This window comes from Hahella sp. NS-SX17 (assembly GCF_057367735.1).
In genome coordinates this window covers 859440-974782 of sequence record NZ_CM170632.1, presented here as the reverse complement: position 1 = coordinate 974782, position 115343 = coordinate 859440, and the positions used below count along the sequence as shown (strand labels likewise).

Genomic DNA, 115343 nt, shown 5'->3' with positions numbered 1-115343 from the left:
CCCATAAGGGAGAAACCTCCGTCAGAACAGCCTTAGTCGCGGGGAAGGAGGACCCAAACAAGAAGGTTGAGATAAGGATGAGCGTCAGATAACGCTTGCGATCGCTGAATGCAACGGCGGACATGGCTAACTCTCAGAGTGACTATCGGGGGACCTGAGCTGCGCAGATCGACGGAAGACATCCTACGCCGGCGCCAAGAGCCGAACTTCCTGAGAGAAGCCAATGATTACGCCAAACCAGACAAACTTAACAAAAACTCACCTTTCTGACTGACGTTGAAAGTAGAGACTGGGAGCGACTCCCATGATGCGCCGGAACATAGCGGAAAAGGCGCCCGGCGTATCATAGCCGAGTTCCGAAGCAATCAGTGTGACAGGATCTCCGGCTGCGAGCCGGGGGATGGCGGAAAGAGCCGCCACCTGCTGACGCCAATATTGATAGGAAACGCCCAGCTCATTACGGAACAGGCGGGAAAGCGTACGTTCAGAAGCGCCCACCACGCTCGACCAGTCTTTTAAATCCTGGGGGTCGGCCGGATTGGCCAGGATGGTCCGACATACTTTCTGTAAACGGGAGTCTCGAGCGGCTGGCAATCGTAAAGGGCGCTCATCGGACCATTCAATCTCCTCCAAGATTAAAGTCATGATGCGACCGTCCCGCCCCTCTTCGTCATAATCGCTGGGCACGCGCATAGCGCGGATAATCAACTCCCTCAGTAAGGGCGATATTTGCAGCGTGCGCGGTTTGTGCGGAAAACTGACCGGGCACGCATGCGGCTGGATATACATGGTCCTGAGAGAGACATCGCCCCGCGCGCGCATCCCATGCTCAACGTTCGGCGGCATCCATACCGCCCTTTGTGGAGGGATCAGCCATACTCCCTCACAGGTGGTCAGCTCCATCACCCCCGTGATTGCAAAAATCAGCTGGCAGCATTCATGTTTGTGCGGCGTAACCCGATAACCGTTGGGGAACTCCCTGGACCTGGCGACAACTGGTCGCTCGCCCCGGATCGGCATGTACTCCCCAGAATCTAAATCGGCTGCCTTCGAATCGACATATGGTCTGACTGTCTGCTCTGTCATAACGCCCTGTTTTAACTCCTTTGGCAGCAATATTCAGCGTAACGTAGCCCAATTATCCATGGCGTAAAGACAAGCTCAAGAAAGGAAAATCCCCCATACAGTCAATCGGTTGGAAAGTCAGTGCGGAAAAATGCGAAAGGAGGGAGAAAACAGGAAGGGATGAAACAGCGCAGCCGTTGATCCGCAGCTGCGCGTATTAAGGCGTTGTTATTTCATTTCAGCGTAATAGGCCGCCAGATTGGCGATATCGTCATCAGACAAAGCCGCCGCCTGACCTTGCATAATAACCGCCTGACCACCGCTGCGATTCTTGCTGCGATATGCTTTCATGGCTTCCACCAGATACTGCTCATTCTGGCCGGCTAGGCTTGGATAGGTGGGGATAACGGCTTTGCCGTCCGCGCCATGGCATGCCGCACAAACGGCCGACTTGGCTTTGCCCGCCGCCGCATCCGCCGCCTGTACGGAGACGGAAAGCAATACGGAAGCTACGCCGACCAGGATTACAGGAACTTTCTTGGCTACTCTCATCAGTTATTCTCCTTCTTGGAGTGTTGGAATTTTTGTCAGGCCTTTATAGCATAGGTCGCTCGCCGCCCACCAGCCGCCGCGGCCTTGCGCGCAGGCTGTTGAATGGGCGGAAGAAATGATCCGTCCACGCAGGGGAAGCGTAGACACATTTCGACCTGTGAAGACGCTATAATTCAACGTCATACGCTCGGGATCGCAATTGTAGGAAGTCAGACTGCGTGCTTGCCTTGATCCACTGCAGTTTTTCATGCGCTGTCCTGATATAAAATTAATGTCCCCTAGCTGGAATGCCTATCTGAATGATCATTAGCCCTGATAACACCCGGAGCGCCGTATTGCTTGTCAACCTGGGCACGCCGGATGCGCCCGACGCCACCTCCATACGCCGTTACCTGAAGCAGTTTCTCAGCGACCCCAGAGTCATCGAGGCGCCGCGCCTGATCTGGTGGGCGGCTCTGAATCTGGTCATTCTTCGTCTGCGCCCCAGGAAGCTCATTCCAAACTATCGCAAGATCTGGACGCCAAAGGGCTCTCCGATCAAAAGCATCACGCAGCAACAAGCCTGCGGATTACAGAACGCATTGGGACAAGAACTCGGCGCTCGCGTGCTCGTGGACTTCGCCATGACCTATGGCGCGCCCTCCCTGCCGGATAAGCTCAGAACGCTGCAAAATCAGGGCATCGAGAGAATTCTGGTGCTGCCGCTGTATCCACAGTATTCGGCCACCACCACTGCCGCCAGTTTCGATGCGCTGGCTCAGGCTCTTGGCGGAATGCGGGACATTCCCGAACTTCGTTTCGTGAAGCGTTACCACAATCACCCAGCCTATATCGCCGCCCTGGTCGACAGCATACGCGCCCATTGGCGAGTGAGAGGACGGCAGGGCAAGTTGTTATTTTCCTTTCATGGCCTTCCCAAAGCCTACGTGGACAAAGGCGATCCATATCGCCGCGATGCGGAGGAAACCGCTCATGCCGTGACGCGGGCGTTGAATCTGGATGCATCGCAATGGGTGATGAGCTTTCAGTCCCGGGTCGGCGCCGCCGAGTGGTTGAAGCCTTATACCGACGCCACTGTTACCGAGCTTGGAGCCAGCGGTTGCGAAGCCTTGGACGTTATTTGCCCCGGCTTCTCCGCAGACTGCCTGGAAACGCTGGAGGAAATCGAGGAAGAAAACCGAGGGCTGTATGAGCAGGCAGGCGGCAAAGACTTTCACTACATTCCAGCATTGAATGCAGAGCCTGAACATATCGAATTGCTACAGGAACTCTGTGAGCAACACTTGCGGGGCTGGATCTGACGGCGGGCCGCTAACCGGCGCTCTGCGCCTCGACGCCGCCATCCATCCCCTCGAACTTACTCCGCAGGTGCTGAAAGCGCGGGTATTGCTTATGCGTAGACTTGATATGCACGATCCGGCTAAAACAGGCGGCGCAGGCTCTTCGCGCCGCGCCGTCTCCTGGTGATGAGCTCAAATGTTTCAGCAATACCTGAGCCAGATTGAGATTTAATGCAGGATGTCGGGCGGAATACTCCAGCGCCTCGTTAAAGGCCGCAACAGCGCCTTTAAAGTCCTCCTGCTCGGCCAGCTTGATGCCCTGCTTGTTCAGCTCCGATGCTTTCTGGCGCGCCGCCAGACTGACCGGCTCGTCGCGCATTTCCTCTATCCGCTTTTGCAATTCCGGCTCATCGCCATGCATCAGCGATAACTGCGATAAAATGAACTCCGCTTCCAGATCTTTGCCGCTGGCCAGCAGTACTTGCGCATACTCCATGACTCTCGGACTCGGCAGACTCAGTCCGACCGACTGATACAAGGTCTCCGCCCGCGCCAATCGTTCGTCCCGTTCTTCTACATGCTTCAACATGCAGCACGCCTTGGCCGCCACCACTTCATATTGAAAGCGGGCGGTATCATTCATGACAAAGCGCTCGTCCATAGTACGCAGCACCTCTACAGTCTCCTGTAACGCTGACTCACGCATCGCTTTTGGCAACGCGCCAGCTCGCTCACACAGGCTGCGGGAAAATCCAAGGTGATTATCGAGTCGATCGAAAATACTTTTCCGCCCCAACTCAACGGCATTGCGAAACGCCTCCACCGCGCAATCCACATCTTGATTATCCCAGGCGATATCCCCCAGCCGCGCATGCCGCAAAATGGCCGTCGGCGATAGGCTGACCGCATCCGACAACCACTCCTGGGCTTCCTTGCCTCGATGCGTATCCGTCAACACCCGCGCCAACAAATCATAGGCGATCAGACAATTCGGCGCCGCCTCAACGACTTTCCGCAGCAGCTCCTCCGCCAAATCATAATCCGCCTGAGCGATGTACACTCTGGCCACGCCAACCTGCGCCCATATCAGCGCCCGCTCGGACAGCACCTGCTGATAGACTCGCAACGCCTCATTGAGGGCGCCGGTCTGAAAATACAGCTCCGCCACGGTTTTTTCGCACCAGCGCAAGTATTTGCTGCCGCGAGCGATTTTCTCTTCGCAACGGGAAATAGCTTCGCTCCAGCGCTCCATGTCGATAGCGTGTTTCAGCTCATATAACACCTCGTTATCCACCAGCAGGTTATCCAGGCGCTGCTTCAAGACATCGGAAGTAATGGGTTTGTTGATATAAGCGTCGGGTTGATGATCAATGGCCGCCAGCACCATCTCCCGGGTGGTTTCCGCTGACATCATGACAAACAAAGAGGTATAACGCAGGATTTTGCGCTCCCGCAGCTCCTCAAGCACATGCTGGCCGTTTCTGCCTGAGAGCTGGTAGTCGCAAATGACGGCGTCGAAGAGGCCATGCTCGCACTTATTGATAGCCTCATCGCCATCCGCCGCCATATCTATGTACCAGGCGCCGAATGATTTCAGCATCTTCTCCAGCGCCAGACGCAACTGGGTATTGCCGTCCACTATCAGGAAGCGTGCATTGCGGTATTCCCTGTTAAACATCAGTCTTCAGCTCAGTTTGAAATACTAGTAGGAAGCGCGCGTCAACATCTTTGAAGCGAGAATGTTTTAAGCATAGCATCGACGCCACGGAGCGTCGGGCGACACGCCCGTTTTTTGATCTATTTCAATTTATGCTTGCGACCAGATTGGCCCATAACGCGCCTAAATATTCGTGCCAGGCCTTCTGTGTCGCGCCCAGTCCGCCGAGAGCCGGCCGAAAGCGTCGCCAGTCCAGTTCCCGATGCTGTTTGATGGTATGTCCTGTGGGCGCCGGAATAGGATGCAGTCCCACACCTTCAAATAGCTGCATCGCCCGGGGCATATGATAAGCCGAGGTCACCAGCGCGAAAGGCTGATCCCCCATTCGCGCCTGCGCCGCCAGAGCCTCTTCATGGGTATCCCGAGGATCTTCCTGCAGATCGATCCGTTCACGGGGAAAACCCAGCGACTCCGCCAGTCTCGCGTAGGCTTCAGCATTAGAGAGAGGGTCCGTACGCGCATAGCCGGACACCAGCAGCCTCGCCTCGGGATTAAGCAGAGCCACCCGTATTCCCTCAATAATGCGATATATCGCATCGCCCTCTATATAACTGGTGATAGGAAGACTCGAATCCGACTCATGATAACCGCCCAGCACCACCACATAGCGCACCTCTTGACCGGCGTAGGGTGGATACTGACTCTCCAGCGGCTCCATCACTTTGTCAGAGAACCAGGGGGTGCTGATAGTGAGCAATCCCAGCCAAACCACGCCGAGCATTCCCAGCGCCAATTTTCGTCTGCGCCCCCTGATCAACATCATTAGCGCAATAAATGAGATCAGCAAAGCAAGAGGTAACGGCATTGCCCAGTAACTAATGAATTTCTTTATAAAAAACATAAACCTGCCAATTTTATCCTTGTATACAAAAGCATCAAAAAGGCCAATCTTTGCACAATTTAACAAAGCTCCGCCTTGAACCGCCCGCTCTAATTGGTTATTCTGCGGCCGCTTTTTCGAATAGCCGTTTACTCCTTGAGAACGTTAAATTTTCACTAACACACAGGAGGAAAGCTTTGGTTAGCTCGATGCAGTCAGTGCGCTAACCAAAGTTTTCATCTTAAATCTCGGGAGAAACCATGTTATTGGAAGCGCCTATCGAATCAACTCTAGCTGCGGCCCTGACGTTGTTCGGCATAACCTATACTGTTCGCACCGTACTTAACCACATGATCAAGCGCGCGCAGGAAAAGCGCGACGCAGCCACCGTCGAAGCGGGAGACACAGGAGCCTCCTCCACCGCTGACGCCTGATCGGACACTCGTCCAGATTACTCAAGCAACTGACTCAATGTCAGTTGCTGCCCTTACTTCCCCAAACGCCCCTTCACTCTCAAAATACAACCGCTTGGGAGCTCTAAAAACTTAACAGCGTTTACTCGCATACTCCGGGCCCTTCGCGCCACAGCCGCTTCCTTAAAACGTTTCCCGGCTATTCCGTTTAGCGCCCACAGCCACAAGATTTTCTCTTTTTAAATAACGCATTTACGTTACCTCTTGGCGGTTATGGCTAATTCCCGTGGTGGATTCTGCAATGCCGTTGCGCCGCCATAAGGTCTAGAATGGCCCTATGCGAGCCAAGGCTCAGAGCATAGAGGAAGACCGTGCGACATCTTCCAGAGCAGGCTCATTCTATCCATAAAAATAAGATTACAAGGAGTCCCAAAATGCAAACCAGGGTCCCGTTATATATAGACGGCTCATTTACGGAAAGCGCAGCCACCCGCCACATCCCGAACCTGAATCCGGCCACCCAGCTAAATCTGGCCGACACTCCCTGCGCCACCCCGGACGAAGTCAACCGGGCGGTGGCCAGCGCCAAACAGGCCTTCGAAACCTGGAAGGACGTCCCCGTCATTGACAGGGCGCGCCTGATGATGAAGTTCGTGCAACTTCTCAAGCAGAATCAGGACGAAATCGCAGAAATTCTCAGTCAGGAAACCGGCAAGATCTTCGCTGACGCCAAAGGCGATGTCTGGCGCGGCATTGAAGTCGTAGAGCATGCCTGCAATATCCCTTCCATGATGATGGGGGAAACCGTTGAGAACGTAGCGCGGGATATTGATACCAGCTCCTACATGCATCCGCTTGGCGTTTGCGCCGGCATCACGCCGTTCAATTTCCCGGCGATGATCCCCCTGTGGATGTTCCCCATGGCGCTGGCCTGCGGCAACACCTTCGTGCTGAAACCCTCAGAGCAGGACCCGCTCACTCCCATGCGCATCGCGCAACTGTTTGACGAAGCGGGCTTTCCCAAAGGCGTACTGCAAGTTCTGCACGGCGATCGCGAGCAAGTAGACATGCTGCTGACGCATCCAGATATCAAAGCCATTTCCTTCGTCGGCTCTGCGCCTGTCGGACAGCATATCTATCGCACCGGCACACAGCACCTGAAACGGGTGCAATGTATGACCGGCGCTAAAAACCACATGGTCATCATGCCGGATGCGGACAAGAAGCAGGTTATCTCGCATCTGACCGGCGCCTCCGTCGGCGCCGCAGGGCAACGCTGCATGGCCATCTCCGTCGCGGTATTCGTCGGTGAATCCGCACAGTGGCTGGACGAACTCAAAGCTTCTATGGCGGAAGTGAAGCCCGGCGCCTGGAACGACGAAGCCGCCGGCTATGGCCCGCTGATCAGCCGCGGTTCCAGAGATCGCGTGTTGGGTCTGCTCGCCAAGGGCAAAGAAGAAGGCGCACAGTGTCTTCTGGACGGCTCCAGCTTCACCCACCCGGATTTCCCGGAAGGCAACTGGGTTGGTCCAACGCTGTTCAGCAAGGTCACCCCGGACATGACGATCTATCGTGAGGAAATCTTCGGTCCTGTGCTGCTCGCCATGCAAGTGGACACCATTGACGACGCCCTCAAGCTGATCAATGACAACCCCTTCGGCAACGGCGTCTCGCTGTTCACCAATTCCGGCGGAGCGGCGCGCCACTTCCAGCGCAATGTGCAAGTGGGACAAGTCGGCATCAACATCCCTATTCCCGTGCCTCTCCCCTTCTTCTCCTTCACCGGCTGGCGTAACTCTTTCTATGGAGATCAGCATGCCTACGGCAAACAGGCGGTGCGTTTCTACACCGAGACCAAAACCGTGATCAGCCGTTGGTTCCATCATGGCGAAGAAGTGCAAGGTCCGAACCTGACCATTCAAATGCGGTAAGGATGCGGTGATAGGCAACTGTTAAGAGTGTATGTATCGTGAACTTTGAACTATCCGAACAGCAAATTGCTTTCCGCGACAGCGCCCGCGCCTTCGCCGAGAAAGAACTGGCGCCCTTCGCCGCCGAGTGGGACGCCACCGCCCACTTCCCTGTGGAGACAATCCGCAAAGCGGGCGAAATGGGCTTTCTGTCCCTGTATACTCCGGAGGAATGGGGCGGCCTGGGCCTGCCCCGTCTGGACAGCTCGATCATCTTCGAAGAGCTGTCACGCGGCTGCACCTCCACCACGGCTTACCTGACCATTCACAACATGGCCACCTGGATGATCGCCAGCTTTGGCCATGATGAGTTGCGTCAGGCCTGGTTGCCCAAGCTGGTCTCCGGCGAGCTGCTGGCGTCCTATTGCCTCACTGAGCCCAACGCAGGTTCTGACGCCGCCTCTTTGCGCACCTCTGCGAAGAAGGACGGCTCCGATTACGTCATCAACGGCACCAAGATGTTTATTTCCGGCGCCGGCAGCACGGATGTCCTGGTGGTGATGGCGCGCACCGGAGAACCCGGCGCCAAAGGCGTGTCCGCGCTGGTCGTGCCCGCTGACGCCCCCGGCGTCACCTACGGCCGTAAGGAAGACAAAATGGGCTGGAATAGTCAGCCCACGCGCGCGATTACCTTCGATAATGTGCGCATTCCCCAAACCAACCGCCTTGGAGCGGAAGGTGAAGGCTTCAAGTTTGCGATGATGGGGCTCGATGGCGGCCGCATTAATATCGCAACCTGCTCCATCGGCACCGCCCAGGCCGCGTTGGAAACCGCGCAGCGTTATATGCAGGAGCGGGAGCAGTTCGGGCGCAAGTTGTCCGACTTTCAGGCGCTGCAGTTCAAACTGGCGGATATGGCCACGGATTTAGTGGCGGCCCGCCAGATGGTGCGGCTCGCTGCGTTCAAGCTGGATTCCAAACACCCGGAAGCCTCCACCTATAGCGCCATGGCCAAACGCTTCGCAACAGACGCCGGCTTCAAGGTCTGCAATGACGCATTGCAAATCCACGGCGGCTATGGCTACATCAAGGAATATCCGCTGGAGCGCTTCGTTCGCGACAGCCGGGTGCACCAGATTCTGGAAGGAACCAACGAAATCATGCGCGTCATCATCGCACGCCGCCTACTCCTCGAACACGCCATGGAGACTATTCGCTAATGACAGGCACCGAGAAACTCCAACTTGAAATCATTGAGCGCACCGCCGTGCTCACTATCGCCAATCCGCCCGCCAACACCTGGGATGAAACCAGTCTGCCGGCGCTCAAGGCGTTAATTCAACAACTCAATGACAACAAAGACGTTTATGCGCTGGTGATCACCGGGCAAGGCGAAAAATTCTTCTCCGCCGGCGCAGACCTGAACCTGTTCTCCGATGGAGACAAAGCCAGAGCGCGCCACATGGCGCGTATCTTTGGCGAAGCATTCGAAACCCTATCCAACTACCGCGGCGTATCCATCGCCGCCATCAACGGCTACGCCATGGGCGGCGGCTTGGAATGCGCGCTCGCCTGCGACCTGCGTATCGCCGAAACTCATGCGCAAATGGCGCTGCCCGAAGCCAGCGTCGGCCTGCTGCCCTGCGCGGGAGGCACACAGAATCTACCCTGGCTGGTCGGCGAAGGCTGGGCGAAACGCATGATATTGATGGGTGAGCGAGTCAACGCTGAAACCGCGCTTAATATCGGACTGGTGGAAGCAGTCGTGGAAAAAGGCGCCGCCCGCGAGACCGCACTGACCTGGGCGGAAAAAGTCGCCCGTCAGAGCCCGCCCGCCGTGCGCGCCTGTAAAGAACTGATTCAGTCCGCCCGCAGCGCGCCGCAACGTATGGGCCTGCCGGTAGAAAGAGAACTGTTTGTGGATCTGTTTGATACCGAAGACCAGAAAGAAGGCGTCAACGCTTTCCTCGGAAAACGCTCGCCGCAATGGAAAAACCGCTAAAAGGCGACGCCTGACAATATTGAATAGATGGAAGAGAGTGGAATGAGCGAAAAACCTGTTTTATTTGAAGAGCGCGAATGCAGCGATGGTCACCGCATCGGCGTGATCACCCTGAACGTGGAGAAATCGCTCAACGCGTTGAAGCTGAGCATGATCGAGTCGATGTACAGCGTCATGCAGGAATGGCGGCTGGACGACAAGATCGTCGCGGTATTTATGCAGGGGGCGGGCGATAAAGCCTTCTGCGCTGGCGGCGATATCGTGCAGATGTATGAATCCATGTGCGACGCAGGCGAGGGTCCGCCGGCTTACGCAGAAGAGTTCTTCACGCGGGAGTATCGTCTCGACTACCTCATTCACGTCTATCCTAAACCTGTCGTCTGCTGGGGCAACGGCATCGTCATGGGCGGCGGTTTGGGTCTAATGGCAGGAGCCAGTCACCGCATTGTCACGGAGTCTTCCCGTATCGCCATGCCTGAAGTGACCATCGGGCTCTTTCCCGATGTCGGCGGCACCTGGTTCCTCAACCGCATGCCCGACGGAGCAGGCCTTTATCTGGGACTGACCGGCGCCGCCTGTAACGCCGCTGATGCGCTTGAGCTGGGTTGGGCCGACGGCTTTTTACCCCATGCGCAAAAGGAAGCCTTTCTACAAGCGCTGACCCGAACCTCCTGGAGCAGCCCTGAGAGCAACCATACCCGCGTCACGCAATTGCTGCGTTCCTGGAACGAACAACATCAGTCCCAGCGTCCTGGCGGGCAGGTCGCGCAGCATCGCGCCATGATAAAGCAAGTCACTCAAGGTGAATCCCTGGTGCAGGTGGTAGACGCCATTTTGAACTACCCCACGGTAGACGACTGGGTCGGTAAAGCGCAAAAGTCCCTGCGTAATGGCTGTCCCACCACCGCGCATCTTGTATGGCGGCAAATTCACGAGGGCGACGGCTTGAGTCTGCCTGACGTCTTCAAACGTGAACTGATCATGGCGCTACAGTGTACGATGCACCCCGAATTCCGCGAAGGCGTGCGAGCCCTGCTCATTGATAAAGACTTCAAACCGCAATGGCGTTATCCGTCCTTCGCGGACGTTCCGAAAGAGTGGGTCGACGAGTTTTTCGTCTCCCCCTGGGAAACCAGCCCCCTACATGACTTGGCCGTGCTCTAGAAGCAGGGGGCATCCCGGACTTCCAATTAATCACCCAGACAAAAATAACAATCTGGAGGGAAACCATGAAAACTATCGGATTTATCGGCCTTGGGCACATGGGTGGCCCCATGGCTCACAACCTGCTGAAAGCCGGATTTGAGCTACGTGTTTTTGACTTGGTCAAAGACGCTGTCTCCGCTGCCGAGAGTGCAGGCGCCACCGCTTGCGGCAGCGCCCTTGAGGCAGCCCGGGGCGTCGACGCCGTCGTTACTATGCTGCCAGCCAGCGAGCACTCTGAAGCAGTCTATCTCGGCGATAATGGACTGCTGAGTCAGCTCAGTGAGCGGCCCTTGTTGATAGACTGCTCCACCATCGCGCCGGAAACGTCTCGCCGCATCGCGACGGAAGCCAACAAAAAAGGCTTCGCAATGTTGGACGCGCCAGTTTCCGGCGGCACCGCCGGGGCGACCGCAGGAACACTGACCTTTATTATTGGAGGCTCGCCTCAGGACCTGGAAAAAGCCCAGCCGATTCTGTCCGCCATGGGAAAAAACCTGTTCCACGCCGGTGATCACGGCGCCGGACAAGCCGCCAAGATCTGCAACAACATGCTGCTCGCCGTCCATATGATCGGAACCGCTGAAGCATTGCAGTTAGGAGTCAACCTGGGACTCGATCCCAAAGTGCTTTCCGACATCATGCTGAAAAGCTCAGGCAGAAACTGGTCTCTGGAACTGTACAACCCTTACCCTGGCGTCATGGAGAACGCACCAGCCGGGCGCGAGTACGAGGGCGGCTTCGCCGTTAATCTGATGAACAAGGATCTGGGTCTGGCCCTGGAGGCCGCTATTCAAAGCCGCTCAAGCACGCCAATGGGCGGTTTGGCCAAATCGTTGTATCAAGCGCACAGCAAGCAAGGATCAGGCATGCTGGACTTCTCAAGCATTCAAAAATTATTCGCCGAAAAAACGTGACAACTTTGTAAAATCTCGTCAAAAAAGGCGGCCTGAATGTCGCCTTTATTTTTTGTTCAACCCGCATTCCATGGGCTTCCAGCCATCACCCGAACAGCCTAGACCATACTCACTAAATAAATATGAGAGAATATCAGGCAAGATAAAAACTGATCAAAGTTGAATCGACTTTGAGCAGGTTCCGGCCAGACTAGTGGCCCGGCAGTTGGAATTCAAAACCATCCATCAGCACCCGCGGTTTCTTCCGGCGTCAACACGCCCACCCCGCCTTTGTTCGGATGGGAGACAGAATAATTTGTCCAGATCTGAATAGGGACGTTGATGACGGCTATTGCAAAGTTCACAACAGACACTCCAGCGCCCACGTCCTTTGAGGACGCTACGGGCTATAACGCCGCCGACTCAATGATCGGCCGTGTGCTTAAAGGCATGTATCGCCTGGAATATCTCTTGGCCGATGGCGGCATGAGCCGGGTTTATGTCGCCCGACAGCTGTCGCTGGATCGGCTGGTCGTCGTTAAAGTGCTGCGCTCAGGCGCCCCTAATGTGGGCTATATCCAGCTCTTCTACCGTGAAGCCCGCATCGCCAGTCAGTTAAACCACCCTAATGTCATGCAGGTATTCGACTTCGGCGCCACCGAAGACAATATGTTGTATCTGGTAGCGGAATTTCTGCAGGGGGAAGCTCTTTCAGACTTGATGGAGAAGCGGCCAAATGGCCTGCCTCTGGAAAACGTGGTTTGGCTCATTGAGCAAATGGCTGCAGGTTTGCAGGCGGCGCACCAGCTCAATATCGTGCATCGAGATCTGAAGCCCGGCAATATCATGGTGGCCAAGGTATCAGGCAATCATTCTGTCGCCAAGCTGCTCGATTTCGGCATCAGCAAACCTCTGGAAGAGCAGGACCTGCAGTACACGCAAATGGGCCTGGTGGTAGGCACGCCGGGATACCTCGCCCCTGAACAGATTGATAGCTCAAAAGATATCGACGGCCGTGCCGATATCTACGCGTTAGGCGCAGTTCTTTACTACTGCATCACCGGTGAAAGACCCTTTAACGGAGAAACACACCATCAGATCATGGCGCAGCAGCGCAAATATCTGCCGCAGCCGTTGACCGACAAAGAGCTGGCGGATGCCCGTAATAGAACCCTGGAGCCAGTAATCACCAAAGCCATGGCGATTGATCCAGCGGAACGCTATGACAGCTGCCTTGATATGGTCCGCGACCTGCAGCTACGTGCGCGCAATGCCGTACGCTCCAGCAATGACCATGGCCTGAAACTGGTCAACCTGACGACTTACGCGTTTGTATTTGCAGGTGAACTGGCGGGGGGCGCAGAACGCGCCATCGTCCTGAAGAAACTAAAAGCCAAGTTTTCCATCAGTGACGCTGGTCTGAAAAAAATGTTCAGCGGTAAACGCATTGTCGTTCGCAAAAACCTGAACCTCAACCAAGCGAAAAAATTTCAATCCGCCTTTAGAGCGGCAGGTGCAGTTGGCCATGTAGAAGACATGAATCCAGCAACTTTGGTTGACCCCGCTCATTCAAGAGAAGAGCGCGCCTTCAGTCAGCCAATCGAAGTGGATTCCGCCACACTGACAAAATCGCTACACCTCACGCGTAATGGAACCTCCGGCGCAGCCAGCCTGTCCCACCCGGGCATCCAGACACAAATACCTCCCTCCAAAGACCAACGTAGACGTTCGTCATTACGCATCCCTACTGGCGTGAAATACTTCTTCGCCGGCGCCGCCATTGTCCTCGGACTACTGTCTTCCAGTCTGTTGTCGCCCCAAGTGCGATATCAGCTGTCTGACTTCAATGCTGGAATTAACGGATGGTCTTCGCCACGAGGAGTCAGTGAAAAAGAAATTCGCATTGGTATGAGCGCCGCGATCAGTGATGACGGACAGGCGCAGGGTAGCTCGGTAAGACGTGGAGTGCAGGCTCACTTTGATGAAATCAACGCCAACGGCGGCGTGCATGGGCGCATGTTGACGTTACAGGCTTTCGATGACGCCAATAAGCCCCTGCAATCACGTATCAATATGCAAACCCTGTTATCACAACAAGGCTCATTCGCCTTGATAGGAAATATCGGCGCGCCAGATACTCAACTTCCAGCAATAATGGAACAACAGACTCTGGTTATAGGCGTACAATCCGGGGCGTCAGCACTACGCCGTACCCCTCCAGACCGCTATGTGTTTAATTTTCGGGTTGGATACGCAGATGAAACTTTCGCCATTGTGCGTCACTTCGTAGATAGTCAGGAAATCGAACCCAGCCGTATCGCGGTACTTTATGAGGACACCGTCTCTGGCCGTGACGGGCTGGCCGGTATGGAGCGAGTTCTCGCTTTTTATAATGTGCACGCAAGGAATATTCCTCAGTTCACTTACCAGCCCTACATAGAACAGGTCGAAGGCCCTGCCCGTCTCTTTCTTAAAGAGCAAAGCGAGATCCAGGCCCTGGTGGTGATCGGAAATCACTCCGCCACGGCCAGAACCATCAATCGCATACGTAAAGCCGGTTGGGAGGGACGCATTGCTGTTGTGTCCTCCGTCAGCACCGACGCGCTGGCAAAAGAACTGAAACGTTTGGAGGCGCCGCATACGACTGGACTAATCGCGACCCAGGCAACGCCTCCGGTCCATTCATACGCGACAGGCGTCCTTCGCCACCGCCAAGCCATGAGCCTCTATTTCCCTGAGCATAAGCCGGATGCGCAATCACTGGAAGGTTACCTCGCTGCATCACTTTTTGTAGAGGCGCTACAGCGGGCTGGCCGCAACTTCAGCACAGAAACCATGGTCTCCACTCTGGAAAATCTGAAAGACATTGACCTTGGCATCGGAGAGCTGATCTCCTTCAGCTCCATAGACCATCAAGCCAGCGAAAGTGTATGGGCCCTGCAACTCAATAAATTCGGCGCATTTGAACCACTCACACTGTCATCGAGAAGCTGGTGACCGCCAGCATTCTCTGAACGACGTCCCCATAACTATTAATAAGACAGACAAATAGCTTCCTTCTGTTTGTCTGCAACGACAGGACCAACGCATCCATGCGCCTGATAATTAACCTTTACCCACTTTGCGCCTTTCCTTTTTATTTTTGCACTTCTCGAATCGGACAAATAGCAACCAATTCGTTGTCGACCAAGTGTAAATACAACTTCAATTAAGTATTATTAAATCCAAAATATAATAATAGTATTATGCCTTTAGTACGGATCAATTGGTGCTTCCGTATTACAGAAAAAGAATTTAGAAATGATCCCAATTAATAATACCCAGAGTGAAACGATCATTATTTAATCCTTCCTGATTAAATGGTGTCAGAGTGATTTATAAAATGGGGACAGAGTCAACCTGGAGAGATACAAGTACTTAAAGGCGGCCAATATACTTTCACATAAATAATTGGGGTCAGAGTGAGCTGCAACGGCTCAAAATAAACCCATCAGAGTGATGTAAAGCTTTTCCCCGTTCGTTTAACAATTAGTGTCAGAGTCGATTTAACTTATTAAAAAATAAGGATTTTACGTATTGATAACCCTACCTTCTCTCTCTATTATGCTGACTCAACGGGATGCCGCTTATCTCTGAAAAAAATTTACTTTTTCTTAAAAAATTTTGACGGCATTTTCGATTGATAGACGCTTTATATAATGTCGATCACAAAACATTCGTAAACTACAGAATAGGGAATACACCATGGCTATTTACATGAACTACGACGGTCTGAAAGTTAAAGGCAACGTAACTGCTGAAGGCTACAAAGACTGGATTCGTCTGGACAGCTTCCAATTCGGCGTTGGTCGCCACATCACGATGGAAGCAGGCCATATGTCCAACCGCGAAGCTACTCGTCCTAGCATCAGCGAAATCTCCGTTTCCAAGCTGATGGACAGCGCTTCTTCCGGTCTGTTCAAAGAGTCTCTGACTGGTACTGCCGGCGTTAAAGTTGTGGTCGACATCGTTCGCACCCAAGCTGACAAAATCGAAAAATACGTTTCCTACGAAATGGAAGACGTAATGATCAGCAGCTACAGCGTTTCCGCTGGCGCAGAGTCCGCTCCTAGCGAGTCTGTATCTCTGAGCTTCTCTAAAGTGACTATGTCTTACACTGCTTCTGACAAGAAACACGCTGGCAAGACTCCAGAGCGTGTTGGTTACGACCTGGAAGCTGGCAAAAAACTGTAATAGTTTTTTCGCTAAACAGCAGAAAGTGCGGACGGGCTTCGGCCCCTCCGCATTTTTATTTTCTCTTCCCCATACCTTCTCTACCTTAACGCTCCCAAATCGTCACGCCTTTTCCATAAGCCAAAGTCATAGGCAGTTCAGACAGAGCGCACTCGTCCATGTTCCTGATGTAAATTCAGGAAATCTCCCTACAATTTCAAGCTTTATTAACCGTTTAGATTCCGGCGGTTAGGACTCAGACTTTAAGTTGGAGGGGAAATATGGATTGGGAGATAGACTCAGTCATGCAGGAGGCTGAGCACAGCTCAGGCTTAAAGGTCGCATTCAAACTTACCGGCGGCGAACTCAGCCAGATAACGCCATTCAACGTACCAGCCAGTATGGACCCAACCACGCTGTGCGCGCTGATACGATCCGCTCGTGAAACCATTCTAGCCCATCAGCATTCCAGGCCCTATAATTCTCGATACCCAGTTCAGAATTCGTCGCAACCTTCTAGGACCGAAGTTAAGGTCATACGCCGTCGAAAACTGCTGGTTAAGGAAAGTTAATCTAAGAATTGGCTTTGTTGCAGAAGTGGTGTGAACTTTTTACTTCGCAGCAAGTCAAAATTGCCAGCACCAAACATTTAGTGCATTGCAATCAACCAAATCAAAATCTGTTAAAGGATAAAGTAAATGAAAGCTAAGAATACCGCCGCAGCCACCGCTATCGCAGCCGTACTTGCCCTGGGCGTCGCAGGCTCCGCCAACGCAGCTAAGCCAGGCTTCGAAAAATGTGCTGGCGTCGTCAAAGCTGGCATGAACGATTGCGCCGCAGGCAACCATGGTTGCGCGGGCCAGTCCACAGAAGATAATGTAGCTGATGAGTGGATCTACGTTCCCGCTGGTACTTGCGACAAACTGACAGGCGGTAAAGTTAAGTCATGATTCCAATGCCGCTTTGGCGGCAGACGGTTGGGCCGATTTCCGGAGCGGGAATCGGCCTTCGTTCCTGCCACTTCGGCCATATACTCGATAAACGCCCCTCTCTCCCTTGGTTCGAAGCTCTCACCGACAACTACCTGACTGCTGGCGGCGTCGCCAGAAAACGCTTGCTTGATATCGCAACCATTTACCCTGTCGCGTTACATGGAGTCGGTCTGTCTCTTGGCGGCACAGAGCCTTTAGACAAAGAGTATTTAGGCAAGCTTCAAACCTTGTCTCGTGAGCTACGTCCAGCCTGGATCTCAGAACATCTCTGCTGGACCTCCGTCCACGGCGTCGATTTGCATGAGCTAATGCCGCTCCCCTACACAGAGGAAACCATAGGTCACGTCGCTGAACGCATAAAAATCGTCCAGGATATTTTTGAGACCCGTATTCTGTTGGAAAACGTATCCAGTTATCTCACTTATGACAGCTCCAATATGAGCGAATGGGATTTTCTGAGGCAGATTGCGGAAGAAGCGGACTGTCTGCTGTTACTCGATATCAACAACATTTTCGTCAGCGCAATCAATCATCAATTTGACCCGCGTACTTATATCGACGCCATTCCTGCGCAACGGGTAGCGGAATACCATCTGGCTGGCTTCGAAGACAAACAGACCCACCTTCTTGACACACACGGCGCGCCAGTGGATCAACGCGTCTGGGACTTATATGGATACGCCCTGAGCACTATCGGCGCAAGACCTACTCTCATCGAGCGTGATAATAATATTCCCGGCTTTGATGAGGTCGCCGCCGAAGCCGCAATCGCTCAGCGCTTGTTGGAGGAAACGGATGTTGCTGCGTGACTTACAACTCAGCATGCTTGCAGAGATACGCCAGCAAGGCGAGTGTCTCCAAGTAACGGACAAAGCCAACTTGAGCGCGCGCATCTGTGTGGACATATACCGTGACAGTTTGCGGGAAACTCATGTCCGCGCCTTGCAAACCATGTTTCCAGTTTGCGAGGACCTGCTAGGGGAAGAGTGTTTCCGTGCAACGAGTCGACGCTATTTTAAGGATACTCCCTCCCGGGAAAACTCATTCACTGAGTTTGGCGCTGGATTTGTGTCCTTTCTTTCGAACTTTAAACCGCTGCAGCATATTGAGTTTCTTGCAGACATTGCAGGGCTCGAGCTCTTGATACATGTTGCGGAAGAAGCAGAGGACCATACCTCTGATGACTGGTCGCAATTCAATGACTACTGCAGTCAAGGACTTCCACTGCAGTTTCGCTTACCGGCCAACGCCCATTTGCTTCAGTGCAGCCACCCAGCTCACGAGATATGGGCGGCTCACCAGCCTGGTGGAGATCTTGCATCAGTGGAATTATCCAAGAGAGCCTTTTATCTGTTTATCTGGCGTCCAGAGTGGAGCGCCAGAGTAGATGAACTGGACGCTCCAGTATTCCGCTTCCTGCACCTCATTGCAGAGAACCCTGACTTTGAAGTGGTGTGTGAGCGATTTGCCGGGGAATTCCCTGAAACCGACTTGGGCGCTTTGCTACAGCAATGTATTCAAGCTGGATTTATCGCCGGGTATATTCCTTATCAATCAGGCAGATAAATAGCTTCCTTATATTTGTCTGCAACGACAGGGCCTGCACATGTCAGAGCCCAGTCACCCGCGACTGGCCGCCGCGCAGGCGCATCCATACGCCGGATTATTAACACGCCAATATCATCGCCCTGTTAATAACAATAAAGAAGGGAGCTAATACTGCTCCCTTTGTTGCGTCCGATTCTAATAATCAGGCGGATGGCAGATAGCGCTTACGCAGCCAATGGTCGGCAGACAGTAAACCAGGGCCATAGGCGACAATCACAGATAGCAACCCACCCCAGAACAACAACTCTTTCACTCCAACTGCTCCAATCAACTCAGCCGCTGAGTAAATGCCGACAACACTCAACACCAACAAGCCTGCAGCGCCAACACGCGCTCCCAGTCCCACCACCAGAAGTACAGAGCAGATCAACTCAACCGCAGTAGAGGAGTAGGCAGCGAAAGCGGGAGAGACGAGCGGGACAGAGTATTCATACTCGAACAACGCCAATGTGGTGCTCCAGCTCTTTATCTTGGTCATCCCGGACATGAAATAAATTTTCGCCAGATAGATTCGGATGGCCAGCAAATACACTGGCTGCAACATCTCCACTGCCTTGATTCCCCATTGGAAAGGCATGATTAACGCGTTCGGCATTATTATTTCCTCTAGATATATTGAATTGCACAGTTAGACTTTGCGTTGGAGCGATGGTTCCCTATGTATCGCAAATGATCACGAATATTGTTTTTCCTGATACATTCTGGTGTCGGCGACATTGAGCAGCGTGTCAAGACAAACACCGTCTCCAGGATACGCTGCGTAACCGATGCTGACGTCCACATTACAACTGATGCTTTTGATATGGATAGGTCCACGCAGACTGTGCTTGGTCTTGTGAATAATGCCGTGTAGTTGCTCTTTCGAGCAGTGGCCATTCAACAGAATGACAAACTCATCGCCTCCAATTCGCGCCACTGTGTCGGATTCGCGAAAGCTTTCCCGCAAGCGCTGCGCCACCGCCACCAATACCGCATCGCCCACATCATGCCCATATTGATCATTGATCGGTTTGAACTTGTCCAGATCGCAATAGAGAACCACAATCTCATTCGCGCATCGTCGGGCCATATGTTCAGCCTTAGTGAACAGTTCATCCAGTAGACGCCTATTCGCAAGGCCTGTCAGATCATCATGGTTCGCCATCTCTTTGAAACGGGACTCCGCCTCTTTTAATTGAGTAACGTCTATGACTGACCCCAAAATGGATGTGCGCCCATCCCGATGAGCGATAGGGCGACTGGTGTAGTTGAAATAGCAGAGCGAGCCGTCTTTGCGGATCGTACGCAGACAGCCGTGGAAGGGTTTATTTACCTTAAGCGCGCGCTCCGTTGCGTTACGCAGTTCTTCCCGATCCGATGGATGTATAAAACTCATGAAGGTTTCAACACTGAGGCTCCGCGCTTCAAAGGGCAGACCTACCATGGAGCAGAATTCCGCGTTGCAACATACGCTCCACTGCTCTGGCAAATACTCAAAAGAGCCTAGCTGCGCGATCGCCTGCACCAGACTTAGCTGAGTGTTTTTTTCCTCCAATTGTTCCGTGCGCTCTTTTACTTTTGATTCCAGGTCCGCATTTATTTTCATGACTTCCCTTTGCGCCCGCACCCGCATACGTAAACTGACGATTAAAAGCATCACCAATAGTGCGAGAAACCCAACAACCAGCACGACGCCCCAAAACAAAGCTTTGTGCTGCTGGTACAACGTCACTGGCTGATACAGTAATAGACTATCGGGCGGCAGTTCATGTTCTCCGACGTCAAATCGACGCATTTCCCGGAAGTCGAACACATACCGGTTTGGACTGTCGGTCACGACAGGTATGTCTCCGACGGCCTCTCCTCTTAACGCTCGCAGCCCTATATTCGCTGCGACGCGCGCCTGCTCGAAGTGAGAGACCACCTTGCCGCCTAAAATGCCTTGTCCGATACCGTGCATCCATAGGTGAAACAGTGGCGCTTGCAGGTGATCGTGAATAAGGGAAAGGCTCTTCTGAAACTCCAGGGTTGCGCCATTTTTGTCTCGAAACAAAGAGATCAGCAACACCGGATCATTCGCAGGTATCGCGCGTAACTCCGCATAAAGCTCGGCAAAGCTCAGTTGCTCCAGAGACAACACCCGAAAGTTGCGATCCTGATTTCTGTCCATGTAATTAATGAAACTACGGAGATCGTTACGCCCAGTGGTGGTGGCGTCGGCAATGGCGGTAATAGATACTTTTTCGCCATACAATCGCCGCATCAACTGCACTGTGTCGTCCATCGAAATAGCTTCCACAACGCCTGTTACGCCGCTTCTACCACTCAGGCCCGCTGCGAGTCGCGCATCGTTAACGCCGAAAAACACAATCGACGTTGCTGCGAAAAGCTCCGCCTGACGCTCCAAGGCAAAGTGAAGCGCATTATCATCGCCCACAATCACCAGTTCGTAGGGAGGTAAGGAATCGAGTTTCCCCTTCAATAGCTCGTAGAAGCGTTGATAGTGTTCTGGGCTATTGAGGCGCTTGCTATCCATAAACTCGATATCAAGCTCAATATTCTGCCCGTCAAAGGCGCTGTTAAGCCCCCTGACCTGCTCAGAAAATGTGGGAAACTGGGGGTGATACGAGCTGATGAACAACACGCGACGGGTAGCATCATGAATACCAGGGGTTATCGCAAACACTCCGTTACACGCCAACGTTCCCCAAAGGACGCCGACAGCGAAGAACACCCCCAGACATCGCCCAGGAGATACGCACATAAACCTGATTCCGACCAACACCGCAGCGCGTTGAAATGGGCGAACGCCACGCCGATTGTTGTTTTCTACGCCCTTTATCAGTCTAGGACGCAGTTCAAATTTTATCCAATTTCAACTAGGATCGAGCGCCTGACTGCAGCAATAGCATCTGCAGATCCTGCAGTCCTTGCTGCTGCGCCGTGCTAAGCGCCGTTTCTCCCATAACGTTGCGATAATTAACGTCAACGCCTGCGTCAACCAATAGCTGAGCCATCAACAAAGAGTTCTGTTCCACCACGTACATCAACAACGATCTGCCCGCATATACAACGTTGACGTCCGCTCCGGCTTTAATCAACGCTTTGGCGGTGGACAGATGTCCATTCTGCACCGCCAGCGCCAACGCAGTCGCGCCGTTCGCCGTCGGATAGTCGAGCTTGGCGCCGGCCGCCGCCAGCACTTTCACCCCCGTAGCGTCGCCCCGTTCAGCCAAATAATGCAGTGGCGACGGCGCTCCCGCGCGGCGTCCCACATTAGGATCAGCGCCTGCCCGCAACAGCGCGATCACGGCTTCAGTGTGTCCATTTTGCGCGGCGACATCCAAGGCGGAACCTGCTGGAGTTACAACATTCACTGGACTGCCCGAGGCCAGCAAGCTACGTAAACGTCCCTTATCGCCTTGTTGCGCCGCCACAATCAGTTCTGTCGGCTGTTCCGCTGTGAGAACCGCGGTTTGTTGCTGGGACGGTTGCGAACTGCAGGCGCTCAGCAATGCGCCCGCCATCAGCGTAAATAGCATTTTTTCAAATACTGCCAAGAAGCGCCTGACGCCCTTTCGACTTGAGCATAGACAATAATATAGGGAGAGTTGACGGTATCCGGTGCGAAGCATGTTGGTTTCCTATGCCGCTACTTGTGTCTTAATTATTATTCGCGTTGGAAATGCAGGCGTGCAACGATGCTTACCGCACTCTCATCATCGTCTCGCCTGCAATTTATAATAGGAAAAAAATTACGAGGAATATGCGGACCACACCATGAAACCCAAAATCTCCATACGCTACTGTCCACTGTGCGGCTGGCTGCTGCGTTCCGCCTGGATGGCGCAAGAGCTGCTTATGACATTCACTGACGAATTACTGGAAGTCGCTCTGGTTCCCGCCGGAAAAGGCGAGTTCAAGCTACTGTGTGACGATGAAATCATCTGGGATCGCAGCGTGAACGGCGGATTCCCTGATGTCGCCACACTTAAGCAGATTGTCAGAGACGCAGCCTGCCCGGATAAGTCACTGGGTCACATAGACAAATCCCGCAACACCGGTTAACGCCACCTGCCCCTCGCCAGAAATTGGGCTGGAGGACAGCCTCTCCTGTGGTTAAACTTAGGCCCCTCGACCCGGGGCCAATAACGCCCATTCACCCAAACCACCACTAATCAGGCGAGCATGCAGTTAACCGAAGAGCAGCAGCGGATCATACAGTCCGGCTTTGAGCACAGCGTTATCACCGCAGTCGCCGGCAGCGGCAAAACGACGACCCTCGCCCACCGAATCCATCATCTGATGGATCAAGGGCATGATCCGCGCCGTATTTTGATACTGATGTTCAACCGCGCCGCCAAAGAGGATTTCGAACGTAAGCTGCGCGAAGTCGCGGGCGCGCACTACCATGAGCTACCGGAAGTCCGCACTTACCACGCAATGGGTTTACGCCTGTATCAACGCTTCATCCGCGAAGACGTGTTGCCGGCGTTTGTTGGACAAGTGCTGTCGGACCAGGAGATTCATTTCCAGCTCTGGCAATTGCTCCGTCGACATGCGCCCGAATCGCAACAGGACAGCGTCAAACGCAATAAGAAAGAATATATCGAACTGGCTTCTCGCCTGTTGGATATGAGCAAAACATCGCTGTTGCCATTACAGACCGTCTTCGAACAATTGGAGTACCGCAAAGAACTCGCGTTTCTGCTTGAGGTCGTCAACAGTTTTGAAGCCTGGCGCAAATCCCATGCGCGCATCAGTTTCGCCGACATGCTTTACGAGCCGGTCAAATGTCTGCAGGAATCCCCTGATCTGGTGAAGCTAGTCGCGGACAAAATGGATGTGATCCTGGTGGATGAATATCAGGACACCAACGAGATTCAGCATTTGCTGCTACGCTATATCGCCGGTAAACGCGCCCGGGTCACCGTTGTGGGAGACCCCGATCAAACCATTTATGAGTTTCGCGGCGCACAGCCGGAGTTTATTCTCAATCGTTTCGCGGAGGAGTTTGAGAGCCCCCGTGAGTTCACTCTTTCGTATACGTTTCGCTACGGTCATAAAGTCGCCTTGTTGGCCAATCACCTGATTACTCACAATCACGGACGCAAGGATGTTCTGTGTCGCGCCCATATGGGGACACCCGCTACGGAGGTCAACGTCCTGCAAGGCGGCGACGAAACACGCCAGTTAGTTCTACAATTGGGACGATTGCTTAACGGCGGCTGCAAGCCGGAAGATGTCGCGATCCTGTTCAGAGTCTGGTCCCAGGCGGTGCCTGTTGAGCTGGCGCTTCTGGCCCATCGCATCCCCTACCGTATTGACGGCGACAAAGGCGCACTGGCGAACCGGGAAGTCATGCACATTCAGTATGTGCTGGAAATGGCGTCCGGCCGACTTGGTCTATTGGAAGAAAACAAACGGGCGGAGGTGCTCGCCGGCCTGTTGCGCTTCCCCCATGTGGGATTGAAGGACGACACTCTACGCGAGCTGGCGCATACGCTGGCGCAACACGACGCGCACTGGGGCGACCAATTACTGGAGTGGATTCCCGACTCGCTCCATGCCTTGCAAAAGCGCAAGCTGAAACGCACCGCCCAAGCCTGGGGCCTCCTGCCAAAAATGAAAGGCTCCGCAGCGGATATCGTGCGTTTTTATATCGACGATACAGAATTGTTCAAGACTCTGGAAGAACTTGCCCTGACTCACGAAACCGCCGATGAACGTATCAATAACGTACTGGGAATCGAGCATTACCTCGCCACCTTGAACTTGCCTGCGCCAGAAACCTTGCAGCACTTCGATGAGCTGCGACGTCTGGCGAGCGCGCAGAAGCAGCAAGGCGGCGTCACCTTGTCCACGATGCACCGCACCAAAGGCCTGGAGTGGCCGGTGGTGATGATAATTGGGCTGAATGAACAATACCTTCCCTACAGCATGCGTGGCGGTGAAGACATCGTTGATCACCTGCAAGCGGAACGGCGTCTGCTGTATGTCGCCATGACTCGAGCCAAAGAGGCTCTGTATCTGTTTACTCCGACACTGAACAGCAAAGCTCCGCTTAGTAAAGATGACAAGCCCAGCCGCTTTATTAAAGAAGCCAGCCTTGACGTTTCCATGGCGGTGGGCGCGTTTCTGGATCAGCACAAGCAACCTGGCGCTATCGACGCAACCCACTACGAATCGGCGCAGCGATTGACGCCCATCGCCACTCGCTATCTGGAGCAGCATGACGTTGACTTTGAACAACCCGCGCAAGACACAGTCAGCGAGCCGGAGCAAATATGGTCCGGAGACCGGGTCCGCCATAGCATTCTGGGCGAAGGAGAAGTTATCGCCGATCTCGATGACGCCTTTCAGGTGGAGTTTGAGGACGGACGCAAGATGAATTTCAGCAAGAAAAGCGCCCATCTGTATTTCAGCTCACTCGGCGGATGACAGGGTTACATCACCCAGAACGCAGTCACCAGCCCGGTAATAAAGCCAAACAGAAAAATGCCGATCCAGCCGGTGAACTGGCTTACGGGAGTGTGCGGCTCCTGTACTTGAGAGTTCTCCCAGTCCCGCAAGATAGTGCGCGCCTGCTCATAGTCCACATCATTGACGGATATCCTCACCAACCCCGCCGCTGGCAGTTCCCCCATTCCTCCCTGCAGAAACTCACCGTCGATAAACCCAGTGACGCCAGACTGCTCCAGCACGCCTTTAATCATATGGGCTTCCAGAACATTGGCGGCTTCATAGATCTGACGCACATGCTTCTCCTTTGATCGCAAATATCGCCGTGAGCCAACTCAATGCTGACGCTCGCCATATAGCTGCGCATACAGTCCCCGTTGCTGCAGCAACTCTTCATGTTTGCCTTCTTCAGCAATGCGGCCGTCTTCAAATACATAAACGCGATCCGCTTGCTTAACAGCGCTTAGGCGGTGAGCGATGATGAGTGTAGTGCGCTGATCCAGAAAGGTCGCCAGCGCCCGGTGCAGATTGAATTCTGTTTCCGCATCCAAAGCCGACGTCGCCTCATCCAGAATCACCACTTGCGGATCAGCCAGAATCATCCGGGCGATCGCCACCCGCTGCCGCTGCCCGCCGGAAAGGCGAACGCCTTGCCGGCCGACCAGCGTATCCAACCCTTCCGGCAGGCTCTCCACAACCGACTTCAGCTGCGCCACCTCCAGCGCCTGCCAGAGCTGGGCGTCGGTATGAGGTCGTCCCATAGTAAGATTCTGGCGCAAACTATCATTAAACAACGTAGGGTGCTGCAATACCGTGACAACGTGCTCACGCACCCGCTGGTGCCCAATCCGTTGAATGGGAACGCCATCGAACCTGACGCTACCCTGCGAAGGGGAGTACATCCCCAGCAATACCTGTACTAACGTGGACTTGCCGCCCCCGCTGGCGCCAACAAGCGCCGCTTTTTCTCCGGGATTAATGTGCAGGGACACGCCCTGCAGCACCTCGGGCCCATCGCCATAGGAAAAGTGTACGTTATCCACATCCAGCGCGACCGTTCTTTTTCCGGTAAATGGATTGGTTTGCGGCGGATAAACCGGCTCCCGCCGCAATTGCAGTAGTTGATTGATCCGCGCCAGAGCAGCGTTGGCGGCATAGAAACTGTATTGCATGCTCAGAATATCCTGCACTGGCGCCATCATGAACCAGAGGTAGCCAAATATCGCAAACATATGGCCGATACTCAGGTCAGAGTAAAACACTGTCAGCATCGCGGCGGCGCGGAACAAGTCCACACCAAACAGGAACAGCATAAAGCTTACTCTGTTAGCCGCATCGCTCTTCCATTCATACTGCACCGCATGATTGCGAACGCCCCAGGCATGATCCAAAAGACGCCGGATATAGTGCTGCTCACGGTTGGCGGCGCGAATCTGGTGAATACCGTCCAACGTTTCCGTCAGCGCCTCCTGGAATAATTCCAACGCCTGGTTTTCCCGGCGCTTGAGCTCTTTGACTTTTTTTCCGAGGCGCGTGGTCAGATAAATCACAAAGGGATTAAAAAACAGTATCAGCAGCGCCAGTGGCCAATGCACCCACAACAACACCACCGCCGTGCCGACAATCGTCAACAACGCCACCAGTAAACGGCTGACAGAACTGCCGATAAACTGATCAATGGTATTGAGGTCAGTGACATAACGAGACGCCACCGCCCCACTCCCCATAACCTCATACTCCGCCATGGAGATACTGCTGAGGCGGTTTAATAGATCCTGCCGGATACGGCAAATAATATCTTTGGAGATACTGGCGAACTGCCTGCCCTGCCAGACATTCATGAGCAGCGAAAATGTCCGCAAGGCCAGCGCGGCGAACACCATGACGCCGATGTAAAACGCTGCGCCGCGCAGAGATTCGGGAGCATATTGATCAATCAGCGCAATTACCGGACCAGGCTGTTCCAGCAACACCTCATCCACCAGCAGCGGCAACAACAACGGTACGGGCACCGCCGCCAAAGTGGCCAGCACAGCGATCAGGTTCGCCCTCGCCAACTGCGGTTTGTACGCCAGCACCATGTTCCTTATTCGCCGCCAGTCATATTTTTCGTTGGCGGTTTCAACACGGTCAGTATGGCGTTGTTGATCTGGCAAAATATCCTCCGCGACTTACTTCGATCAAACGCATTGGCAAGCGTCTGCGCGACAGCGCAAACGCCTGTTGCGATGACTCCATTCTAGTGCGACGGCTTGGCGGGCGCTAGCCGCATCTTACCTGCACTATCAGCCTTCAGCGTCTGTATGCGCTCAGCGCCGCTTAGGCGTCCAGGCCCAGATCATTTCCGCCATAACTGGCTCTTTGTCTTCACTGTCGGTAATTGCGACCGCTACCGTCACTTCGCCTTTTTCCAGCGTTTGAATGGCGTGTATCTGCTCCTCCGTCAGGTGAGCTTCCGCGCGCATGTCGCCCTTCGCCCGCTTCACGTAGTCCAGCTTCATGGTTTTGATGACCGGCACCGCATGATCCGGTACGTTCATTCCAACCAGAAAACCGGTTGCCGACTCTGCAATCAACGCATTGGCGACAGCGTGCACAGAACCAATATGATTTCGCACTGCGCGACGATTCTTCAGCGTAATGACGCAACGACGCTGAGTAAGCTCTTCCACCACGATTCCTGTGGTTCCTGCATATTTGACCATTTTCCCGAAAAACAAAGTCAGTGCTCTACTTCGGGCGATCTCCGGCAACAAATTAATTTTGCTGACAATGGACATTAATTTATTCATGTTCTTTACCTGCGTTTATTATTGGGCCCCAGGCGACGAAACCAATCACAGCGAGCCTAAATGACCTTCAGTCAGTTTTGTCGCCGGGCTATAATGCCCTTTCACACCCAAACAGTTAAGGACTATGCAATGAGTGAATTACAAAAAGCGTTCGAAGAAGCGCTCAATTACGTCAAAACCGCTGAGGGCGACTTCTCTCCCTCCAACGAAATGAAGCTGGAAATGTATGCGCTGTTCAAGCAAGCCAGCGAGGGTGATGTCAGCGGTTCCCGCCCCGGCATGATGGATTTTGTGGGGCGTGCGAAATATGACGCCTGGGCGAAGCTGAAAGGGGTGTCCAAGGATGAAGCGATGCAACGATATGTGGACGTAATTGCTGATTTGAAGAAGCGCTACAGCTAAGCGCTTGCCGGGAAACGGGCGCTCGTTCGTTTCCCTTTGTCTCTCCAAGCAGGCTCATCTCAGAGCCCGAAAAACCTAACAAAATAATCGACCGGCAAAAGTTTGCAAAAGCTTCATCAAACCAACTTTGCAGGCAACATTTCGTTGTAATAGAATTTAAGGATAATTATAAAAAGAAGAGCCAGCGAGGTTATCGTAATGGAAACTGCTGAATTAATGTTGCCGAACGAACCTGAATTTATTTGCCAATTGAAGCAGGCGATTGAGTCGCAGGGCTTCAGTCCCCGCACCGAACACTCTTACCTGCATTGGATTTATCGTTTTATTTCCTTTAATCAAAATCGCAGTCCAAAAGAGCTTGGCGAAAAAGACGTTCGCCGCTTTCTGCGATATGTCGCCACTACGTTGAGCGCTTCGCCTGCACGTTGCAAACAGGCGCTGAAAGCATTGCGCTTCATGTATCAGGATGTGCTGAAAAAGCCGCTGCCGGGTCTGGATGATATGCAGCCCGCCTAACGACAAACATCGCGTCGGAACTTAACGTTCCGTCGTAATCAGGTAATCATAATTATGGGTCGTTGGCGTCACTGGCGTGAAGCGGGGCTGCGGTGTATTTTCGGGAACGGTCAACGCCCGATGCTCATCCTGAGTTTTCCGGCTTTCTGCTTGCGTGGAGCGCTCTTTTAATTCAAATGGCGCTTCGGTTTCTTCTCCCGCCGCCGGAGCATCCAGCGATCCGCCAATGACCGCAGCGGATAACGCGGAGGAGTCCAGCGACTGCAAAGGGAAGGTTTCCAGCGTCGACTTTTCTTTATACCCCACCTCAGCGACAGGGGCTTCCGCCGCTATGGCCTGACCGCAGACGCAAAAGGATGCGAGAACAGACAGAACTGTTTTTCTTGTTGTGAGCATGACTATCCCCAGTAAACACGGATCAGGATGTCATCCTATTCTATTGACGATGCAGGCGGGTTCACCGCCTTTCGCCGTCTTTCGTGACCAGATTCACAAGGTGATTTATTTTTCCAGGCGGATATTATCGACAATCATCCACTTGGCGCCGTAATCATGAGTCGTGAAGATGAAAAAGTTGCGCACATCGCTAACATCCAGACGGCGACCGGATTTAGTCATTGTCCATTCATCAAAATCCAGAGTGTAATGATTCCATCCCTTCTTGGCCTGAAGGCGAATATTAACCCTGTCTTCAAACTTATCTGTCGGCATATCCAAATAGAAACCATCGTCTAAACGAACAGCCACATGCATGTCTTTCTCTGCAAATACGGAGAGCGACAACTTGGAATAGCCTGTCCAATCGTTCGGAAATTCAATAAAAGACGCTCCAGGGAACACGTCCTGCTTGCGCAGTTCAATATAAAGCGACTGCTCGCCATGGCTGGCCTGCTCACGGGTAAGCTTGATCACCCGCCCTGTCCAGCGCTGGCGATCGCGGGGGTTTTCAAAGTCCGCCAGTACAGGAAACTCCGCTCGCTGGTGTAAGGAGATATTAATCGCCTTCGCCACCGGCAAGCATGTGTATAAAAACGCAACTATAGCCAAGAGACAACGCAGAACGACAAAGTAGCGATTGCGTACGCCCTCCGCCGGCATCACCAGCATCAACCCTATCAGAGCTCCAGCGACATCCGCGAACACATCTCCCCAAGAGGGCGAACGACCGATTTGCGCCTGAATCAACTCCACGACGCCAGCGAATATGAACGCCGCCACAGGCGTCGCTAACCAAAGCCTGTTAGCGCCAAACCGGCGTACCTGCGGTAGACGCAGCGCCAAGGCCACCACAACGGCGGTCCAGACAACATGACCAAAGTCCCAAAGCGCGTTATACAGCATGGAAGAGCTTTTGTGCGGTCCCACATCCGCAAACAATAAATACAGGCCGGCGACAAACGCCAGACCAAACAACCAATGAACCTTACCTCTCTGAACAGGCGCCCGTGGCGCAGTCGCATACATCATAGTCACCCAGCGAAACGAAACGCCTTAAGCGCCGCAATACTCAATTTCAACAACAAAATAGGACTTCCTGCCGGCAGGCGTCGTCACTATCACTTCATCGTCCACTTGCTTCTTCAACAGCGCTTTCGCCATGGGGGAGTCAACGCTGATATATCCCTTCTGAGCGCCTAGCTCATCGGACCCAACAATACGATAACGGTGCTCGTCGCCCTCTTCATCCTCCAGCGTCACCCATGCCCCAAAGTAGGCGCGGCTCTGGTCCTCCGGCGCCCGATCCACCACCTTGACCTCATCCAGACGTTTGGTCAGATAACGGACTCGCCGGTCTATCTCCCGTAATTGCTTTTTTCCATAAATATACTCTGCGTTTTCACTGCGATCGCCCATAGCAGCGGCTTCGGATACGGCCTTGGTCACTTCAGGGCGTTTTACTTTCCACAAATACTGCAGTTCCTCCCGTAAAGCCCGTTCGCCTTCAGATGTGATATAGCGGGCTTTGGGAGGGCTGGGAGGACGATAACGACTCATCTTAAGTTCTCACGATAGATTCTGTGCGCTCAGGAACGCCCGCGTCTGCCTTTCTTTACGAGATAGGCGCCGGCGAACGCTGCAAGCAAACCTCCCACATAGCCAACAATGACCACATAAGAGGGAATAGCGACGGCATCACTCTCAGAGTTGCCTGCGCTGAGGGCGAACTGCATAACGGTCAATAAGCCCCACATGGCCAATACATGCCAATACTCAAGAAATCCGGCCATCCTGGCGGTCAGGTATCCCGCCAGGCCATCAAAGGCAATGCCTACCGCCATCAGAATCGCCATCAGCTCAAAGAGGGTGTCGGGATTGCTGAGCAATGCCTCAAGCTCCTCTTCGGAAGCGCCTCCCGGATACATCATCGCAAGATAAAAGCCGAATATGAGGCGAATGGCGATTATAGAGCAGCCAATATCAAAAACAGCTCCTAAAATGACTGCTCGGAAATTCAACGTCATAAGAAAATTAACTGCCGTATTTACCCAGTGAGTTGACTGACGCCGCATATGTTCCCGCCTTATACAACAGTAAAGCATGGGATGAAGGCGCTGGTGCAGGGTCAAATTCTATCGCGGCGGACAAAAAAAATCCCCTGCAAAACAGGGGATAATCTAGGCAGTGGCTAACGCTCTTAAAAAAAACAACACTCAAGGGCAGGACAACAACTACGACGATAAGCACATAAACAAAATAACAACTTTAAACACTGTGCTTTGCGCGTTTGGGTGAAACCTTCTTTTCACCATCCTTGAAGCTAAGACTACGGGTTGGCTTATTGCCCCAAGGTGGATTAATTATTAACCTTTTTTAAAGAGCGGGGTAATGCTTCAAATATGACTTAACTTCCTGTTTCCATAGAACATTCAGGGATACTTGACTTTCATCATGAAAAACTCCCGTTTTCCTGCATTCAATAGTTGAATTTAGGGTTGCGCCACTGTTATTGTCACGAACTAATCTGATGCAATTGGAATACCCCAGGTTAGATATAGCTAATGCGCCCAGTCAGGCCCCCCGAAGAAGTTGAGCAACTTAAAAGGAATATTCTGGATGTGGCCCTGCGCCTCATCGTTCAGGAAGGATTCGCCGCCCTCACCATGCGCAGGCTTGGCAAAGCCTTAGGCATGACCGCGCCGAACCTCTATAACTACTACCAAAGCAAAGACGAAATCTACGTCACCCTGATGATTCAGGGTTTCAGCAAACTGCGCGCCTATCTGATGAAAAGGGCGGATGCGGAGCAGGACGCCATCGCACGGGGACGCGCCATCATGCGCGGCTACATCGAGTTTGGCCTCAGCCAGCCTGAGCACTACGAACTGATGTTTTCTTCCCACGCGCCTAAATTCAGAGAATATAAAGGAACGGATATCGAGCCGCTTTCCAATCAGGAATACGCTCTATCCATGGAAGTCGCCAACTTTGCCGAGACTTGCCTGAGATCCGTCCTCGATCGGGTCGGTCTGAATGCTTCCAGCGATCAGCGCCGCACCATGCTGATTGAACTCTGGAGCCTGCTTCACGGTATGGTCAGTCTGCATCTCACAGGCAATACCGCCTATCTGACGGACACGCCTCTGGAAACTTACGAACACATTCTGGATTTGTTGTTACAACGTTTCGTAGACCGCCACCGAACACAGCAGGGGTAATTCCTCTGCTCCCAGGCAAATCTACAAGGCCTCGCCGGGAGTGGAAAAATTAGGTTGTCCCCTCTATTTTTTGTAGGTAGGTTCAGCACAATTTCACCACTTATCCTCTAGCGGACAGCCCAGGGAAAAACTCATCATGAAGACCCAAAATATTCTCAATAATGCATTGAACGGGCTCGATTACATCGGCTATCAGTTGGAACACTATGGCGTCACCGACAAAGTAAACCGACACGCCGTTCTGGCGTTCATCATGGCGGAGCAGAAACATCTGGAAGGCGAGCTGGACAGCATCAGCGCCCGCGTAGGCGTGCAAAAAGCCCGTATTGAGCGAGCGCGTAAACAAGTGGAGGGGCTTGTGAACACAACTTTGGAAACGGCCGCCTATCCGCTCAAGCAGACACTGAGCTTGATAAGATCGCGTTTGAACTAAGTTTTCTTCCAAACACGCTTGAAGAGAACTTCTGGAGAGGAAAAGCAAGACTTTACCTCTCCTCTGAAAATTAGCTTGGCAGGGCTGGCGATTTCCCAGTCGAGTCCTGTTCCAACGCAGGCGCAGCGGGAAGCGCTTTGGGCAAAGGCAACTTCATCTCCGCCCGCAAACCAGGCTGATTGTCCCTTAACTCCAGTGCGCCTTTGTGCATCTCGCATACGGCTTTCACCATACTCAGACCCAGCCCATTGCCTGGTAGTCCACGCGTCTTATCGACCCGATAAAACCTCTGCACTACCTTGTCTCGTTCCTCTTCGGAAATTCCGGGGCCTTCATCCCAAATGCTGATAACGGCCTGATCGAAAGCACGCAATCTCACGCCGACATTACCATTGACGGGCGTATATTTAATGGCGTTATCCAGCAAGTTAGCGATGGCCTGAAACAGCAAATCCCGGTCGCCTTTCACAATAATGTCCTGAGCAAGGTCCAGCGACAGCGTTTGCGACTTATCCGCCGCCAGGGCGTCATACAGCTCTACAGCGTCCGCCACAAGGCTATGCAGGTCCACTTCCGAGAAGTTGGCGCTGTAGCCGCCGGACTCAATACGCGCAATGCGCAACAACGCATTGAAGGTCTGCAGCAATTGATCCGCCTCTCCGATAATCTCCTGCACTACGGCGCGAGAGTCTTCTGGGAGATCTTTCTGGCATAGCAGCTCCAGCCTGCTGCGCACGCGGGTCAGCGGCGTCCGAAGATCGTGAGCGATATTGTCGGAGACATGGCGAACGCCCGCCATCAAAGCTTCTATTTGATCCAGCATGCGATTCAGGTGGTCCGCCAGCTCATCGAAGTCGTCCCCGGAACCGCGTACAGGAACCCGTAAGGACAGGTTACCCTGCATGATTTGCCGACTGGTGTGAGTGATGGCTTCGATTCGCCGTCGCGTACTTTTCGCCAGCGCCACGCCGCCCAGAAACGCCAGGCCGAGGGTAATAGCCACCCCCCATGTCAAAGAGCGCTCGATCAGCTCCCGCACCCTGAACAGATCAAAAATATCCCGCCCCACCAACAGGCGGTAGCCGCCCCGTAGTGTGAACACTCGCGCACGCGCCATGTGGGGAGCTGCGAAGCGGCCTCCGGAACGATTCAAATAAAAGCCGATCCAGCCGTCTTCATCCTCCACCAGCGCCGGCCATTCATTCAGATTTCCCGCCAGAGGCTGTAGATCGGAGTTGACCAACAGATACAATGATTCGCCTTGAGGATCGTTCAGAACTCGCTCATTCATGACGCTGACCATACCGCGCAGGCCCTGCCGCCGGTATTGCTCAGCCAATCCTTGAATCTCCGCCTGGATAGTTTCGTCGAACTGGGCGGACATGAAGCCCACCGTCGCCCAGTAAATGAAGCCTAGAAGGAAAAGTACAGAGGCTGCGAAGAGCAGCATGTACAATATTGCGAACTGAAATGCCGAGGTGCGTAATAGCTTAGGCAGCTTCACGTAGGACGTACCCTGCTCCACGAATGGTGTGCAACAAGGGTGTCTCAAAATCCTTATCGATCTTGGCCCGCAAACGGCTGATATGAACATCGATAACGTTGGTTTGCGGATCAAAGTGATAATCCCACACTTTCTCCAGCAACATAGTGCGCGTAAGAACCTGGCCGGGATTGCGCATAAAGTATTCCAACAGACGGAATTCTCGCGGCTGCAAATCAATGGACAAGCCATTACGCTTGACTGTACGCGCCAACAGGTCCATTTCCAGATCCGCCACTTTCAGCGTAGTGACTACGTCCTGCTGTTGCTGGGAACGGCGCAGCAAGGCTTCGATACGCGCCAACAACTCGCTGAAGGAGAAGGGTTTAACCAGATAATCGTCGCCGCCGGCGCGCAAGCCCTGAACGCGATCGTCCACTTCGCCAAGCGCGCTCAATACCAGCACTGGCGTTTTGGAGCCGCCCGCACGCAACATGCGCACTACAGACAAGCCGTCCAGCTCCGGCAACATACGATCCACTAAAAGCAGATCATAACTTTCGGTCGTGGCCATATGCAGGCCGGTTTTTCCGTTGTCTGTGGCGTCCACCACATATCCGCTTTCCTTGAGTCCCTTACTCAGATAGGCAGCTACATCTTTATCGTCTTCAATAACTAAAACTCGCATTTTTCATCCCCGTCTCTTCACTACCTGATACCACTACAGAAACAGAAGTTCCTTGCCAACAGCGTCCAAACTCATCCGCCGCGCGCCCGCTTGATTTGCTCATAGGCGGTGCGGATCTCCTGAGTTTTCTCCGTCGCTATCTTAACCATTTCCTCCGGCAGGCCCTTCGACACCAGCTTATCCGGATGGTGCTGACTCATCAGACGCCGGTAGGCTTTCTTAATTTCATCATCAGTAGAGTTTTCATTCACTCCCAGCGCGGCGTAAGCGTCCGATAGACTCGGCGTCTTCTCTTTCGCGCCAGCGTGGAAACCTTCCTGGGCGTAACGCTGTCTGGCGATAGCCATCGCCAGCAAGCTTTCAAATTGATGACGGCTGAATCCCAGTGTTTCAGCCACTTCACGCAGAATACGTTGTTCATTGGCGTGCAGATCCTGATCCGCCAGCGCAGTCGCCAGCAATATCTCCAGGAACATCTGCAGTAAGTTGGCGCGACGATGGCACTCTTCCCGGAACTGGAGCAATACCGCTTGCAGGTCGAACTCCGGCTGCTTACCGCGATTGAATAATTCAATCGCCAACTTTTCCTGTTCCGGATTCAGTTGCATACCCGCCATGATGTGGCGCGCAGCCTGAATTTCCACCTCACTGACGCGGCCATCAGCTTTGGCGACATGTCCCATTACACTGAACACGGCGGTGAAGAAGGCCGTTTGCACCCGCTCCTGATCGCCAGCCCCCCAGTTCGGCGGTTCTAACTCGATCCGCTGTACGCCGACGTCAAAACTATGTCCGATTGCAGCGCCGAGCAATCCCCCTAAGGGACCACCTAATGCATATCCAAATGCGCCGCCGATAACTTTTCCCCACCAGCCCATTAAGTTCCAAGTCTCCAGTCGTCGTCTGATGTTAATTTACTAAGCTGGTAGTTCATTATTTACCCATTGCGTAGTCTAGGTACAGGGTAAATAAACGCCCAGTTAAGATTTAGTAATTTGGGGGCGAAGCCGCTTATTGCAACCATCCCAGCGTCTCCCACGTATTTCCGAGGGGAATATACTCTGCGCTCACCCACCCTTGATAACCCATTTCATCAAGCTGGGAGAAAATATATGCGAAGTTGATTTCGCCAGTTCCAGGTTGATGACGCCCTGGATTATCGGCGAACTGAATATGTCCGATCTGAGCGAGGTGACGCTTGATAGTCCGCACCAAATCGCCCTCCATCACTTGCATATGATAGATATCGTATTGATATTTAATATTACTGACGCCTGAGAGTTGAATCGCACGCAGCGCCTTTTCTGTGCTGTCGACCAGAAAACCAGGGACATCCAGGCTATTGATCGCTTCCAGTGTCAGCACAATGCCCTCGTCATTCAGCTTTTTCGCCGCATAGCGCAAATTCTCGGTCAGCGTGAGCCATGCCTGCTCATCGCTTACTGAAGCAGGCTTTATCCCCGCCAAGCAATTCAATCTGGACGCGCCGAGAGCCTTGGCGTATGTGATAGCCAATTCCACCCCTTCCCTAAACTCTCTCTCCCGGCCCGGAATGCACGCAATTCCGCGCTCACCGGCATCCCAATCCCCAGCAGGTATGTTATGCAGTACTACACTGACGCCGGCGTTCTCTCGGCTGGCGGACAATAAAGCTTTATCCCAGGCATAAGGAAACTGCATTTCCACTCCGTTGAATCCAGCTTCGGCGGCCGCCGTAAAACGCGCCTCCATGGGAATGTCCGTAAACAGCATGGACAAGTTGGCGGCGAACTTAGGCATCCTTATGCTCTCCATCAAGACGAATCTGATTAAGCGCCTCTATGTGCAGCAATAGGCCGCTGTGGTCCACATTCTCATGCCCGGCTTCCAACAAAGCCTGATATTCCTCGAAAACCTGTTCGGTGAGGGGCAGAGTTAACCCCTCCGCTTTGGCCTCATCAAGGATCATGGTCAAATCTTTGTGCTGTACTCTGGCTGTCGCTCCTGGCTGGAAATCGCGCTCCAGCATGCGGCGGCCGTGTAAATCCAGAATACGGCTTGATGCGAACCCTCCCAGCAACGCCTCTCGCACAGCCACCGGATCGGCGCCGCCTTTGGCCGCCAACATTAAGGCTTCGCCCACAGCGCCGATGGTGATCCCCACAATCGCCTGATTAGCGAGCTTCGCCAGTTGTCCAGCGCCATGAGGACCGATGTAGGTAGCTTTGCCCAGTGCGCCGAAGACAGGCTGGGCTTTGTCATACTGACTCCGCTCGCCTCCCACCATTATCGATAACGTCGCCTGCGCTGCCCCCACTGTCCCGCCTGAGACGGGCGCATCCAGGTGAGCCACCTCTCTTGCCTGCAGATAACCAGCGTGTTTACGCGCCAATGATGGCGGAATAGAGCCCATATCGATGACTAAAGCCCCGGGCGGAACAGCATCTGCAACGCCCTGCCGCATCAGAATATCGTCAACCACAGGGCCGTTTTCCAGCATCAGAATAACAACTTCCGCCTTTGCAACCGCCTGCGCAGGCTCGTCAGCAATATGGGCTCGCTCAGCAAACGCTTCGGCCTTTGCGCGAGTGCGGTTCCATAGCGTCAAGGAATAACCAGCGCCTAACAGATTCTCCACCATGGGCGCGCCCATCAAGCCGACGCCAAGAAAAGCGATATGCATGGGGTCTATTCCTCCAGAGCTTGACCACAGGTTTTCCGCAAAAAAAAACCGCCATGCGGCGGTTTTTTCAATATCTGGCGTCGCTTATGCTTCAAGCATCAATTTGACTTTTTTCATCGCATTCTTTTCCAGCTGCCGTATACGCTCAGCGGAAACGCCGTACTCATCGGCAAGCTCATGCAGCGTGGCTTTACTTTCAGCCAACCAGCGCTTTTGAATGATGTCTTTGCTACGCTCATCCAACTGGGTCAGCGCGTCATGGAGACGACTGTTGGAATCCTCTTCCCAGTTTTCATTTTCCAGCATCATCGCCGGATCGTAGCGGCGATCTTCCAAATAATTCGCCGGAGCCCTGAACGCCGTTTCGTCGTCTTCATCCGCCCCTGCGTCAAAAGACGTATCCTGGCCAGCCAATCGGCTTTCCATTTCCCGCACAACATGGGTATCGACGCCCAAATCCTCCGCAACGGCTTTGGCTTCGTCGTTAGTCAGCCAAGCCAGACGCTTCTTGGCGGAGCGCAGGTTAAAGAACAGCTTACGTTGCGCTTTGGTGGTCGCCACTTTGACGATACGCCAGTTACGCAATATGAACTCGTGAATTTCCGCTTTAATCCAGTGCACCGCGAAGGAAACCAGACGAACGCCAAACTCAGGGTTGAAGCGCTTAACCGCTTTCATCAATCCAATATTCCCTTCCTGGACCAAATCAGCCTGAGACAGACCGTATCCGGAATAACTCTTGGCGATATGCACCACAAAGCGAAGGTGAGCCATGACTAACTGTCTGGCTGCGTATAAGTCCTCGTTCTGGTGGAAACGTTCCGCCAATTCGCGCTCTTCTTCAGCGCTGAGAACAGGAATGCTGTTTACCGCGTGAACGTATCCCTCCAGATTCCCTACTGGAGCAAGCATTTCTACCGGCCGTAAACTGGTACCCATTCAAAATCTCCAATTATCTAACTCGACGTGAAAATATAGCACTTGACGATTAGACTGCCAACGTAGTCGAAAGTTCCCATTGTAACGAAATGTATCACTACTATCGACTTTACCGTTCGCGCCTGAAAGCCTTTGCGAGCTTACTCCCATCAAGCTCGCCGCCCGCTCTGGATAATAGGGCTTAACTGTAATTAAGGCCGGCTGCCGTTATTTCAATAGCCGGCCGATATTAAAAATTGGTCATTTAGGCTCAATATCGTCCAAATGCCGTCTAACCGCCAACCAAGCGCCGCCGCACCCCAGGAAAGAACCCGTCAGCAACAGAAGGGAAGAGGCCTCGACTGACAGCCCAGACAGGTTGAAGCTGCTGTAATACAATGCAGCCAGCTGGTTTACAGGACCGCTTAGCCATAGCAGAGCCATATTCACCAACAGCCAAGCCAGTAAAGCCCCGCCTACGCCATACCAGAACCCAGTATACAAAAACGGCCTGCGTACAAAGGGATCAGTGCCGCCAACCAGCTTGACCACCAGAATTTCATCTTTACGATTCTCAATCGCCAGCCGAATGGTGTTGCCGATGATCAGTATCACCGCCAATCCCAATAAGGCTCCAATGGCCAGGGTGCTGCGCCCCAGTACTTCAAACAACGCATTCAGACGTTTCACCCATTGCAAGTCCAGTTGCACATTGTCCACTTCAGGTAACTTGGACAGCGAATCCGTAAACGTCTGCACCTTTTCCGCCTGGCCGTACTCAGGCGCAGGCTGCAATACAATCACCGCTGGCAACGGGTTGTCATCTAGATAAGCCAGCACATCCCCCCATCCAGACAGGGATTTAAACTCCTCCAACGCCTGACTGCGGTTAATGAACTGCATCGACTGAACTTCAGGCCGCTCTTTAAGTTTCTGCGCCAATTGGTAGGCGGCCTGATCGTCAACATCCAGTTTCATATAAAGCGATATGCGCGATGCGCCTTCCAGCCCTTCCGTCAATCCACCGAGATTGCCCAACATGACAAACAGCCCAGAGGGTAAGGCCAGGGCCACAGCAATAACCAACCATGTCATCAAACTGGAGAAAGGACTCCGTATCAGACGCATCAGGCTGTCGCGAGCGACAAGACGATGGTGTGAAAAGTAGGCTTCCAGGCCGCTTTGCTCCAATCCAGCAGAGGCGCCTTGTCGCGGTGGCGCTTCCGCTGGCGGAGGAGGCGGCTGTTTACGTCCCGATCTAGAGGGGCTGGCTCCGCGCGGTATATTTTCTTTCATATTCTTTTATTCTCTTCGCTCGGGAGGTTGCGCTCAGCCACGACCAGCCACCAATTGGCCATGATCAAGTCGGATAACGCGATGCTTCATATGGGAAATCAACGCCAAGTCGTGACTGGCGATCAGCACTGTCACCCCAACCTGATTAAACTGTTGGAACAACCGCATGATCTCAGCGGACAATTCCGGGTCCAGGTTTCCCGTAGGCTCATCAGCAAGCAACAATGGCGGCTTATTCACCACCGCACGGGCTATGCCCACTCGCTGCTGCTCCCCGCCAGATAAAGTGATGGGCAATGAGTTTTCTTTTTTCAGGAGTCCTACTTTATCCAGAGACGCGCGTACCCGTCTTCCAATTTCCCGGGAGGAAACGCCGGCAATTTCCAAGGGCAACGCCACGTTTTGAAATACAGTGCGATCAAATAACAGGTGGTGGTTCTGAAACACCACGCCAACATGTCGACGAAAATAAGGAATTTGCCGGCGTGGAAACTTCTCAAGGTTTTGTCCGCCAACATAAATCCGTCCTTGATTAGGACGCTCCATTAGCATGATCAACTTAAGCAGCGTGCTTTTCCCCGCACCGGAATGTCCGGTCAGGAACGCCATCTCGCCGCGCCGCAATGAGAAACTGACATCGGAAATGGCTTCGAACCCACCGCTGTAGCGTTTTGAGACCCGATCAAAGTGGATCATGCTGTCGCCGATCATAAGCTTCCTCTTTACCTCATCGCCCTTCAGGCTTCGGTTTTATGCGTCAAACAGCGCATCCACAAATTCGTTGGCGTCAAAAGGACGCAGATCGTCAATGCCTTCACCTACGCCAATGTAACGAATCGGCAACCCGTGCTGCTTGGCGATGGCGAACAATATGCCGCCCTTCGCCGTGCCATCCAGTTTAGTGATAGTAATGCCGGAAACGCCCACCGCCTGACGGAACAACTGGGCCTGACTCAGCGCATTCTGACCAGTGCCTGCGTCCAGCACCAGCATCACTTCATGCGGGGCGTCAGGATCATGTTTCTTGATGACGCGCACGACTTTTTCCAATTCGGACATCAGGTTCTCTTTGTTCTGCAAACGTCCCGCCGTATCTGCAATAACGACATCCACCCCGCGAGACTTGGCCGCCTGCACGGCGTCAAAGATAACAGAGGCGCTATCAGCGCCAGTGTGCTGGGCGACGACCGGCACATTATTGCGCTCGCCCCAGACCTGTAATTGCTCCACCGCAGCGGCTCGGAAAGTGTCCCCTGCCGCCAAAATGACAGACCGACCTTCCTGTTGGAATTTGTTGGCCAGCTTACCGATAGTCGTAGTCTTACCAACGCCGTTAACGCCGACCACCAGAATGACATACGGGGTTTTCTTTTCTATTTGCAAAGGACTTGAGCACGGTTCCAGCAAGCCGCGAAGTTCTTCTTTCAGCGCGTCATACAGTGCGGACGAATCCTTTAGCTGGTTACGATCAAGCTTTTCAGTAATCGACTGAGTAATCTGCGTAGTGGCTTCGATGCCGACATCAGCGGACAACAGCAGCGTTTCAATTTCTTCAAGCAATTCGCCATCTATCGCTTTGGAGCCGGCGAACAGGGCCATCAGGTTCTGACTGAACTGCCCCCGCGTCTTGCTCAGGCCTGAGCGAACTCTCGCCAGCCAACCGCCGGCCGGCTCCTGCGACGGCGCTTCTTGGGGAACAGCAGGTTGCGCCTTTGGAGGCGTTACGCCCTTCGCCTCTGTTTTCTTCTGCGTCTCGGGAGGACTCAATTCAAATGGACGCGGGCGCGGAAGGCTATTTCTACGGGACAGAATGTCGGCGATCAATAACAATACCGACAGCCCCATCAGGGCCAGAAACACATAGTTGATCATTGAATGCATATCAGAGATGTCCAAAACTTAGGCGAAGATGCAAATGGGGCCCTATTCTATTAACCTGCGATGTTTGTACGCAAGGCTAACGGCCCTACCCGCTCCGCCTCTTCCTGACATTCGCAGTCGGATTAGGGCCGTTACGCCCAAGACGCCTGATTATTTTTATTTCATTCGGACCATACACACAGCATGAGACATAAAGGCAAGCCCACCCCAGAGTTGGGCCAACTGCGCATTATTGGCGGCGCTCATCGAGGGCGAAAACTGACATTTCCCGCCTTGGATGGGGTTCGTCCCACTCCAGATCGGGTGCGGGAAACGCTGTTCAACTGGCTAATGCCCATTTTTCCCGGCCCTCGTTGCTTGGACGTTTTTTGTGGTAGCGGCGCACTGGGATTGGAAGCGCTTTCCCGGGGCGCTGCGGATGTGACCTTTATTGATCAAAGCCCGGTGATTGCATCTCATTTGAAAAGCCAAATACAGCTTTTACGCGCGGATAACGCCAGCGTAGCGAACGCAGACGCACTGAGTTGGTTAAAAGCTGCGTCGCCGGACAAGCCCTGGGAGGTTGTATTTCTTGATCCGCCTTTCAGAAAAGAGTTTCTTGCTCCCGCCCTGCAAATCCTGGCGGAAAGAAAACTGCTGGCAGCAAACGCCTATGTGTATATCGAAGCAGAGGTAGAGCTCAATCCGCTTCCACTACCTCCCGGCTGGGCTATTTCCCGTCATAAGACAGCCGGTCAAGTGCAATATGCACTATGTCTGGTCCGCCAGCCAGACTAATTCTTAGCGGCGCCCACTACCGGAGAGCGCCGCATTCAGGCTTTCATCTTCAGTACGCGATTATCATGGATATACGGGAAGACTGTAGCCGCGAGTGATAATATGCTCCCAAATATTGGCTTCCGAGTCAGATACTGTCATTAAGTCAAAATCCAATGGCGAACCGCCGTCCACAACATTGACGGTGCTGGCGTTTTCATCACTTAGATCGTCATCCAGGTCCCGGTCATATAAGAAAGCGCCGCCTGCATACATACAGATGTTGGTTGGCGCATAGGTAATGTCGGACGAGCCGTCGCTGGAGACGATGTACTTGTCGCTGCCCGAGTCATAGGTCAGAAACTGTCTCTGCGCATACTGACTAAAGTCAGTTGGGCTATGATCATTTCCCGGACCGGCCCAGTTGCAGATAAATCCGTTAATTTGACCGCTCAGGCTATCCTGAACTCTGTCGCCAAAACCAAAGTAGGCTTCGCCTCCGGCTGTGGTCTCTATACCTATATCCAAAATCCGCGCATGGGAGTCGCCTGAACCCGCCTGCCACGAATAAGAATAGAGGCCCAGCAGACTGTCGGTATTAAACTCAGCTGTAAATACATTGAAGTTGTCCGCCCACGCCCCACCCGGATCAACAGCAAAGGCCTCGCTCAATACCGTAGAGGAAACCAGATTATCCCGGATATCCGCTGCAGGCGTCGTACTGGCCCAGCCACAGGCTGTGGCGCTTCTTGATTGCAAAGTGACGTTGGTGGAACCCGTTTTCTTGTAATGCACCGAGCCATTGTGGGAGACATTGTTATCTCCCACCCCGCAATTACCGCCGGCGAAGACATCTTCTACAAGATAGGAAAAAAGTCCTTCGAACAAGCCCGCATCACGATCAGTAATGGCATGCTGCAAGTTCAGGGAGATATTACGCGCCCCAGATCCGTCGTCGTAGTTCACGGACAAACTGTAAGACCAGACAGAGCCGCCTGCATCCAGGCTCATGACTGCACTGTTAAAGGTCATACTGCTCAGACTCAACGCATTCAGCTCAGCCGCCAGGTCGACACTCGTTCCCGGGCTGATATCGTCCGGCCAGGTCGCGCCAGTGGACTCGTACACCGCCACCATGCCCGCCAACGTCAGCATCCCCATGCCTACACGCGCCTGGACATCCCGCATTCGCGCGTTCAACTGGGCCGCCGCACAGGCTTCACCGTCTGACGTACTGGCGTTCCAAATACCCAGATCCCCACTCGGCAGTTCGCCCGAACCGGGATCGCCCATCCCCGCGTCAGGGTGGTTTTGCCACTTTAATGTCGGTCCGTAACAGGAGGCATTACCACCGCGGGTAAAGAACGCCGTCGGATCAAAGCTCGCAGTCAACGCCAAGTCTCGGCTCAAAACCCGAGAGATGGTCGCAGACGTTTCCGTGTAGGCGCTTGAAGACGCCACCGCTGAGGCGGAAAAGGCAACGCTGGGAAGTTCCTTCCGTTGCGATTTGTCGCCGACTTTTAGAGCCCCCAGACCACTGGAGGCGTCCACAGGACTGGCCACAGTCACGCCTGTGGGGAAATCAACCGTAGCGGACACGCTTCCGCTACTACCGCTATCTGATGAGTTGTTGTCAGAATCACACCCGCCAAGGATGAGCAAGGTGAGCAAAGAGATATATAAGAAAGTCCCGACTGTTCTTTCGCTTTTCATGTTTCCTCCTGATAGATGAACAGCGCAAAGTGCGGCGGACTGATTCTCGCCTGAATCAGAAGAAAGTATGGTCAAAGATTAGGGAAAGAGGAGAAAAAAGACCGGCTTCGGCCGGTCTTTCTAGAGATATGTCTGGCAGCGGAAACCGCTATCGCGCCACAGCAGGCGCAGGGACCAAAGAGAAGGACTTCAGCCAGGCGGCAAATTCCTCCAGGTGACGCACCCCACTTTGCTCTGCCTGATGACACCATTCACGCAAAGCCGCAACCTTATCCTGATATTGCATACCAGGCTGACGCTTCCAGATCGCCTGTAGTTCTTTGCTCTTTTGATAAATCATCTGCAGGGTTTCATGCTTCGCCAGCACTTCCTGCAAGCGGTGATGTTCTTGCGGATGAATCAAAGACTCCTCCCGATACATCAGCTTACGCACTTTCTGCAACAATGTGCGTTCTTCCGGAGGCAGCTGCAGTTTTCGCTCATTCAATAACGGGGCCAGCACTTTCTTGCGGTACTGCACCATCACTTGAAAGCGGTTGTTGGCGATGGCCATCAGCGTATCAACGTCCAGCAGCGCCTTTCCAGGCACCTGATGCGCAATAGGTCCGACAGGCTTGGCTTTCGCCAGACGAAGAAACTCAAAAATCTTGATCCACATCCAGCCTATATCGAACTCCCAAGGCTTAACGGAAAGCTTGGGCGAGTGCGGATAGGTGTGATGATTGTTGTGCAACTCTTCACCACCGATGAAAAAGCCCCAGGGCGAAATATTTCTGGCGTTGTCGGTGCATTCAAAATTGCGATAGCCAAAGAAGTGCGCAATACCATTAATGACGCCAGCGGCGAAGAACGGAATCCACATCATCTGCACCGCCCATACGGTAATCCCTTTGGCGCCGAATAACAGCAGGTCAATTACAGCCATAACGGTGATGCCAATCCAGTTATAGGGGGCGTAAAGGTTCCGCTCCAACCAGTCTTCCGGGGTGCGTTGCCCATAGCGTTTGAGAGTTTCTTCAGTCGCGCCGGCTTTATACAGCTCCGCGCCACTCCAAAATACAGTTTTCAGCCCCTTTTTGACCGGGCTGTGCGGATCTTCTTCCGTCTCACACTTGGCGTGATGTTTACGGTGCACCGCAGTCCACTCTTTCGTGATCATGCCTGTCGTCAGCCACAGCCAGAAGCGAAAAAAGTGCGCCAGCGCCGGATGCAGATCGAGGGAGTTATGAGCCGAATGGCGATGTAAGTAGAGGGTAACGCTTACAATGGTGATTTGCGTAAGGATCAGGGTCGCCAGGACGGTTTGCCAAGCAGTCAGCCCCAGCAGGCCTTCATACCACATGTGGAAATCTCTCTTGTTGTATCCCGAAATTTGAGCGTACAAGTGTACGCTAAACTTTGCGCCCCCGCATATTAAAGTTTGTAAGAAATTGCTGAAAAACCCGCCTGAAACGGGACAATGTTCGCACTCTGCAATCAGCGATTACAAAGGCTAACTCATGCCATCTCGGGGAAGTTCTCTATAGGTTTTTCACACCCTCATGGTTAGACTGTTGTTTTTACTTGGTGAATGCCTGACTTTACAGAGGTCACGCTCAGTCGGTGGTCTTCTCCTCCCAACTCAATTCGAAATAAAGGTTTGCTCCGTGCCAGAATTACCTGAAGTGGAAACTACCCGTAGAGGCGTTGCGCCCTACATCACTGGTAGAAAAATACTCCAAGTAAATATCTATGAGCCACGCTTGCGCTGGCCCGTACCAATGGACTTGCCCGCCGCGGCGCAGGGTAAAACGGTGTTGAATGTCACCCGTCGGGCCAAGTATCTGTTGATCAACCTGGGGGACGATGAGCTGCTCTTTCACTTAGGAATGTCCGGCAACCTACGCATCGTGGCGCCGGAAACTCCACGAATGAAGCATGATCATGTGGATATATTGCTTGAGGACGACATCGCCCTGCGTTACAACGACCCACGACGTTTCGGCTGCCTGTTGCTGCTAAATCAGCCAACGCAAGAACACCCCCTGCTGAAACACCTTGGTCCTGAACCCTTGAGCGACCAGTTCAGTGGAGAGCTTCTTTATAAGTTATCCCGGCAGCGTAAATCACCGATAAAAACATTCCTGATGGATCAGGCCATCGTGGTCGGCGTTGGCAATATTTACGCGAATGAGGCTCTGTTCCTGGCGGGCATCAGACCTACACGGCCAGCGGGAGAGGTTAGTCTCAAACGTTATCAGGCTCTGGCGGAGGCAGTCAGAAAAGTACTAAGCGACGCGATCAACATGGGCGGCACCACTTTACGGGATTTTGTAGGCGGCGACGGCAAGCCTGGTTACTTTCAGCAGACGTTGCGCGCCTATGGACGGGGTGGACAGCCCTGCACGGTATGTCAAACGGAACTCAAGGAAATCAAATTAGGCCAGCGGGCCAGCGTATTCTGTCCCTCTTGCCAACGGTAAGATATGCCTACTATCGCTACAGGCGCCTGATGGGAGAATCTCACAAACTCAAGAAAAGGCGTCGACAGGGGCTCGGCAAAGTTAGAAAATACACAAAATATTATGGCAAAACAGCTGATTCTTTTTTAGAAAGTTTCCAAAAGCCTGTTATATTTGTCTTAATAGATAGACTATTGGATTTGTTAATTGGGAGAGTTCACCCATGCGCCAGACGCTTATTCGTTGGATTAGTATTGTTGTCGCCACTGCAGCCTTCATCATGCCTACTGCAGGATACAGCGAAATCGTGGAGGAAAAGCCATCCGCGTTGGCCATGACCGGTGACGCTCTGTTCGCCCGCCCGGTGCTGTTCGGCATCACTGTCATTGGCTCCGTCGTTTACGTCGCTTCACTGCCCTTTTCCGCTTTGGGTGGAAACGCAGGGGAGGCGGCGGAAACCTTAGTTATCGGCCCGGCCAAAACCACATTTGTACGCTGTCTGGGGTGCACCCAGGTTGGCCGTAAGGAGAAAGTGGTGACTTTGGGTGACGAGGGCGCACAAAACTAAGTCGATTGCTGACCGCCCACATAAATGAAAAAGCTGGCAATACGCCAGCTTTTTCATTTTACCGACCAGTGTATGGCCGGCCTTTTGCAATTAAAGCACCAGCTCTTTCCACACCTCGCCATCGTCGGCGATAGCATGAAAATGCGGGTTCAAGATGCTTTCTTTAGCGTTGTAGCGTAGCGGCTTGTATTCAGCGTCCACCATAACTCCGCCAGCTCCCAGCAGCACCGCATGCGCCGCAGCGGTATCCCACTCAGAGGTCGGCGCCAAACGGGGGTACCAATCGGCTTTGCCTTCCGCCACCAGACAGATTTTCAGAGAGCTGCCAATGCTCTTACGCTCCAGTTTTGCAAAGCGCGCTTCCGCTTTATCCAGCATGGGCTGCAGCGCCTCACCACCGTGACGACGGCTGGCCACTACCACGACTTCCGCCTCTGGATTCAATTTGCGAGCGGCTATTGGGTGAGACGTCCCGTTTTCCGCCAGGAACGCAGCAGTATCGCCATCCAGACTCCAGCCATAATATAGCTGGCTTCTCACAGGCACATACACCCAGCCCGCCACCGGAAAGCCTTCATGAATCAACGCAATATTGACCGTGAATTCGCCGTTCCGGTTGATAAACTCTTTAGTGCCGTCAAGCGGGTCAACTAACCAATATGTAGTCCATTGGCGACGAACGTCATATTCCGGCAGAGTGGATTCTTCCGAAAGCACCGGAAAACCTTCCGGCATCTTCCGTAAGCCTTCGGCAATAATGGCATGCGCTCTACGGTCAGCCTGAGTCAGTGGGGAGTCATCGTCTTTGGTGGTGATTTCAATGGATTCCGCTTTTTCGTATACATCAAGAATCGCTGCGCCTGCCGCATTCATAATCCCTTGAATTTCGGCGTGCATCCGCTCAATGGTGTTTTTATCTATCATGTAACCTTGTCCTGAAGGGAAGGGGGACGACGCCATCTTTGCGCGCGCCTGTCCTGTACTCTTTGAAAGAGTTACAATCTAACAGACTTACTCATGAAGTAAAGAAGGTTATTGCATGCTGGATTGGAGCGCCATCGATACTATATTGCTTGATATGGATGGCACATTACTGGACTTACATTTCGACAACTTTTTCTGGATGGAGCATTTGCCAAAACGCTTGGCGGAAATGAAAGAGCAGCATCCAGAAGTGGTGAGCAGGAACCTGCTTGAGAAAGTCCGTCAGTTGCAGGGGCAGTTGAATTGGTACTGTCTTGATTACTGGAGCCGTGAGCTGGATGTGGACATTCCCACGTTGAAAGAGGAAATCCAACACCTCATTGGTTACCGTCCCTTCGTTGAAGATTTTCTAAGGGTAATGCGGGACAGCCACCACCGAGTAGTGATGGTGACCAACGCACATCGCAAGAGCCTCGAGCTAAAGTTACGCCAGATAGACTTAACGCCTTATTTTGACAGGATCGTCAGCTCCCATGACTTTGGCGTCCCCAAAGAAGACATTGCGTTCTGGAGCCGCTTGCAGGAAGTTGAGCCATTCCAGGCGGACAGGACGCTATTGATAGACGACAGCCTGTCTGTATTGCGCTCCGCCAAAGAGTATGGCGTTGCGCACTTGCTTGCGGTATTGCACCCGGACAGCAAACGCCCTGCGGAAGAAGAAACTGAGTTTAAAGGCATTCTGCACTTCGATCAGATTTTGCCTACCAACGCCTACGGCAACAGTAAAGTTTAGAGACAGGTAATAAATGAAGGAGCAGGCTACAGCGACAGAACACAAAGTGCGGTTGGACAAATGGTTATGGGCCGCACGCTTTTACAAAACCCGCACGCTCGCCAAGGAAGCCATAGAAGGCGGCAGGGTTCACTACAACGGAGCGCGGGTTAAACCCGGTCGGGTCGTGGAAGCCGGCGCCGAGATTACCCTTAAACAGGGGTGGTCGGAGAAAACCGTGCTGGTGCTGGATCTCTCCGAAAAGCGCGGTCCGGCGCCTGTGGCGCAAAAGCTGTACCAGGAAACAGAAGCCAGCGTCAAAAAACGCGAACAACTGGCCTGGCAGCAGAAACAGATTCAAGCCGCGCAATTGCCGCCGGCGCGCAGGCCAACCAAGAAGCAGCGGCGTATGATCCACCGCTTCAAAGAGCAAGCTGAACACGATTAATATTGATTAGAGCAGGATATTTCCTCACTCATGAAAGCTGATTTACTACAACGCTTTATTTTTGACGAACTGGACATCCGCGGCGAGTTGCTGGTTTTGGAAAAAACCGTACAAGACGCGCTGTCTCGCCATGACTATCCTCAGGCGATCCAGGCATTACTGGGTCAGGCCTTAAGCGCCAGTCTGCTGCTGAGCGCGACGCTCAAAATCAAAGGCGACACCACCCTGCAGGCCACCGGCGAAGGCGAGTTACGCCTATTGATGGCGGAAGCGACTCATCGCCGCACCGCCCGCGGCATCGCCCGCTGGGAAGGGAGCCCAGACAGCGCATCCCTGAAACAATTGCTGGGTAATCGCGCAGCCTTGGCTATCACCATCACACCACAAAACGGTCAGCGCTATCAGGGTATTGTACCGCTATCTTCAGACTCTCTATCCTCCTGCCTGGAAGAATACTTTGAACGCTCAGAGCAGCTGGCGACCAAAATCTGGCTATATGAATCCAATGGGCGCTGGGGTGGACTCCTGCTGCAGCAATTGCCGGTCGCCAAGGGAGGAGAACACTCCAGTGAAAACTGGGAGCGCGTCGTCGCTCTGGCGACGACATTGACGGCTGACGAATTATTCAGCCTGCCTGCGGAAGAAGTACTGCGACGCCTGTTTCATGAAGAGTCCGTCAGAGTACTGCAGGAAGAACCCGCCAGTTTCTGGTGCTCCTGCTCAGAAGAGCGAACCCTGGAAGTGGTGAAGTCGCTGGGTCGCGAAGAAGCCTTTTCCATTCTGGATGAGAACGGCGAAATAGAAATGAACTGCCAGTTCTGCCTACAGCGCTACAGCTTTGGCCGCGAGCGTATAGAGCAGTTATTCGACTCCCCCACCCTGCATTAAGCCTGACGCCCGCGCGAACCGTTTCGCGCACCCCGGCCAGCCCCCACGGGGCGGGCCGGAAACGCCCGCAGGACTAGGCCTTACGCACACCCAGAAACTGTCGTCTTTTCAACCTGCTTTTGGCATAATAGTGCCCCTGTTTGCGATAACGCAGCGCGTCCCGAGCATAACAAAATCTAAAAGAACGGCGGCGTCTGCGCCTATGATTGTTATAATGAGGGCGAGGTTAAGTGAGCAATATATATACAGATCTTAGTTCAGCCGAATTGGTTGAACAGTCTATTTGCCGTAAAGAAGGCCGCATGGCCGCCAACGGCTCCCTGGTGGTCAACACCGGAAAACGAACGGGACGCTCCCCAATGGATCGTTTCATCGTGCAGGAGCCCAGCACTGCGGATGCTATCGACTGGGGCGCGATTAACCGTCCCTTCGATGCAGAGAAATTCGACGCACTTTGGGACCGCGTCGAAGATTACATCTCAACCCGCGACAGATTCGTTTCCCACCTGCACGTAGGCGCTGATCCAGAGCACTACTTACCCATCAAAGTCACCACCGAAACTGCCTGGCATAACCTGTTTGGCCGCAACCTGTTCATTCGCCCCGAGCGTTACAATCCGGCGGACAAACAGGAATGGCAAGTGATGAACATTCCAGACTTCGTGTGCGAGCCTGAGCGTGACGGAACCAACAGCGATGGCGCAGTCATCATCAACTTTGCGCGCCGCAAAGTGCTGCTGGCTGGCATGCGTTACGCAGGTGAAATGAAGAAGGCGATGTTCTCCGTGCAGAACTTCCTGCTGCCGGAAAAAGACGTGCTGCCCATGCACTGCTCCGCCAATGTCGGTGAAGACGGTCAGACATGCCTGTTCTTCGGCTTGTCAGGCACCGGCAAAACCACGCTCTCCGCTGACGAGTCACGTTTTTTGATCGGCGACGATGAGCACGGCTGGGGCCGCGGCACTGTTTTCAACGTGGAAGGCGGCTGTTACGCGAAGTGTATCGACCTGAGCCAGAAAAACGAGCCGGTTATCTGGAACGCTATTCGTTTTGGCGCTATCGTCGAAAACGTCGTCATTGACGATAAAGATCGCACGCCAGACTATACAGACGTCTCCCTGACCGAAAACACCCGTTGCGCCTATCCGCTTGAACATGTGGAAAAGCGCGTACTGGAAAACCGCGCAGGCGAACCCTCCGCGATCGTCTTCTTGACCTGCGACATGACTGGCGTATTGCCTCCCGTGTCCATCCTGAGCAAAGAAGCAGCGGCTTATCACTTCCTGAGCGGCTATACCGCTCTGGTAGGCTCTACCGAGATGGGCTCCAGCTCCAAGCTGAAATCCACTTTCTCCACCTGTTTCGGCGCACCGTTCTTCCCTCGCCCTGCAGGCGTTTACGCAGAGTTATTGATGAAGCGTATGGATGAGTTCGGCAGTAAGGTTTATCTGGTCAACACTGGCTGGACCGGCGGCTCCCACGGCGTAGGCAAGCGCTTCAGCATTCCTGTGACTCGCGCCATCATCAGCGCTATCCAAAGCGGTGAGCTGGCGGACGTCGAAACTGAGCGCCTGGAAAAGCTGAACCTGACTGTTCCCAAAGAACTGGAAGGCGTCGACAGCGTGCTGCTGAACCCACGCAACACCTGGGCGGATAAAGAAGCTTATGACGCCAAGGCGCAAGACCTGATCCAGCAGTTTGTGGAGAACTTTAAAAAGTTCGATGTTTCCGACGCTATCCGTGCGGCGGGTCCTTCTCTGGATTAAGCGACGGCTCTGTCAAAAAAACCCGGTTCGCCGGGTTTTTTTATGTCCGGGCTTTACCGTCAACGCATCAGAAACTGACTAGCTCCATGCCTGATAAGCTAAAGGCCCGAAAGCCACAATGATCAATGCGCCGCCCAACACCAGCAGAGGCATAAGAATCCTTTCGTGGCGTTGGTAAAAGCTGCCTTCTTCCTGTTGCGCCAAGCGAATTTCCTCTTCACCCACCACTTGTCGGGTTAATAAGTGATTAAGCGCCACTGGCGGGCTTAGATAACCTAATTCAAAAGCCACCAGGGTCACCATCCAGAAATGGATGGGATCGACGCCATTGTCATAAGCGATTTTGGCGATGGTCGCGCTGACAAGAATAACGGCCCCATAAGGGTCCATCACCATCCCGATGATCACCAGAATCACCACCAGCATGAGCATCACCATCCAAACGCTGGCGAAACTGTGAGGAAATAGCTCCATCAGTCCAGAGCGCTCTATCACACCGCCCACGCTGACGGACAATCCCATCAAAAATAGCAAAGCGCCGATGTGAGTCGTCGTTTCATTTGTCGCCGAGCGTAGCGCCCACTCGAAACCAGCCTGTTTCCCTTTTTCAGGGAACTCTTTTCTTTCCGCCATGCTCGGCTTTCGATAGCGCTCATAAACCAGGATAGCCAGCATCATCACCGGCAGTATGCGTGGGGCGGTGAACTCATTGAGGCTAACGCCCAGCCCCCAGGAATAGACTATGGCCACAGCGCTAATCGCCAGCATGTACGGTATCAATGGTTTTACCGCCGCCAGCATCGCTGGCGCCGCCACACGAAACGGCGCTAGAGAAAGCGAACTGCTCCGGTTTATCGTCATGCTGAAGACGGCGAACAGCATCAGCGTCAGCACAAACACCTTACCGCCCCACCCAAATAGCTGGTCAGTAGTAACTTCCCTGTTTAAATAAGCGATGATCACCACCAGCAGACATGGACGCAGCACAACGCCGAGACTACCGGAAATAGCGGTAGCCGCTAAAGCCAGTTGGCGACGCGCTCCGGCTTTGCGTAGTTCAAGATAAATCACCGAACCCGCCGCGATCACGAATATGCCTGAAGCGCCAGTGTAGGCTGTGGGTATGGCTGCGACGGCGATCGCCACAAAGGCGAGCATTTCTGGAGGCATCTTCCAAGGATGAAACAGGTTGAACACAAGACTGGCGAGGCGCGTCTGCTTCAGCATCATGCCAATCCAGACATACAATCCGACATTCAGGAACATGTCGGATAAGTCCATCATTTTATCCAGATAGATACCGACGCCCGCCACATGGCCTTCCAACATGAAGTAGGTTCCAGATATCAGGCACATGGTGGTATACAACGGCACGCTCAGTAACGCTCCGCAAAGGCGGCCCCCTGGCTTGGCGTCATCCGGCGTTTTGATCAATTGCCAGAGGCTCATCAGAGTCAGAGCGCCAAATCCGGACATCCACAATAGATGCAAGGCATCCCGCTGTGGCGATTCGCCGCCATGGGATACTCCAAGTTCACGGAAAGACCAGGACGATACAAACAGCATGCCGTTGGCGATCAGCTGCAGCGCGGTGGAAACACGGTGATCCAGCGCCGTCGCCATAGGCCGCATGGCGATATGTTGACGCCCCGCCGTCGCGGTAGCGGCGCAGATCAGCACCAGAATGACCAGAATAAAGCGCTGAGAAGTGAGTCCGAACGCAATAACGTCCGCCACAAACAACTCTCCAGCCCGAAACATCCTCAGGCTTGGTGTGATGCGATCCCTGGCGGACTCATAGCGCTGATGCTTCTCGATGCACGCCGCTTTGGCGTTGAGTAATGACGCGCGCAATACCCCCGGGTCGACAGGATCCGGCTCGAACAACCCTAGGTCGTCGGCGGGCGCTTGCTGTTGCGCAATGAGCCTCTGCAGCTCGGACTCAATATCTGGGTCAGGATTACACTCCGGCGCCGACGGCTCTGTACGCAGCTCGTAATATCCCGGCCAGATCGCCTGCCCCATTTGCAGAATTTTATTGTGGATATCGCTGGCGGCGCCGAACGCCACCACCGCCGCCAAAAGCAGACAAACCGGAAAGGATAAAAACCACTCCCGCTTGGTCCGGCCAATGGCTATGCCGGACTCATAGGCTAGAGAACCACTCATGATTTAGTGCATTCCAGATGAAGTTCAATGACCGCCCACTACCTTCCGGGGCTCTACACCAATGCCGGATCAGTCAGGTGCGAATTATTCGAGGTTTTCCACACATTCCGCGGCGGTGGGATGGGTCTTACAACGGACTTTACGCATCAGCGTCAGCGCGCGGCCGTCGTATGCGCCTTCATCTCGCAAAGCAATGCGCACCTCGCGCAGCAATTTGTCATAGCCTTCCAGCTTTTGCGCCGCCGGGTGCATCCAATACTCATCCTTTATCTCCGCTTCCGCATCACGGATGAGTTGATACGCTTCCTCATAACGACCTGCAGCATACTCCCTCGACAGTTGGCCGTAGCCTTCCGGGAAACGCTCCTGACGAATAATGATCTGGAAATTCATCTGCGCCAGCTTGTAATTGAAAACGCCGCCATCCGGCTCCAGCCCCTTATAAAGCTCCAACGGGGTATACGCCACCGCCGGCGCATAAGCGACATCCACATTGCCATTGTTGAACTTACCGGCGAAGTTGCTGGAGTTAGCGCTCACTACCGAGGCGCCTACACGGCGAACCATCGTTAACGCCGCATTGTCATAATCCAACGTCGCAATTTTTTTACCCTGCAGCTCCTCGACGGAATCCAGGGAGCGGTCGCGAATGAACAGGTAGACAGCGCCAGCAGGTAGAATGCCCGCCACTTCAAACTCACCTTGCGTCAGTAACGCCGACGCTTTCGGCTGATTAAGCGTCTGCAACAGCAATTTCATTTCCTCATCGCCCGGGATAGCCCCCATCGCTTCCAAGGTGCCGGTAAAGCGATTGAACTCCCTGGCGCGAGTGCCTGTCAGCAGCACGGCGTCGCACTGCCCGGCTTTGAAATCCTCCGCCGCGACCTTCTCGTCGGTGTAAGCGCGTAAATCCAGGTTCACACCCCAACCCAGCGCAGATGGCTTCGCCGTCTTCATGATGTTGAACAGTGGACCGTTGGCCCCTATCGGATCAAACACGCAGAACGAACGCTCCACCATTTCCGCGCTGGCGAGACCCGCCAGAGACATGGCGGCGGCGCAGGTCAGAACCACCAGTTGTTTTCTTATCGCCCTTGTTTTCATTTTAATTTCCCAGTCATTCGCTTTGTTCAGATCAGTCCCGTAAGCTCTCGTCAGCTACAGAATATCGCTGAGATCCACAGTCTCCGCCGTGGTTTGTTTTTTGTCGTCCCAGAACTTGCCCAACGCGCCTACCGGGGTGCGGTGGCCGGTATGCTCAGTCCACATACGGTCAGACAATCCTGTCAGCATCGTCGTCGCCAGTTCATCCAACAAACGCGCATCAGGCGGAGCCTCTTTGTGGGCCTTAGACCTGGCGTGAGCGCGGATGACCTGCTTTACCCCGTCCATATCTCCCTTGCCATACGCAGCCAGGGCCTGAAAAACATGGGCGAGACGCACGCCCGCGCGCTCCCCCTTCTTCGCTGCCGCCGCGAGTCGCAGGGACGCGTTCTCCCCCTTGGGCTCAGCTCCGGGCAACATGGACCATACTGTGGCGCGAATCGCCATTGGCGCTCCCCACCACTTATCGTCATCCACACAGGACGCAGACCGCTCGACTTTCGCAGCAATATTTTTTGGAACGCCAAGCCCCGCGCCAGAGGCTATTTCGTTATTGAGCGCCTGCAAACCTGCGATCATCCCCATCATCCAGATAAACTCGTCATAGTCCTCCTCCAACTCCGGACAGGCCCCACCGGGCTCGCCATACTGGGTGACAAGGTGCTGATAAGCTTCATAGTTACGCTTGGCCGCCAACGTGTTGAAGCGCTTCTGCGCGATCAACGCGTCCTCAGCTTCCGCTGCATTCTGATCCCGGATCGCGCGCATATAACGCAGCTCTTCATCAAGAGCGCGGGACTCCGCACACATACCAGCGGAGCCGTAAATCATGACAGCAAGAGAGTGGGGTTCATCGCGGACGCGACCAAAGGACATCAACATCGGCGCCAAAGCCTCTGACATGCCGCAGTTCATAGAAACGTCATCTGTGCTGAGGACAAAGGGCGTCTGATGCTCCTGCGCAAAGCCCACCATAACGTCGCCAGTGGTCTTGTACATCACATTGCGCGTTGCGCCACATCCAGCGAGGATCATAGTCGCCGCCAGAATCAGCGCGCCTTTTCCGAATAACAGATGACGGGCGTCGCTGACAGCTTGTACGCAGCACGAAAGCGCGGGTGAAAACCTCAAGAAGTGTGGGCTCACAAAAACCTCCCAGTTGCCTTTTGTCTTTATTCTTCGATGTCGCCGCAGCCAAGCGAGCATAGGGGTTTATGCCTAGGACCGGCCAGATTATGGACAAAGTGAGAGGTTTTTTGTGAGATGAACGACACAAAGCGCAATAAATTTGGAACAAAAAGACAAAAAACAATAAATACCGTTACCAGAGCCTCTTTTAAAAAAGCCAGAAATTACGCCGCCGCGCATTTGACAGGGCCCCGGGAGCCGCTATAACTAAAGGAGCGCTGGGCCTGAAGCAGGGTTTGTAGGACTGCGGCTCACAGCGTTCGCCACCAATAACAATACAAACCCGATAGGAGAAGAGTATGCGCAAACCTGAACTTGCCGCAGCGATTGCAGCACGCACGAATTTGTCGAAAAGCAAAGCTGCGGAGGTACTGAACGCGTTAACCGATGAAATAGCCGACGCGGTGTCCCGTAATGAAACCGTCTCACTGATCGGATTCGGAACTTTCAGTCAGCGCAATAGGAGCGCACGTACAGGTAAGAACCCTAAAACTGGGGCGGCCATTAAAATTCCCGCCAGCAAAACCGTTGGATTCAAGGCTGGCAAGCTCTTGAAGGACGCGGTCAATAAATAATACAGGCGGCGGAAGCCCCACCCTGCATGTTTTACGTCCGGACAGGCAGGAACAGGGCGCTTCCGCCGCAGAAGTTCAAGAAGACCTGAAGGATCAGAAGATTTTAAACAACGGACTCAAACCGTTATTTTTTCCGCCAAGTCCGCATAGATATCTTCATTGATCCCCTGCACCAGCTTCAGGTCTTCCGGTTTAGAGAACGGCCTCGCTTCAGCAATCTTCTGAGCCGTAGCGCGGCCAATTTTAGGCAAAGTCGTCAGCTGCTTAAGCGTCGCGTGGTTAATGTTGACCAGCTCATCGGCAATGGCTTCGCCCTCCAGCTCACCCTCAGATTGCCGCGCGCTCAGCAACTCGGTCAACTCATCCAGACGCTTCTCGACAGCGACGATTTCATACTGCAACGCCACCTGTTTATCCAATGCGTCCGCAGTATTGCGGGAGATGTTCGATAACTGATAGATGATAACCAATACCGCTATAAACAGGATGAAAGATCCCATTTCCCAACCTCCTTCAATCAACTCGTCATTGTCTCGTCAAAACTGACAACCGTCTCCAATAAGTGAACGTGGAATGCTACTCCATCATCAGCGAGCGGTCATACACCACACGTCCTTCCACCATCGTTTTATACGCCAACCCGACCACTTCCGTATCCATCCATGGACAGTTCTTGCCTCTCGACAACAGGGTTCTTTCCGAGACCTGCCACTTCTCAGAGGGGTCAATCAGCGCCACATCCGCAGGGCTTCCAGTCCGTAAGGCTCCCACCGATAATCCCAGAACCTGCGCAGGCCCGTAGGTCAGCGCCCGCACCGCCGCTTCCAAGCGCAGCTCGCCCGCAGCCGTCAACGCCAAAATCTGCGGCAACACCAATTCTATCGCCGACATACCAGAGCGGGTTTCCGCAAACGGGGCTAGCTTGGCCGCGCTCTCATGGGGTTGATGGTGAGAGCAGATGGCGTCTATAACGCCTTCATTCACGCCATTCAGCAGCGCTTTGCGATCTTCCTCACGCCGTAGCGGAGGACGCACATGAAAGGCTGGATTAAAGTCTTTGATCACTGCGTCGGTATATATCAAATTCGCCAACGCCACGTCACAGGTGACTTTCAAGCCCCTGCGTTTGGCGTCCGCCACTAAATCCACCGACTTGGCGCAAGACAGCTGCCCGAGATGAATCCGCGCTTCCGTCTCCTCAGCAAGAATCAGCCATTGCGCCACCGCCATCGTTTCAGCAATGGCGGGAATCCCGCTTAGGCCTAACAACCCGCCGGTCGCGCCCTCATGTACACAGCCGTCTTTAGCCAGCGCATAATCTTCCGGGCAGGCGAACACCGTAATATCCTGAGAACAGGCGTATTCCAGGCAGCGTTTCATGACCTGATTATCCCGGAAAGGATAACGTAAATTGGATACGCCGACGCAGCCCGCTTCGCGCAGTGCGTGCATTTCGCTTAGCTGTTCGCCGGCCAGTCCTTTGGTCATCGCGCCAATAGGCAGTATTTTCGCCTTGCCAGCGATCAGCGCCTGATCATAGATAAGATTGGTCACCGCCGCCGTGTCATTGACTGGCGATGTCGCCGGTGGACAACATAGAGTTGTAAAACCGCCTTTCACCGCCGCCAACGACTCACTGCCGATATTGGCTTTATGTTCATAACCGGGCTCGCGCAAATAAGCGCACAAGTCCACCAGCCCAGGCGTCACCCAGGAACCAGCGGCTTCTATAACCATATCCGCACTGAAATCGTCCGACGTTGCGCCGACGCCAACGACTTCGCCGTCAGCAATATATAGGTCTGACACTGCGTCCAGACTTTGGGATGGATCAATGATCCGTCCGCCCTTTATGAGTATCCGCCCGCTCACGCAACCTCCTCATCCGCCGTCAATTCAGCTATCTGGCCGCTCATCGCCATGGACATAACCGCCATCCGCACCGCTATTCCGTTGGTCACCTGATTCAGAATGACCGATTGCGGGCCATCAGCGACAGCGGACTCTATTTCCACTCCACGGTTAATCGGTCCGGGATGCATGACAATCGCATCGGGCTTGGCCAAGGCCAGTTTGTCCTGCGACAAACCATAGAGACGGAAAAACTCCTGCTCGCTGGGCAACAAAGCGCCTTCCATTCGCTCTCTCTGCAAACGCAGCATAATCACTACATCCGCATCCCGAAGGCCTTCCTTCATGGAGCTGAAAACTCTGACGCCAAATTGGTCGACATAGGGTGGCAACAGCGTATCCGGCGCGATCACTCGAACTTCCTCGGCGCCAAGCAGGTTCAAGGCTTGAATCTGTGAGCGCGCCACACGCGAGTGCAGGATGTCGCCCACAATGGCGACTGTCAGCCCTTCAAACTTATGCTTGTGCTGTCGAATCGTCAGCATATCCAGCATCGCCTGAGTGGGGTGCGCATGGCGCCCATCGCCGGCATTAATGACGGACACACGCGGCGTTACTGATTTGGCGATGAAATGCGCCGCGCCGCTCTGGGCGTGACGCACCACGAACATATCCACCGCCATCGCTTCCAGATTGCGCAGCATGTCGGACAAAGATTCGCCTTTGCTGGTGGCGGAGGTGGTGATGTTGATATTCAGAACGTCCGCCGACAAACGTTTGGCGGCCAATTCAAAGGTAGTGCGGGTTCGGGTGCTTGCTTCGAAGAATAAATTGGCGACGGTTTTGCCGCGGAGTAAAGGAACTTTCTTGATTGATCTGGAGCCGACTTCAATAAAGGTGTCCGCCGTGTCCAGGATGTCCGTGAGATGCTTCCGGCTCAGCCCTTCGATGGTCAGAAAATGTCGAAGTTGCTGAAACCGGTTCAACTGCAGGGGACTGAGTTCGTCGTCTATGCTAGGCATGGAAATCAATTCTCAGGTTGATGGATTTCGCCCATGTGTGAACTTGTCGCTAAGGTTGTCAATGAGAGCCTGTTTTCTCCCGCAGCTCCACCGCCAGAGGATCCGGCCCCAGCAGTTTCACACGTTGATTAGACTGTAGCCGTCGGCTGGCGCCGACCACATCCGGCTGTATGGGAAGGTCGCGACCGCCCACATCCATGAGCGCGACGAGAAGGATACTTGCCGGCCGGCCAAAGTCAAAAAGTTCGTTCATCGCGGCGCGAATCGTTCTGCCACTCATAATCACATCGTCGACTAAAACCACATCCCGGTCTTCCGTTTCGAAAGACAAAGAAGACGCTTTGACCTTGGGGTTCAGACCAATACGGGTAAAGTCATCGCGATAAAAAGAGATATCCAGCTCGCCCACAGGTCCATCCCAGCCCAACAGGCTTTGCAACCGCCGCGCCACCCAAACGCCGCCGGTATGGATGCCTACCAGCGCCGGCTTGTCTATATTCCGCTCCGCGCAGAGCAGTTTGAGCTTCTCGGCCATGTCTCTCATGGCCGCGTCAACATCAATCAATGATGTCATCAGGTTTTCCTTGTTTACGAGGAGGATGAAGGAATGCGTCCAAATTGTCAGCATGGCTTTCCAGCCAGCTTTCCACAATAAAGACCGCAGCAATTGAGTCTACGGCATAGCGCCCGAAGTCACGCTGCCCGTACCGTTCTCTCACCATGGATTTGGCTTCGCTGCTGGTAAGTCTTTCATCGGCCATTTCGACGCGCAGATTATATCTCCCGTGCAGACGCCGGGCGAACTTCCTGGCGCGCAACGCCATCTCACTGACGCTGCCATCCATATTCAAAGGCTCGCCGACCACTACCAATGCTGGCTTCCACTCTTCCAACACAGCTTCAATCGCCTCCCATCGTGGGATGCCATCTTGAGCGGGAATTTCCTTGAGAGGAGACGCCGTCATTGACACCGACTGCCCGACCGCCGCGCCAAAACGCTTGAGCCCGAAGTCAAAACCTAACACTGTCGCCATAAATTATGCGTTGCGCCTCCCGGACGACCTCTGCGCCATAGCTTCAGGCATGCCCGGAAATTGACGAGAGACGGTGATAATCGATACCCACCCGTCCTAGCGCAGAGACCACTTTCTCACTGTCCGGCGTACGGAAAATGATCGCGGAGTCAGCGGGACAGGTGATCCAGAAATTGTTGGAGATCTCCTTCTCCAATTGGCCAGCTCCCCAGCCTGCATAACCCAGCGCGACCAAAGTGCGGTCGGGACCAGCGCCTCGGGCCATGGCCTCCAGGATGTCTTTGGAAGTAGTAATGCAGATGTCAGGAGCAATCTCAATGGAGGATTGCCAGTCGCCCAGAGGTGAATGCAGGACAAAACCACGCTCAATCTGCACCGGGCCGCCGGAATACACAGGCATAGCGATGCCTTCTCCACCCAGCTCCAATTGCGCCAGCATGTCGCTGAGCTTGATATCAAGAGGTCGATTGATGACGATGCCCATGGCGCCCTCGTCATTATGATCGCAAATATAGCTGATGGTCCCTTCAAAATTAGGGTCCTTCAGGTGAGGCATGGCAATCAAAAACTGATTGCGTAATGTAGACATGTTTGAACTCATGCAGTTGCGGCCTTTTTAACTGCCTGTATAGTTCTAAGCATAAACCAGTTAACCCCAATGCAGCAAAAATCCAATGGGATTAACCGGAAAGTTCTCATGAATCAGTGGCGTACATGCGCTCTCCGAAGGAGAATGTGCGGATGATTTCCAATAAGTCCGACTCTTTACGCATCTCTTCGGTAAAAGGAGGGAATGGCTCCGCCAAACGAATAATGCGAACTACTGCGTCATCCAGAATCTTGGCGCCGGACGAAGCCAGAATATTGATTTCCTGCACTTGTCCATTAGGCTCGATGATCACCGCGACCCGAACTTTGCCTTCCAACTTGCGCTTGCGCGCCTCTTCCGGATAGTTGATGTTGCCAATGCGTTCCAATTCCCGACGCCACTCTTCCATATAATAAGCGCTGGCGGTCTTTCTCGCCGACACAGCGGTCAGACGCGTCACACGGGGCCGCTTAGCGTACGCCTGTTGCTGTTCAGACAGCTTCGCTTCCAGGCTCGCAATCTCCAAACTGCGCTGCAATAACTGACTGCGCTCTTCCGGCGGCGCATCTTCCAATTCATCCTTCTTCGGCTTTTCCGACATATTCATAACACGGTCGGAGGTTTTGTTCGAAACCACCTGACGCTCAGCGGAAGCCTCACGAGGTTTGACCGCCTCAGGCTGCAACTGCGCCACTTCATGAGTTTCTATATCGCGAAAGTCAGCCTGCTCAGTGGTAGTGAGTTCCTTCTTATCTTCTTCAGAGCCGCTGCCCTTCTGATTCGACTGTGCGAGGAAATCCGCGTCTTCTGGCTCTTCTTTATCGTCAAATTGAGCCAGGGTGATTTCTACTGATAAAGGAACAGGACGTTCCGGTTCGACAGTGAAAGTAATACCCAACACAATCGCCGCATGCACGGCGATAGCGAAAAACAAGCAAAAACCCAGGCGATCAAAAGCGGTGACTCCCGCAGCCGAAGAAGAAAGCGACTTATCACTCATATCTAATTAAACAACAATATCCCGACGTGACTTTAATAAAGACGACAAGTAATCCATTAATTGTCCCGCTATATCCAAATGATAAAGTTTATCCAACTCTCTGATACAGGTTGGACTAGTGACATTAATTTCTGTGAGGTAGTCGCCAATTACATCCAGTCCGACAAAGTGCAAACCTTTCTCTCTTAAGATGGGTCCGACCCGCGCACAAATTTCTTTGTCCCGTTCAGTCAGCTCACGACCTTCGCCGCTCCCGCCCACCGCCAGATTGCCGCGATTTTCGCCTTGCGCGGGGATGCGCGCCAGCGCATAGGGAATCGGCTCGCCATTAATCATAAGAATGCGCTTGTCGCCGCTCTTTATCTCCGGCAGATAGCGTTGCGCCATGATCTGGCGACGACCATTGTCAGTGAGAGTCTCAAGAATAACGCCGAGGTTAAAATCCCCGGTTTTCACCCGGAAGATGGACTTGCCGCCCATGCCATCCAGGGGTTTGAACACCACATCTTCATGCTCTGCAAAGAAACGACGCAGACGCGCCGCATCGCGACTGACCAGCACAGGCGGACACAGATCGGGGAACTGGGTGGCGAACAGCTTTTCGTTGCAGTCGCGCAGACTCTGAGGCCGGTTTACAACCAGCGCGCCCTCACGCTCTGCAGCTTCCAGTATATGGGTCGCGAACACAAATTCGCTGTCCACAGGCGGGTCTTTACGCATTAGTATCAGGTCAAGCGTCGCCAGCGCATCCACGAACTCATCCTGAATTTCAAACCATGTGGCGGGGTCGTCCGCCACTTTCAACGTGCGCATCCGCGCATAGGCCCGTCCCTGCTCCAGATACAAGTCGTCCTGCTGCATGTAGTACACGGACCAGCCGCGTTTTTGGGCCGCCAACAGCATCGCGAGCGTGCTGTCTTTTTTAACGTTGATGTCGGCGATGGGGTCCATCACCACACCCAACCTAATAGTCATATCCGCACCTACTTAAATGCGTTAAAAGACGGTTGCAAAAATTAACTGGGCGCCCGGTCAACGGGCGGGCATAATGATGCCACTTTCCGGGCCTAAAGCCCACTTCTGTACTATCTTATTTTCTGTACTAATCTGCTAATTAAAAGGTAGTCAGGTTCCAATTGTTAAGGTCGTTAGTGGTTTTGTGACATTTATACACAAAGATTTTCTTTGCCTTACTGGGCATCTGAACTATAAATAGTATTTACTTATAGATTGCGTTGTAATTCTATGTTAAAAAAGCCATTAACATGTCTGACGCCGCTTTCCGACGTAAATCAGCCAGCCGAATTAGTGACTCACACAACGAAAACATGACCTCATTACCAGGGCCATATTGAGATGGAAGATAACTTTGAAAACCTCAAAATTATGGTGATTGACGATAGTAAGACAATTCGTCGTACTGCCGAAACGCTTCTGAAAAAAGTCGGCTGCACTGTAATTACCGCGACAGACGGTTTCGACGCCTTGGCAAAAATCGCCGATTCTCACCCGGACATCATTTTTGTCGATATAATGATGCCCCGGCTCGACGGCTACCAAACCTGCGCGCTTATCAAAAACAACAGCGCATTCAAGAGCACTCCCGTTATCATGCTCTCAAGCAAAGACGGACTCTTCGACAAGGCCAAGGGACGCATTGTGGGGTCGGACCAGTATTTGACCAAGCCTTTCAGCAAGGACGAACTACTGGGTACAATTCGAAATCATTTGCCGAAGAAATGATGTCAGTTTATTAAGCTACACTTTTTTACAGGGTTACACATGAGTTTTCGGGGGAATTATGGCTCGCATACTTATCGTAGATGATTCGCCAACTGAGGTCCGCAAGATCTCAAGCATATTGGAAAAGCATCAACACGAAATCTTAACCGCCGACAACGGCGCGGACGGCGTCGCGCTGGCCCGTTCGGAAAAGCCCGACCTTGTCCTGATGGACGTCGTTATGCCTGGACTGAATGGCTTTCAAGCGACTCGTCAGCTGACTCGCGCGGAAGAAACCGCCAACATTCCGGTGGTTATCGTCACTACTAAAGACCAGGAGACCGACCGCGTATGGGGTACGCGTCAGGGAGCCAAAGGCTATCTGGTCAAACCTGTCAATGAAAGCGATCTGATCAACACGATCAACGAGCTCATCAGATAGGCGGAGCCACTTTTTATCATGTCAATTACTACGGACCCGTTTGCCGTACTTGCCGAGATTGAAGCCAAAAGCAAGGCCTTAGCAGAGGGTTTGCCTGCGCAGGAAGACGTCATTGAGTTATGGAACGGAATCGGTTTCTCTCTGGCGGGACTCAACTTTGTCGCAGCAATGGGAGAGGTGGTTGAAATCCTCCCGGTCCCCCGTTTCACACAGATCCCGGGCGTTAAAACCTGGATGCAGGGCGTCGCCAACGTACGTGGGCGGCTTCTTCCTATTATGGACCTGACTTCTTTCTTCGAGCTGCCGCAACAAACTCGCAGCAGCACGAGAAACAGGCGCGTATTGGTCATTGAGCAGGGCGATGTTTTCAGCGGCCTGATTGTGGACGGCGTGCTTGGCATGCAGTACTTCCCGGTGGACGGCTTCCAAAAGGAAGCGCCTGGCATCCCGGAAGTGCTGAAACCATATGTAAGCGGCTTTTACGCCCGTAGTAACGAACGCTGGATTGTATTCGATACGACCAGTCTGGTGGCAGATTCCAATTTCATAAACGTAGCGCAGTGAGAAATCGCTGCGCAGCTAATACAGCGTCTGCTACGCTGTTAGATGGTTAGAGTTGAAAAGGCTGGGGAGCCAAAGCAATGATATCAATATCTGGAAAAACTTCGTCCGGACAGGGTGCGAACCCTATTCAGCTAGCCATGTATGGCGTGGTGATTGTGGCGGTAATCGCCCTTCTCTACGTTATATTTACGGTAAACCTTAACGCGAGTCAGGATAAGACGTACATCAGTTACGCTTCCGAACTGCGGGTACTATCTCAGGAGATCGCAAAGAACTCCTCGGAGGCCGCTGACGGTAAATCGGAAGCTTTCGAAGAATTGCGCCGCTCCCGGGACGACTTCCAACGCTTGTGGGATTACCTGACCAAGGGCAACCCTGAGCGCAACCTGCCTGCAGTTGAAAACGTGCAGATGTCCAGCGTAACCGGCCTGTGGGACGACGTACGTGAGGCGGCGGACCAGATCCTCGGCTCCAAAGACACCGTTCTGCAGTTGCACCAAGTCGCCATCACACTCAACGACACCATTCCCCAGCTACAGGTTGAGTATGACGACGTTGTACAGATTCTTTTGGAAAACAACGCCCCCGCCGACCAGGTCGCAGTAGCCCAGCGTCAGTCACTGCTGGCGGAGCGTATTGTACGAAGCGTTAACAAAGTACTCGCCGGTGGCGAGGACGCGGTGACCGCAGCAGACCGTTTCGGCCGCGACGTAAACTTGTTCGGTCGCGTACTGAACGGGATGGTTGAAGGCAACCAGGTTATGGGCATCACCAAAGTGGCTGACGAAGACGCCACCTTCGGTCTGGAAGCCATCGCGGAACTGTTCGAATTCGTTAACGAAAACGTAGACACCATTCTTGAAACGTCCCCTGAACTGTTCCGGGTGCGTGAAGCCGCGAACAACATCTTTGAAAAATCTCAGGCGCTGTTGACCGAGACTTCTAAATTGAACGAAGTATTCCAGACTCAGGCTGAAGGTCGTCTGGTTAGTGACGAATTGGGTTACGCCCTGCTGTTCCTCATCATCGTTGCGATCTTAATTATCTTCTACATTGGTTCTCAGGAATCTAAAAAGCGTTACGAAAAAGAGGCTTCTCAGAACGAGCAGAACCAGAACGCGATCCTGCGACTTCTGGACGAACTGGCCGACCTCGCAGACGGCGACCTGACTACAGAGGCGACGGTAACCGAGGACTTCACGGGCGCCATCGCTGACTCCATCAACTTCGCGATCGACCAGATGCGTCAGTTGGTAACCTCCATTAACGAAACTGCTGTGCGGGTAGCGGGCGCAGCCCAGGAAACCCAGGCGACTGCGATGCATCTGGCTGACGCTTCCGAGCACCAGGCTCAGGAAATCGCCGGAGCTTCCGCCGCGATCAACGAAATGGCGGTTTCTATCGACCAGGTATCTTCTAACGCCGCTGAATCAGCAGCGGTTGCGGAGCGGTCGGTTGCGATCGCGAAGAAAGGCGCAGAAATCGTACAGTCTACTATTCGCGGCATGGATAACATCCGTGAACAGATCCAGGAAACATCCAAGCGGATCAAGCGTCTGGGTGAATCATCCCAGGAGATCGGAGATATCGTATCCTTGATTAACGACATTGCCGACCAGACCAACATTCTGTCTCTGAACGCTGCGATCCAGGCATCTATGGCCGGTGACGCAGGTCGAGGCTTCGCGGTTGTTGCGGACGAGGTACAGCGCCTTGCGGAACGTTCCTCTGCAGCGACCAAGCAGATTGAAGCACTGGTAAAAACCATCCAGACCGACACCAACGAGGCGGTAATCTCCATGGAACAAACCACCGCAGAGGTGGTTCGTGGAGCACGCTTTGCACAAGACGCGGGTGTCGCCCTGGAAGAAATCGAGAACGTATCGAAAAACCTTGCGGACTTGATCCAGAACATCTCGAACGCCGCACGTCAGCAGTCGTCTTCAGCAGGTCACATTTCCAATACGATGAACGTTATCCAGGAAATTACCTCCCAGACTTCCGCCGGTACCAACGCGACCGCGAAGTCTATCGGTAAACTGGCGGAACTGGCCAACCAGCTGCGTAATTCCGTAGCAGGTTTCAAGCTGCCTGACCAAGTAGGTCACAGCGACGAGGAAGACTTGGACGTCGACGCCGCCTAACTCTGTGTTGATGTTCCAATGACCTATCGTCCGACAACAGCAAGGACACGACTAAGGCGCCACTATGGCGATCAATGATGGCACTGAAGTTGAGGGATCATGGAGTTTAAAAACCCTGCCGCCAATGGAAGATCAGGAGTTCTTCCGGTGGCAGGCGTTGCTGGAAAAGCGTACGGGAATGAACCTGCCAATACAGCGCAAGACATTCCTGCAAACCAGCTTGGGCATTCGGATGCGGGAAATCGGCTGCCCCTCCTATCAGGAGTACTTTCACAAAATCGTTGACAGTCCATCCGGCGTCGTCGAATGGGCCATCCTGGTAGATCGGCTGACGGTTCAGGAAACCCGGTTTTACAGAGACGAAGATGCGTTTGGACTGGTCAAAGATTATCTGCTGACCCGGCCCGTGGAAACACTGGCCAAGTCCACCATCGAAGCCTGGAGCGTTGGCTGCTCGACCGGAGAAGAGCCTTACACGCTGGCCATGATCATTGAAGAGTGCCTTGAAACTCTGGGGCTGGCCAAGTACTACGGCGTTACCGGCACGGACATTTCCTCGCCGGTGCTGGAAAAGGCTCGAACCGCTGTTTACCCGGCACGCAAACTGGTCACCCTGAACGAAGAACGCAAAGAGAAATTTTTTGAAAAGCGTAATGGGAATCTCTACGCAGTTATCCCACGCTTGAAAGAGAGAGTGTGTTTTGCAAGGGTTAACGTGCTTAACCTTAAAGACGCGCCAATGTATGGCATGAACATTATTTTCTGCCAGAACTTATTGATTTACTTCAGACGCTGGCGGCGGAAAGAGATTCTCAACCGCTTGGCTGAACGCCTGGTGCCAGGTGGCATTCTGGTATTGGGCCTGGGAGAAATCGTTGACTGGAACCACCCCCTGTTACAGAGGGTGGGAAGTGACAAAACTCTCGCTTTTATCAGGCGAAACGAGCGCAACAGTTAATTGGAGAAGTTATGGCGGGCAACCATGACTATGTAGCTCTTGATTGGGTTAAGGGCGAAATCGACAGTACACTTAAGCAAGCGCAGTTAGCGCTTGAGGACTACGTCAACAACACTGAAGACAGCGCCAAATTACGCTTTTGTCTGAACTATATACATCAGGTTCATGGAACTCTGCAGATGGTAGAGTTCTATGGCGCCGCCTTGTTGGCGGAGGAAATGGAGAAGCTGGCGCAGGCTGTCCTGCAGGAAACCGTTCCGCACCCCGATGAGGCTATCGAAGTGCTGATGCGGGCGATTCTGCAACTGCCTAACTATCTTAACCGCCTGCAGTCAAGCCGGCGCGACCTGCCCGTTATTCTGCTGCCGATTCTGAACGACCTGCGCGCCTCTCGCGGAGAGTCGCTGCTTTCTGACACCTCTTTATTCACCCCTGACCTTTCCATGGCGCGTATCACCGCGCCATCAGGAGTGAATCAACGCCTGCACGACGACAAAGTCATCATGCAGCTGCGTAAGCTGCGGCAAATGTATCAGTTCGCCCTCGCCGGAGTGATCCGCGAAAGCGAACTGCCTGCCAATTTCAGTTATATGGGCAAGGTGTTCAAGCGCCTCGAGTCCCTCTGCCGAGATACTGCCCAGGGACAAATCTGGCGGGTCGCCCACGCCTTCATCGACGCCCTGGTGAATAACGGCATCGAGCTGTCGTCCGCAATAAAGAACCTGTTGCGCGCGCTGGACTACCGCATTAAGAAAGTCATTGACGAGAACATAGATATTCTGGTGCAGGCGCCGCCTGAGGACTTGTTAAAGCATTTGCTTTACTACGTCGCACGCTCCGAAGCGCGCACGCCCGCCATTGAAAGCGTGCGTGACGACTATCGTCTCGATCAGGCGCTGCCCAGCGATGAGGAAGTGGATATCGAGCGCCAGAAAATGTCCGGTCCGGACAAAGGCGCCATTGAATCCGTGGTGGAAGCCCTTAACGAAGAGCTGGCCCGGGTTAAAGACCAACTGGACCTGTTCGTCCGGGGCGAGTTCAAAGACAGCAGCGACCTGGCGGAGCTACTGCCTGGTCTGCATCAGGTCGCCAATACGATGGCGGTTCTCGGCCTGGGTATCCCCCGCAAGGTGGTGCAGGAGCAGATCGACCTGATTGAAAGCCTGTCTTCGGGAACCGATACGCCTGACGACAACGTGTTGATGGATATCGCAGGCGCTCTGCTATATGTCGAGGCCACTCTAAGCGGCTTCAGCGACGACGCAGGGTCACAACGCGCCAGCAGCGGCGACAATGCTGGCGGGGCGGCGATTCCGAAGGAGCAGGTTGATAACGCCCACGAGGCCGTTATTCGTGAAGCGCGCAATGGCCTTGAGCAGGCGAAGACCGATATTGTCGAATATATCGCCTCTCACTGGGACCGCTCCGAAATCGAAAGCGTGCCCAAATTGCTGCAGAGCATTCGCGGCGGGCTGCGTATTATTCCGTTGGAGCGCGCCGCCGATCTTTTGGACGCATCCGCGCGCTACATCCAGGACCGTCTGCTCGATAGCGAACAATCCCCTGACTGGAATCAGCTGGACACACTGGCTGACGCTATCACCAGTATTGAATACTACCTGGAGCGCCTGAGCGAAGGCAGCCAGGATAACGAACTGATTCTGCAGGTTGCGGAAGAAAGTCTGGCGCAACTGGGCTATCCGGTGGGCGACGCGGTCGCCATAGCCCCGCAAACTGTGGCGGGAACCGCACCTACAATGTCTGCGCCGCCCGAATCTTCCCGTGACAAAGCCTCCGACAAAGAGCTTATCGACGATGAAATCGTCGAAATCTTCGTCGAAGAAGCGGAAGAAGTGCTCGCGACCATTCATAACTATTTCCCCAACTTCCAAAGCAACCCTGACGATCAGGCTGCGCTGGCTGAAATCCGTCGCGCTTTCCACACCTTGAAAGGCAGCGGACGCCTGGTCGGAGCCACGACACTGGGCGAGCTGGCCTGGAGTGTGGAGAACATGCTCAACCGCGTGATCGACGGCTCTATTACCGCCACGCTGGAAATGTTCGAACTGCTGGAAGGCGTAATCAACAAGCTGCCTGAACTGATTGAGCGCTTCAAGACGGGTCAGGAAATCAATGATGTAGACCAGTTCGTCGCCAAAGCCGAGGCCTTGGCGGCAGCGCGTCGTCTCTCCCGCGATAAAAGCGCTGCGTCGGATATCGATCTGTCAGTTCCCAAGGAAGAGCCTGCGCCTGTTGAAGAACCTCAGTCTGTTTCCGAGCCGGAACCTCCTCTCCTCCAAGAAGCGCAACCAGCGCCTGTTGAACCGCCGACAACTCCCGAGCCTGTAGCTGAAACCATTGAGGTCCCCGAGCTGGAGGAGAAAGACGACGATGACATGATCGATGACGAAATCATCGAAATCTTCGTTGAAGAAGCAGCGGAAGTACTCGACACCATCGGGCAGTACATGCCCTCGTATCTGGCCAGCTACGACAATCAGGAAGCCTTGATCGAAGTCCGTCGCGCTTTCCACACCTTGAAAGGCAGCGGACGCCTGGTCGGCGCTACCCTCGTTGGCGAATTGGCCTGGTCCATTGAAAATCTGCTGAACCGAATCATCGACGGCGCCATTTTCATGAGCCAGGATATTGGCGAGTTGATGCAGGCCGTGACCAAGATCCTTCCTGATCTGGTCGACGATTTCAAATTGCGCCGTAAGCCCAGCCATAATACCCAGCCGTATATGGATCAGGCTCACGCTATCGCAAAAGGCGAAATCCCCAAACCATTGAAGCTGGATCAAGACGCATCCGCCGAAACCAGTGGCGAGCCGACCCTGGATATTGATCCGGCGCTGAAGGATATTTTCAAGGCGGAAACAGAAAGCCACCTAGAAACACTGGCGACGTTCACCGCCAAAGCCGCCACAAGTGGCGAGCCTACGCCGATTACAGACGAAATTTCCCGCGCCATGCATACGCTCAAGGGCAGCGCCAATACGGCTGGCATTGAGCCTATCGCGGCCGTGGTCGTGCCTCTTGAAAAGTTTGTGAAAGAAGCCCGCGCTCGCGGAATCAGCGTAGACAGAGATATTTGCGAGCTGTTGCAGGAAGGCGCAGGCTTTGTGCGTCGCGGCCTGGACCAGATCGAAAGCAGTCCGCTAAAACCACTGGACGGCGCCAACGAGTACCTGGCGAAGCTGGCCAAAGTCAGTAACCGCATCCTGACCGACGCCGCGCAGAGCGATGTATTACAGGCTACCAGTAAGCCCGATCCTCAGCTGATCAACCTGTTCCTGACGGAAGGCGTAGATATTCTGCTCGACGCCGAGCGTATTCTTAACGAGTGGAGTCTGGACCCTGACTCCAAAGACGATCTGCACAAGCTGGTCTCAGAGTTAACGACTTTGTCACGCGGCGCAGAAGTAGCTGGACTGGAAGATGTCGCTGAGCTATCCCGCGCGCTGGAAACCGCCTACGAACTCGCTGAAGCTGGCGGCGCTAACGCCGACGATCGCTTCTTCTCTATCGCCAAACGCGGGCATGATGTGCTGATCAGCATGATGGATCAGGTTGCGGCGGGCCTCGCCACACAGCCCGATCCCTCACTGATTCAAGAACTCTACGCGCTATCAAAACCTGTTGAGCAGGCCGCGCCTTCCGAAGATCTACCGACGGTGACGGAAGTCGCTGTCGAAGAAGACATTCCTCTGCTTGACGATGTGATTATCGAAGAGGCCGACGAAGACGATCTCGCCGAAGATATTAACTTCGACATCGGGTTGCCCGAAGAGCCAGAGGACATAGCGCCTCTTGCGCCACTCGTCGAAGATATCGAAGAAACGCCCGCGCCGGTTGCTTCCGGCGGAGTGGTGTATGAACTGGACCCAGAGCTGGCGGATGTATTCCTGCAGGAAGCCCAGGACATTATTCAATCTTCCGCTGACGTCATGCAGCAATGGTCGCAGGATTTGCACAACATTGCGTTAGTCCAACAGCTGCAGCGCGACCTTCATACGTTGAAAGGCGGCGCCAGACTGGCGGGCATTCCCCCCATCGGCGACCTCGCCCATGAGCTGGAAAGCCTGTTTGAAGGCATCGTAGAGCAGCGAATCACCCCAGATGAAGAAGCCAGCAATCTGTCTTTATTGGCGCACGACACGCTGGCGGGTATGGTGGACTCCGTCACCGCCACGCGCACCTGTAACGACGCACAGGATTTGATCGACGCCCTGCACGCTTACCTGTCCGGTGAACGCTCGACGGAAGATGAGGATGAAGGCGAAGAGGTTTCCTTTGACGAAACCAGCCTGCCGACGATGGATTTGAGCGAAGAGGAAGAAATTCCTGTCCTTGAAGAGGTCGCTCCTCTTGATCCAGAAATGGTCGAAATCTTCCTGGAGGAAGCTCAGGACATTATCCAACGTACTGGCGAGACCATGCACCACTGGTCTGAAGAGTTGGAAAACCTGGAGCACCTGAAAGAGCTTCAACGTGACCTGCATACGCTGAAAGGCGGCGCCAGAATGGCGGAGATCAAGTCCATCGGCGACTTGGCTCATGAGCTGGAAACGCTGTTTGAAAGAATGACGGAAGGCCGTCTGGCGCCAGAACCGGCAATGGTTGGTTTGGTGATGGAGTGTCACGACCGCTTGGCGGGCATGGTGGACGCCGTCGCCCAGAATCAAGTGGCCTCCCCTGCGCGGGATCTGATCGGCCGCGTACACGATATGGCGCAGGGCGCAGGTCATCACTATGCGGATGGCGAAGACGACTATATTGTCGATGCGCATCCTGACGCGGACGCCGCCGCTGAAGCCACTCCCGCCCCAGTCGAGGACGAGGAGACAATAGCGCCGGAAAGCATTGCTGAAGCTGAACAAGAGATCACGGCGGTGCCAGCGCCGGTTGAAGAGGCGCCAATTGAAAACCCGGTCTACGACATCAGTGGACTGGATCAGGAACTGGTCTCCATCTTCCTGGAAGAAGCCAACGAACTGGTGGACTCCACCGCCCGCAACCTGCAGAGCTGGTTAAGCGAGCTTGACAACATTGAGCACGTGAAAGAGCTGCAGCGCGCCCTGCATACGCTGAAAGGCGGCGCGCGCATGGCGGAAATCAAGCCTATTGGCGACCTGGCCCACGAACTGGAGACCTTGTTCGAAGGCATTGTAGAAGGACGTTTTCTCGCTGAGCCGTCCCTGTCTGACCTGATGTTGGCCTGTCATGACCGCTTGGCGGACATGGTGGACAGCGTCACCAACAATACTCCTGTGCGTGCGGCTAACGATCTCGCCCAGCAAGTCATCAAATACTGCGCGCAACATGATCTGGCCGCAAAAGGCCCTCATGATCGCGAAGACACTATTTCGGACATCGAACGCGAACAGCTGTCACTGCAGGAATCGGTTCAGGAAACCAGCGACGAAGATCTGCGCGGCATTTTCCTGGACGAGTCCCGGGACATCATGGACGCGGTTATCGACAGTTTCGACCGCTGGAAGGCCAACCCGGATAACATCACTCCAGCGAAAGAGCTGGTTCGGGACCTGCAAACCCTGAATGGCGGCGCCAAGCTGGCCAATATCGACAGCGTACATGCTCTCACTGAAGCGCTGACCGAGCGTATGGAAAGCGTTGTCGACGGTAAGCATCAGGTGCCTGACGAGCTGATCACGTTAGTGGACCGCTCCATCCGCTATATCGGCCGTCTACTGGATCAGATTGAACAACTGGAGCAACCGGAAGTTCCCAATGAGCTGATCCGCGAGCTGAAAGAAGTCGGCAGCGGCGAGGAACTGCCCACATCAGAGTTTGAACTGGATGTTGATCCGGAAATACTGCAGGTCTTCGTAGAAGAAGCGAATGAACTGCAGGCGAGTCTGGAACGCGAGTTCAACGACTGGACCCGTGAACCCCGCAACAGCGTGCATGCGGACTCCATGTCCCGCGCTCTGCACACTCTGAAAGGCGGAGCGCGTCTGGCCACATTGACCAACATCGGCGACCTGGCGCAGGAAATCGAGTCCATCGTCAAAGAAGCCTATGACCACAAACATGAGCTGGATGACTCTCTGCGCAGCGAGATTGAAATTCTGTTCAATCGCCTGAAGAGCGAAATCGGTCAGGTTAAAAACTTCTACAGCAGCCAGCAGGAAACAGAGGCGGAATCCGCTGCGGCGGAAACGCCGAAAAGCGAGCCGGAAGCCCTGGCGGAACGCATGGTGCAGATGCAGCGAGAACAGTCCGTTCCCGCTATCAAGAAAGACGATCCCGCCAAACCTGAAGCGCAGTCCATACAACCGGCGGCGCAGCGTCAAGCGGCCGCAGAAACGGTAAGGGTCTCCGCCAACCTGCTCGACAACTTGGTTAACCTCGCAGGCGAAACCAGTATTACCCGCGGTCTGTTAGAACAACAGATCAGTGACTTCACCTACACTCTGGAAGAGATGCAATCCACCATCGACCGGCTGCGAGAGCAGTTGCGCCGGATGGACATGGAGACGGAAGCCCAGGTGTTGTTCCGTATGGAAAAAGAAGGCGGCGTCAAATACGAAGACTTCGACCCGCTGGAGATGGACCGTTACTCCTCCATTCAGCAGTTATCGCGAGCGCTGGGCGAGTCCTCCTCGGATTTGACAGACCTTCGCGAAACCATGATGGATAAAGCCCGTGACGCGGAAACTCTGTTGCTGCAGCAATCCCGTATCAATACGGAGCTGCAGGAAGGTTTGATGAAAACCCGCATGGTTCCGTTCACCTCCATCGTACCCAGGCTGCGCCGTATTATCCGGCAGGTCAGCTCAGAGCTTGGCAAAAAAGCCGACTTTGAAGTGTATAACCCGGAAGGGGAGCTGGACCGTACCGTACTGGAGCGCATGCTGGCGCCCCTGGAGCACATGCTGCGTAACGCGATCGACCACGGCGTGGAAATACCAGAGCAACGTCGCGCCAAAGGCAAATCGGAAACCGGACGCATTGAGCTATCGGTTGGCCGTGAAGGCGGCGACGTTGTGCTGATTCTTTCTGACGACGGCGCCGGCATCAATGTCGATGCGGTCAGACGTAAGGCCATTAAGAGCGGCCTGATCGACGAAGATACGCACCTTAGCGACCACGATATGCTGCAGTTCATCTTCCAGGCCGGTTTCAGCACCGCGGAGAAAGTAACGCAGATTTCTGGACGCGGCGTCGGAATGGACGTTGTAGCAAGCGAAATCAAACAGCTGGGCGGACGCGTCACCATCGACTCCAAGCCCGGTCACGGCACGCGCTTTATCGTCCACTTGCCATTCACCGTGTCCGTAAACCGGGCGTTGATGGTGAACACTGGTGAAGACTATTACGCGATTCCGTTGAACACGATTGAAGGTATCGTTCGCGTCAGCACGTATGAGCTGGAAGAGTACTACAAGCCCAACGCGCCGCTGTACGAATACGCCGGCCAGAAATACCGTCTGCAGTATCTCGGCAGCCTGCTGAAAAGCGAACACCATCCGAAACTGCAGGGACAGCCTCTGCCGCTACCGGTAATTCTTGTGCGCGGCGGCGGCGATCAGCCTCTAGCCCTGCAGGTGGACAGCTTGATGGGCTCCCGTGAGATCGTAGTAAAAGGCCTCGGTTCGCAGTTTTCTTCCGTGCGCGGCGTCTCCGGCGCCACGATCCTGGGGGATGGTAGCGTGGTCGTGATTCTCGACTTGCCGGCGCTGATTCGTAGCGATATGTCTCACTTCGCTCCCAGCGTCACGCCGACGCTCAAGCCGGCGGCGGAGCCTGCGCGTGGAACGGCCGGTCCAACTACCGTTATGGTGGTGGACGACTCGGTTACGGTGCGGAAGGTTACCTCCCGTCTGCTGGAGCGGAACGGCATGGAAGTCATCACCGCCAAAGACGGTGTGGACGCAATCGCCCTGCTACAGGACCACAAGCCGGACGTCATGCTGCTGGATATAGAAATGCCGCGTATGGACGGATTCGAGGTGGCCAGTCTGGTGCGTCACGACGAGCGCCTGAAAGATGTACCGATCATTATGATCACCTCACGTACCGGACAAAAACACCGCGAGCGCGCGCTGTCTATCGGCGTTAATGAATATCTCGGTAAACCCTTCCAGGAAAAAATTCTGCTTGAGACGATAGAACGACTAGTGGAATAACTGGATGTCAGTGCAGGCTGCAAAAGTTGGCATTATTTCGGACTGCCCTTTACAGCGGCATATTATGCAAAGCGCGGTGGAAGGATACGGTTTCGCGGTGATCGCGAGCTGCGATCCTTCCAGGCTTAGCACAGCGCTCCTGGAGCGTCACGCCGCTGCCGAGGTGTGGATCGTCACACTGGCCGACGAAGACCGTTGGGCGGACGCCATTGATACGCTGATCGATCACAGCGAAGCCCCCGTTTTGTTTGGATTAGGGGAAGCGCCCAACAAGCACAGCCTCGAATACGCCAAATGGGAGCGGCGCCTGTTCACTAAACTGGTGGAGTTATTAGGCGAGCCGCCAACGCTCACCCAGGCCGGCGCGTCTTTAACTGCGCTGGAGGCGTCGACCAGCAGCCCCTCCGCCCTGCCGTTGCCGCACCATATTCGGCCCGGCGGCGTTAACGATCCAGTAGAAAGAGTATGGATTCTGGGCGCATCCTTGGGCGGCCCTGCTGCGGTAAAAAGTTTTCTCGACTGTTTGCCGTCCGGTTTGCCCGTCGCCTTCGTTTACGCCCAGCATATCGATCAGAACGCGGCTAATGTGCTGGTGCGGGTGTTAGGCCGCCACTCTGCGTTCAATTTGAAAGAAGCCCAGCATGGCGCCCGCCTGCATTACGGTGAAGTCGTGATCATGCCTGTAGACCACGAAGTGGTGTTCAACGCGGAAGGCTCGATGGAAATCAGAGAGAACGCCTGGCCGGGCCCATACGGCCCCTCCATTGATCAAGCCATGCTGAATGTCGGCGGTTACTACAGTGGTCGTTGTAGCGCCATTATTTTCAGCGGCATGGGCAATGACGGCTCGCTCGCGGGCCCCTTGCTGAGGGCATACGGCAGTCGTATCTGGTCGCAGAGTACCGATACCTGCGCCAACAGCTCCATGCCGGACTCCATCGCCGCGACAGGTTGCGTGGAGTTTCGCGGCGCCCCGCATCAGTTGGCGGAGAAATTACTGAAGACCGTAGAGCTTGAGGAACTGGCGAAACGCAAACGTGGCCTGGCCTGATTTTCCGGACTTCAGTCTGTTAAGCTAGACTCAGACTGAAGCTTTATCGGTTTGGGCCGCACCAGGCCAAAGATGATATTCGCGCCCGCCGTGAGACAGGCGCCGGTAAGACAAACGATTTCGAGGATAGATTCATGGTGGAGCAAACCTCCGGACAAATCTCCTGTTTATTGATTCCCGTACAGGGAAAAAATCTGCTATTACCCAACGCCAGCATCGCTGAAATCGTTGATTATCAGGCGCCTGAACCCGTTGAAGGTGGAGAGGAGTGGTTCCTCGGCTACATCCGCTGGCGCGGTCTGCGTCTGCCACTGGTGTCTTACGACAAAGCCAACAAGTCCGCTTCCGGCGCAAAGTCCACTCATACCCGGATCGCCGTTACCAACACAATTGGCGACAAACACAAGCAACTGCCGTTCATGGCGTTCGTCACCCAGGGTCTCCCCCGTTTGATGAAGGTGCGGAGCGAGGAAGTCAGCGCTCAGGAGAAGGCCGACCTTGGCCCTCTGGACAAAATGATGGTGAAGGTCAGCGGCGAGGACGCCATCATCCCTTCTTTGGAGAAAATGGAGCTGCTCGCTCTGCAGGCGGTATCCGCTCGTTGATCGGCAGTGGGGCGCTTATGCGCCCCACTCTGCCTGACTGTCTGCGCTCAATTTTCCTTGTCCGAGAGATAGTGGCGCCGCCCCCACCCCTTCAATTCGTCCAACTTTCGCAGCCGATCCGCCATATCGTTGAGTGTCGCGCTGATCGCCGCCTCCCCCTTCAGCATCGCCGGCAACTTATAAGTAAATAATCCCCAGAAGCGTTTCATTTCCGGCACATCCGGCATCAACTCGCCTTTTTCAGCGGAAACGAAGGTATGACGAATCAAAGGATCGACCGATAGCTCCTTCATTAGCCGGACATTGGCCACTGCGCCTAAGGGCTTGTCTTGATTCACTTTCTTCAGCCCTTCATAAGTCAATAGATAATCTTCCAGAAAACGCTGCGCCGCCTCTTTGTTTCTTCCCGCAGAATTAATACCCGCCGCCAGCACGCCGACAAAGGGACGCCCGGGACGCTCCGCCGTCAACCCTGGAATATAGTCCACGCCAAAACTGACGCCTGCGTCCCTGATTTCACGCCACGACCAGGGACCGTTAATGATCATCGCCACTTCGCCTTTCTTGAAGCCACTCATCATAGACCCGTAATCCGCCGCCTTTTCCAATACGCCCTGTTCCAGCAGCTGCTTAATCGCCTGCACCGCATCAACAGAGCCGCGACTGTCAAAGCCGACATCCGCCAGATTGTAGACGCCGTTTGACTTGCCGAAGCTGTAACCGCCGGCGCCAGCGATAAAAGGCCAACTGAAGTAAGTATTTTTATAGTCCCACTCAATGGCTTTTTTGCCTTGTTTACGCAGGTCGCGATCAAGGCTAATTACATCCTGCAGGGTACGAGGAGGCGTTTTCACCAGCGCCTTGTTATAGATCAGGCTCACCGCTTCTATGGCGATGGGAAAACCGTATATATCATCCCCCACCGTCAACGCCCGCCAAGTAAACGGCGCGACGCTGTCGCGCATTTTTTGAGAAGGAGTGACAGGCTCCATAAAGCCGTCATTGATCCAGGGGCCAAAACGTTCATGGGCCCATATGACAATATCCGGACCTTGCGCCGTAGGCGCGAGGCGGTCGAATTGAACAGTGAGGTCGTCTGGCGTCTCCACTTTCACCTTCATACCAGTGACGGCGGTGAATGCAGCGCCGGCTTCGGCGACGCCTTTTGAGCCTTTGTCGGCTCCTATCCAGACAATGAGAGAGTCTTTTTCAAACGCGCAGGCGAGAGTGCTGACCAAGCATAACGCCAGTGTGAAAAGGTTCTTTAGCGCTGACATTCTTATTTTACCTCTGAAGTCTCACGGGGTTCGAAGTCTCGACCCGAGGACTCAGCGCGACCTTCCTGGCAATCCGGCATGCGCCGGTTTCGTTCAGCCCTGAATTATACTTTTTATATTACGGAGTCCGACAAGCGCCTGCCTGACAAACACCCAGCACAAGATTATGGACCCTAACCGGTGATTTTGCATACAACCCCCTTCAAAAAAGCGTGAGAATTAGCAACTTTTAAGACCTGTTTCACCCCAGATCAAGGGAAGTACGGCGCTGGCAGTTTCAGCACAAGCTCAATTGTTATAACATTACACTCCTTACGCCTCCGCCGAATCCGGCGCTAACGCCTGCATTGCAACTCTTGCGGAATCATTATGACCAGTCAATCCGACAACGCCGTGTTCCAGCAACACAATCATGCATCCTGTATTCATGACGCACTGATTACCGCCAAGAAACTCTGCAAAGAACGCGGCCTGAGGCTGACGGACACCCGTCTACGGGTGCTGGAGCTGATTTGGCAATCTCACAAGCCCATCGGCGCTTATGACATTCTCTCTCAGTTTGGACAAGAAGGCCGTAACTCCGCACCGCCAACAGTGTATCGAGCCCTGGAGTTTCTGCAGGAAAACGGTCTGGTGCATCGCATCGCCTCCCTGAACGCCTTCATGGGCTGTGTATGTCCCCAGGAAGGCCATCAAGGCGGCTTTCTGATCTGCAAACAGTGCAAGCGCGCGCAGGAAATCACAGAAAATGCATTGCGCAAACAACTGTTATCCTTGGCGCAGGAACAGGGCTTCCAAGTGGAAAGCATGACGCTGGAAATCAGCGGGCTATGCACAACATGCAGGTCAGCCCAATGAACGCGCCGCCATTGATTCGCCTGCAGGACGTCACCGTCGAAATTCAAGGCCAGACGCTGCTGGAAAAAGTCACCTTCGATATCAACCCCGGCGAAATCATTACCGTCATCGGTCCCAACGGCGCCGGCAAATCCACACTGGCCAAAGCCCTGTTGGGCATACAGCCTTTGAGTCGTGGAGAAGTACTGCGACGCCCTGGCCTGAAAATCGGGTACATGCCGCAGCGCTTTCATATCGACGCCTCTCTGCCCCTGACCGTCAAACGCTTCCTGCAACTTGCGCATAATCCGCAACGCTGGCGCGAAGCCTTACAAAGAGTCGACATGGAGCACCTCGCCAAGCAACCCATGCACACCTTGTCCGGTGGCGAACTGCAACGAGTATTGCTGGCGCGTGCGCTGCAGCGGGCGCCAGATTTATTGGTGCTGGATGAACCAGCGCAAGGTGTGGACGTCACGGGACAGGCGGAACTGTATCGTCTCATCCGTACGCTAAGGGACGAGTTGCATTGTGGCGCCCTGTTAGTCTCTCACGACCTTCACTTGGTAATGGCCTCTACGGATCAGGTGCTCTGTCTGAACCGACATATATGCTGCGCCGGGCACCCGGAGAAGGTCTCCAACGAACCCGCCTTCATCAATCTGTTCGGGGCTCAGGCGGCTCGCTCACTGGCGGTCTACCACCATCACCATGATCACCACCACCACGCCGACGGCACCGTCGCCGCCGGCAGTGAGTGCTCTCACGGCGGCCAACATGCTTGATATCCTCATTCCAGCCCTGCTGGGGGGCATAGGACTGGCCTTTATTACCGGCCCCTTGGGCTGCTTTGTAGTGTGGCGGCGCATGTCCTATTTCGGCGACACCTTGTCCCACTCCGCCTTGATGGGCGTCGCATTGGGCCTGATGCTGGAGGTGAACGTGAGCCTCGCTATCACCGCCGGCTGCGTGCTGATGGGCCTGACGCTGGCTCTGATGCAAAGACAGAAGCACATCGCTACGGATACATTGCTGGGTATTCTCGCCCATAGTTCCTTATCTCTGGGTCTGGTGGCGCTCAGTTTCATGCGGGATAAGCAAGTGGATCTGATGAGCTACCTGTTCGGCGACCTGCTGGCGCTCAACTATCAGGACGTCATGTGGATTTTCGCAGGCGCAATCGCCGCAATCGTTATACTCAGAATGCTTTGGCGCTCGCTGCTGATGATGACTCTTAATGAGGATCTCGCAGCCGTTGAGGGCTACAACATATTGCGCACACAGTTATTGCTGATGCTAATGATGTCTTTGGTGATCGCCCTCGCCATGAAAGTCGTGGGCGTGCTGCTGGTGACGTCATTACTGATTATCCCTGCAGCGGCGGCTCGCCCTTTCAGCGACACGCCAGAGAAAATGGCTGCTCTCGCTATCGCCAGCGGCGTGTTTGCGGTTGTCGCCGGTTTGAGCATGTCCTGGTGGTGGGACACTCCCGCCGGGCCGTCCGTTGTTGTCGCAGCATTTGTTTTGTTTTTAAGCAGCATGGGCGCGCATCGTCTACGCCGCGCCTGACCCAAAGCAAAGCCGGCGAGCATTGCGTTTCGCCGGCTGTGTTTCACGGTTGCTTTCAAAGCCTCAACTCCTTACTGTGATCATTCCACAAGCAGTCCCCGGATCTACCCAGGACGCGCTCCTGCGTTTCGCGTCGTGTTTTTACTTCTACTAAAACAAAGAGGCTAACGTGGACGACGGCTCTCTATTTGCGGAATCCAAGGCGATTGACCGCCTCCTGCACGCGTTTATCGGGTACGGCACTGGCGGCAATTCTCCCGCCGCGTTCATCCAGGCCTACACAGATTGGGTCAGTCATGCTGTGATGGCGCCCGGGAAACAGGCTGAACTGGCCAAAAACATCTCCCGCAACCTGCTGCGATATGGCGTCTATTGCGCCCGCGCAGTCGCCAATCAGAACCCTGAGCCGATTATTGAGCCGCTTCCCCAGGATATTCGCTTTCGCAACGAGGAGTGGAGGCATTTTCCATATAACCTTGCCTATCAGTGGTTCCTGCTTCATGAACAATGGTGGCATTACGCAACGACCGACTTTCCTGGCGTGTCGCCCCGTAACGAGAATATAGTGTCATTTTGCGCGCGTCAGTTACTGGATTTGTTGTCGCCTTCCAACGTTCCCTGGTTGAATCCTGAAGTCATCAAGAAAACCATGGAAAGCGGCGGCAAGAACTTTCTCGATGGTTTGGAGAACTGGCGTGAAGATGCGCAGCGCCTGCTCAATGGCGACCCGCCTGTCGGCTCAGAAAACTACAAGGTTGGCGAGAACCTCGCAGTGACTCCGGGCAAAGTGATTTATCGCAATCGCCTGATTGAACTGATTCAATACGCACCGACGACTCAGAGCACGTACACAGAGCCAGTACTTATCGTTCCCGCGTGGATCATGAAGTACTACATTCTCGATCTGTCGCCGCATAACTCCCTGGCGCGCTACCTGGTGGAGCAAGGTCATACAGTGTTTATGATTTCCTGGCTGAATCCGGATGGCAAAGATCGCAATCTCGGCATGCAGGATTATCTGCGTCTGGGCGTAATGGAAGCGCTGGACGCTATCTCCGCCATTGTTCCCGACGCGCCGCCGATACACGGCGTCGGCTATTGTCTCGGCGGCACCTTGCTCAGCATCGCTGCCGCCGCGATGGCGAGAGATGAAGATAAACGACTAGCCACCATCAGCCTTTTCGCCGCACAAACAGACTTCAAAGAAGCTGGCGAACTGATGTTGTTCATCAATGAAAGTCAGCTCACCTTCTTGGAAGACCTGATGTGGGAACAGGGCTACCTGGACGCCACGCAAATGTCCGGCGCTTTCATGATGCTGCGTTCGAAAGACCTGCTTTGGTCGCGCATCGTGCGCGAATATATGCTGGGCGAACGCAGTAAGATGAACGATCTGATGGCCTGGAATGCGGACACCACCCGAATGCCTTACCGTATGCACTCGCAATATCTGCGCAGTCTGTTTCTGAATAACGACCTCGCCGAAGGCCGATTTGAAGTGGACGACAGTCCGATATTCTTAAGGGACATCCGCATTCCCATCTTCGTCGTTGGCGCCACCAAAGATCATGTCGCCCCCTGGAAATCCGTCTATAAAATCCGTCGTCTCACTAGCTCCACAGAGATAACTTTTTTACTGACCAGTGGCGGCCACAACGCCGGCATCATCAGCGAACCCGGGCATCCGCGACGCAGTTACCAAATCAATACCCGATATGGCCAGGACCGCAACTACAGCCCCGACGACTGGCTTATAATAGCTCCCCGCCATGAGGGCTCCTGGTGGCCCGCATGGAATCAGTGGCTTCGGGATCACAGCAACAACGAACAAACTCCGCCTCCCCCTCTTGGCGCGCCGGATTGCGAATATCCGCAACTTTGTGATGCACCGGGCACTTATGTATATCAAAGATAAAGGCTTTCAGGCTTCCCCTTGATGCGAATAATAGGGAACTCTATAGTTACCGACTGTCACGAAAATGGAGTACGCTTCCAGCGGAAGTAGGTTGGTAACCGCCTGGGGGCGGCAATTATCCGGAGGATTCAATGCGGTCCCGCAATATGTACGGGTTTTTACTCTCTCTGCCATCGCTCCTGGCGCTGTTGGTTGGGCTATCGTTAACGGCCGCCATGGCCTATTTTTCCAATAAGCAGCAGGAGAAAGACGCTCATGCGCGCTTTGCTCAGGAAGCGCAGTTCATCGCTCAAATCGTGCGTCGGACATTTGAGCAGAATCGCGCCGCCGCGGAGCTATGGTTCCGCATGTGCAGCGCCCGCCCGGAATCAGAAGACGCAGCCACCGACGCGACACGGGTGTTCCTGCAGGGGTTTCCCAATATCAGCAGCATTGAGCATCTGCTCATCACAACCTCCGCCGATGATAGCCGCCGTTTCACCGTCACGGATATTAATAGCCTGCAGCCCCTGACGCTTAACGACATCAAGCGCGTCACCGAATTACCGGAACTCCAACCCGCCTTTGACGAGGCTTGGCGCAGCGGCGAAACTATCGCAACGCCGGTCACCCGGATCAATTCTCAGAACCCCGCTTATCGCGGCGAAGTCCGCTATATACGTCGCGTCAACGATATGCTCATCGCCATCAGTTTCGACCTGGAACATAGCTTGCAAAGCGCCATTGCTGATTACAACCCAGAGGGTTTCACCCTCTCTGTCTTTGATTTACTGCGCTACGCCAGCGACCCTTTGGTGAAACTGGTGCTGCCGCCGGATGGCGAGGATAATGTGAAGAAACGCAAATCCTGGCTGCACAGCGACACACTGGATCTACCTGAGCGGCAATGGCTGTTGCGCATTACGCCAAACCAGGCTTTCCATGATCAGGCCAACAATCGTTACACCGTCACCCTGTTTATTTCTGGCGCGATCATCAGCATTTTGTTGTCATTACTGCTCGCCCGTCCTACACGGAAGAATGAGGACAATAACAGCGAACAGGAAGGGTTATAGGAAAACCGCGCCAGCTACTGCTGATTGCGGTAGCTGGCCGGACTTTCTCCGGTCCAGCGTTTGAAAGCGCGACTGAAAGCGCTTAGCTCGGAAAAACCCAGCAAAAAGGCGATTTCACTAAGTGAATACTTCCCTTTTTGCAGATAGTCCAACGCCTTGTCCTTACGCACCTGCTCCACCAGCTCCTGAAATGAAACGCCTTCCTGCTTCAGTTTTCTGTACAGGGTGTGGCGCGACATGTTCATTTTCTCCGCCACTTTTTCCGCTTCAATATCGCCGCGCGATAAACGCTTGGCGACTATCGCCTTCACTTTATGCGATACCGTGCGGCGCAGGGACAGCTTCTGCAATAACGCCTCCACCTGACGCGTCAGCGCCTGGTGCAGATAAGGATTGCGTTGAGGTAATTCAAAGTTAAGGAAATCTTTGTTGAAAGCGAGATAGCAACATGGCTGACTGAAGCTCACTGGGCACTGAAAAATACGTTCGTATTCAGCCACATACTCAGGCTCTGAGTGAGAAAAGCCCACTTTGGTCAAGAAGATCTTTTCACTGACAAAGCGCCTCGCCCGGGTCACGGACAGCGCCAGCATCCGGTCCATACCCGCACGGTGGTAATACTCCGGGCGTTCGCAGTGGTACTCCATCACGGCGTCATCGCCCTGTAAATGAAACTCCGTGCGCACTCCCTCATTCACCAGCGCGGACAGACGCACATATTGTTTCAAGCCTTGCTCCAGGGTGCGGTTGTTGAAGATGATATGACCAATCACTCCCATCCGTCGTGAGTCAACCCACTCCCCCACATGCAGGCCAACCGCAGGATCTTTTAGCCCACTCTCCGCACGCGACCACAGCAGATTGTACGCCGGTAAAGAGACGCGATAGTCCTGATCCTCCAGCATGGAGAGATCCAGCTCAGCCTCATCCGCCAGCGCATTGACATCCATCCCTCGCTCGGCAAGCCAAAAGCAAAGCGCTTTAACGGTGGAACCGGCGACAGTAGGCTGATCCATATCGACTAATCTCAACCATTCAAATGGAACTGTTAATTATTATTAGCGGCCAATATAACAATCATCCACACATGGCGGTATGAGTCGGCGGCGATTTTTCCGCAACAATGCAGACGCTGTAGCAATTACAGAAGACGCAAACCATAATCGCGCAAAGTTGCAACAGAATGTCAAAAGCTTAACACAGGCAGTCAAGCCGGTTTTCTTTCGCCTTGGTAATATGAATCCCGTAAACGTGAAGCAGTAGCCATCGTTTAACTGTGTTTTCAGGCCCTAGAGAACCGACTCAGGCCACTTGACTTAGGGAGAGACAAGTATGATGTATGATGAAAATTGGAAAGTCTGTGTTCCAAATACTGACCAAGAGCAAGCAAATTTTGCAGCGTTGGACGAGTATCTCAACAGCATCTACTACTGTTGACACCCTTTGGACTCCAGCCTGATGAAAGTGCACAATTCCTGCCGCGAAATTTATTTCGCGGTTTTTTTTGCCTTGAATAAGGCGCTTCTCTGAAGTTTCCTCTCTTCTCCTTCTTTGACCCTCGCATCTTAGTTCGCCGCCCACTTCTCCTTAACTAAATTTATCTTTAGCACTCAGGATCATTTTGCTATGTTGCTGAGCAGCAACTACTTTTAGGATTAGGGAGAAAATCATGTCGATAAGCAGATTTCTTGTACTCAGCGTTTTAGCCATGCCGGCGTTCGCTGCGGAGCAAACTAATTATGATCGCGTTCAACTCTCCACCGAAGCCAAAGGCGAACTGGAGAACGACATCATGCGCGTCGTACTACACTCCCAATCACAGCAAAAAACCGCACAACAGGCGGCGGATGACGTAAACAAAGCCATGCGTTGGGCGCTGGATGAAGTAAAATCCGCCAAGAGTGTGAAGTACCAGACCCAGGACTACCGCACTGATCCCCGCTACAAAGAGCAAAAAATCGTAGCCTGGAATGCGGAACAGTCCCTGAAGCTGGAAAGTAAAGATATCGAAGCGCTGTCCGGCCTTATTGGCGAACTGCAGGAGCGTTTGAAAGTACAAAATGTGGAGTTCGACGCCTCTGACGCCCTGAAAGCGGCCAAAGAAAATGAGCTTATCGGCGAGGCGCTGAAATCATTTGGCGAGCGCGCCAAGTTGATTACCTCCCAATTGGGAGCTCAGAGCTACAAAATCGTAAACATGAATATTTCAAGCAGCGGTCCCGTCTACTACGCGCGCCAAGAAATGCGCAGCTTCGGCGCAGCCAAAATGGCCGAGATGGCGACGCCTGCCGTAGCAGCCGGTACGCAAACGGTCACCATGACCGTCAATGGCGAAATCGAACTGGTGCGGTAACGCTTGGCGTCCTTCGGACGACGCCGCAGCTTGAAGACAGTCAGGATGTGCAACAATGGCGGTTAAGTCCAAACCTTTTGAATTTCTCGGCGCGCAGGTCGCGCCGGGACATCGTCAACAATTCGAGCTTCCTGTCGGACAGCTCTACACCCAAACCGATGTATCCATCCCTGTCGAAGTTGTGCACGGCAGGTCCAAAGGTCCGCGCCTGCTGATTTGCGCCGCTATCCATGGCGACGAACTCAATGGCGTCGAAATCGTACGGCGAGTATTACACGCCCCCTGGCTGAAAAATCTGAAAGGGACCCTGATCGCCGTTCCCATCGTGAACGTGCTGGGCACCATTCATCGATCCCGTTACTTACCTGACCGACGCGATCTCAATCGATGCTTTCCCGGTAGCGAGAAAGGCTCACTGGCGGCGCGTATGGCGCACCTGTTCACCACCTGCGTATTGCAACAGGCGGATTACGCCATTGACCTTCATACAGGCGCTATCGATCGCAGCAATCTTCCGCAAATAAGGGTGCACCTGGACAATCAGAAAGCGGCGGATCTGGCGCATATGTTTGGCGTGCCGGTGATTATTGACGCGGAAATCCGTGACGGCTCCTTTCGCGGCGCCGGAGACGACCTTGGCGTACCGATCATCACCTACGAAGCCGGTGAAGCGCTGCGCTTTGATGAGAACTGCATCGCCGCCGGCGTTCGTGGCGTGCGCCGGGTGATGGAAGAACTGGGCATGATCAAGATGCGCGTGAAAGGCAGAGCCAAAGCCACGCCTGTGGTGGCGCGCTCCTCACAGTGGGTGCGGGCGCCGGTAGGCGGATTTCTGCGTGCTTTGAAACCCCTGGGAAGTCGGGTTAACAAAGGAGACTTGCTGGGTTATCTGAATGGCCCCCTGGACAGCCAGGGCGAACCCATTTTATCGCCCTGCTCCGGCATTGTCATAGGACGCAGCAATCTGCCTCTGGCCCATGAAGGCGAGGCGATATTTCACATTGCGCGCTTTAATCAGGTGGATTTGGCGGAGCAGGTCGTGGAAACCTTTCACTCTGACATGGAGGATCATATTTCTCGCAGCGAGGCGCCTATCACCTGACAAACGCCTGTGCGACGGTCGCCGCGATATGCGGCGCCCGATCCGGCAGCTTGGTTACAGCGCCCGACGGCTATGCACCAGCGTGAGGAATTCACTGCGAGTAGAAGGATTGTTGCGCATGGAGCCCAACATGACGGACGAACTCATTACAGAGTTCTGCTTCTCCACCCCTCGCATCATCATACACATGTGACGCGCTTCAATAATGACGCCAACGCCATGTGCATTGGTGACTTCCAACACCGCTTCCGCGATCTGTCGAGTGAGATTCTCCTGAATCTGCATCCGACGGGCGAACATATCCACGATGCGCGCAAATTTCGATAAGCCCAACACTTTGCCATTTGGTATGTAGGCAATGTGACAGCGCCCGATAAAAGGCAGCAAGTGGTGTTCGCACAGGGAGTACAATTCGATGTCCTTGACCAGGACCATTTCGTCCGTATCTGACTCGAACACCGCCCCATTGGTGACTTCCTCTAACGACTGGTTATAGCCGCGACACAGGAACTGCATCGCTTTGGCGGCGCGCTTAGGCGTATCGCGCAGTCCCTCACGATTAACGTCTTCTCCGAGGGATTCAATAATTGCGCTGTACTGCGCGACCAGTTTGTCTAACATGTTGGTTCCTCTACATTACCTATGGATCAGTATGATCAACGGATATGACGTCCGCCATCGAGCTTGATTTCCCGCCCGGTCATATACGAGCAGTCCAGGATAAAGGCGATTGCCTGCCAGACCACGTCGGGACCGGGCTCGATCCCAAGGGCGGACTTCCTTAAGGTTTTAGTTCGGTAGTCCGGATCGTCGCCGTCATTGAACATCAATAACGACGGAGCGATAGTGTTTACCTTGATATGCGGCGCGTAGCGCTTGGCGAAAGATCGGGTCATGCTTTCCATGCCCCCTTTCGCCGCGGCGTACGCAATATGGTTGTCACTTCCTTTTTCAACCACGTAATCGGAAATATGAATGATATCGGACCATGGGTTACGTCCCTGCTCCAGCAGGTCGTAACAGTGCATATTCAGCAGGTAAGGCGCCGTCATGTGTATCGCCACCATATCCTGCATCACCGCCCGGTAGTCCGTATCCTCACTCCGGTCGGGAGCCCATGAGGACGCGTTATGTATCAACGCCCTCAGCGGACCCACTTCCTCCTTTAACCGTCGTATCAGCCGTTCGACGGAGCTTTGTTCCGTAAAGTCCACCTGCAGACAAATCGCGCCGCGTTCCCGCAAATCAGCAATCTCCGACCGCTCGGAGCGATAAGTCATGGCGACCCGCTCGCCTTTATCAAGCAGCCGCTGCAGACAATGGAGCCCAACCCTTTGGGCCGCTCCGGTTATTAATATTGTTCCTTGGCTAGTCCAATTCACCACACAAACCTGTATCCAATGAATTCATGTCCAGTAGGCTGCGGCGCCGGCCGCATACCCTTTATGTCATCCTCAAGCGTCAGCGCTCCCAGGCCGAACTTGTAATCGCGGAGTTACTCCGCTATCAGCCAGTCAGCGCTACAGGAGGCTTTTGGATCGCCGCGAAGGGCTTCGCTGAGGTGCGCCCAACCCGCCTGCAGTTGCTCATCGAGCCGCCAGGGCGGATTGACCACAAGCATACCACTTCCGTACATTCCGCGCGCCACCGGCGTTAAGATCAACTCGCTGTGTAGCGTCTTTTGCAAAGGAAGCTGGCGCATCAACTCAAGCATTTGTTCGTGACGCTTCTCCGCAAGTATGGGATACCAGATGGCGATGACCGCGTTAGACCACTTCTTGGTCAGTTTGCTTATATAGGTGGGAATACGTTGATAGTCGTCCTTCAGCTCATAGCTGGGATCAATCATCACCAGTCCGCGCTTCTCCGGTGGCGGCGACATCGCCATAACGCCCTCGAAGCCATCTCTTTGGTGAATATGGATTTGCCTGCTCCGGCCGAATTGACGCTTAAGTTCCGCGTATTCTTTAGGATGCAGCTCGCACAAAGCCAACTGGTCCGTCTCACGCAGGAAACCAGCGGCGATAGCCGGAGAGCCGGGATAGCGGGTCAGTTTTCCAGCGTCGGGGTTCAACCCTCTCACCGCCGCCAAATAGGCGTCGAATTCCGGCGGACAGGTCCCCTTGGCCTGCATCAGCGGCAAAATGCCCGCTGTCCACTCTGAGGTCTTTTGCGCTTCCTCAGAGGTCAGGTCATAGTCGCCGCGACCTGCATGGGTTTCCAGATAGCGCCAGGGCGTGGATTTTTTACACAGCGCCTGCAGCAATAAAGACAGCACCCAATGCTTGTGCGCATCGGCGAAGTTGCCTGCGTGATAGACATGTTGATAGCTCAGCATAAAGGGCGCTGACTCCTTCCCCTGAAAAAGCCGCCTATTTTAGGTGGTCCGACGTTGAATGTCGCCTTTTCAGCATTATATCTGACCTATGGCAATGCCCGCCCGACCTTGGGCTGCATATTCTAACGGCAATGAGACGCAGGGTCTGTGAAGGTTGGTAAAAATCTATGGAATTCAAAGACTATTACAAGATTCTCGGCGTCGCGGAAGCAGCGTCCGCCGATGACGTCAAAAAAGCGTACCGCAAACTCGCCCGTAAGTATCATCCGGACGTCAGTAAAGAAAAGGATGCGGAGGTCAGATTCAAAGAAGTCGGCGAAGCTTATGAGGTATTGAAAGACCCGGAAAAACGCGCGGAGTACGATCAACTCAAGCGTATGGGCGCCTATGGCGAAGATGGCCGTTTTCGCCCGCCGCCAGATTGGGAGTCCGCTTCAAACTTCAACGGCGGCGGCTTCACCGAGGCGGACGCGCGCCACTTCAGCGACTTTTTCGAGTCCATCTTCGGTCGCGGCGGCTCCGCCCATCGCACCTATAAGCAGGGTCATCAGCAGAGCTTCCGCATGCGCGGCGAGGACGTGCACGCCAAAATCGCCTTGTTCCTGGAAGAAGCCTTCCACGGGTGTGAGAAACAAGTTCAGGTGCAAGTGCCGGAGATCGACGAATACGGACTGGTAGGTCATCGCAGCAAATCTCTCAATGTAAAAATTCCAGCCGGCATGGGACCCGGACAGCACATCCGTTTGCGCGGTCAGGGCGCGGCGGGGTTTGGCGGCGCTGAGAACGGCGACCTGTTTCTGGAAGTGGAGCTCGCGCCCCACCCGGTGTACTCCGTCGACGGCAAGGATATTTACCTGACTCTACCCGTCTCGCCATGGGAAGCTGCACTGGGCGCCACTGTGACAGCGCCAACATTAAGCGGTAAGGTCAACGTGAAAGTCCCCAAAGGCGCCAGCAGCGGACAAAAGCTGAGACTGAAAGGCAAAGGGTTGCCCGGCAATCCCGCCGGAGACCAGATAATCGTACTGCAGGTAACATTGCCCAAGTCCCATAGCGCCGATGCGGAAGCGCTTTATAAGGAGCTTGCGGAAAAAGAAAAATCCTATAATCCGCGCAGCAAGTTGGGGGTGTGAGAGATGACGCGTAAAACGATCATCGGCACGGTGGAAGTGCTTGGACAAAGCGACACCTACACGTTGCGCGAATTATGCGAGCGCGGCGGCGTCAACGCCGAGTTCATTATCGAGCTGGTCAGTTATGGGGTCATCGCGCCCGTGGAGGAGCGGCCCGCCCACCAATGGCAGTTCGATACGCTGGCATTGGCGCGATTAAGTCGGGCGATGCGCCTGCAGCGTGACCTGCAACTCAACCTGCCCGGGCTCGCCATGTCACTGGACTTGTTGGATGAGGTCAACGAACTCAGACGCGAAGTGACGCGACTGAACCAACAACTCAGCCGTCTGATTGCGGATTAAGGCAGGGGAAACCACAACGAAAAAGGCCGGCGTTTAAGCCGGCCTTTTTGCTATTCAGCGCCCTGAGTCAGGTGCTGATGATAGTTTTTGCGCTTCAGCTTTTTCTCAGCCTGACGCTTCTTGATGGCTTTGGCCGCTTCAGAGCCGATGTGCTCTTCTCCGCGCGACTTAGCCAGTTCGATCTGCTGCTCACGCGCTGCGAAACGGCGAAGCTGGTCTTCGGAGACCTTATCATAACAATGAGGACAGCTGACGCCCTTCTTGTAATGCTCGCTCTGCATATCTTCCGCGCTGATCGGCATACGACAGGCGTGACACTGGTCATAGCTGCCTTTGTTGAGGCCGTGATCCACCGCCACCCGGTTGTCGAATACGAAGCACTCGCCCTCCCAGGTTGATTCTTCCTGAGGCACTTCCTCCAGATACTTCAGAATGCCGCCTTCCAAATGATAAACATCCTCAAAACCCAGCTCTTTCAAGTAAGCAGTGGATTTCTCACAGCGAATGCCGCCAGTGCAATACATCGCCACTTTTTTATGTTTGGCTGGATCAAGATTGCTTTTGACGTAATCTGGAAACTCACGAAACGTTTCCGTATTCGGATTGATCGCATTCTTAAACTTGCCGATTTGCACTTCGTAATCGTTACGGGTGTCGATCAGCAACACCTCAGGATCGGTAATCAGCGCATTCCAATCCTGCGGTTTGACATAAGTGCCCACCACACGTTTTGGATCAATGCCCTCCACGCCCATGGTGACGATTTCTTTCTTCAGTTTGACTTTGGTGCGATAGAACGGAATGTTCTCATCGTAGGATTCTTTGTAGCTCAAGTCCGCCATACGAGGATCGGACTTCAGCCAGGCCAGCAGCGCATCCATCCCCTCGCGGGTTCCGGAGACCGTGCCGTTTACGCCTTCGCGGGCCAGCAACAGGGTGCCTTTGATTTCATTTTTCTCCATGACTTCAAGCAATGGAGCGCGCAGCGCCTCAAAGTCGTCGAGGGCGACGAACTTGTACAGCGCACAGATAACATACTGTGACATTCACTTTTCCTATATTGCGTGCTGGAACGTAAAACCAGAGCAAAAAATTTGCGGGCGACATTATACTCAAATTTTAACCAATCGCACGTCGGAAAACCGTAACCGCTAAAAAGTATGTCATTAAGTTACGTCTTCCCACTCGGAGCCAGTTAGAATGGGGAGCCCGGCGCCAGGATCTGTCGGCGCCGTCTGGTTAGCTTGTATTTACCGGCCATGACCGGCTTTATGACCGCAAATAACCAACTCTTATCATCGCTGGAGGCGATATTATGTCTATATCCATGTACCAGACTTCCGTCCCCATCTTCATCCGCATGCTTGGCAACCTCAACCAGATCCTGGAGAAAGCCGCCGCTCACGCGGAGAAAAAAGGCTTCGACCCTCAAAATCTGGTTAATTACCGCCTGTATCCAGATATGCTGCCGCTTTCTTCTCAGATTCAGATCGCCACCGATACGGTGAAAGGCTGCGTCGCGCGGCTCTCCGGCCAGCAGCCGCCGGTCTTCGAGGACAACGAGACCACATTGGCGGAGTTATCCGCCCGACTCACCAAGACCATTGATTACGTAAAAACCTTCACGTCAGAGCAGATCGACAATACGGAAGAAAAGACCATTCAACTGAAACTGGGTTCTTACACACCAACTTTCACTGGTCAGCGCTACCTGCTGCACTTCGTGCTTCCCAATCTGTATTTCCACATCACCACCGCCTACGCCATCCTGCGTCATAACGGTGTGGAAATTGGCAAAGCCGATTACTTGGGCGTTGAATAATTCTCGCCTGAATCTTCTTGCTCCGGCCCGGCGGCCGGAGTTTCCGCATCCTCACGTTGCTGGATACGCCAAAGATTGGCGTATACGCCGTTGCGCGCCAGCAGTTCAGAGTGAGTCCCCTGCTCAGCAACTTTTCCTTCCTGCAGCACCACGATCAAGTCAGCGTCGATAACCGTAGACAGCCGGTGGGCGATCACCAGACTGGTCTGCCCCTGAGAGACCTCCCTGATCGCCTGCAACACGCTTTGTTCGGACTTGCTGTCCAACGAAGAGGTCGCCTCGTCAAACACCAGTATGGGCGGGTTCTTCAAAATCGCGCGAGCAATAGCGACCCTTTGTTTTTCACCCCCACTCAACTTCAATCCACGCTCGCCCACCAGCGTACTCGCGCCCTCCGGCAAACGTTGGATAAACTCTTCCAGATGCGCCATACGGATAGCTCGCCACACGTCTTCCTCGGTCGCATCAATCCGACCATAACGGATGTTTTCGTATATGGTGTCGTTAAACAGCACCGTATCCTGAGGCACAATCGCAATCGCGGAGCGCAGTGACTTCAACGCCACCTCCCGAATGTCCTGCCCATCCACTTTTATGGCGCCGCCATTAACGTCATAGAAACGGAACAGCAGTTTGACCAGCGTCGACTTCCCCGCCCCGCTGCCTCCCACCACCGCTACTTTGCGCTGCGGTTCAATGCGGAAGCTAACGCCTTGCAATATGGGGCGTTGGGTCGAGTAGCCGAAATGGACGTCAGAAAATTCAAGCGCCCCCTGTCCGACCTGCAACTCCGGCGCGCCCACTTTGTCAGGCACTTGCGAGGATCTGCGCAACAGTACGAACAGTTGCTCAATGTTGGCGAGCGAACCTTTCATCTCGCGATAGATAAAACCCAGGAAATTCAGCGGCATGAATAGCTGCATCATAAAAGCGTTGATAAGGGCGAAGTCACCTAAGGTCATCTCTCCCGCCACGACATTTTGCGCAGCGAGAATCATCATCGATGTCATTGCCAGCGCCACAATAAACGCCTGCCCGCCGTTCAGTACGAATAGCGACAGGCGGTTCTTGCGCCGCGCCCGCTCCCAGCGCGCCAGGTCGGCGTCATAGCGCTGCGCTTCGTATTCTTCATTGGTGAAATATTTCACTGTCTCGTAGTTGAGCAGACTGTCCACCACCCGGGTATTGCTTTCAGAATCCGCGCGATTGGCTTCCCGCACATGCTCCGTACGCCAATCCGTCGCCACCACGGAGTATGCGACGTACAACACCACGGCGACAAAGGTGATCAGCGCGAACCACAGGGAGTAGTTCATCAACAGCAGACCGATCACCATGAGGATTTCCAGCAGCGTGGGCGCGATATTGAACACCATAAACCGCATCAGAAAGCTGATGCCGGACAGCCCTCGCTCGATATCCCGAGACAGGCCGCCGGTATTGCGATTCAAGTGAAAATCCAGATCCAGGGAGTGCAAATGCTGAAACGCCTGCAAGCCGATGCGCCGCATGGCCCGCTCCGTCACTCTTCCAAATAACGCATCGCGCACTTCGCCGAACAGCACATTGCCGAGCCTTGCCGCGCCATAGGCCAACAGCAACGCCAGCGGCAATCCCACCACGATGTTGGCGCGCCCCGAATCGAGGCCATCGATAATGTACTTAAGTATAAACGGCAAGCCGACGCTCGCGCCCTTCGCCCCCATCAGACATAACAAAGCCAATGAAACCCGGCGTTTATGCTCAAGCAGATAAGGCCACAAAGAACGGAGAGTTTTGATCCCCGCTTCGTTGTCCGGCGCATCGATGGCGGAACTGGAACGTCGCATAATGATATATCAGTCGTTAACAGGGTCAGTGTTGGGCTACAGCCTGCATTAGGACGCGCCGGCGGATATCGCTAAATATAAGTGCGTCACGCGCTTTCAGCGCGGACTGGGAACCCATCACTATAACAAGTACTTATAGCGCATTCCCCGCCAATTCTCTTATTGCGATTCAGGATCACTAGTATTCTCAGACAACTTAAATGCAACGGTGTCCACGTTAATTCGCGCGCCAACAAGAAGAGGTTTATTGATTTTCTGACGGATCAGACCGAATCGCCATAAGCAACATAACATTTTGTTTACAAAGAAAATTCAATTTTATAAAGTCACTCACACCCACCTACCGATAATGCAAAGGAGAGCAGCCCCCAGGCGAACGAAATTAAGTCGATTTCTGAGGCCTTGGGTCTTGAATACGCCGTACTTTCTTGTACCCGCCACGCCTCATACAAGCTAACAATAAATAATACAAAGCAGAGGGAGCATTACTGCGACATTTTTACAGGGAGAATGCTGTGACTCATTCCAATAAAAACAGTCTCTTACGTCGTTCTATCGCACTTACTATCTTAACCAGCGCACAAGCCCTGGCGGGGCCGCTGCCTGCGCCTGTGGTCGATTCGGATTATTATGATCAAGGCGTCCCAGACCCAGCTAAATATGAACTGGGCCGCATGCTTTTTTTCGACAAAATCATGAGCGGTAACCGCAACATATCCTGCGCCACTTGCCATAACCCATTGCTGGCGACCACTGACGGCCTGTCTCTGGGCATCGGCGAAGGAGGTCAGTTTATCGGACCTTATCGCACCACCGGGTCAGGCGACGACGCCGTCCCCGGTCGTATTGGGAGACATGCCCCTCATCTTTATAACCTGGGCGCGCGGGAGTTCATTCATCTCAACTGGCAAGGCATCATGAAGGGCAATGCGGAAAAACCAAGTGAAATCAGCATCCCGGCCGGCCCGGAAAAGCCGGGCGGATTGGATAACGTGTTAGCTGGGCAGGCGCTGTTCCCTATCGCCAACATCAATGAGATGATCGGGCAACGCGGCGAGAATGAAATCGCCGACTCCGTTCGCCCCGGCAATGGCCGCTTCCGTCCCATCTGGGAGGGTTATCTGAAGCGCATCCGCGCCATTCCCGAATATGTCGAGTTATTTCAGGCCGCATATCCCAATATCAGCCTGCCTGACGATATCAAGATCGCGCATTATGCAAACGCTATCGCCGCATTCGAGACCAGTGCTTTCCGCGCGGACAACAGTCGCTTCGACCAATACCTGCGAGGCGACGTTGAGGCTCTCAGCCCTCGGGAGGTCGAAGGTATGAATCTGTTCTATGGCGCTGCGGGTTGTGATAGTTGTCATAGTGGTAAATTCCAGAGCGATCACAGTTTCCACAACATCGCCATGCCGCAAATCGGCCCCGGACCGGAGGCGCGCATGCCGTTGGAGGATCGAGGCCGGACGGAAGCCAGTCGTGAGCAAAGCGACTTCGCCAAGTTCAAGACCCCCTCGCTGCGCAATGTCGCTCACACTGCTCCCTACGGTCACAGTGGCGCTTTCGCGACGTTAGAAGGCGTGGTCAGGCATCACCTGAATACGCTGGAGTCATTGGACAACTACGACACCTCTCAAGTGTTGATGCCCTCTCGCAGTGATCTGGATGAGATTGACTTCCAGGGTTACGAGGACATTTCCTTACGGGATAAGATCGCCCAGAACAACGAGCTTCGACCCGTCCCGTTATCGGATGCGGAAGTCAGCGCGCTGATCGCTTTCCTGCATACGTTGACGGATACTGAAAGCCTTAACCTGCACAAGCTGATTCCCAGTCGAGTGCCTAGCGGTATTGCCGTCAGCGATTGATATTGCATCATCTACATCAGGGTATCCGCAGTTTGTTCCGCGGATACCACTCGATTACGCCCCGCGCCTTTGGCGGCATACAACGCCTTATCCACCCTGGCGATAAACGCCTCCATTGCCTCACCTTCCTCCAGTTGCGCAGCCCCAAGGGAGATCGTCACCCGAAACTCCGGCGCAACCTCGGGGAAAGGAATATCCATCACCGCTCGCCGCAAACGTTCCGCTGTTATAAAGGCGCCGTCAATGGGGGTTTGCGGCAGAATCAATAAAAACTCTTCACCGCCATATCGGCCCAGGCAGTCGATGGAGCGCACCAGAGACTGCATGGTTTCCGCGACTTTTTTCAACACGGCGTCTCCCGCCTGATGACCATAGGAATCGTTGATGCGTTTGAAGTGGTCAATATCAAGCAGGCACAGAGATAAGGCTCCAGAGCTGCGCCGACAGCGACTGTATTCATTGGAGAGCTGCTTCATCAGTTCACGGCGGGTACAGAGGCCCGTCAGCTCATCGGTGCTGGCCATGACGCTGATTTTTTCCAAAGCTTCATTCAGCTGATGATTCTTAACCCGCAGGCTCGACCGTAATTTACTGATAAAGCCGCCAATCAGAGCCACCTGCGCCATCACCATAAACAGCGCTGTAAGCAAGACAAATTCAGAAGTCGGCGTCACTAAACGCGGCTTTAGCCATAACAGTAAACCAAGCAACGCCAAGTAGCCGCCGAAGTATGACGCCGCTACGCGAATATAACGCTTAGTGTCGATCCCCAGGATACCGTACAGCAGGGGGATGATAGCCACCATCGCCACTGCGCTGCGGGCTTGATTGTCTTCCATGAAATACATGAGATAAAGAGGCGGAAACAGTGAAACGAGCATTTGTTCTTCTGTGAGATTGGGGTCTTTCCGGCGCAGATTCCAGTTACTTAGAAAACACAGATAGAATCCGCCATTGACCGCAACGCTCATAATTAGAAAATGCAGCGCATACTGAAATTCAAGCAAATCCGACGCCCACCCCGCCAATGCGACGGAGAAGGTAAGGAGGTAAGACCCAAACGTCATCAAGGTACGCCGTTTGCGAATGAATTGATGACTTTTGATACGCTCGTCCAGACTGCTGCTCACTTTCCCTTCGCGCCCCTTTCCTTTCGGTTGATATCAACGCCCCGGAAACGCTTTACACTTCCCCGGACGCCAAAGGAACGGAACCGCTTAATCCGTCACGCAGCGAACGCCAACCCCGCTTCCTGCCCATTACGCCATTTCACTTCCGCAAATCGCTCTCCCCATAGAGGATGCCGAACGGTGACGCGATTGTGAGCGCTGATGGCGCCGACCGCCTCCAGGCGCGCGCCTGCTCCAGAATAATCCAACACCCGACAGCGTTCGCCTGTCCCCGTAAGAGTAGCGCTCTCTGCGGCGTCGTCCACTAGAATACGTTCGCATCTGCGAGGATAGAACAATGGAGTGCGATCATTAAACGCAGCGTACAAATTGCCCTTATTCAGCCCGGAACCTTTGTTATCCGCCCGAATTTTCGCGCAGTGATGAATCTTCTCATTCACTCCCAGCTCCAGGCCCAGTTCTTCCCGCTGCTGCGGACCAATAGGCCGACAGAACTCACCCATAGCAGAGTAAATGCCCTTAAACTCATCATGCAGAGCGCCCATTTCACGATGCTCTTCCTCTGTCGACATCACCATAGACGGGTCTATGTGGAGGCCATGAACCCGGGCTTGCTCACTCATGAACGCCAGCGTCAGATCAGATAATTCCGCTTCGCTGTATCCACCGCCCACGTCAGAATGATTACCCGGCAACCAAACCTGTAATATTCGCTGGTTGTCGCGGTCGCGACGCAACTCGGAGGCGTCTGGATGATGGGTCCACAAGTCTGGAGAAAAGGGTTTGCGCAGCTCATCAATCGCCAAAGCCTGTACAGCAAACTTCACTGTGTCGGATAACTGGGTGTCATGAAACCCCACCCAGCGTCGAGTTAAAGTCCGCAATCCGGCGATGGGTGCGCCCAAAGCGCCCACGGTGTCCCATACCCCCATGAACTCAATCTCCACGCGACGATTCTGGCTTTCCACCAGGTCAATCAAGCGTCGTGCGGTGTATGCTTGCGCTAACTGCTCACGCTCTTCCGGGCGGGTGCGATAATAGCGGTAGGCTAAAGGAAAATTCTTCATTTCGTATTTCGGCAGCAGACCGAACAAATGAACGAAGCCGGCCAAAGATCTGACTGTATAAGCGCCCCGGCTGAACCCAAACATATATATACGATCGCCGTCCGACCAGTTGTTAGCCAGAAAACGATAGGCGTCCATAACATTCGCGGACAAACCGACACCCAGCACACCACCCACCAAACGATCCCATACGCCGTTCACGCCAACGCCCATGTCGTAAAACACGACCTGATGGGCGCCCTGGTGACAAGGCGTAATTGAACGCACAAGTTTGAGTACATTAGTAGGATGACCGTTCACATCCTGTTCTGACTCTGGTCTGTTCCAAGTACCATCGCAGCAAACAACTATCGACTTGCCCATACATCCATCCCCCCCGTTATGCATTGCGGGCCGGTCTTCGATCCTTGTCGGCGCAGGCAAGCGAAAGGTCAATCGCGCGTTCTCCAGCGGAATCGAAGAGGCATCAACGATCAGGGAAATTACGCCGTCAATTTCCCTTTACACATGTTTAAAAAATAGTCTACCGCACTGGAAATGCAATACTCCCCAAGGCCCGCCGCCACATGGCCGAGAACGTTAGAAGTTATTGAAAGTCACTTTGGGGCGACTAAAAATGAGTGTCATGTTTCTTTACACTCAAATCCTCACAACGAACGTAACTGCTTGATTTAAAATGTATGGCACGTGTATTGCTTAAACAGATCCGAAATTCATTACAACCTCAAAGACACTCAATTAACGGAGTAACGACATGTTCAAATTTATCGCAAAAAGCGTACTGGTCTCTGGCCTGGCGGTTTCTTCAGCATACGCAAGCACCATTTCCTGGGACCTGAACGATGGCGTTGCTTACGGTTCTTATAATAATTCTCTCTCTTACTCTAAAGACGGCCTGGGCCTGACTGTTACTGCCTGGAGCGACACCAAAGGCTCTTCCGACAACAAAATCGAAGACGCTCGTCTGGGACGTTGGGACGGCCTTGGCGTCTGTAATGACGACGAGTACAGCAAAGACCGCTGCGCCTCCCCTGAACACTCTACCGACAACGATAGCGGTTATGGCGCGGACTACGACATGATCATGCTGTCTTTCTCTGAAGCCGTTAACCTGAGCTCTTTCAAAAACGGCTGGTACTCCTACGACTCTGACGTTTCCATTCTGGCTTACACTGGCGGCGCTTCCGCTTACGACCTGAACGACAAAGAGTGGAACGAACTGCTGGGCGACGGCTGGAGCGTGGCTGGCAACTATGCCGACACCAAGAAAAACGAAACCGCTACTGGTACGGACATCGCTTCCAAATTCTGGTTGATTGGGGCATACAACCCAGCCTTCGGTGAATCCTGGTCTTCTTACAATGACCACTTCAAACTGAGAAAAGTCACCATCGAAACTGTCGACGTTCCAGAGCCTGCGACTGTCGCACTGATCGGCCTGGGCTTGGCTGGTCTGGGCTTGTCACGTCGTCGCAAAGCGGCATAATTTTCTTCTGATAATAAAGCCGGCCACGCCGGCTTTTTTTATATCTCAACCTTGGCCTCATTCACCCTTTTCACGCTTTAACAGTACCTGTCGTAATTCTTCCAGTTGTTTCCGCAACGCAGTCGCCTCATTAACCTCTAATCCAGAAGCACACAGCACCTGTTGCGGGATACACTCCGCGGAGTCTCTTAGTTTCTTTCCCGCTTCAGTCAGATATAAACGCACAACTCTCTCGTCTTCAGTTGAGCGTATGCGTTGCAGTAGTCCTTCCTTGTCGAGTCGTTTAACTACAGGGCTTAACGCACCAAGGTCTTGCGTCAATCGTTTCGCCAGCTCGGAAGAGGTCAACCCCTCTTGTTCCCATAGCACCAGCATGATCAGATACTGCGGATAGGTCAGCCCCAACTCGTTCAACAATGGCTTATAGAGTTTACTCATCGCCAGTGATGTGGAGTAAAGAGCGAAACACAGTTGCTCGCCAAGTCTCAGGGCTTTTCCAGGAGAGGTCGTCATAGTCATCATTCTCTTTTTCTTAGTCGTTCCACACACAACGGGGAAAACGGCTAGAATTTATATTATCCGCATTCTGCTAAACGTATTTTACGCCAACCCTCCTGTGGACCGAGACAGAGAATTAGGCGTGCGCATTGGCAAGGCGTGAAAAAGTTGCAGTATGCCCTTATAGTCTGATGTTTAAATCCTATTGGGAATATCCCATGCGAGGATTCGCCTTCCATCGCAATTCACCCGACAATCGGGATCTTCCGCCTGAATTGCGAGACGAGCTGGAACAACAGCGTAAACGGGATCTGGCCAACCGCCAGCGTCCCGGGATACTGTTCTATCCCGCCGCCTGGGTATTCATTTCCGCCGCGATCATGTTTACCTCACCCACGCCAGAGAAGTCCCTTTGGCTCGCCTATGTCGCGCTGCTGATCCTTGCCGTATCGGGTTATCGTTATTATGCAATGCGCCAATTCATGCGCAAACTCGAAGATGGGCGTGAGGCGTCCTACGTCCCGCTGTTATTCGGAGCCGGCCTAAGCGCAGGCCTATGGGGAGGTATTGCCGCACTATCGGTGTTGCCTACTCCATTTTCTTCGCACTTTCCCCTGTTTCTGACATGCACTCTTGGTTTATGCGCTGGTGGCGCCGCATCTCTGGCGATTCTAGGGCGTATGGTGAATTTGTTTATCATTTGCCTGCTTGGGCCCATGACGCTGGCTTTGTTATCAGCTTATTCCACGCAGCCCGGCGCAATCGGTTTTCTTCTGTTTAGTTTCGGTCTGGGTATGAGTTGGATATCCACCCTGCCCCGCCATGAGTATGAGGTCGCCGTGCTGAGCATCATAAAACTGTCTCAGCAGGCCAAGTATCTCACTGAGTTGACAATTCAGGATGGCCTGACTGGCGTCAATAATCGACGCTACTTCGACCAGATTCTGAATGCAGACCTGCGACGCGCTTCCCGATTAGGCTACCCCCTATCACTCCTGCTTATCGATATCGATCACTTCAAACGGGTCAATGATCGCTATGGGCATCTGGTTGGCGATGAATGCCTGGTGCAAACCGCGCAGACCCTGATGCGCCAATTACAGCGTAACAGCGATGTGCTCGCTCGTTACGGAGGAGAAGAGTTCGGCATCATTCTCCCGGGCGTCGATGCGGCTGAGGCCGCCGCCTTAGCGGAGGGGCTACGCAAAGCGGTCGCCGGGTGCGCAGTGTGGAACCTGTCTGACCCAATCTCCGTCACCATCAGCATTGGCGGCGTTAGCGGCGTTCCCAAAGAGTCAATGACGCCGAAACAACTATTGGAGCTAGCGGACAAAGCGCTTTATCAAGCAAAATCCTACGGTCGCAACTGCGTATTCTGGTCATCGTTAGAGGGAGTTCTAACCCCTATTGAAGCAGACAAAGGACCACAATGCTGAATCCTTCATCTTTATGAATTTTAACTAGATTTACGCAGGCGAAAATCACAGCCTGAGTCTACACTCAAGAGTAGCCCACGACGCACCACAGGCGCCGGCCCGCATCAGCCGGGCGATGACAAAAAACATGACCACAGGCGGATATGAATATGTTCGGATTCGGCAAACCACGCGCAAATGACGACCAGACCATTATCGACAACTCCCGCTTAAGGGAGTTGGAGCGCAAAGCGGAATTGCTAGACAGGCTTATGGAGAAAAACCCCGCGGCCATGGCGAAATCCATTCACGACAATGCCGTCAAAGTGAAAAAGTCCACTGAAAAGCGATTGTCCGAAATTCAGGACAGTTGTCATCAATTAGAGGCTTTTATGGACCACTCCGCACAAATTAAAGGAGTGACCGAGCAATCCGTAGAGGTCGCAGTGGGCACCGTCGAAACAACCCAACAAAGCGTGGCGGACATCAAGCAGCTGTCATCCAACATCGAAGCCTCATCGCGCTATATCAACGAATTTACCGATCTGCTTTCCTCTCTGGAGGAAAGTAACAAAACGATCAATCAACTAGTCGAGTCCATCAAGGCCATCGCTGACCAAACCAATCTGCTCGCTCTCAACGCGGCAATCGAGGCCGCCCGGGCTGGTGAGCATGGTCGGGGGTTCGCCGTCGTCGCGGATGAAGTACGGCAATTGGCCACAACCGCCAATGAGTCAGCGGAAGAGATACAGAGTGAAATAAAGAAAATCACGGATATTTCAGGCCGTGTCATTCAAAAGCAGCAGGAAGTGTCGGAAGTCATAGGCAGCAGCGTTACCATCGCCAGCGAGACCGTTCGCAATCTCAATCAGCTGATGAGTTCCGCAACAGAGAGCGCCGAAGCCGCCAAAGGCGTCGCTCGAGACTTCGATCACCTCGCTCAGGAACTTGACTCTCTTAACCACCGCACGCAGAACCTATTGGAAGACACACATAAATCAGCTGAAGGCGCGGATGAAAACATTCATCTCAGCGAAGAACTCCGCCAGTATCTCATCGCCAAATAATCCACCTCTTTGCGGAAATGCAGTCAATGCTCTGATTTTCATGCATTTCCGCTCCTCCTGCACTTCCTCTCAAAATCATCTCATGTGCGTATAAATACATATTCGCTATATACATTTTCTATCGGATGCAAATAGATGATTAAGTAATTTCCGAAATTTTCAAATTATTGTGCAATTTTTAACTGACTTATTAAAAAGATTGTCTAAACTACTAAATATATAAGATTTTGCTCATTCCTCCCTTGATAGAGTGCAGTAAAAAAGTACGTCGTAAGGTTGCAAATTCTTCTCTTACGGCAATAATTCACAACAATTTTTGATCAAGGGAATTATTAAGGTTCAGCGCTTTCTAAAGTATGAGAGCCTTTTGTAGTGAGACAGAGTAGTTAAAGTCCAAAGGCTGTAGTAAAGGGAGATAGGCAAGCATATTGCTTATCTATAGATGAGAGTCAAACTGCCGATATAGTGAGCAAGGATCATGGCCAAAGTATTACAGACAGAAATTTTGGAGGTAACTGCGATGACCAGCCAAATTTCACATTACAACAAACGCTTAGAGCGTTTATACAGTAGCAAGATGGAACAACTTAATCGTGCAATGAGCGCAGGCAACAAATTTCGTTGTCTGGTATTGCAGGCGGAAGCTGACGCGATTTGTCAGGAACTTAAACAATTTGTCGGCGCTAAATAGTTTTCTATTTAACGCCGTCCTCCCTACCTCCACCACGGAGCAGTAGTGAGCGCCTCCGCTAAAGACCATTAGTTACTGAAATTATTAGACTTTCTTCATTCTCCCAAACCGAATCCGGTTGTCCCGCCCTACACAGAAAACCTTTATATTGATTTAATTTATATATATCTGTTTTTATGTCTTTTTATAGCTCAACAAACTTTACAAGGGTTTTGTAAAGTATTTAACAAAAGTGGAAATATACGTCTGGAAATTTTACACCTCCCTGTTTACCGAACATTCGAATTTCCATTCTTCGTCTGTTAATACTTATATGTTTGGTAACTCTTTGAATTTGCGCCCTCATGGAGTCTCCTGTTAATTTAATTATCCTATTTTTGGTGCTACATTCATTGAGGGTATGCGCTACATGAGCAGCGCCCGATGGCATAGCGGCAGGGATAATAAGGCAAAGCGCGCCGCCATAGTGTCCGCCTGCGTCCGAGTATCCGGACAAAATCTGCCGCCCGGCATTCTGTAAGAACAACAAAAAGGAGTTACGCGATGAGGTACGCCGTCCTCGGCGCAGGAACAATCGGTAGTTTTCTGGGAGGAATGCTACAGGCAGGAGGCAATCCCGTCTGGTTCATTGGACGTCCAGCACAGGTAAAGGCAATTGCGCAGGAAGGGATGCATCTACGCAGCCTCAAAGGCGGGCGACGTTATTTTGACGGCAAGCAGCTAAACTTCGACGAAGCTCCCTCCGCATTGGCCAACGCCGACTGCATATTAGTCACAGTCAAGAGCCAGGATACAGTGAGCGTAGCGGAGGTGCTGCGTCGTCATGCCCCGGAATCCGCCATTATCGTGAGTTTCCAGAACGGTGTCCGTAATGCAGGACAGCTCAAAGCCCGATTACCGCACAAGATTCTTTCAGGCATGGTTCCATTCAATGTCATCCAGCCTCACCCTGGCGATCTGCGGCAGGTTTCCTCCGGTCATTTAGCGATACAGGCCTCGCTCCACTCAGAGCAGATTCAAAAAGACTTCAAGGCGGGCGGGCTGCCCCTGGATATTTTCGAACGCATGGAGCCTGTGCTGTGGAGCAAGCTGCTGCTGAACCTCAATAACCCGATTAACGCCCTGTCTGGACTGCCCCTGCGCATGACATTGCTCAATCCAGGTTACCGCAAAGCGCTGGCGGCGGCGCAACGAGAAGCGCTCAGAGTCATTGACCAGGCAGGCTTTCAGACCGTACGACTGGGCGCCATCGTGCCTGAGCTTTCTCCCTACCTCCTGCACCTGCCGACGCCTTTGTTCCGCCTGATCGCCAACGCCGCCTTGGCCATTGATCCGGACGCCAGCTCCTCCATGCAAGACGACCTCCGCCTTGGTAAAAAAACGGAAGTGGAGTACATCAGCGGAGAGGTGACTCATTTGGCGGACAAACTTGGCGCGCCCTGTCCGGTTAACCGGACACTTATGAACCTTATCAAGCATGCGGAAGCAGAAGGAAAGGACTACCGAAAACTCAGTGCGGATGAAATTCTGAGCGCTATTGCGACAGCCTGTGCAGCGGAAGAATAGGGCCCACAAACACTGCCAGGAAGTCCAATGTTTCCCGTTAGCCGGCTCCGTAGATTTTCCGACTATACTGATTAGATAACATTGGCTCAGCATCCCTTCTCACCGCCGCACTGATCATGTCGAGGGATGCGCCTGACGCAGTTTCAGACATGACACTGAAGTTTCACCGACGTATATCCTTCAAACTGGCGCGCGCAGGGGTGATTCTGGCCTTTATTCTTGGTGGCCTGCTCAGCTCCATACAGGTGTATTTCGACTACTTGAGTCACGAAAAGGACTTTCGGGAGTTTATCGAGCGCGTACTGCAAGCCGCCCGTCCGCCAGCCGTCCGCGCCGTTCATACCTTGGACGCTCGCCTGGCTGAAGAAGTCGTCACCGGCCTCATGCAGTATGATTATGTCCACCAGGTGCTGATCGTCGACGAGCTCGGACAAACGCTGGCGGAAGGAGCCAAACCCATCGCCGATTCCAATACCGGTTGGATCACGTCCAGCATCGGCGCCATCTATCGCACCTACCCTATCGCGTTGCAAATGGAGTCCTACCACCAACTCCAGACCGGCCGCATGGAAGTGGTCGTGAATATGGACAAAGCGTTGGAGCCTTTCTTCAACCGCGCTTACTACGTGCTAATCATCGGCATCGTGCGCAACATGGTGCTGGTGTTGCTGTTATTTATCGCGTTCTATTACATGATCACGCGCCCCTTAATTTCTCTTGCCGCCAGCTTCTCCGAGGTAAACCCTGAAGACCCGGGAGGTCGCCGCCTGCATTTGCCGCTGAGTCATGATGGCGACGAGCTGGGCTATTTAGCGCAGATCGGTAATCAGTTTCTCGACACCTTACAGAAGCGTCTGGAAGAGCGCCGCCAGGCGGAAGACACATTGCGAGACAGCGAGCGCCAGACCCGGCAAATCATCGACACCGTTCCTCACCTGATTTACGCCAAAGATCGCAATGGCGCCTTTGTATTCGTCAATCAGGCGCTGGCGAGTTTTTACGACCGCAATATCACCGAAATTGAAGGCGCGGACCATCATTCTATGCATCATTTGATTTCCAACCTGGAGTCCGTACGTTTCGATAATGAAGACAGAGAGGTCATCGACAGACAGAAAGTCATGTTTATCCCTGAGCATGGCCTCACGGATATTTACGGCCGCCGCCGGATTCTTCAGAGCAACAAGATTCCGTTCCGTTTCTTCGGCAAGCCTTGCGCGCTGATTGTCTCCGTGGATATTACAGACAGAGTCGAGGCGCAATCCCGAGTGGAGCAACTGGCCTTTCACGACCCGCTCACCGGACTGCCTAACCGCAACCTGTTCTATGACCGGCTCACCATGGACATCGCCCGCTCCCGCAACCACGGCGCCTATGGCGCATTGCTACTGATCGACCTGGACAACTTCAAGAATATCAATGACTCGCTCGGGCACTCGGTTGGCGATGAGTTATTGCGCAATGTGGCGAAAAGCCTGCGCAACTGCCTGGATGAGGAAATCACCGTCGGCCGCCTGGGCGGCGATGAGTTTACAGTCATCATGCCAGAATTGGGACGCACGCCAGAAGAAGCGGAGCAAAACGCCAACCTGATTGCAGCGAAGGTGCTCTCTGAACTATCCACCCCATTCTTCTTCAACGCCCAGGAGTTCACCGTCACCGCCAGCATGGGCGTTGCCTTATATCCCGACAAAGACGCCAACACGGAGGTCATCTTGCGTTACGCGGATACCGCACTTTTCCAGGCGAAACATGAAGGCCGCAACAAAGTCACCATCTTCAAGGCGGAGATGGCGGACGCGGTAAGCAAACGGCTCAGTATCGAAAATGAATTGCGCGCGGCGGTAAAAGATAAAGCGCTGATGTTCTATTATCAGCCCCAGGTCAACGTTAGCGACGGTCGCATTATCGGCGCTGAAGCGCTGATCCGCTGGAACCACCCGCAGCGAGGTTTGATCAAGCCAGATGAGTTCGTGCCGGTGCTGGAGAATTCCAACCTGATTCTCACCGCAGGCCTGGATATGTTCACCCAGGCCTGCATGCAGGTGAAAGAGTGGCTGGATAAGGGGTGGTGGGAGGAAGACATGCGCGTCGCCATCAACATCAGTCCCAAACAGTTCTATCAACCGGAGTTTGTCGAACAGATCATCGAAATACTGGAGGCCACCCGACTGCCTGCGCATTGCATCGAACTGGAAGTCACCGAGTCCGTGGTCATCCAGAACGTTAAAGACACCATCAACAAGATGCTCAGCCTCAAGGGCCTGGGAGTTCGCTTTTCTTTGGATGACTTCGGCACCGGCTACTCATCCTTGAGCTACCTGAAAAGACTGCCCGTGGACTCCCTCAAGATCGACCGATCATTCGTCACAGACATCAATAGCGACGTGAACGACGCCGCCATCGTATCCACCATTCTGGCCATGGCCTCCCATCTGGACCTGGAAGTCGTGGCGGAAGGAGTGGAAACCGTCGAGCACCTGGAGTTCCTGAAGGAAAACGAATGTGATTATTACCAGGGCTATCTGTTCAGCAAACCACTGCCTGCCGCAGATATGGGCGAGCTGTTGAAGCAACAACCAAAAAACCCCAAGTAGCCTGAGCGTAGTTGCAGGGGGCGACGACGCTCCGCATAATGCTGACAGCTTATCAGCGGAGCCAAACGACGCCATGCCTTCAGCAGCCGAAATCAGCCGTATACTGAAAAGCGCCCACACCATCGCAATGGTCGGCGCCAGTGACAACCCAGGGCGCGACAGCCACCATGTCATGCTTTTTCTGCAAAACAAAGGGTATCGGGTCATTCCCGTGAACCCCAAGCTGGAGGGTTCCACTCTGCTTGGCGAAACCGTCTACGCCAGCTTGCGCGACATTCCTGTCCCCGTAGACATGGTGGATATTTTCCGGCGTTCTGAAGCAGTTCCCGAGATTGTCGACGACGCGATCGCCATCGGCGCCGGAGTAGTCTGGATGCAGTTGCAGGTCATCCACGAACAAGCGGCTCAGAAAGCCTTGGACGCAGGACTCAAGGTCATTATGGACCGCTGTCCGAAAATCGAAATAACCCGACTGGGACTGTAATTCCTAACCTCTATGACAAAACTGAAGTTGTTATTGCGCAACGCTTTTATCGGCGGCGTTATCGTACTGTTGCCTCTGGCGATCCTGGGTCTGTTTTTCAATTGGCTTTTCCGCGCTGTGACAGACCTGATTCAACCTATCACCAATATCGTCATCCGCATGGTGTCAGCGCCGGAAGTGGTCAGCGACATGATTGTCATCCTGGTGATCGCCGTCGCGTGCATTTTGGTAGGCAGCCTCACCGCCACCAGTGTCGGTCGCTATCTGCATTCACGCTTTGATGTCCATTTGCGCCGTATTGCGCCGGGTTATCAAATGGTGAAGGAAATCGTCACGCAGTTGCTGGGCGACAAAAAGAACTCGCCTTTCAAATCCGGCGCTGTGGCGGAAGTCCGAATTTTCGGCCCCAGCACACCCACATCAGTCACCGCCATCGTCACCAGCAAGCATGACGACGGCCGCTACACGGTTTTTGTTCCCACAGGTCCCAACCCCACCACGGGCTTCGTCTTTCACGTCCCCCCTGAGGCCGTGACCCTGAGACCGGATATCAAAGTGGAAACCGCCATCCGCACCATCATTTCCTGTGGCGCTGGAAGCGCCGCATTGCTGGCCATAGCCGGTCCCGCCAATATCAAAACGGACCCCGCCGAGGCTACGGCTGACGGCAGTCCAGCCCCTCAACACCAGGAACATCAAAAGGACACACAACGATGACAACGTTTTACGATTTCCGCATCAAGGATATTCATGGCGCCGATCTGCCTCTGGAGCAATTCAAGGGTAAGACGTTATTGCTGGTGAACGTCGCCAGTGAGTGTGGTCTGACGCCGCAGTACGCAGACCTGCAGTCGCTCTACGAAGAACATAAGGACGAAGGTCTGGTTGTGCTGGGACTGCCCTGCAACCAGTTTGGTGGACAGGAGCCGGGAGAAGAGGCGGCTATCCATACCTTCTGCTCAACGCGCTTTCAGGTGAGTTTTCCCATGACCTCCAAGATAGAAGTGAACGGGCCGGGACGACACCCACTCTATCAGTGGCTGATCGGCGACGGCGAAGACATCCGTTGGAACTTTGAGAAGTTTCTGGTCAATGGAGAAGGCCGCTGCGTCGCACGCTTCGACCCACGCACTGCGCCAGACGACGAAGAATTACTGGATAAAGTCGAGGAGCAGCTCAATCTCAGTAAAATTCTGTTGGGTAAATAGTCTAAATAAACGCGCCTGTTCAAGGCGCTGAAGCTTTAGAAGGCCGCCGGGTTAGTGCGCAGCCAGCAAGCGATGCTCCACCGGGCGCGGTGGGTCAGTCTGACCTCATGGGGAAAGTCCTCACTAAGGAAGATCACCGTTCGCCCCATCTCTGGCAAAATATCGGCGATAAGACCGCCATTGCCGCCGTCGTAAAGACCCAGTTCCCCTCCCTCACTCGGAAGCCAGTCCTGATTCAAGTAATGCACCAGCGTCACCTTGCGAGGACTGCGTCCGCGAAAGTTATCTACATGGCGGCGGTAGTAGCCCTGCGGCTCATAAATGGAGTAATGCGCCTCCACTTCCTGCAGCCCTAAAAACAAAGTGCGATTCAGAAGCTGACGTACATTTTCCAGAAAGAGCAGAAACTGTTGCTGAGTCTCACTGCGCCCATCCAGCCAACATGACCAGTCGCGCCGCACAGCGTCATTAAAATGCCGCTCTTCCGCCCGGCCAATATGAGCGGGACTAAAGCCTCCTTCGGCATAAATAAGTTCCGCCTCCTGACGCAATCGTGCAGCCAGCTCCATCGGCATCAGATCGTCAAATACGCCCCACCCCTGTTGCGCCAGAGCGTCAGCCATCCGCTCATGTCCTTCCTTAAAAGGCTGCGCACCAACCAGAGCGCCCGGCTGGGCGATATCTTGCATCAAGGACATAGGATGAATTTCCTTCCGCGCTGGCGGCGAAAACAATAGTGGAGCGTAGAGGTCAGGGGCGATTGCCGCGCTGACCGGGCGAAGAATTATAGAACTGAAATTCTCCAGCGCGAACTGTTTTTTAACTATTAATCAGGCAGACAAATAGCTCCCTTCTAATTTGTCTATAACAACAGGGCCTGCGCATGTTTCAACAGGTTTGGGTCAGGCCGCCGCCGGGGCTCCCAAAGGCGTGTGAGAACGAATGAAGTCGCCGATTTCATGAATCGCGCGACCGCCCTGCGGCAGCATACGAGATGCGAAATGCCAGACATGAAACATATGCGGCCACACCTGTAATTGCAGAGGCACGCCCTGCAGTCGGGCGCGCCGGTGAAACTGCTTGCACTCAGACAATAAAATTTCATCCCCACCCACCTGAATCAACACTGGCGGCAAGTCATGCAGGTCCCCAAAGAAAGGCGAGATGCCGGGCAGTTTGGGGTCATGATCTCCCGCGTAGTGACGCGCAAAAAAGCGTATGCGATCGGGCGAAATCACGGGGTCATGAGGCAAACGGTGAGACTTGCTCGACAGATGGCAAGTCAGGTCCAGCCAAGGTGAAATACACACCGCCGCCGCTGGCGCCGGCAGATCCATGTCGCGAATAAATTGCAGCGCCGCCATAGCCAGACCACCGCCAGCGGAGTCTCCCGCAATGACAATATGCTTGGGCTTAACGCCCCGATCCAGCAGATGCTTATAAGCCGCCACCACATCATGCAGCGCAGCTGGAAAAGGGTGCTCCGGCGCCAGCCGGTATTCCAGCATCAACGTGCGCGCTTTGGCGGCTTTGCTGATGCGGCAGGCCAGTTCAAGATGTGTGCGGCTGGAGCCGATGACGTAACCGCCGCCATGCAGATATAAAACAACGCGGGATTCGCATTCAGTGTGATGACTCAACCATAACGCCTGCAACCCGTCGATTTCACAAGGCTCGCTGGAGAATCCCGGCGGAGCGTGAATGAACCACGAGGTCTGAGAGGCGCACAGACGGTATGCCATCAAATTATTGGGAATGAAATGCATCCCCAAACGAATCATATCTTTCAGAATATTTATACGAGTCATACGAGCGAACAGCCGTCCAAGTTACAACCGATGGACCTACTTTTGATTTATAGACCAACTTACACAGTTGTACAAAAAACATCCGCCGTTCACAGAACTAGACATAAGTCAAAAAGGTTACCGTTGGTAACATTTTTGTCGGGTTGTACCTATAGCAATTTTTCAGCAAAAGTTCAAGATATGCCCCAATACTGTTTTTCATCGTTGTTTTAACAACTTACCGATTTCTTAACTAAACTGACTTTTAAGGTTTAAATTTTAAAACTAATCTGGAGTGCCCATGACTGACCATCTCAAGCATATCGGCGTCGCCGATCCCCAACGCATCGAAAAATACACGCTGCGCACCGAAGCTGAGAACGATATCCTCAAAATCTACTACAAAAAGGAAAAAGGCGACCTTTTCCACAGAAGCCTGAAAGTAAAATTCCCCCGTCTGCAAAAGCAGTTGCTGGTGGATTCAGGCGGCACCAAGCGTTATGAGAACACTTCTGAAATTGCACCTAACCTGCTGCACGTTCTGGACGAGCTGGACAAAATCACCTGCAAAGAAACCGAACAGGTCGACGTAAAAGAGAAGATCCTGAAGGATCTGCGCCACCTGGAGCGCGTCGTGAACAACAAGATCAAAGAAATCGAGCGCGACCTGGACAAGCTGTCAGCGCGTTGATTCGTAACGATCGATCTCGGCCGGGCGGTCTTCCAACGTAGCCGCCTGGCCAACCTGTCCGCCAGCGATTGAATAATTCCCTCTCGTCATACTGACATCTCATTCATACGCTGCGGCAATCTCGCTTAAACTCCTCAACCAAGCCCATTAATTTCCAGAGTCCGCCCATGTTTGAGTTGTTGCTGCAAAGCGCCGTTTTCGCCGCCGGTGTGGTGCTGCCGATATTCTTTCTCGTCATCCTTGGTTTTCTCTTGCGACGCAGCAACATGATTGACGGCGCGTTCATTGAGACGGGCTCCCGTCTGGTATTCAAAATCGCGCTACCTACTCTCATCTTCCTCAACGTCGCCGAACTACAGTTGGGGCAGGTGGTCAATCTGGCGCAATTGGGCTACGCCATCGTCTCCACGATAGTTGGCTTTATTGCAGTCTGGATCATCGCTAAACGCTATATTTCTGAACCCACACAGCTGGGCGTGTTCGTACAGGGCGCGTTTCGAGGCAATCTGGGCATCGTCGGTTTGGCGTTATGCGCCGGCGCCTATGGCGCGCAGGGCGTGGCGATAGGATCGGTGCTGCTGGGTTTCGTCACCTTGCTGTACAACCTGTTGTCAGTCTGGGCGTTAACCGCCTCGCAGCATCAAAACGCCAAGCTGCCCTGGGCTGGCGTACTGAAAGAGATAGTCCGCAACCCCCTCATCATCAGCATCGTACTGGCGCTCGGATTTGCGGCATTACAGATTCCATTGCCGGAGATGGCGAAAAAGGCCGCCGGATATTTCGCCGACCTGACCCTGCCTCTGGCGCTGCTCTGCGTCGGCGGCTCCATCAACGGCAAAGTATTGCGGGCGACCTCCCGACTCGCGCTGCACGCCACGCAACTGAAGCTGATCTGGCTGCCGGTGGCGCAGATCGTGATCGCGTTCGCCATAGGCATACGCGATATCTACCTGGGTTCGCTCTTTCTCATGCTCGCCAGCCCCACCGCCACCGTTAGTTTCGTGATGGCGAAAGCCATGGGCGGCGACAGTGAGCTGGCCGCCGCCATTGTCGCCTTGTCTACCTTGGCGTCATTCATAACCCTGGCGATCGGCATTACGGTGCTGAACACGATTGGCTGGATGTAAGGCGCGCTGCGTCAGTCCAGCGCTTTGATCATACGCACTTCACAGACTTGATGTCCGGTATCTCCCATGGGCTCGGTCAACAATTTGAAGCCCAGGCGTTCGTATAAAGCGATGGCCTCTTTCAACGCGGCGGTGGTTTCCAGATAACACTGGTTGAACCCATGATCTTTGGCGAACGACTGCGCCATTAACACGATTTTGTAACCCAGGCCTTGTCCCCGACAGGCCGGCAGGAAGTACATTTTCTGCAGTTCCGCAATCGATCCGTCGCCCCCGGCCAGCGGCGCCACGCCACCACCACCCACGATGCGCCCTTCATGCTCCACTACCCAATAGGCGGCGCCAGGGATCGTATAAGCTTCATACATGGCGTCTACACTGGCGTCGCCGACAGCGAATCCCCGCTCTGGAGTGAGGCCATATTCGGCGGATACCTGACGAATAACCTCCCCCATTTGCGCATTATCAGCAGGGGCGATAGGTCGTAGGCTAAACTGAGAGGCATTGGGTGTCATTGGCGTCCTTTTGCGTTATATCAAGTCAATTACTCTATGAAAAACCGATGATTACCCCATTTTGGGCGTTACATCAACCAAAACGCCAGTACAAGGAAAGCAACGGCTGATTAATCATGCGACTAAAACTGATCTGGATAATTCTGGCGGCGGGACCGCTATGCCTGGAAACGCTGCTACAGGCGCCGGCCAACGCCCGACATGGGCTCTCCATACTCTGGATCGCCGCAGTGCTATGGATCACTGAACTCTTCCACGTCACCGTCACCGCCCTGCTGATTCC

The 115343-nt window shown here is 53.7% G+C and carries 108 protein-coding genes (2 of these 108 cut by a window edge); 57 read left to right on the top strand and 51 right to left on the bottom strand.

The annotated features are described in order from the left end of the window. The 3 genes from AC2IBB_RS04430 to AC2IBB_RS04420 form a co-directional block, all read right to left on the bottom strand. Positions 1 to 124: the 5' portion of a DMT family transporter gene (locus AC2IBB_RS04430; RefSeq protein ID WP_486331695.1), read on the bottom strand. The gene continues 797 nt to the left of window position 1, outside the view; only the first 124 of its 921 coding nucleotides appear in the window; its start codon is at positions 122 to 124; its stop codon lies beyond the left edge, outside the window. Positions 125 to 258: 134 nt separating this feature from the next. Continuing rightward, the gene (locus AC2IBB_RS04425; RefSeq protein WP_486331694.1) at positions 259 to 1020 is read right to left on the bottom strand and encodes an AraC family transcriptional regulator; all 762 of its coding nucleotides are present in this window, start codon (positions 1018 to 1020) and stop codon (positions 259 to 261) included. 273 nt (positions 1021 to 1293) lie between these two features. Further along, positions 1294 to 1617 carry a c-type cytochrome gene (locus AC2IBB_RS04420; protein WP_486331693.1) on the bottom strand — a complete coding sequence of 108 codons (324 nt, stop codon included), beginning with the start codon at positions 1615 to 1617 and terminating at the stop codon, positions 1294 to 1296. A 299-nt stretch (positions 1618 to 1916) separates the two neighbouring features. Here AC2IBB_RS04420 and hemH point away from each other — a divergent pair, with 299 nt between their 5' ends. Next, positions 1917 to 2918, top strand: a complete 1002-nt coding sequence (gene hemH / locus AC2IBB_RS04415) for a ferrochelatase (RefSeq protein WP_486331692.1) — start codon at positions 1917 to 1919, stop codon at positions 2916 to 2918. Between the two features lie 10 nt (positions 2919 to 2928). On the opposite strand, the gene AC2IBB_RS04410 is transcribed toward hemH, so the two are convergent. Continuing rightward, a complete protein-coding gene (locus AC2IBB_RS04410; protein ID WP_486331691.1) occupies positions 2929 to 4575 on the bottom strand; it encodes a response regulator in 1647 nt (548 codons plus the stop codon). Between the two features lie 124 nt (positions 4576 to 4699). Beyond that, positions 4700 to 5419 (bottom strand): ElyC/SanA/YdcF family protein, encoded by a 720-nt coding sequence (locus tag AC2IBB_RS04405; RefSeq protein WP_486331690.1) that lies wholly within the window; start codon positions 5417 to 5419, stop codon positions 4700 to 4702. Between the two features lie 275 nt (positions 5420 to 5694). On the opposite strand from AC2IBB_RS04405, the gene AC2IBB_RS04400 reads away from it, so the two are divergent. From AC2IBB_RS04400 to AC2IBB_RS04350, 11 genes are all read left to right on the top strand, one after another. Further along, positions 5695 to 5868: a hypothetical protein gene (locus AC2IBB_RS04400; protein ID WP_164887185.1), complete on the top strand. Its 174-nt coding sequence runs from the start codon at positions 5695 to 5697 to the stop codon at positions 5866 to 5868. A gap of 413 nt (positions 5869 to 6281) precedes the next feature. After that, entirely contained in the window at positions 6282 to 7778 is a 1497-nt protein-coding gene (locus AC2IBB_RS04395) for a CoA-acylating methylmalonate-semialdehyde dehydrogenase (RefSeq protein WP_486331689.1), read from the top strand. Between the two features lie 38 nt (positions 7779 to 7816). Next, positions 7817 to 8977, top strand: a complete 1161-nt coding sequence (locus tag AC2IBB_RS04390; protein WP_486331688.1) for an acyl-CoA dehydrogenase family protein — start codon at positions 7817 to 7819, stop codon at positions 8975 to 8977. Beyond that, entirely contained in the window at positions 8977 to 9759 is a 783-nt protein-coding gene (locus AC2IBB_RS04385) for an enoyl-CoA hydratase (protein WP_486331687.1), read from the top strand. The genes AC2IBB_RS04390 and AC2IBB_RS04385 overlap by 1 nt, the downstream gene beginning before the upstream one ends. Positions 9760 to 9801: 42 nt before the next feature. Then, the gene (locus AC2IBB_RS04380; protein WP_486331686.1) at positions 9802 to 10923 is read left to right on the top strand and encodes an enoyl-CoA hydratase/isomerase family protein; all 1122 of its coding nucleotides are present in this window, start codon (positions 9802 to 9804) and stop codon (positions 10921 to 10923) included. Between the two features lie 65 nt (positions 10924 to 10988). Beyond that, entirely contained in the window at positions 10989 to 11879 is an 891-nt protein-coding gene (gene mmsB, locus AC2IBB_RS04375; protein WP_486331685.1) for a 3-hydroxyisobutyrate dehydrogenase, read from the top strand. 321 nt (positions 11880 to 12200) lie between these two features. After that, positions 12201 to 14855 (top strand): ABC transporter substrate-binding protein, encoded by a 2655-nt coding sequence (locus tag AC2IBB_RS04370; RefSeq protein WP_486331684.1) that lies wholly within the window; start codon positions 12201 to 12203, stop codon positions 14853 to 14855. Positions 14856 to 15602: 747 nt separating this feature from the next. Next, positions 15603 to 16091, top strand: a complete 489-nt coding sequence (locus AC2IBB_RS04365; RefSeq protein WP_011394613.1) for an Hcp family type VI secretion system effector — start codon at positions 15603 to 15605, stop codon at positions 16089 to 16091. Positions 16092 to 16768: 677 nt separating this feature from the next. After that, positions 16769 to 17020 (top strand): BufA1 family periplasmic bufferin-type metallophore, encoded by a 252-nt coding sequence (locus AC2IBB_RS04360; RefSeq protein ID WP_486331683.1) that lies wholly within the window; start codon positions 16769 to 16771, stop codon positions 17018 to 17020. Next, the gene (bufB, locus tag AC2IBB_RS04355; RefSeq protein ID WP_486331682.1) at positions 17017 to 17871 is read left to right on the top strand and encodes an MNIO family bufferin maturase; all 855 of its coding nucleotides are present in this window, start codon (positions 17017 to 17019) and stop codon (positions 17869 to 17871) included. Before AC2IBB_RS04360 ends, bufB begins: the two co-directional genes overlap by 4 nt. Further along, positions 17858 to 18628, top strand: coding sequence for an HvfC/BufC N-terminal domain-containing protein (locus tag AC2IBB_RS04350; protein ID WP_486331681.1), 771 nt, complete (start codon positions 17858 to 17860; stop codon positions 18626 to 18628). The genes bufB and AC2IBB_RS04350 overlap by 14 nt, the downstream gene beginning before the upstream one ends. Before the next feature lie 184 nt (positions 18629 to 18812). Here AC2IBB_RS04350 and AC2IBB_RS04345 read toward each other — a convergent pair whose 3' ends face one another. The 3 genes from AC2IBB_RS04345 to AC2IBB_RS04335 all read right to left on the bottom strand — a co-directional run bounded on the left by AC2IBB_RS04345 (position 18813) and on the right by AC2IBB_RS04335 (position 22191). Beyond that, the gene (locus AC2IBB_RS04345) at positions 18813 to 19265 is read right to left on the bottom strand and encodes a DoxX family protein (protein ID WP_486331680.1); all 453 of its coding nucleotides are present in this window, start codon (positions 19263 to 19265) and stop codon (positions 18813 to 18815) included. A 78-nt stretch (positions 19266 to 19343) separates the two neighbouring features. Continuing rightward, positions 19344 to 21413, bottom strand: a complete 2070-nt coding sequence (locus AC2IBB_RS04340) for a diguanylate cyclase domain-containing protein (RefSeq protein WP_486331679.1) — start codon at positions 21411 to 21413, stop codon at positions 19344 to 19346. Between the two features lie 115 nt (positions 21414 to 21528). Continuing rightward, positions 21529 to 22191, bottom strand: coding sequence for an ankyrin repeat domain-containing protein (locus AC2IBB_RS04335; protein WP_486331678.1), 663 nt, complete (start codon positions 22189 to 22191; stop codon positions 21529 to 21531). Between the two features lie 238 nt (positions 22192 to 22429). Here AC2IBB_RS04335 and AC2IBB_RS04330 point away from each other — a divergent pair, with 238 nt between their 5' ends. Both AC2IBB_RS04330 and AC2IBB_RS04325 read left to right on the top strand, forming a co-directional pair. Next, on the top strand, positions 22430 to 22717 hold the full coding sequence (locus AC2IBB_RS04330; protein ID WP_486331677.1) for an Rdx family protein: 288 nt from the start codon (positions 22430 to 22432) through the stop codon (positions 22715 to 22717). Positions 22718 to 22837: 120 nt separating this feature from the next. Then, a complete protein-coding gene (locus AC2IBB_RS04325; RefSeq protein ID WP_486331676.1) occupies positions 22838 to 25090 on the top strand; it encodes an ATP-dependent helicase in 2253 nt (750 codons plus the stop codon). Between the two features lie 5 nt (positions 25091 to 25095). On the opposite strand, the gene AC2IBB_RS04320 is transcribed toward AC2IBB_RS04325, so the two are convergent. The 3 genes from AC2IBB_RS04320 to AC2IBB_RS04310 all read right to left on the bottom strand — a co-directional run bounded on the left by AC2IBB_RS04320 (position 25096) and on the right by AC2IBB_RS04310 (position 27903). Next, the gene (locus tag AC2IBB_RS04320; protein ID WP_486331675.1) at positions 25096 to 25407 is read right to left on the bottom strand and encodes a putative signal transducing protein; all 312 of its coding nucleotides are present in this window, start codon (positions 25405 to 25407) and stop codon (positions 25096 to 25098) included. A 39-nt stretch (positions 25408 to 25446) separates the two neighbouring features. Continuing rightward, positions 25447 to 27267, bottom strand: a complete 1821-nt coding sequence (locus tag AC2IBB_RS04315; RefSeq protein WP_486331674.1) for an ABC transporter ATP-binding protein — start codon at positions 27265 to 27267, stop codon at positions 25447 to 25449. Positions 27268 to 27420: 153 nt separating this feature from the next. Beyond that, entirely contained in the window at positions 27421 to 27903 is a 483-nt protein-coding gene (locus AC2IBB_RS04310) for a DUF4442 domain-containing protein (RefSeq protein WP_486331673.1), read from the bottom strand. Between the two features lie 129 nt (positions 27904 to 28032). On the opposite strand from AC2IBB_RS04310, the gene AC2IBB_RS04305 reads away from it, so the two are divergent. Both AC2IBB_RS04305 and AC2IBB_RS04300 read left to right on the top strand, forming a co-directional pair. Further along, a complete protein-coding gene (locus tag AC2IBB_RS04305) occupies positions 28033 to 28305 on the top strand; it encodes an acyl-CoA-binding protein (protein WP_486331672.1) in 273 nt (90 codons plus the stop codon). 198 nt (positions 28306 to 28503) lie between these two features. Then, complete coding sequence (locus tag AC2IBB_RS04300; protein ID WP_216738847.1) at positions 28504 to 28821, top strand: site-specific integrase; 318 nt, start codon at positions 28504 to 28506, stop codon at positions 28819 to 28821. A 21-nt stretch (positions 28822 to 28842) separates the two neighbouring features. Here AC2IBB_RS04300 and AC2IBB_RS04295 read toward each other — a convergent pair whose 3' ends face one another. The 4 genes from AC2IBB_RS04295 to AC2IBB_RS04280 form a co-directional block, all read right to left on the bottom strand. Continuing rightward, complete coding sequence (locus AC2IBB_RS04295; protein ID WP_486331671.1) at positions 28843 to 29217, bottom strand: hypothetical protein; 375 nt, start codon at positions 29215 to 29217, stop codon at positions 28843 to 28845. A 105-nt stretch (positions 29218 to 29322) separates the two neighbouring features. Beyond that, the gene (locus AC2IBB_RS04290) at positions 29323 to 30288 is read right to left on the bottom strand and encodes a VanZ family protein (RefSeq protein WP_486331670.1); all 966 of its coding nucleotides are present in this window, start codon (positions 30286 to 30288) and stop codon (positions 29323 to 29325) included. A gap of 24 nt (positions 30289 to 30312) precedes the next feature. After that, a complete protein-coding gene (greB, locus tag AC2IBB_RS04285; RefSeq protein ID WP_486331669.1) occupies positions 30313 to 30816 on the bottom strand; it encodes a transcription elongation factor GreB in 504 nt (167 codons plus the stop codon). A 29-nt stretch (positions 30817 to 30845) separates the two neighbouring features. Then, positions 30846 to 31283 carry a hypothetical protein gene (locus AC2IBB_RS04280; RefSeq protein WP_486331668.1) on the bottom strand — a complete coding sequence of 146 codons (438 nt, stop codon included), beginning with the start codon at positions 31281 to 31283 and terminating at the stop codon, positions 30846 to 30848. 537 nt (positions 31284 to 31820) lie between these two features. Between AC2IBB_RS04280 and AC2IBB_RS04275 the strand changes: the two genes are divergently transcribed. Then, complete coding sequence (locus tag AC2IBB_RS04275; protein ID WP_486331667.1) at positions 31821 to 32477, top strand: TetR/AcrR family transcriptional regulator; 657 nt, start codon at positions 31821 to 31823, stop codon at positions 32475 to 32477. A gap of 136 nt (positions 32478 to 32613) precedes the next feature. Continuing rightward, the gene (locus tag AC2IBB_RS04270) at positions 32614 to 32910 is read left to right on the top strand and encodes a hypothetical protein (RefSeq protein WP_486331666.1); all 297 of its coding nucleotides are present in this window, start codon (positions 32614 to 32616) and stop codon (positions 32908 to 32910) included. Between the two features lie 70 nt (positions 32911 to 32980). On the opposite strand, the gene AC2IBB_RS04265 is transcribed toward AC2IBB_RS04270, so the two are convergent. From AC2IBB_RS04265 to ftsY, 9 genes are all read right to left on the bottom strand, one after another. Beyond that, positions 32981 to 34414 (bottom strand): HAMP domain-containing sensor histidine kinase, encoded by a 1434-nt coding sequence (locus AC2IBB_RS04265; protein WP_486331665.1) that lies wholly within the window; start codon positions 34412 to 34414, stop codon positions 32981 to 32983. Beyond that, positions 34401 to 35081, bottom strand: a complete 681-nt coding sequence (locus tag AC2IBB_RS04260; protein ID WP_011394559.1) for a response regulator transcription factor — start codon at positions 35079 to 35081, stop codon at positions 34401 to 34403. The genes AC2IBB_RS04265 and AC2IBB_RS04260 overlap by 14 nt, the downstream gene beginning before the upstream one ends. A gap of 71 nt (positions 35082 to 35152) precedes the next feature. After that, positions 35153 to 35959, bottom strand: a complete 807-nt coding sequence (djlA, locus tag AC2IBB_RS04255; RefSeq protein ID WP_486331664.1) for a co-chaperone DjlA — start codon at positions 35957 to 35959, stop codon at positions 35153 to 35155. Between the two features lie 133 nt (positions 35960 to 36092). Further along, the gene (gene hyi, locus AC2IBB_RS04250; protein ID WP_486331663.1) at positions 36093 to 36860 is read right to left on the bottom strand and encodes a hydroxypyruvate isomerase; all 768 of its coding nucleotides are present in this window, start codon (positions 36858 to 36860) and stop codon (positions 36093 to 36095) included. Next, positions 36853 to 37743, bottom strand: coding sequence for an NAD(P)-dependent oxidoreductase (locus AC2IBB_RS04245; protein ID WP_486331662.1), 891 nt, complete (start codon positions 37741 to 37743; stop codon positions 36853 to 36855). The genes hyi and AC2IBB_RS04245 overlap by 8 nt, the downstream gene beginning before the upstream one ends. 84 nt (positions 37744 to 37827) lie before the next feature. After that, a complete protein-coding gene (gene rpoH, locus AC2IBB_RS04240; protein ID WP_216738859.1) occupies positions 37828 to 38682 on the bottom strand; it encodes an RNA polymerase sigma factor RpoH in 855 nt (284 codons plus the stop codon). Positions 38683 to 38922: 240 nt separating this feature from the next. Further along, positions 38923 to 39957, bottom strand: a complete 1035-nt coding sequence (gene ftsX, locus AC2IBB_RS04235; protein ID WP_486331661.1) for a permease-like cell division protein FtsX — start codon at positions 39955 to 39957, stop codon at positions 38923 to 38925. Between the two features lie 33 nt (positions 39958 to 39990). Beyond that, positions 39991 to 40653 carry a cell division ATP-binding protein FtsE gene (gene ftsE, locus AC2IBB_RS04230; protein WP_486333921.1) on the bottom strand — a complete coding sequence of 221 codons (663 nt, stop codon included), beginning with the start codon at positions 40651 to 40653 and terminating at the stop codon, positions 39991 to 39993. A 54-nt stretch (positions 40654 to 40707) separates the two neighbouring features. Continuing rightward, positions 40708 to 41838, bottom strand: coding sequence for a signal recognition particle-docking protein FtsY (ftsY, locus tag AC2IBB_RS04225; RefSeq protein ID WP_486331660.1), 1131 nt, complete (start codon positions 41836 to 41838; stop codon positions 40708 to 40710). A 183-nt stretch (positions 41839 to 42021) separates the two neighbouring features. Between ftsY and rsmD the strand changes: the two genes are divergently transcribed. After that, on the top strand, positions 42022 to 42615 hold the full coding sequence (gene rsmD, locus AC2IBB_RS04220; protein ID WP_486331659.1) for a 16S rRNA (guanine(966)-N(2))-methyltransferase RsmD: 594 nt from the start codon (positions 42022 to 42024) through the stop codon (positions 42613 to 42615). 63 nt (positions 42616 to 42678) lie between these two features. Here the strand turns inward: rsmD and AC2IBB_RS04215 are convergent, their stop codons facing one another. Together AC2IBB_RS04215 and AC2IBB_RS04210 are read right to left on the bottom strand one after the other, a co-directional pair. After that, positions 42679 to 44307: a hypothetical protein gene (locus AC2IBB_RS04215; RefSeq protein ID WP_486331658.1), complete on the bottom strand. Its 1629-nt coding sequence runs from the start codon at positions 44305 to 44307 to the stop codon at positions 42679 to 42681. Between the two features lie 148 nt (positions 44308 to 44455). Beyond that, positions 44456 to 45649 (bottom strand): DesA family fatty acid desaturase, encoded by a 1194-nt coding sequence (locus AC2IBB_RS04210; protein WP_486331657.1) that lies wholly within the window; start codon positions 45647 to 45649, stop codon positions 44456 to 44458. Between the two features lie 304 nt (positions 45650 to 45953). Between AC2IBB_RS04210 and mutM the strand changes: the two genes are divergently transcribed. Both mutM and AC2IBB_RS04200 read left to right on the top strand, forming a co-directional pair. Then, positions 45954 to 46769: a bifunctional DNA-formamidopyrimidine glycosylase/DNA-(apurinic or apyrimidinic site) lyase gene (gene mutM / locus AC2IBB_RS04205; protein WP_486331656.1), complete on the top strand. Its 816-nt coding sequence runs from the start codon at positions 45954 to 45956 to the stop codon at positions 46767 to 46769. A gap of 202 nt (positions 46770 to 46971) precedes the next feature. Continuing rightward, entirely contained in the window at positions 46972 to 47316 is a 345-nt protein-coding gene (locus AC2IBB_RS04200; protein WP_011394547.1) for a hypothetical protein, read from the top strand. Positions 47317 to 47406: 90 nt separating this feature from the next. On the opposite strand, the gene cysQ is transcribed toward AC2IBB_RS04200, so the two are convergent. After that, positions 47407 to 48240, bottom strand: coding sequence for a 3'(2'),5'-bisphosphate nucleotidase CysQ (cysQ, locus tag AC2IBB_RS04195; protein ID WP_486331655.1), 834 nt, complete (start codon positions 48238 to 48240; stop codon positions 47407 to 47409). 115 nt (positions 48241 to 48355) lie between these two features. Here cysQ and yrfG point away from each other — a divergent pair, with 115 nt between their 5' ends. The 4 genes from yrfG (at position 48356) to AC2IBB_RS04175 (ending at position 52114) form a co-directional block, all read left to right on the top strand. Continuing rightward, positions 48356 to 49033, top strand: coding sequence for a GMP/IMP nucleotidase (gene yrfG / locus AC2IBB_RS04190; protein WP_486331654.1), 678 nt, complete (start codon positions 48356 to 48358; stop codon positions 49031 to 49033). Between the two features lie 13 nt (positions 49034 to 49046). Further along, a complete protein-coding gene (gene hslR / locus AC2IBB_RS04185) occupies positions 49047 to 49460 on the top strand; it encodes a ribosome-associated heat shock protein Hsp15 (protein WP_486331653.1) in 414 nt (137 codons plus the stop codon). A gap of 30 nt (positions 49461 to 49490) precedes the next feature. Further along, positions 49491 to 50348: an Hsp33 family molecular chaperone HslO gene (gene hslO / locus AC2IBB_RS04180; protein ID WP_486331652.1), complete on the top strand. Its 858-nt coding sequence runs from the start codon at positions 49491 to 49493 to the stop codon at positions 50346 to 50348. Positions 50349 to 50578: 230 nt separating this feature from the next. After that, on the top strand, positions 50579 to 52114 hold the full coding sequence (locus AC2IBB_RS04175; protein ID WP_486331651.1) for a phosphoenolpyruvate carboxykinase: 1536 nt from the start codon (positions 50579 to 50581) through the stop codon (positions 52112 to 52114). 78 nt (positions 52115 to 52192) lie between these two features. Here AC2IBB_RS04175 and AC2IBB_RS04170 read toward each other — a convergent pair whose 3' ends face one another. The 3 genes from AC2IBB_RS04170 to AC2IBB_RS04160 all read right to left on the bottom strand — a co-directional run bounded on the left by AC2IBB_RS04170 (position 52193) and on the right by AC2IBB_RS04160 (position 56533). Continuing rightward, positions 52193 to 54283: a TRAP transporter large permease subunit gene (locus AC2IBB_RS04170; RefSeq protein WP_486331650.1), complete on the bottom strand. Its 2091-nt coding sequence runs from the start codon at positions 54281 to 54283 to the stop codon at positions 52193 to 52195. A gap of 84 nt (positions 54284 to 54367) precedes the next feature. After that, entirely contained in the window at positions 54368 to 55387 is a 1020-nt protein-coding gene (locus tag AC2IBB_RS04165; RefSeq protein ID WP_486331649.1) for a putative solute-binding protein, read from the bottom strand. Between the two features lie 54 nt (positions 55388 to 55441). After that, positions 55442 to 56533, bottom strand: coding sequence for a hypothetical protein (locus AC2IBB_RS04160; protein ID WP_486331648.1), 1092 nt, complete (start codon positions 56531 to 56533; stop codon positions 55442 to 55444). Between the two features lie 341 nt (positions 56534 to 56874). On the opposite strand from AC2IBB_RS04160, the gene AC2IBB_RS04155 reads away from it, so the two are divergent. Continuing rightward, positions 56875 to 57150, top strand: a complete 276-nt coding sequence (locus AC2IBB_RS04155; protein WP_011394537.1) for an HU family DNA-binding protein — start codon at positions 56875 to 56877, stop codon at positions 57148 to 57150. Between the two features lie 116 nt (positions 57151 to 57266). On the opposite strand, the gene AC2IBB_RS04150 is transcribed toward AC2IBB_RS04155, so the two are convergent. The 8 genes from AC2IBB_RS04150 to gshB form a co-directional block, all read right to left on the bottom strand. Next, the gene (locus AC2IBB_RS04150) at positions 57267 to 57650 is read right to left on the bottom strand and encodes a ComEA family DNA-binding protein (protein WP_486331647.1); all 384 of its coding nucleotides are present in this window, start codon (positions 57648 to 57650) and stop codon (positions 57267 to 57269) included. A gap of 76 nt (positions 57651 to 57726) precedes the next feature. After that, the gene (locus AC2IBB_RS04145) at positions 57727 to 59022 is read right to left on the bottom strand and encodes a dihydroorotase (protein ID WP_486331646.1); all 1296 of its coding nucleotides are present in this window, start codon (positions 59020 to 59022) and stop codon (positions 57727 to 57729) included. Next, positions 59019 to 60023, bottom strand: coding sequence for an aspartate carbamoyltransferase catalytic subunit (locus tag AC2IBB_RS04140; RefSeq protein WP_486331645.1), 1005 nt, complete (start codon positions 60021 to 60023; stop codon positions 59019 to 59021). The genes AC2IBB_RS04145 and AC2IBB_RS04140 overlap by 4 nt, the downstream gene beginning before the upstream one ends. 58 nt (positions 60024 to 60081) lie before the next feature. Next, entirely contained in the window at positions 60082 to 60597 is a 516-nt protein-coding gene (pyrR, locus tag AC2IBB_RS04135) for a bifunctional pyr operon transcriptional regulator/uracil phosphoribosyltransferase PyrR (protein ID WP_486331644.1), read from the bottom strand. Next, positions 60581 to 61057 (bottom strand): Holliday junction resolvase RuvX, encoded by a 477-nt coding sequence (gene ruvX / locus AC2IBB_RS04130; protein WP_486331643.1) that lies wholly within the window; start codon positions 61055 to 61057, stop codon positions 60581 to 60583. The genes pyrR and ruvX overlap by 17 nt, the downstream gene beginning before the upstream one ends. 43 nt (positions 61058 to 61100) lie before the next feature. Further along, positions 61101 to 61658 carry a YqgE/AlgH family protein gene (locus AC2IBB_RS04125; protein WP_486331642.1) on the bottom strand — a complete coding sequence of 186 codons (558 nt, stop codon included), beginning with the start codon at positions 61656 to 61658 and terminating at the stop codon, positions 61101 to 61103. 94 nt (positions 61659 to 61752) lie between these two features. Continuing rightward, positions 61753 to 62646, bottom strand: a complete 894-nt coding sequence (locus AC2IBB_RS04120; RefSeq protein ID WP_486331641.1) for an energy transducer TonB — start codon at positions 62644 to 62646, stop codon at positions 61753 to 61755. Between the two features lie 6 nt (positions 62647 to 62652). Then, positions 62653 to 63621: a glutathione synthase gene (gene gshB, locus AC2IBB_RS04115; protein WP_486331640.1), complete on the bottom strand. Its 969-nt coding sequence runs from the start codon at positions 63619 to 63621 to the stop codon at positions 62653 to 62655. Positions 63622 to 64002: 381 nt separating this feature from the next. Between gshB and pilG the strand changes: the two genes are divergently transcribed. The 8 genes from pilG to AC2IBB_RS04075 all read left to right on the top strand — a co-directional run bounded on the left by pilG (position 64003) and on the right by AC2IBB_RS04075 (position 78288). Next, entirely contained in the window at positions 64003 to 64389 is a 387-nt protein-coding gene (gene pilG, locus AC2IBB_RS04110; protein WP_011394528.1) for a twitching motility response regulator PilG, read from the top strand. Between the two features lie 58 nt (positions 64390 to 64447). Continuing rightward, a complete protein-coding gene (pilH, locus tag AC2IBB_RS04105) occupies positions 64448 to 64810 on the top strand; it encodes a twitching motility response regulator PilH (protein WP_011394527.1) in 363 nt (120 codons plus the stop codon). An 18-nt stretch (positions 64811 to 64828) separates the two neighbouring features. After that, entirely contained in the window at positions 64829 to 65374 is a 546-nt protein-coding gene (locus AC2IBB_RS04100; RefSeq protein ID WP_486331639.1) for a chemotaxis protein CheW, read from the top strand. A 77-nt stretch (positions 65375 to 65451) separates the two neighbouring features. After that, a complete protein-coding gene (locus tag AC2IBB_RS04095; RefSeq protein ID WP_486331638.1) occupies positions 65452 to 67518 on the top strand; it encodes a methyl-accepting chemotaxis protein in 2067 nt (688 codons plus the stop codon). A 64-nt stretch (positions 67519 to 67582) separates the two neighbouring features. Then, a complete protein-coding gene (locus tag AC2IBB_RS04090) occupies positions 67583 to 68476 on the top strand; it encodes a CheR family methyltransferase (RefSeq protein WP_486331637.1) in 894 nt (297 codons plus the stop codon). 11 nt (positions 68477 to 68487) lie between these two features. After that, positions 68488 to 76632: a hybrid sensor histidine kinase/response regulator gene (locus AC2IBB_RS04085; protein WP_486331636.1), complete on the top strand. Its 8145-nt coding sequence runs from the start codon at positions 68488 to 68490 to the stop codon at positions 76630 to 76632. Between the two features lie 64 nt (positions 76633 to 76696). Then, positions 76697 to 77683 (top strand): chemotaxis protein CheB, encoded by a 987-nt coding sequence (locus tag AC2IBB_RS04080; protein ID WP_486331635.1) that lies wholly within the window; start codon positions 76697 to 76699, stop codon positions 77681 to 77683. A gap of 134 nt (positions 77684 to 77817) precedes the next feature. Next, positions 77818 to 78288, top strand: coding sequence for a chemotaxis protein CheW (locus AC2IBB_RS04075; RefSeq protein ID WP_486331634.1), 471 nt, complete (start codon positions 77818 to 77820; stop codon positions 78286 to 78288). A 47-nt stretch (positions 78289 to 78335) separates the two neighbouring features. Here the strand turns inward: AC2IBB_RS04075 and malE are convergent, their stop codons facing one another. Continuing rightward, positions 78336 to 79565: a maltose/maltodextrin ABC transporter substrate-binding protein MalE gene (gene malE, locus AC2IBB_RS04070; protein WP_486331633.1), complete on the bottom strand. Its 1230-nt coding sequence runs from the start codon at positions 79563 to 79565 to the stop codon at positions 78336 to 78338. A gap of 369 nt (positions 79566 to 79934) precedes the next feature. Here malE and AC2IBB_RS04065 point away from each other — a divergent pair, with 369 nt between their 5' ends. The 5 genes from AC2IBB_RS04065 (at position 79935) to AC2IBB_RS04045 (ending at position 84941) form a co-directional block, all read left to right on the top strand. Continuing rightward, on the top strand, positions 79935 to 80423 hold the full coding sequence (locus AC2IBB_RS04065; RefSeq protein ID WP_486331632.1) for a Fur family transcriptional regulator: 489 nt from the start codon (positions 79935 to 79937) through the stop codon (positions 80421 to 80423). Next, entirely contained in the window at positions 80420 to 81187 is a 768-nt protein-coding gene (gene znuC, locus AC2IBB_RS04060) for a zinc ABC transporter ATP-binding protein ZnuC (protein WP_486333920.1), read from the top strand. Before AC2IBB_RS04065 ends, znuC begins: the two co-directional genes overlap by 4 nt. Then, positions 81180 to 81971: a zinc ABC transporter permease subunit ZnuB gene (gene znuB, locus AC2IBB_RS04055; protein WP_486331631.1), complete on the top strand. Its 792-nt coding sequence runs from the start codon at positions 81180 to 81182 to the stop codon at positions 81969 to 81971. The genes znuC and znuB overlap by 8 nt, the downstream gene beginning before the upstream one ends. A gap of 169 nt (positions 81972 to 82140) precedes the next feature. Further along, positions 82141 to 83886, top strand: coding sequence for a PHA/PHB synthase family protein (locus AC2IBB_RS04050; RefSeq protein ID WP_486331630.1), 1746 nt, complete (start codon positions 82141 to 82143; stop codon positions 83884 to 83886). Between the two features lie 131 nt (positions 83887 to 84017). Next, the gene (locus tag AC2IBB_RS04045; RefSeq protein WP_486331629.1) at positions 84018 to 84941 is read left to right on the top strand and encodes a hypothetical protein; all 924 of its coding nucleotides are present in this window, start codon (positions 84018 to 84020) and stop codon (positions 84939 to 84941) included. Between the two features lie 14 nt (positions 84942 to 84955). On the opposite strand, the gene AC2IBB_RS04040 is transcribed toward AC2IBB_RS04045, so the two are convergent. Further along, the gene (locus AC2IBB_RS04040; RefSeq protein ID WP_486331628.1) at positions 84956 to 85957 is read right to left on the bottom strand and encodes an AraC family transcriptional regulator; all 1002 of its coding nucleotides are present in this window, start codon (positions 85955 to 85957) and stop codon (positions 84956 to 84958) included. Between the two features lie 653 nt (positions 85958 to 86610). Between AC2IBB_RS04040 and AC2IBB_RS04035 the strand changes: the two genes are divergently transcribed. Next, positions 86611 to 87294 carry an SIMPL domain-containing protein gene (locus tag AC2IBB_RS04035; protein ID WP_486331627.1) on the top strand — a complete coding sequence of 228 codons (684 nt, stop codon included), beginning with the start codon at positions 86611 to 86613 and terminating at the stop codon, positions 87292 to 87294. A gap of 55 nt (positions 87295 to 87349) precedes the next feature. Beyond that, complete coding sequence (locus AC2IBB_RS04030; protein ID WP_486331626.1) at positions 87350 to 88396, top strand: succinylglutamate desuccinylase/aspartoacylase family protein; 1047 nt, start codon at positions 87350 to 87352, stop codon at positions 88394 to 88396. Positions 88397 to 88450: 54 nt separating this feature from the next. Here the strand turns inward: AC2IBB_RS04030 and folE are convergent, their stop codons facing one another. From folE to AC2IBB_RS04015, 3 genes are all read right to left on the bottom strand, one after another. Continuing rightward, positions 88451 to 89017, bottom strand: a complete 567-nt coding sequence (gene folE / locus AC2IBB_RS04025; protein WP_011394509.1) for a GTP cyclohydrolase I FolE — start codon at positions 89015 to 89017, stop codon at positions 88451 to 88453. Positions 89018 to 89052: 35 nt separating this feature from the next. Next, complete coding sequence (folM, locus tag AC2IBB_RS04020) at positions 89053 to 89778, bottom strand: dihydromonapterin reductase (RefSeq protein WP_486331625.1); 726 nt, start codon at positions 89776 to 89778, stop codon at positions 89053 to 89055. Between the two features lie 113 nt (positions 89779 to 89891). Next, entirely contained in the window at positions 89892 to 90734 is an 843-nt protein-coding gene (locus AC2IBB_RS04015; RefSeq protein ID WP_486331624.1) for a 23S rRNA (adenine(2030)-N(6))-methyltransferase RlmJ, read from the bottom strand. Positions 90735 to 90901: 167 nt separating this feature from the next. Between AC2IBB_RS04015 and AC2IBB_RS04010 the strand changes: the two genes are divergently transcribed. Both AC2IBB_RS04010 and AC2IBB_RS04005 read left to right on the top strand, forming a co-directional pair. Then, positions 90902 to 91867 carry a DnaJ C-terminal domain-containing protein gene (locus AC2IBB_RS04010; protein WP_486331623.1) on the top strand — a complete coding sequence of 322 codons (966 nt, stop codon included), beginning with the start codon at positions 90902 to 90904 and terminating at the stop codon, positions 91865 to 91867. A 3-nt stretch (positions 91868 to 91870) separates the two neighbouring features. Further along, positions 91871 to 92209, top strand: coding sequence for a chaperone modulator CbpM (locus tag AC2IBB_RS04005; RefSeq protein WP_486331622.1), 339 nt, complete (start codon positions 91871 to 91873; stop codon positions 92207 to 92209). A 50-nt stretch (positions 92210 to 92259) separates the two neighbouring features. Here the strand turns inward: AC2IBB_RS04005 and trhO are convergent, their stop codons facing one another. Next, on the bottom strand, positions 92260 to 93255 hold the full coding sequence (gene trhO, locus AC2IBB_RS04000) for an oxygen-dependent tRNA uridine(34) hydroxylase TrhO (RefSeq protein ID WP_431687740.1): 996 nt from the start codon (positions 93253 to 93255) through the stop codon (positions 92260 to 92262). Between the two features lie 269 nt (positions 93256 to 93524). Between trhO and AC2IBB_RS03995 the strand changes: the two genes are divergently transcribed. Then, the gene (locus AC2IBB_RS03995; protein ID WP_486331621.1) at positions 93525 to 94031 is read left to right on the top strand and encodes a DUF1993 domain-containing protein; all 507 of its coding nucleotides are present in this window, start codon (positions 93525 to 93527) and stop codon (positions 94029 to 94031) included. Here the strand turns inward: AC2IBB_RS03995 and AC2IBB_RS03990 are convergent. Next, on the bottom strand, positions 94013 to 95860 hold the full coding sequence (locus AC2IBB_RS03990) for an ABCB family ABC transporter ATP-binding protein/permease (protein ID WP_486331620.1): 1848 nt from the start codon (positions 95858 to 95860) through the stop codon (positions 94013 to 94015). The genes AC2IBB_RS03995 and AC2IBB_RS03990 overlap by 19 nt on opposite strands. 515 nt (positions 95861 to 96375) lie before the next feature. On the opposite strand from AC2IBB_RS03990, the gene AC2IBB_RS03985 reads away from it, so the two are divergent. Continuing rightward, positions 96376 to 97731 carry a cytochrome-c peroxidase gene (locus tag AC2IBB_RS03985; RefSeq protein ID WP_486331619.1) on the top strand — a complete coding sequence of 452 codons (1356 nt, stop codon included), beginning with the start codon at positions 96376 to 96378 and terminating at the stop codon, positions 97729 to 97731. Positions 97732 to 97742: 11 nt separating this feature from the next. Here AC2IBB_RS03985 and AC2IBB_RS03980 read toward each other — a convergent pair whose 3' ends face one another. Together AC2IBB_RS03980 and AC2IBB_RS03975 are read right to left on the bottom strand one after the other, a co-directional pair. Continuing rightward, positions 97743 to 98861: a GGDEF domain-containing protein gene (locus tag AC2IBB_RS03980; protein WP_486331618.1), complete on the bottom strand. Its 1119-nt coding sequence runs from the start codon at positions 98859 to 98861 to the stop codon at positions 97743 to 97745. A 95-nt stretch (positions 98862 to 98956) separates the two neighbouring features. After that, a complete protein-coding gene (locus AC2IBB_RS03975) occupies positions 98957 to 100291 on the bottom strand; it encodes a DUF2235 domain-containing protein (protein ID WP_486331617.1) in 1335 nt (444 codons plus the stop codon). Between the two features lie 391 nt (positions 100292 to 100682). Between AC2IBB_RS03975 and xdp1 the strand changes: the two genes are divergently transcribed. After that, the gene (gene xdp1 / locus AC2IBB_RS03970) at positions 100683 to 101414 is read left to right on the top strand and encodes an exosortase-dependent surface protein XDP1 (protein WP_486331616.1); all 732 of its coding nucleotides are present in this window, start codon (positions 100683 to 100685) and stop codon (positions 101412 to 101414) included. A gap of 57 nt (positions 101415 to 101471) precedes the next feature. Here the strand turns inward: xdp1 and AC2IBB_RS03965 are convergent, their stop codons facing one another. Continuing rightward, complete coding sequence (locus AC2IBB_RS03965) at positions 101472 to 101936, bottom strand: MarR family winged helix-turn-helix transcriptional regulator (RefSeq protein ID WP_486331615.1); 465 nt, start codon at positions 101934 to 101936, stop codon at positions 101472 to 101474. Positions 101937 to 102130: 194 nt separating this feature from the next. On the opposite strand from AC2IBB_RS03965, the gene AC2IBB_RS03960 reads away from it, so the two are divergent. From AC2IBB_RS03960 to AC2IBB_RS03925, 8 genes are all read left to right on the top strand, one after another. Further along, positions 102131 to 103348, top strand: a complete 1218-nt coding sequence (locus AC2IBB_RS03960; RefSeq protein ID WP_486331614.1) for a GGDEF domain-containing protein — start codon at positions 102131 to 102133, stop codon at positions 103346 to 103348. A gap of 143 nt (positions 103349 to 103491) precedes the next feature. Continuing rightward, entirely contained in the window at positions 103492 to 104394 is a 903-nt protein-coding gene (locus AC2IBB_RS03955; protein WP_486331613.1) for a methyl-accepting chemotaxis protein, read from the top strand. Positions 104395 to 104872: 478 nt separating this feature from the next. Then, on the top strand, positions 104873 to 105085 hold the full coding sequence (locus AC2IBB_RS03950) for a hypothetical protein (protein ID WP_011394481.1): 213 nt from the start codon (positions 104873 to 104875) through the stop codon (positions 105083 to 105085). 543 nt (positions 105086 to 105628) lie between these two features. Continuing rightward, entirely contained in the window at positions 105629 to 106651 is a 1023-nt protein-coding gene (locus AC2IBB_RS03945; protein ID WP_486331612.1) for a 2-dehydropantoate 2-reductase, read from the top strand. 149 nt (positions 106652 to 106800) lie between these two features. Continuing rightward, positions 106801 to 109248: a putative bifunctional diguanylate cyclase/phosphodiesterase gene (locus tag AC2IBB_RS03940; RefSeq protein WP_486331611.1), complete on the top strand. Its 2448-nt coding sequence runs from the start codon at positions 106801 to 106803 to the stop codon at positions 109246 to 109248. A gap of 73 nt (positions 109249 to 109321) precedes the next feature. Further along, complete coding sequence (locus AC2IBB_RS03935) at positions 109322 to 109732, top strand: CoA-binding protein (RefSeq protein WP_486331610.1); 411 nt, start codon at positions 109322 to 109324, stop codon at positions 109730 to 109732. A gap of 12 nt (positions 109733 to 109744) precedes the next feature. Then, complete coding sequence (locus AC2IBB_RS03930; protein ID WP_486331609.1) at positions 109745 to 110449, top strand: DUF502 domain-containing protein; 705 nt, start codon at positions 109745 to 109747, stop codon at positions 110447 to 110449. Beyond that, positions 110446 to 110940 carry a glutathione peroxidase gene (locus AC2IBB_RS03925; protein ID WP_486331608.1) on the top strand — a complete coding sequence of 165 codons (495 nt, stop codon included), beginning with the start codon at positions 110446 to 110448 and terminating at the stop codon, positions 110938 to 110940. Before AC2IBB_RS03930 ends, AC2IBB_RS03925 begins: the two co-directional genes overlap by 4 nt. Before the next feature lie 35 nt (positions 110941 to 110975). On the opposite strand, the gene AC2IBB_RS03920 is transcribed toward AC2IBB_RS03925, so the two are convergent. Both AC2IBB_RS03920 and AC2IBB_RS03915 read right to left on the bottom strand, forming a co-directional pair. Continuing rightward, positions 110976 to 111638 (bottom strand): 2OG-Fe(II) oxygenase, encoded by a 663-nt coding sequence (locus AC2IBB_RS03920; protein ID WP_486331607.1) that lies wholly within the window; start codon positions 111636 to 111638, stop codon positions 110976 to 110978. Positions 111639 to 111842: 204 nt separating this feature from the next. Further along, positions 111843 to 112748 (bottom strand): alpha/beta hydrolase, encoded by a 906-nt coding sequence (locus AC2IBB_RS03915; protein WP_486331606.1) that lies wholly within the window; start codon positions 112746 to 112748, stop codon positions 111843 to 111845. A gap of 280 nt (positions 112749 to 113028) precedes the next feature. Here AC2IBB_RS03915 and AC2IBB_RS03910 point away from each other — a divergent pair, with 280 nt between their 5' ends. After that, complete coding sequence (locus tag AC2IBB_RS03910; protein WP_127968141.1) at positions 113029 to 113418, top strand: DUF3461 family protein; 390 nt, start codon at positions 113029 to 113031, stop codon at positions 113416 to 113418. Positions 113419 to 113585: 167 nt separating this feature from the next. Next, a complete protein-coding gene (locus AC2IBB_RS03905; protein ID WP_486331605.1) occupies positions 113586 to 114545 on the top strand; it encodes an AEC family transporter in 960 nt (319 codons plus the stop codon). 11 nt (positions 114546 to 114556) lie between these two features. Here the strand turns inward: AC2IBB_RS03905 and AC2IBB_RS03900 are convergent, their stop codons facing one another. Next, a complete protein-coding gene (locus AC2IBB_RS03900; protein WP_486331604.1) occupies positions 114557 to 115060 on the bottom strand; it encodes a GNAT family N-acetyltransferase in 504 nt (167 codons plus the stop codon). A 116-nt stretch (positions 115061 to 115176) separates the two neighbouring features. On the opposite strand from AC2IBB_RS03900, the gene AC2IBB_RS03895 reads away from it, so the two are divergent. Next, positions 115177 to 115343 carry the beginning of an SLC13 family permease gene (locus tag AC2IBB_RS03895; RefSeq protein ID WP_486331603.1) on the top strand. The gene runs 1162 nt beyond the window's last position, so 167 of the gene's 1329 nt are visible here — the first part of the coding sequence; it begins with the start codon at positions 115177 to 115179; the stop codon falls past the right edge of the window.

Bases quoted from the DNA above. Each gene is read 5' to 3' on its own strand.
- hslR (WP_486331653.1), top strand. From the start codon at position 49,047: ATGAAGGAGCAGGCTACAGCGACAGAACACAAAGTGCGGTTGGACAAA.
- AC2IBB_RS04365 (WP_011394613.1), top strand. From the start codon at position 15,603: ATGGCTATTTACATGAACTACGACGGTCTGAAAGTTAAAGGCAACGTA.
- AC2IBB_RS04090 (WP_486331637.1), top strand. From the start codon at position 67,583: ATGGCGATCAATGATGGCACTGAAGTTGAGGGATCATGGAGTTTAAAA.
- AC2IBB_RS04125 (WP_486331642.1), bottom strand. From the start codon at position 61,658: ATGAGTTCAAACATGTCTACATTACGCAATCAGTTTTTGATTGCCATG.
- AC2IBB_RS04045 (WP_486331629.1), top strand. From the start codon at position 84,018: ATGCGGTCCCGCAATATGTACGGGTTTTTACTCTCTCTGCCATCGCTC.
- rsmD (WP_486331659.1), top strand. From the start codon at position 42,022: ATGAGACATAAAGGCAAGCCCACCCCAGAGTTGGGCCAACTGCGCATT.
- AC2IBB_RS03965 (WP_486331615.1), bottom strand. From the start codon at position 101,936: ATGATGACTATGACGACCTCTCCTGGAAAAGCCCTGAGACTTGGCGAG.
- AC2IBB_RS04150 (WP_486331647.1), bottom strand. From the start codon at position 57,650: ATGGGATCTTTCATCCTGTTTATAGCGGTATTGGTTATCATCTATCAG.
- pilG (WP_011394528.1), top strand. From the start codon at position 64,003: ATGGAAGATAACTTTGAAAACCTCAAAATTATGGTGATTGACGATAGT.
- AC2IBB_RS03915 (WP_486331606.1), bottom strand. From the start codon at position 112,748: ATGACTCGTATAAATATTCTGAAAGATATGATTCGTTTGGGGATGCAT.
- yrfG (WP_486331654.1), top strand. From the start codon at position 48,356: ATGCTGGATTGGAGCGCCATCGATACTATATTGCTTGATATGGATGGC.
- AC2IBB_RS04030 (WP_486331626.1), top strand. From the start codon at position 87,350: ATGGCGGTTAAGTCCAAACCTTTTGAATTTCTCGGCGCGCAGGTCGCG.
- AC2IBB_RS04335 (WP_486331678.1), bottom strand. From the start codon at position 22,191: ATGCTATTTACGCTGATGGCGGGCGCATTGCTGAGCGCCTGCAGTTCG.
- AC2IBB_RS03990 (WP_486331620.1), bottom strand. From the start codon at position 95,860: ATGCGACGTTCCAGTTCCGCCATCGATGCGCCGGACAACGAAGCGGGG.
- AC2IBB_RS04310 (WP_486331673.1), bottom strand. From the start codon at position 27,903: ATGAATAAATTAATGTCCATTGTCAGCAAAATTAATTTGTTGCCGGAG.
- AC2IBB_RS03935 (WP_486331610.1), top strand. From the start codon at position 109,322: ATGCCTTCAGCAGCCGAAATCAGCCGTATACTGAAAAGCGCCCACACC.
- AC2IBB_RS03975 (WP_486331617.1), bottom strand. From the start codon at position 100,291: ATGGGCAAGTCGATAGTTGTTTGCTGCGATGGTACTTGGAACAGACCA.
- AC2IBB_RS04305 (WP_486331672.1), top strand. From the start codon at position 28,033: ATGAGTGAATTACAAAAAGCGTTCGAAGAAGCGCTCAATTACGTCAAA.
- AC2IBB_RS03905 (WP_486331605.1), top strand. From the start codon at position 113,586: ATGTTTGAGTTGTTGCTGCAAAGCGCCGTTTTCGCCGCCGGTGTGGTG.
- AC2IBB_RS04010 (WP_486331623.1), top strand. From the start codon at position 90,902: ATGGAATTCAAAGACTATTACAAGATTCTCGGCGTCGCGGAAGCAGCG.
- AC2IBB_RS04420 (WP_486331693.1), bottom strand. From the start codon at position 1,617: ATGAGAGTAGCCAAGAAAGTTCCTGTAATCCTGGTCGGCGTAGCTTCC.
- AC2IBB_RS04080 (WP_486331635.1), top strand. From the start codon at position 76,697: ATGCAAAGCGCGGTGGAAGGATACGGTTTCGCGGTGATCGCGAGCTGC.
- AC2IBB_RS04280 (WP_486331668.1), bottom strand. From the start codon at position 31,283: ATGACGTTGAATTTCCGAGCAGTCATTTTAGGAGCTGTTTTTGATATT.
- AC2IBB_RS04040 (WP_486331628.1), bottom strand. From the start codon at position 85,957: ATGGATCAGCCTACTGTCGCCGGTTCCACCGTTAAAGCGCTTTGCTTT.
- ruvX (WP_486331643.1), bottom strand. From the start codon at position 61,057: ATGGCGACAGTGTTAGGTTTTGACTTCGGGCTCAAGCGTTTTGGCGCG.
- mmsB (WP_486331685.1), top strand. From the start codon at position 10,989: ATGAAAACTATCGGATTTATCGGCCTTGGGCACATGGGTGGCCCCATG.
- rpoH (WP_216738859.1), bottom strand. From the start codon at position 38,682: ATGGGTACCAGTTTACGGCCGGTAGAAATGCTTGCTCCAGTAGGGAAT.
- ftsE (WP_486333921.1), bottom strand. From the start codon at position 40,653: ATGATCCACTTTGATCGGGTCTCAAAACGCTACAGCGGTGGGTTCGAA.
- cysQ (WP_486331655.1), bottom strand. From the start codon at position 48,240: ATGATAGATAAAAACACCATTGAGCGGATGCACGCCGAAATTCAAGGG.
- greB (WP_486331669.1), bottom strand. From the start codon at position 30,816: ATGAGTCGTTATCGTCCTCCCAGCCCTCCCAAAGCCCGCTATATCACA.
- AC2IBB_RS04005 (WP_486331622.1), top strand. From the start codon at position 91,871: ATGACGCGTAAAACGATCATCGGCACGGTGGAAGTGCTTGGACAAAGC.
- AC2IBB_RS03955 (WP_486331613.1), top strand. From the start codon at position 103,492: ATGAATATGTTCGGATTCGGCAAACCACGCGCAAATGACGACCAGACC.
- AC2IBB_RS04065 (WP_486331632.1), top strand. From the start codon at position 79,935: ATGACCAGTCAATCCGACAACGCCGTGTTCCAGCAACACAATCATGCA.
- gshB (WP_486331640.1), bottom strand. From the start codon at position 63,621: ATGACTATTAGGTTGGGTGTGGTGATGGACCCCATCGCCGACATCAAC.
- AC2IBB_RS04245 (WP_486331662.1), bottom strand. From the start codon at position 37,743: ATGCATATCGCTTTTCTTGGCGTCGGCTTGATGGGCGCGCCCATGGTG.
- xdp1 (WP_486331616.1), top strand. From the start codon at position 100,683: ATGTTCAAATTTATCGCAAAAAGCGTACTGGTCTCTGGCCTGGCGGTT.
- AC2IBB_RS04385 (WP_486331687.1), top strand. From the start codon at position 8,977: ATGACAGGCACCGAGAAACTCCAACTTGAAATCATTGAGCGCACCGCC.
- AC2IBB_RS04120 (WP_486331641.1), bottom strand. From the start codon at position 62,646: ATGAGTGATAAGTCGCTTTCTTCTTCGGCTGCGGGAGTCACCGCTTTT.
- AC2IBB_RS03930 (WP_486331609.1), top strand. From the start codon at position 109,745: ATGACAAAACTGAAGTTGTTATTGCGCAACGCTTTTATCGGCGGCGTT.
- AC2IBB_RS04300 (WP_216738847.1), top strand. From the start codon at position 28,504: ATGGAAACTGCTGAATTAATGTTGCCGAACGAACCTGAATTTATTTGC.
- ftsY (WP_486331660.1), bottom strand. From the start codon at position 41,838: ATGCATTCAATGATCAACTATGTGTTTCTGGCCCTGATGGGGCTGTCG.
- AC2IBB_RS04085 (WP_486331636.1), top strand. From the start codon at position 68,488: ATGGCGGGCAACCATGACTATGTAGCTCTTGATTGGGTTAAGGGCGAA.
- AC2IBB_RS04100 (WP_486331639.1), top strand. From the start codon at position 64,829: ATGTCAATTACTACGGACCCGTTTGCCGTACTTGCCGAGATTGAAGCC.
- AC2IBB_RS03920 (WP_486331607.1), bottom strand. From the start codon at position 111,638: ATGTCCTTGATGCAAGATATCGCCCAGCCGGGCGCTCTGGTTGGTGCG.
- pyrR (WP_486331644.1), bottom strand. From the start codon at position 60,597: ATGACATCATTGATTGATGTTGACGCGGCCATGAGAGACATGGCCGAG.
- AC2IBB_RS04345 (WP_486331680.1), bottom strand. From the start codon at position 19,265: ATGCCGAACGCGTTAATCATGCCTTTCCAATGGGGAATCAAGGCAGTG.
- AC2IBB_RS04015 (WP_486331624.1), bottom strand. From the start codon at position 90,734: ATGCTGAGCTATCAACATGTCTATCACGCAGGCAACTTCGCCGATGCG.
- bufB (WP_486331682.1), top strand. From the start codon at position 17,017: ATGATTCCAATGCCGCTTTGGCGGCAGACGGTTGGGCCGATTTCCGGA.
- pilH (WP_011394527.1), top strand. From the start codon at position 64,448: ATGGCTCGCATACTTATCGTAGATGATTCGCCAACTGAGGTCCGCAAG.
- AC2IBB_RS04360 (WP_486331683.1), top strand. From the start codon at position 16,769: ATGAAAGCTAAGAATACCGCCGCAGCCACCGCTATCGCAGCCGTACTT.
- AC2IBB_RS04200 (WP_011394547.1), top strand. From the start codon at position 46,972: ATGCGCCAGACGCTTATTCGTTGGATTAGTATTGTTGTCGCCACTGCA.
- znuC (WP_486333920.1), top strand. From the start codon at position 80,420: ATGAACGCGCCGCCATTGATTCGCCTGCAGGACGTCACCGTCGAAATT.
- AC2IBB_RS04405 (WP_486331690.1), bottom strand. From the start codon at position 5,419: ATGCCGTTACCTCTTGCTTTGCTGATCTCATTTATTGCGCTAATGATG.
- AC2IBB_RS04270 (WP_486331666.1), top strand. From the start codon at position 32,614: ATGAAGACCCAAAATATTCTCAATAATGCATTGAACGGGCTCGATTAC.
- trhO (WP_431687740.1), bottom strand. From the start codon at position 93,255: ATGTCACAGTATGTTATCTGTGCGCTGTACAAGTTCGTCGCCCTCGAC.
- znuB (WP_486331631.1), top strand. From the start codon at position 81,180: ATGCTTGATATCCTCATTCCAGCCCTGCTGGGGGGCATAGGACTGGCC.
- folE (WP_011394509.1), bottom strand. From the start codon at position 89,017: ATGTTAGACAAACTGGTCGCGCAGTACAGCGCAATTATTGAATCCCTC.
- AC2IBB_RS04210 (WP_486331657.1), bottom strand. From the start codon at position 45,649: ATGTGGTATGAAGGCCTGCTGGGGCTGACTGCTTGGCAAACCGTCCTG.
- hslO (WP_486331652.1), top strand. From the start codon at position 49,491: ATGAAAGCTGATTTACTACAACGCTTTATTTTTGACGAACTGGACATC.
- AC2IBB_RS04425 (WP_486331694.1), bottom strand. From the start codon at position 1,020: ATGCCGATCCGGGGCGAGCGACCAGTTGTCGCCAGGTCCAGGGAGTTC.
- AC2IBB_RS04395 (WP_486331689.1), top strand. From the start codon at position 6,282: ATGCAAACCAGGGTCCCGTTATATATAGACGGCTCATTTACGGAAAGC.
- AC2IBB_RS04325 (WP_486331676.1), top strand. From the start codon at position 22,838: ATGCAGTTAACCGAAGAGCAGCAGCGGATCATACAGTCCGGCTTTGAG.
- AC2IBB_RS04340 (WP_486331679.1), bottom strand. From the start codon at position 21,413: ATGTGCGTATCTCCTGGGCGATGTCTGGGGGTGTTCTTCGCTGTCGGC.
- AC2IBB_RS04410 (WP_486331691.1), bottom strand. From the start codon at position 4,575: ATGTTTAACAGGGAATACCGCAATGCACGCTTCCTGATAGTGGACGGC.
- AC2IBB_RS03900 (WP_486331604.1), bottom strand. From the start codon at position 115,060: ATGACACCCAATGCCTCTCAGTTTAGCCTACGACCTATCGCCCCTGCT.
- AC2IBB_RS03950 (WP_011394481.1), top strand. From the start codon at position 104,873: ATGGCCAAAGTATTACAGACAGAAATTTTGGAGGTAACTGCGATGACC.
- AC2IBB_RS04140 (WP_486331645.1), bottom strand. From the start codon at position 60,023: ATGCCTAGCATAGACGACGAACTCAGTCCCCTGCAGTTGAACCGGTTT.
- malE (WP_486331633.1), bottom strand. From the start codon at position 79,565: ATGTCAGCGCTAAAGAACCTTTTCACACTGGCGTTATGCTTGGTCAGC.
- hyi (WP_486331663.1), bottom strand. From the start codon at position 36,860: ATGCCTAAGTTCGCCGCCAACTTGTCCATGCTGTTTACGGACATTCCC.
- AC2IBB_RS04075 (WP_486331634.1), top strand. From the start codon at position 77,818: ATGGTGGAGCAAACCTCCGGACAAATCTCCTGTTTATTGATTCCCGTA.
- AC2IBB_RS03910 (WP_127968141.1), top strand. From the start codon at position 113,029: ATGACTGACCATCTCAAGCATATCGGCGTCGCCGATCCCCAACGCATC.
- AC2IBB_RS04295 (WP_486331671.1), bottom strand. From the start codon at position 29,217: ATGCTCACAACAAGAAAAACAGTTCTGTCTGTTCTCGCATCCTTTTGC.
- AC2IBB_RS04215 (WP_486331658.1), bottom strand. From the start codon at position 44,307: ATGAAAAGCGAAAGAACAGTCGGGACTTTCTTATATATCTCTTTGCTC.
- AC2IBB_RS04370 (WP_486331684.1), top strand. From the start codon at position 12,201: ATGACGGCTATTGCAAAGTTCACAACAGACACTCCAGCGCCCACGTCC.
- AC2IBB_RS04400 (WP_164887185.1), top strand. From the start codon at position 5,695: ATGTTATTGGAAGCGCCTATCGAATCAACTCTAGCTGCGGCCCTGACG.
- AC2IBB_RS03960 (WP_486331614.1), top strand. From the start codon at position 102,131: ATGCGAGGATTCGCCTTCCATCGCAATTCACCCGACAATCGGGATCTT.
- hemH (WP_486331692.1), top strand. From the start codon at position 1,917: ATGATCATTAGCCCTGATAACACCCGGAGCGCCGTATTGCTTGTCAAC.
- ftsX (WP_486331661.1), bottom strand. From the start codon at position 39,957: ATGAAAGAAAATATACCGCGCGGAGCCAGCCCCTCTAGATCGGGACGT.
- AC2IBB_RS04330 (WP_486331677.1), top strand. From the start codon at position 22,430: ATGAAACCCAAAATCTCCATACGCTACTGTCCACTGTGCGGCTGGCTG.
- AC2IBB_RS04350 (WP_486331681.1), top strand. From the start codon at position 17,858: ATGTTGCTGCGTGACTTACAACTCAGCATGCTTGCAGAGATACGCCAG.
- AC2IBB_RS04035 (WP_486331627.1), top strand. From the start codon at position 86,611: ATGTCGATAAGCAGATTTCTTGTACTCAGCGTTTTAGCCATGCCGGCG.
- AC2IBB_RS03925 (WP_486331608.1), top strand. From the start codon at position 110,446: ATGACAACGTTTTACGATTTCCGCATCAAGGATATTCATGGCGCCGAT.
- AC2IBB_RS04155 (WP_011394537.1), top strand. From the start codon at position 56,875: ATGCGCAAACCTGAACTTGCCGCAGCGATTGCAGCACGCACGAATTTG.
- AC2IBB_RS04380 (WP_486331686.1), top strand. From the start codon at position 9,802: ATGAGCGAAAAACCTGTTTTATTTGAAGAGCGCGAATGCAGCGATGGT.
- djlA (WP_486331664.1), bottom strand. From the start codon at position 35,959: ATGGGCTGGTGGGGAAAAGTTATCGGCGGCGCATTTGGATATGCATTA.
- AC2IBB_RS04275 (WP_486331667.1), top strand. From the start codon at position 31,821: ATGCGCCCAGTCAGGCCCCCCGAAGAAGTTGAGCAACTTAAAAGGAAT.
- AC2IBB_RS04260 (WP_011394559.1), bottom strand. From the start codon at position 35,081: ATGCGAGTTTTAGTTATTGAAGACGATAAAGATGTAGCTGCCTATCTG.
- AC2IBB_RS03995 (WP_486331621.1), top strand. From the start codon at position 93,525: ATGTCTATATCCATGTACCAGACTTCCGTCCCCATCTTCATCCGCATG.
- AC2IBB_RS04165 (WP_486331649.1), bottom strand. From the start codon at position 55,387: ATGAAAACAAGGGCGATAAGAAAACAACTGGTGGTTCTGACCTGCGCC.
- AC2IBB_RS04170 (WP_486331650.1), bottom strand. From the start codon at position 54,283: ATGAGTGGTTCTCTAGCCTATGAGTCCGGCATAGCCATTGGCCGGACC.
- AC2IBB_RS04095 (WP_486331638.1), top strand. From the start codon at position 65,452: ATGATATCAATATCTGGAAAAACTTCGTCCGGACAGGGTGCGAACCCT.
- AC2IBB_RS03945 (WP_486331612.1), top strand. From the start codon at position 105,629: ATGAGGTACGCCGTCCTCGGCGCAGGAACAATCGGTAGTTTTCTGGGA.
- AC2IBB_RS03940 (WP_486331611.1), top strand. From the start codon at position 106,801: ATGACACTGAAGTTTCACCGACGTATATCCTTCAAACTGGCGCGCGCA.
- AC2IBB_RS04290 (WP_486331670.1), bottom strand. From the start codon at position 30,288: ATGATGTATGCGACTGCGCCACGGGCGCCTGTTCAGAGAGGTAAGGTT.